The 115,343-nt window shown below is 40.2% G+C and carries 86 protein-coding genes and 1 pseudogene (2 of these 87 running past the window's edge); 19 read left to right on the forward strand and 68 right to left on the reverse strand.

What is annotated here, in order from left to right; all coding sequences use genetic code 11:
- Together GFH32_RS16790 and GFH32_RS16795 are read left to right on the forward strand one after the other, a co-directional pair.
- Positions 1-582 carry the 3' portion of a hypothetical protein gene (locus GFH32_RS16790; RefSeq protein WP_153512696.1) on the forward strand. 396 nt of this gene lie to the left of the window's left edge, so 582 of the gene's 978 nt are visible here — the last part of the coding sequence; the start codon falls outside the window, past its left edge; its stop codon occupies positions 580-582.
- A gap of 155 nt (positions 583-737) precedes the next feature.
- Positions 738-2,258 (forward strand): annotated as a pseudogene (locus GFH32_RS16795) (IS1182 family transposase); the annotation flags it as partial.
- A 202-nt stretch (positions 2,259-2,460) separates the two neighbouring features.
- On the opposite strand, the gene GFH32_RS16800 reads toward GFH32_RS16795, so the two are convergent.
- The 14 genes from GFH32_RS16800 to GFH32_RS16865 all read right to left on the reverse strand — a co-directional run bounded on the left by GFH32_RS16800 (position 2,461) and on the right by GFH32_RS16865 (position 24,470).
- Positions 2,461-3,135, reverse strand: a complete 675-nt coding sequence (locus tag GFH32_RS16800) for a DUF2490 domain-containing protein (RefSeq protein WP_153512697.1) — start codon at positions 3,133-3,135, stop codon at positions 2,461-2,463.
- 162 nt (positions 3,136-3,297) lie between these two features.
- Positions 3,298-4,821 carry a sulfatase family protein gene (locus GFH32_RS16805; RefSeq protein WP_153512698.1) on the reverse strand — a complete coding sequence of 508 codons (1,524 nt, stop codon included), beginning with the start codon at positions 4,819-4,821 and terminating at the stop codon, positions 3,298-3,300.
- Positions 4,822-4,827: 6 nt separating this feature from the next.
- On the reverse strand, positions 4,828-5,217 hold the full coding sequence (locus GFH32_RS16810) for a BACON domain-containing protein (protein WP_153512699.1): 390 nt from the start codon (positions 5,215-5,217) through the stop codon (positions 4,828-4,830).
- 3 nt (positions 5,218-5,220) lie between these two features.
- Entirely contained in the window at positions 5,221-7,038 is a 1,818-nt protein-coding gene (locus tag GFH32_RS16815) for a RagB/SusD family nutrient uptake outer membrane protein (protein WP_153512700.1), read from the reverse strand.
- A gap of 10 nt (positions 7,039-7,048) precedes the next feature.
- Positions 7,049-10,543 carry a SusC/RagA family TonB-linked outer membrane protein gene (locus GFH32_RS16820; protein ID WP_153512701.1) on the reverse strand — a complete coding sequence of 1,165 codons (3,495 nt, stop codon included), beginning with the start codon at positions 10,541-10,543 and terminating at the stop codon, positions 7,049-7,051.
- Positions 10,544-10,657: 114 nt separating this feature from the next.
- Entirely contained in the window at positions 10,658-11,719 is a 1,062-nt protein-coding gene (locus GFH32_RS16825; RefSeq protein WP_153512702.1) for a FecR family protein, read from the reverse strand.
- Between the two features lie 111 nt (positions 11,720-11,830).
- A complete protein-coding gene (locus tag GFH32_RS16830; RefSeq protein ID WP_153512703.1) occupies positions 11,831-12,373 on the reverse strand; it encodes an RNA polymerase sigma factor in 543 nt (180 codons plus the stop codon).
- Positions 12,374-12,649: 276 nt separating this feature from the next.
- Positions 12,650-13,414: an SDR family NAD(P)-dependent oxidoreductase gene (locus tag GFH32_RS16835; protein ID WP_153512704.1), complete on the reverse strand. Its 765-nt coding sequence runs from the start codon at positions 13,412-13,414 to the stop codon at positions 12,650-12,652.
- An 18-nt stretch (positions 13,415-13,432) separates the two neighbouring features.
- Entirely contained in the window at positions 13,433-14,611 is a 1,179-nt protein-coding gene (dgoD, locus tag GFH32_RS16840) for a galactonate dehydratase (protein WP_153512705.1), read from the reverse strand.
- 4 nt (positions 14,612-14,615) lie between these two features.
- Positions 14,616-15,938 (reverse strand): aspartate aminotransferase family protein, encoded by a 1,323-nt coding sequence (locus tag GFH32_RS16845; RefSeq protein ID WP_153512706.1) that lies wholly within the window; start codon positions 15,936-15,938, stop codon positions 14,616-14,618.
- Between the two features lie 359 nt (positions 15,939-16,297).
- On the reverse strand, positions 16,298-16,942 hold the full coding sequence (locus tag GFH32_RS16850; RefSeq protein WP_153512707.1) for a GntR family transcriptional regulator: 645 nt from the start codon (positions 16,940-16,942) through the stop codon (positions 16,298-16,300).
- A gap of 34 nt (positions 16,943-16,976) precedes the next feature.
- Entirely contained in the window at positions 16,977-19,664 is a 2,688-nt protein-coding gene (locus GFH32_RS16855) for a DUF4962 domain-containing protein (RefSeq protein WP_228384161.1), read from the reverse strand.
- A gap of 104 nt (positions 19,665-19,768) precedes the next feature.
- The gene (locus tag GFH32_RS16860; RefSeq protein WP_153512708.1) at positions 19,769-21,382 is read right to left on the reverse strand and encodes a RagB/SusD family nutrient uptake outer membrane protein; all 1,614 of its coding nucleotides are present in this window, start codon (positions 21,380-21,382) and stop codon (positions 19,769-19,771) included.
- Positions 21,383-21,392: 10 nt separating this feature from the next.
- A complete protein-coding gene (locus GFH32_RS16865; RefSeq protein WP_160366838.1) occupies positions 21,393-24,470 on the reverse strand; it encodes a SusC/RagA family TonB-linked outer membrane protein in 3,078 nt (1,025 codons plus the stop codon).
- 539 nt (positions 24,471-25,009) lie between these two features.
- Here GFH32_RS16865 and GFH32_RS16870 point away from each other — a divergent pair.
- Positions 25,010-26,017 carry an OmpA family protein gene (locus tag GFH32_RS16870; RefSeq protein WP_153512710.1) on the forward strand — a complete coding sequence of 336 codons (1,008 nt, stop codon included), beginning with the start codon at positions 25,010-25,012 and terminating at the stop codon, positions 26,015-26,017.
- 21 nt (positions 26,018-26,038) lie between these two features.
- Positions 26,039-26,728 carry a hypothetical protein gene (locus tag GFH32_RS16875; RefSeq protein ID WP_153512711.1) on the forward strand — a complete coding sequence of 230 codons (690 nt, stop codon included), beginning with the start codon at positions 26,039-26,041 and terminating at the stop codon, positions 26,726-26,728.
- A gap of 113 nt (positions 26,729-26,841) precedes the next feature.
- On the opposite strand, the gene GFH32_RS16880 is transcribed toward GFH32_RS16875, so the two are convergent.
- From GFH32_RS16880 to ruvX, 3 genes are all read right to left on the reverse strand, one after another.
- Positions 26,842-27,288, reverse strand: coding sequence for a S24/S26 family peptidase (locus tag GFH32_RS16880; protein WP_153512712.1), 447 nt, complete (start codon positions 27,286-27,288; stop codon positions 26,842-26,844).
- A gap of 138 nt (positions 27,289-27,426) precedes the next feature.
- Entirely contained in the window at positions 27,427-27,861 is a 435-nt protein-coding gene (gene ybeY, locus GFH32_RS16885) for an rRNA maturation RNase YbeY (RefSeq protein ID WP_153512713.1), read from the reverse strand.
- A gap of 1 nt (position 27,862) precedes the next feature.
- Positions 27,863-28,276: a Holliday junction resolvase RuvX gene (gene ruvX / locus GFH32_RS16890; RefSeq protein ID WP_153513120.1), complete on the reverse strand. Its 414-nt coding sequence runs from the start codon at positions 28,274-28,276 to the stop codon at positions 27,863-27,865.
- A gap of 98 nt (positions 28,277-28,374) precedes the next feature.
- On the opposite strand from ruvX, the gene def reads away from it, so the two are divergent.
- Positions 28,375-29,595, forward strand: coding sequence for a peptide deformylase (gene def, locus GFH32_RS16895; protein ID WP_153512714.1), 1,221 nt, complete (start codon positions 28,375-28,377; stop codon positions 29,593-29,595).
- A gap of 203 nt (positions 29,596-29,798) precedes the next feature.
- On the opposite strand, the gene GFH32_RS16900 is transcribed toward def, so the two are convergent.
- From GFH32_RS16900 to GFH32_RS16915, 4 genes are read right to left on the reverse strand one after another with little or no spacing between them, the layout of a single operon-like run.
- Positions 29,799-30,887: a DUF4998 domain-containing protein gene (locus GFH32_RS16900; protein ID WP_153512715.1), complete on the reverse strand. Its 1,089-nt coding sequence runs from the start codon at positions 30,885-30,887 to the stop codon at positions 29,799-29,801.
- Between the two features lie 20 nt (positions 30,888-30,907).
- Positions 30,908-32,086: a DUF5000 domain-containing lipoprotein gene (locus tag GFH32_RS16905; protein WP_153512716.1), complete on the reverse strand. Its 1,179-nt coding sequence runs from the start codon at positions 32,084-32,086 to the stop codon at positions 30,908-30,910.
- Between the two features lie 23 nt (positions 32,087-32,109).
- A complete protein-coding gene (locus GFH32_RS16910; protein ID WP_153512717.1) occupies positions 32,110-34,014 on the reverse strand; it encodes a RagB/SusD family nutrient uptake outer membrane protein in 1,905 nt (634 codons plus the stop codon).
- 11 nt (positions 34,015-34,025) lie between these two features.
- On the reverse strand, positions 34,026-37,226 hold the full coding sequence (locus tag GFH32_RS16915; RefSeq protein ID WP_153512718.1) for a SusC/RagA family TonB-linked outer membrane protein: 3,201 nt from the start codon (positions 37,224-37,226) through the stop codon (positions 34,026-34,028).
- Positions 37,227-38,100: 874 nt separating this feature from the next.
- Here GFH32_RS16915 and GFH32_RS16920 point away from each other — a divergent pair.
- Positions 38,101-39,192 (forward strand): glycerophosphodiester phosphodiesterase, encoded by a 1,092-nt coding sequence (locus GFH32_RS16920; RefSeq protein WP_153512719.1) that lies wholly within the window; start codon positions 38,101-38,103, stop codon positions 39,190-39,192.
- Between the two features lie 601 nt (positions 39,193-39,793).
- Positions 39,794-42,388 (forward strand): hypothetical protein, encoded by a 2,595-nt coding sequence (locus GFH32_RS16925; RefSeq protein WP_153512720.1) that lies wholly within the window; start codon positions 39,794-39,796, stop codon positions 42,386-42,388.
- 69 nt (positions 42,389-42,457) lie between these two features.
- On the opposite strand, the gene GFH32_RS16930 is transcribed toward GFH32_RS16925, so the two are convergent.
- The 10 genes from GFH32_RS16930 to GFH32_RS16975 form a co-directional block, all read right to left on the reverse strand.
- Entirely contained in the window at positions 42,458-43,783 is a 1,326-nt protein-coding gene (locus GFH32_RS16930) for an alpha/beta hydrolase family protein (RefSeq protein ID WP_153512721.1), read from the reverse strand.
- A gap of 12 nt (positions 43,784-43,795) precedes the next feature.
- Positions 43,796-45,016, reverse strand: a complete 1,221-nt coding sequence (locus tag GFH32_RS16935) for a peroxiredoxin family protein (RefSeq protein WP_153512722.1) — start codon at positions 45,014-45,016, stop codon at positions 43,796-43,798.
- Positions 45,016-46,449 (reverse strand): PKD-like family lipoprotein, encoded by a 1,434-nt coding sequence (locus GFH32_RS16940; RefSeq protein WP_160366839.1) that lies wholly within the window; start codon positions 46,447-46,449, stop codon positions 45,016-45,018. The genes GFH32_RS16935 and GFH32_RS16940 overlap by 1 nt, the downstream gene beginning before the upstream one ends.
- Positions 46,450-46,461: 12 nt before the next feature.
- Positions 46,462-47,151, reverse strand: a complete 690-nt coding sequence (locus GFH32_RS16945; RefSeq protein WP_153512724.1) for a DUF4843 domain-containing protein — start codon at positions 47,149-47,151, stop codon at positions 46,462-46,464.
- 6 nt (positions 47,152-47,157) lie between these two features.
- Positions 47,158-48,558, reverse strand: a complete 1,401-nt coding sequence (locus tag GFH32_RS16950; RefSeq protein ID WP_153512725.1) for a RagB/SusD family nutrient uptake outer membrane protein — start codon at positions 48,556-48,558, stop codon at positions 47,158-47,160.
- Positions 48,559-48,568: 10 nt separating this feature from the next.
- Positions 48,569-52,000 (reverse strand): SusC/RagA family TonB-linked outer membrane protein, encoded by a 3,432-nt coding sequence (locus GFH32_RS16955; RefSeq protein WP_194285649.1) that lies wholly within the window; start codon positions 51,998-52,000, stop codon positions 48,569-48,571.
- 193 nt (positions 52,001-52,193) lie between these two features.
- Complete coding sequence (locus GFH32_RS16960; RefSeq protein WP_153512727.1) at positions 52,194-53,309, reverse strand: FecR family protein; 1,116 nt, start codon at positions 53,307-53,309, stop codon at positions 52,194-52,196.
- Positions 53,310-53,365: 56 nt separating this feature from the next.
- Positions 53,366-53,953 (reverse strand): RNA polymerase sigma factor, encoded by a 588-nt coding sequence (locus tag GFH32_RS16965; protein ID WP_153512728.1) that lies wholly within the window; start codon positions 53,951-53,953, stop codon positions 53,366-53,368.
- 110 nt (positions 53,954-54,063) lie between these two features.
- Positions 54,064-54,693 carry a response regulator gene (locus GFH32_RS16970; RefSeq protein ID WP_153512729.1) on the reverse strand — a complete coding sequence of 210 codons (630 nt, stop codon included), beginning with the start codon at positions 54,691-54,693 and terminating at the stop codon, positions 54,064-54,066.
- Positions 54,683-56,647 (reverse strand): tetratricopeptide repeat-containing sensor histidine kinase, encoded by a 1,965-nt coding sequence (locus GFH32_RS16975; protein WP_153512730.1) that lies wholly within the window; start codon positions 56,645-56,647, stop codon positions 54,683-54,685. Before GFH32_RS16975 ends, GFH32_RS16970 begins: the two co-directional genes overlap by 11 nt.
- 164 nt (positions 56,648-56,811) lie before the next feature.
- Here GFH32_RS16975 and GFH32_RS16980 point away from each other — a divergent pair, with 164 nt between their 5' ends.
- A complete protein-coding gene (locus tag GFH32_RS16980) occupies positions 56,812-57,276 on the forward strand; it encodes a hypothetical protein (protein ID WP_153512731.1) in 465 nt (154 codons plus the stop codon).
- A 134-nt stretch (positions 57,277-57,410) separates the two neighbouring features.
- On the opposite strand, the gene GFH32_RS16985 is transcribed toward GFH32_RS16980, so the two are convergent.
- The 6 genes from GFH32_RS16985 to GFH32_RS17010 form a co-directional block, all read right to left on the reverse strand.
- Entirely contained in the window at positions 57,411-58,910 is a 1,500-nt protein-coding gene (locus tag GFH32_RS16985) for a PKD-like family lipoprotein (RefSeq protein ID WP_153512732.1), read from the reverse strand.
- A gap of 10 nt (positions 58,911-58,920) precedes the next feature.
- Positions 58,921-59,685, reverse strand: coding sequence for a DUF4843 domain-containing protein (locus GFH32_RS16990; protein ID WP_153512733.1), 765 nt, complete (start codon positions 59,683-59,685; stop codon positions 58,921-58,923).
- Between the two features lie 3 nt (positions 59,686-59,688).
- Positions 59,689-61,149, reverse strand: coding sequence for a RagB/SusD family nutrient uptake outer membrane protein (locus GFH32_RS16995; protein WP_153512734.1), 1,461 nt, complete (start codon positions 61,147-61,149; stop codon positions 59,689-59,691).
- Positions 61,150-64,404 carry a SusC/RagA family TonB-linked outer membrane protein gene (locus GFH32_RS17000; protein WP_160366840.1) on the reverse strand — a complete coding sequence of 1,085 codons (3,255 nt, stop codon included), beginning with the start codon at positions 64,402-64,404 and terminating at the stop codon, positions 61,150-61,152.
- A gap of 121 nt (positions 64,405-64,525) precedes the next feature.
- Positions 64,526-65,638, reverse strand: a complete 1,113-nt coding sequence (locus tag GFH32_RS17005) for a FecR family protein (RefSeq protein ID WP_153512736.1) — start codon at positions 65,636-65,638, stop codon at positions 64,526-64,528.
- A gap of 37 nt (positions 65,639-65,675) precedes the next feature.
- A complete protein-coding gene (locus GFH32_RS17010) occupies positions 65,676-66,251 on the reverse strand; it encodes an RNA polymerase sigma factor (RefSeq protein WP_153512737.1) in 576 nt (191 codons plus the stop codon).
- Between the two features lie 263 nt (positions 66,252-66,514).
- Here GFH32_RS17010 and GFH32_RS17015 point away from each other — a divergent pair, with 263 nt between their 5' ends.
- Complete coding sequence (locus GFH32_RS17015) at positions 66,515-66,718, forward strand: hypothetical protein (protein ID WP_153512738.1); 204 nt, start codon at positions 66,515-66,517, stop codon at positions 66,716-66,718.
- A 31-nt stretch (positions 66,719-66,749) separates the two neighbouring features.
- The gene (locus GFH32_RS17020) at positions 66,750-68,333 is read left to right on the forward strand and encodes a hypothetical protein (protein WP_153512739.1); all 1,584 of its coding nucleotides are present in this window, start codon (positions 66,750-66,752) and stop codon (positions 68,331-68,333) included.
- Between the two features lie 177 nt (positions 68,334-68,510).
- Here the strand turns inward: GFH32_RS17020 and GFH32_RS17025 are convergent, their stop codons facing one another.
- The 19 genes from GFH32_RS17025 to GFH32_RS17115 form a co-directional block, all read right to left on the reverse strand.
- Complete coding sequence (locus tag GFH32_RS17025) at positions 68,511-71,105, reverse strand: TonB-dependent receptor (RefSeq protein WP_153512740.1); 2,595 nt, start codon at positions 71,103-71,105, stop codon at positions 68,511-68,513.
- A gap of 399 nt (positions 71,106-71,504) precedes the next feature.
- The gene (locus GFH32_RS17030; protein ID WP_194285650.1) at positions 71,505-71,849 is read right to left on the reverse strand and encodes a hypothetical protein; all 345 of its coding nucleotides are present in this window, start codon (positions 71,847-71,849) and stop codon (positions 71,505-71,507) included.
- A complete protein-coding gene (locus GFH32_RS17035; protein ID WP_153512742.1) occupies positions 71,797-72,594 on the reverse strand; it encodes a hypothetical protein in 798 nt (265 codons plus the stop codon). The genes GFH32_RS17030 and GFH32_RS17035 overlap by 53 nt, the downstream gene beginning before the upstream one ends.
- Before the next feature lie 10 nt (positions 72,595-72,604).
- Positions 72,605-73,477: a conjugative transposon protein TraN gene (traN, locus tag GFH32_RS17040; RefSeq protein WP_153512743.1), complete on the reverse strand. Its 873-nt coding sequence runs from the start codon at positions 73,475-73,477 to the stop codon at positions 72,605-72,607.
- Positions 73,452-74,660: a conjugative transposon protein TraM gene (traM, locus tag GFH32_RS17045; protein WP_153512744.1), complete on the reverse strand. Its 1,209-nt coding sequence runs from the start codon at positions 74,658-74,660 to the stop codon at positions 73,452-73,454. Before traM ends, traN begins: the two co-directional genes overlap by 26 nt.
- A gap of 8 nt (positions 74,661-74,668) precedes the next feature.
- Positions 74,669-75,070: a hypothetical protein gene (locus tag GFH32_RS17050; RefSeq protein WP_153512745.1), complete on the reverse strand. Its 402-nt coding sequence runs from the start codon at positions 75,068-75,070 to the stop codon at positions 74,669-74,671.
- Positions 75,070-75,690 (reverse strand): conjugative transposon protein TraK, encoded by a 621-nt coding sequence (gene traK / locus GFH32_RS17055; RefSeq protein WP_153512746.1) that lies wholly within the window; start codon positions 75,688-75,690, stop codon positions 75,070-75,072. The genes GFH32_RS17050 and traK overlap by 1 nt, the downstream gene beginning before the upstream one ends.
- 17 nt (positions 75,691-75,707) lie before the next feature.
- Entirely contained in the window at positions 75,708-76,904 is a 1,197-nt protein-coding gene (gene traJ / locus GFH32_RS17060) for a conjugative transposon protein TraJ (RefSeq protein ID WP_153512747.1), read from the reverse strand.
- 18 nt (positions 76,905-76,922) lie between these two features.
- A complete protein-coding gene (locus GFH32_RS17065; protein ID WP_153512748.1) occupies positions 76,923-77,465 on the reverse strand; it encodes a TerB family tellurite resistance protein in 543 nt (180 codons plus the stop codon).
- Between the two features lie 95 nt (positions 77,466-77,560).
- Positions 77,561-78,193, reverse strand: a complete 633-nt coding sequence (locus GFH32_RS17070; protein WP_160366842.1) for a hypothetical protein — start codon at positions 78,191-78,193, stop codon at positions 77,561-77,563.
- A 35-nt stretch (positions 78,194-78,228) separates the two neighbouring features.
- The gene (locus GFH32_RS17075; protein ID WP_153512750.1) at positions 78,229-78,906 is read right to left on the reverse strand and encodes a conjugal transfer protein TraI; all 678 of its coding nucleotides are present in this window, start codon (positions 78,904-78,906) and stop codon (positions 78,229-78,231) included.
- A gap of 9 nt (positions 78,907-78,915) precedes the next feature.
- Positions 78,916-81,393 carry a TraG family conjugative transposon ATPase gene (locus tag GFH32_RS17080; RefSeq protein ID WP_153512751.1) on the reverse strand — a complete coding sequence of 826 codons (2,478 nt, stop codon included), beginning with the start codon at positions 81,391-81,393 and terminating at the stop codon, positions 78,916-78,918.
- On the reverse strand, positions 81,383-81,736 hold the full coding sequence (locus GFH32_RS17085; protein ID WP_153512752.1) for a DUF4133 domain-containing protein: 354 nt from the start codon (positions 81,734-81,736) through the stop codon (positions 81,383-81,385). Before GFH32_RS17085 ends, GFH32_RS17080 begins: the two co-directional genes overlap by 11 nt.
- 12 nt (positions 81,737-81,748) lie before the next feature.
- The gene (locus tag GFH32_RS17090) at positions 81,749-82,099 is read right to left on the reverse strand and encodes a DUF4134 domain-containing protein (protein ID WP_153512753.1); all 351 of its coding nucleotides are present in this window, start codon (positions 82,097-82,099) and stop codon (positions 81,749-81,751) included.
- A gap of 112 nt (positions 82,100-82,211) precedes the next feature.
- On the reverse strand, positions 82,212-82,649 hold the full coding sequence (locus GFH32_RS17095; RefSeq protein ID WP_153512754.1) for a hypothetical protein: 438 nt from the start codon (positions 82,647-82,649) through the stop codon (positions 82,212-82,214).
- A gap of 175 nt (positions 82,650-82,824) precedes the next feature.
- Positions 82,825-84,012: a hypothetical protein gene (locus tag GFH32_RS17100; RefSeq protein ID WP_194285651.1), complete on the reverse strand. Its 1,188-nt coding sequence runs from the start codon at positions 84,010-84,012 to the stop codon at positions 82,825-82,827.
- A 111-nt stretch (positions 84,013-84,123) separates the two neighbouring features.
- Positions 84,124-84,870, reverse strand: coding sequence for a LytR/AlgR family response regulator transcription factor (locus GFH32_RS17105; protein ID WP_153512756.1), 747 nt, complete (start codon positions 84,868-84,870; stop codon positions 84,124-84,126).
- 17 nt (positions 84,871-84,887) lie between these two features.
- Complete coding sequence (locus GFH32_RS17110) at positions 84,888-85,925, reverse strand: histidine kinase (protein WP_153512757.1); 1,038 nt, start codon at positions 85,923-85,925, stop codon at positions 84,888-84,890.
- Between the two features lie 77 nt (positions 85,926-86,002).
- Positions 86,003-86,947, reverse strand: coding sequence for a hypothetical protein (locus GFH32_RS17115; RefSeq protein ID WP_153512758.1), 945 nt, complete (start codon positions 86,945-86,947; stop codon positions 86,003-86,005).
- Positions 86,948-87,514: 567 nt separating this feature from the next.
- Here GFH32_RS17115 and GFH32_RS17120 point away from each other — a divergent pair.
- From GFH32_RS17120 to GFH32_RS17130, 3 genes are all read left to right on the forward strand, one after another.
- The gene (locus GFH32_RS17120) at positions 87,515-88,108 is read left to right on the forward strand and encodes a Crp/Fnr family transcriptional regulator (RefSeq protein WP_153512759.1); all 594 of its coding nucleotides are present in this window, start codon (positions 87,515-87,517) and stop codon (positions 88,106-88,108) included.
- 80 nt (positions 88,109-88,188) lie between these two features.
- Positions 88,189-88,749: a MauE/DoxX family redox-associated membrane protein gene (locus tag GFH32_RS17125; protein ID WP_153512760.1), complete on the forward strand. Its 561-nt coding sequence runs from the start codon at positions 88,189-88,191 to the stop codon at positions 88,747-88,749.
- 57 nt (positions 88,750-88,806) lie between these two features.
- The gene (locus tag GFH32_RS17130; RefSeq protein WP_153512761.1) at positions 88,807-89,028 is read left to right on the forward strand and encodes a hypothetical protein; all 222 of its coding nucleotides are present in this window, start codon (positions 88,807-88,809) and stop codon (positions 89,026-89,028) included.
- A gap of 63 nt (positions 89,029-89,091) precedes the next feature.
- Here GFH32_RS17130 and GFH32_RS17135 read toward each other — a convergent pair whose 3' ends face one another.
- From GFH32_RS17135 to GFH32_RS17145, 3 genes are read right to left on the reverse strand one after another with little or no spacing between them, the layout of a single operon-like run.
- Entirely contained in the window at positions 89,092-90,558 is a 1,467-nt protein-coding gene (locus GFH32_RS17135; protein WP_153512762.1) for a TlpA family protein disulfide reductase, read from the reverse strand.
- A gap of 15 nt (positions 90,559-90,573) precedes the next feature.
- Positions 90,574-91,956 (reverse strand): RagB/SusD family nutrient uptake outer membrane protein, encoded by a 1,383-nt coding sequence (locus GFH32_RS17140; protein WP_153512763.1) that lies wholly within the window; start codon positions 91,954-91,956, stop codon positions 90,574-90,576.
- Between the two features lie 10 nt (positions 91,957-91,966).
- On the reverse strand, positions 91,967-95,170 hold the full coding sequence (locus GFH32_RS17145) for a SusC/RagA family TonB-linked outer membrane protein (RefSeq protein WP_160366844.1): 3,204 nt from the start codon (positions 95,168-95,170) through the stop codon (positions 91,967-91,969).
- 932 nt (positions 95,171-96,102) lie between these two features.
- Between GFH32_RS17145 and GFH32_RS17150 the strand changes: the two genes are divergently transcribed.
- From GFH32_RS17150 to mobC, 5 genes are all read left to right on the forward strand, one after another.
- Positions 96,103-96,483 (forward strand): helix-turn-helix domain-containing protein, encoded by a 381-nt coding sequence (locus GFH32_RS17150; protein WP_153512765.1) that lies wholly within the window; start codon positions 96,103-96,105, stop codon positions 96,481-96,483.
- A gap of 557 nt (positions 96,484-97,040) precedes the next feature.
- Positions 97,041-97,952, forward strand: a complete 912-nt coding sequence (locus GFH32_RS17155; RefSeq protein ID WP_153512766.1) for a toprim domain-containing protein — start codon at positions 97,041-97,043, stop codon at positions 97,950-97,952.
- Positions 97,953-97,971: 19 nt separating this feature from the next.
- Positions 97,972-98,337, forward strand: a complete 366-nt coding sequence (locus GFH32_RS17160) for a hypothetical protein (RefSeq protein ID WP_153512767.1) — start codon at positions 97,972-97,974, stop codon at positions 98,335-98,337.
- Positions 98,328-99,443 carry a relaxase/mobilization nuclease domain-containing protein gene (locus tag GFH32_RS17165; RefSeq protein WP_153512768.1) on the forward strand — a complete coding sequence of 372 codons (1,116 nt, stop codon included), beginning with the start codon at positions 98,328-98,330 and terminating at the stop codon, positions 99,441-99,443. Before GFH32_RS17160 ends, GFH32_RS17165 begins: the two co-directional genes overlap by 10 nt.
- On the forward strand, positions 99,436-101,421 hold the full coding sequence (gene mobC, locus GFH32_RS17170; protein ID WP_153512769.1) for a conjugal transfer protein MobC: 1,986 nt from the start codon (positions 99,436-99,438) through the stop codon (positions 101,419-101,421). Before GFH32_RS17165 ends, mobC begins: the two co-directional genes overlap by 8 nt.
- Positions 101,422-101,483: 62 nt before the next feature.
- Here the strand turns inward: mobC and GFH32_RS17175 are convergent, their stop codons facing one another.
- The 6 genes from GFH32_RS17175 to GFH32_RS17200 all read right to left on the reverse strand — a co-directional run bounded on the left by GFH32_RS17175 (position 101,484) and on the right by GFH32_RS17200 (position 107,516).
- Positions 101,484-102,395: a hypothetical protein gene (locus tag GFH32_RS17175; protein WP_153512770.1), complete on the reverse strand. Its 912-nt coding sequence runs from the start codon at positions 102,393-102,395 to the stop codon at positions 101,484-101,486.
- Between the two features lie 8 nt (positions 102,396-102,403).
- Entirely contained in the window at positions 102,404-104,044 is a 1,641-nt protein-coding gene (locus tag GFH32_RS17180; protein ID WP_153512771.1) for an ABC transporter ATP-binding protein, read from the reverse strand.
- Positions 104,045-104,055: 11 nt separating this feature from the next.
- The gene (locus tag GFH32_RS17185; protein WP_153512772.1) at positions 104,056-105,150 is read right to left on the reverse strand and encodes a nucleotidyltransferase domain-containing protein; all 1,095 of its coding nucleotides are present in this window, start codon (positions 105,148-105,150) and stop codon (positions 104,056-104,058) included.
- 5 nt (positions 105,151-105,155) lie between these two features.
- Positions 105,156-105,425 carry a PqqD family protein gene (locus GFH32_RS17190; RefSeq protein WP_153512773.1) on the reverse strand — a complete coding sequence of 90 codons (270 nt, stop codon included), beginning with the start codon at positions 105,423-105,425 and terminating at the stop codon, positions 105,156-105,158.
- A 103-nt stretch (positions 105,426-105,528) separates the two neighbouring features.
- A complete protein-coding gene (locus GFH32_RS17195) occupies positions 105,529-107,340 on the reverse strand; it encodes a hypothetical protein (RefSeq protein WP_153512774.1) in 1,812 nt (603 codons plus the stop codon).
- Between the two features lie 20 nt (positions 107,341-107,360).
- Entirely contained in the window at positions 107,361-107,516 is a 156-nt protein-coding gene (locus tag GFH32_RS17200) for a hypothetical protein (RefSeq protein WP_153512775.1), read from the reverse strand.
- Positions 107,517-107,948: 432 nt separating this feature from the next.
- On the opposite strand from GFH32_RS17200, the gene GFH32_RS17205 reads away from it, so the two are divergent.
- The gene (locus GFH32_RS17205) at positions 107,949-109,811 is read left to right on the forward strand and encodes an acyltransferase family protein (protein ID WP_153512776.1); all 1,863 of its coding nucleotides are present in this window, start codon (positions 107,949-107,951) and stop codon (positions 109,809-109,811) included.
- A gap of 315 nt (positions 109,812-110,126) precedes the next feature.
- On the opposite strand, the gene GFH32_RS17210 is transcribed toward GFH32_RS17205, so the two are convergent.
- From GFH32_RS17210 to GFH32_RS17220, 3 genes are all read right to left on the reverse strand, one after another.
- Positions 110,127-111,176, reverse strand: coding sequence for a glutaminyl-peptide cyclotransferase (locus GFH32_RS17210; protein ID WP_153512777.1), 1,050 nt, complete (start codon positions 111,174-111,176; stop codon positions 110,127-110,129).
- A 188-nt stretch (positions 111,177-111,364) separates the two neighbouring features.
- Positions 111,365-113,353, reverse strand: coding sequence for a DNA primase (gene dnaG, locus GFH32_RS17215; protein WP_153512778.1), 1,989 nt, complete (start codon positions 113,351-113,353; stop codon positions 111,365-111,367).
- Between the two features lie 66 nt (positions 113,354-113,419).
- Positions 113,420-115,343, reverse strand: the 3' portion of a protein-coding gene (locus GFH32_RS17220; RefSeq protein WP_153512779.1) for a polysaccharide biosynthesis protein. 17 nt of this gene lie beyond the right edge of the window; only the last 1,924 of its 1,941 coding nucleotides appear in the window; its start codon lies beyond the right edge, outside the window — the gene reads right to left on this strand; it ends in the stop codon at positions 113,420-113,422.

Raw genomic sequence — 115,343 nt, forward strand, 5'->3', positions numbered from 1 at the left:
AAAAAAGAAATCGTAACAGCGATTCTAAAGAGCGCAGAAAAACATCCTGAAGTTAAACAAACCGACATTCAGATGTTATTATGGACGATCATTGCGCGTACGAAATTCAGTGATTATTCAGGATCTGTAAAGGTCACAGCTATACAATTATTAACACCTCAACAATTACTACAACTTGAGGGTGGGGCTTTAGGAATTCTGCCGTTTGACGTGGTTCAACAGGCAAAAGATAAACTTCCAAAAGAACTGCAAGCGGTTTTTGAAGCAGAAAACAAAATTAGAGGATTGGTATCATCCGGCAACTACACTTATGCCGAGTTTGAGCAATATGCAATTTTAGCGGGTATGGCACCGAAAAGAGAAGATACGCCAAGCGGAATTTGGACATACCATTCAGATGGCTACTATGTTCGATATTTCCCAAGTGGATATAGCCGCACGAAGACACAAATCTACGTTCCTGCAGAAGCAATAGAAAAGAATGCAGGTAAAGCGTTAATTTACGATGCGACAGATGATATTGCATGTCCAGCAAACGTGGGTTCCCAACGACTTGCTCAAACCAATGAAATTTATGAATAATAAAAGATTTTAATCTTTCGATTATCATATAAAAAAGGAAGGGGCTGTCTAAAAAGGTCTCTTAAAGAAAGAACCCCGTCATTAAAAAATGGCGGGGTTTTTCTGTTTTTTTGTCCTTAAGATTTTGTATCTTAAGGTGCACCCAAAAAAACAATATGGCAAACATACAATTCAAAGCGCTTCCATCCAATAGTCCGAGTCTATTTCCTGAGAATATTTTAGATCGTATTCCAATGAACCATCCGGTTCGGTTGGTGAGTCAGGTTGTTGATCAGTTGGATCTAGATCATATTATCCGTCAGTATAAAGGCGGAGGCACCACTAGTTTTCACCCTAGAATGCTCATTAAGGTGCTGTTCTACGCCTATTTAAGCAATATCTATTCTTGCCGAAAAATTGAGCGCGCCTTACAAGAGAATATCCATTTCATGTGGCTTTCGGGCAATAGCACACCTGATTATCGTACGATCAATTATTTCAGAGGAAAGCGTCTTAAAGGACAGATACAAGAGCTGTTTGCAAGTATCGTTCGTATGCTGCATGATATGGAGTATGTTAGCCTGAAAGTTCAATATGTTGATGGTACCAAGATCGAGTCGGTCGCTGGTCGTTATACGTTCGTTTGGAAGAAATCGGTCGAGAAGAATAAGGTAAAGCTAGAAGCAAACATTGCTTCGGTTCTTTCGGAAATCGAGGCTCAGATCGCCCAAGACCAATCTTCATTAGGGCATCAAGAAGTTAGCAAGGCCATTGATAGCAGTCGGTTGAAGGAAAAGATCGAAGCGATCAATGCCAAGTTCAAAGGAGCCAATAAATCTACTGATAAGCAGCTTAAGAAACTTGAAGAGGACTATTTGCCTCGACTAGAGAAATATGAAGAGCAACTGGAAGTACTGGGAGATCGCAATAGTTATAGCAAGACCGATACCGATGCTGTGTTTATGCGGATGAAAGAGGACCACATGAAGAATGGCCAGCTTAAGCCAGCCTATAATACCCAAATCAGCACCGAAGATCAGTTCATCACCCATTACAGCATCCATCAAACAACTGCCGACACCACAACCCTGCCGGAACATTTGGAAGGCTTTGAGTCCCATTACGGAAAACAAAGCGAACAGCTTGTAGCAGACGCCGGTTATGGTAGTGAACAGAACTATGAATTGATGGAAAAACAGGGCATAACTGCCTTTGTCAAGTACAATTACTTTCATGTGGAACAGAAGCGCAAGCATAAATAGGATCCTTTCTCGGTACAGAATCTGTATTACAACCAGCAAGATGACTATTATGTATGTCCGGCCGGACAGAAGCTCAGCTATATCGGTCATGCAACCAGAGTTAGTACCAATGGATATACTGCCCGGGTAAGCTGTTATCAGGCTCAGCGATGCGAAGGCTGCCCAATGCGCAGTGGGTGCCATAAAGCAAAAGGCAATCGTATTATTGAAGTGAACCACAGGCTTGATCAGCTCAAGGCTAAAGCCCGAAAAAGACTGCTATCAGAAGAGGGAATGTACCATCGAAGCAAGCGACCCATAGAAGTGGAAGCTGTTTTCGGTCAGATGAAAAGCAACAACAAGTTTACCCGGTTCACGATGAAAGGACTGGAGAAAGTCGCTGTAGAGTTCGGTTTGATGGCCATTGCTCATAACCTCAGAAAATGGGCAAAAAAGTGGGCAAACGATGTCTTGTTTCGAAATGGTTATAGCGATAAAACACTATATACGATAAAAATTGGAGTCAGGAGCGTTAAAACCACAAAATATAAACTTACTGCTTAAAACTCAAAAATGAAAACAGTAATGGAATCGCAAAAGCTATAAAACAGAAGAAGGTGCCTTTTTAGACACCTTCTTCCTTTTTTATTAAGCTGATCTATTTTACATTGATCACATGATGTAAAGACAGTTGCATTTGAAAGGTTCCTTTATTCGAACCTACATGTTGTAACATACTACCTACTTGTATTCCTAAATTATCCTTCACTTTATACCCCACTCCAGCATACAGTCGGTTTCGATCAAAAGTTTTGAGTGGTTCAGGTTGAAATGCATTGATAAACACCTCTTCGTATAGCGCTATATAAGCTCCACCGGCAGCAAATTTCTTTTCACTTAGTGGTATATCCGCAAATAGACAATATCTCGCGCGTCCGTACACGTCTCTATCTTCTATAAAACGTTCTTCAAGACGCAAACGATGTCGGATACGAGTGGATTGTAGATTATGTGTCCATACAAGATCTTGAAAAATCCGATGTTCATTGAACGGATTGTTAGGTGCTCCCTTTAACTCTGAATAAATGTAACCATAACCTAGCGTCGCAGTTAAGTTTGGCTTAATTTGGTATTGCCCACCTACTCGAATGAGGGTTTGGTTATGATCACCTCCAAATTGAAAATCGCGAATTTGTAGCTCGTGGTAAATACCAAACTTGCTATTTGTAAATTTCGTCTGGCCGTAATAGAGCAATGCAGATTCTAGTTTTTGAGCATAGGAACAACTGGTTCCAAACAGGAAAAGAATAAAAATAAGAGCGATAGATTTCATTCCCGCAAGATAAATAATACCATTAGAAGCTGAAATAATACCTAAGGTAATATTCTTGATAGATTAGCATGGTAATCAACTGAAAAAACAAACCCATAGATTGATTTATATATTCAATCTATGGGCTTATTTATTAATTATTAGTACAGCCTAAATCGATCTTTAGGTTATCTTTTGTTTGAATATTTCCTCCGCTTGAGGATCATCAAAAGCTTTTATTTGTTTAAGCAATTTCTTCTTCATTTTCTTTAAGACCTTCTGATAGGAAGGATCAGAAGCCAAGTTTTTCAACTCTTTAGGATCTTTTTCCATATCGAATAGCTCCCATGCTTCTACACGTTTGTAAAATCGAATTAATTTATATCTTCCAGATTTGACCCCGAAATGTGGTGATACTGCATGCTCGCCATTTTCAAAATAGTGATAATAAACATCGTCCCTATGTTTCTTATCTGTATGATTTAAGACCGACAGGAATGACTTACCCTGCATATCATCAGGTTTAGCGATTCCCGCAAGCTCTAATAGCGTTGGAGCGATGTCTGCATTGACGACATTCGCTTGAATCTTTGAGTCCGCAGGGATTAATCCTGGCTTTCTCATAATCATTGGCGTCCTAAACGACTCTTCATACATAAATCTCTTATCAAACCAGCCATGCTCTCCCATATAGAAACCTTGATCAGACAGGTAGATAACGATTGTATTCTCTTCTAATTTTTCTTGCTGAAGATAATCCAATACACGTCCAATATTACGATCCATAGATTGCGCTGTATTTAAATAGTCAATCATATAACGTCGATACTTCCACTCTGCTAGCTCTTTACCTTTCAGATTACTATTCTTAAATTGCTCGAAAATAGGGCGATAGTACTTTATATAAGCCGCTTTTTGCGCTTCGTCCATACGTTTAAAGTTACCATCAGCCATCATCTCTTCAACAGAGTTGAACATCTTTAGATCATAGCCCATTCGCATATCCTTGTCAATTGACATTTCTTGAACTGCTGCAGCCTTCCTTGTTGCATAATCATCATAGAAACTAGCTGGTAAAGGTATATTCTGCTGATCATAAGTTCCAAAATCCTTAGGATCCGGCATCCAGGTTCTGTGCGTTGCTTTATGTCCGATTACTAAACAGAATGGCTGCTCGCGATTGATTGTATCTAACCAGTTCAACGCTTTGTCTGTGACCAGGTCAGAAACATATCCATGCTCACGTAATTTCCCTTTTTTAGAGATAAAATCTGGGTTAAAGTAATGCCCCTGATCAACAAGGATGTCATAATAATCAAATCCCTGAAGCTTTTCGCCGAGATGAATTTTACCAATCCAAGAAGTATGATAACCGACATGCTGTAACTCCTTCACAAATAAGTTTTGAGAGAAATCAAAAACTGAAGTTTCATTGTCTTTAAAACCGTTTTTATGACTATACTTTCCTGTCAACAATGTGGCCCTTGAAGGACCACATATCGAATTATTGACATACGCATTTGTAAATACCGCACCTTGTTTTGCTAATCGATCAATTTGAGGCGTCTTAGCAACTTGAGCGCCATAAGCACCAATTGTTTGATAGGAATGATCATCCGAAATAATAATAACAATATTGGGCTTCTTTTGCTGTCCTAGCGCAACAAATCCACATACGACCCAGATTAATGAAAGCAATATCCTCATGGTATTTTATTTTTGTTGTTTAAAAACTAACGAGACGCTTTCGCCATTCGTTGATTTAACAAGTACCGTTGCCGTTCGTTCGGCCGATGTATTATTTTTCGCGACAATGACCTGCTGTGTAACTTTGGCAGAGCCGTATTTTCTGCTAATGGTTACCCAATTCGCTTCGGCCGCTGCTTCAATCCAGAACGCATTTGTTGTCGCATCTATTGTTAGTGCATATGAACCTCCCGCCGCAGGAATGCTAGCAGGTATTTCATGTACAAGGTCAAATGTCCCTACTTGTGGTTTAACATGTTGATCCTTTTCACAGGATGAGAAGAAAATCGCACATAACAAGACAATAAGATAGAAAGATTTATTGCGATTAAGAATTTGCATAATTTGACTTTTCATAGTTTACCAATTAGGGTTTTGTTTCCATTTACCATTTGTTAACTCCAGCATTCGCTGTTGAATTGGTAATAAATAATCTCTGTTTACTTTAAATCCATATCCGTTCGGCATCACCTGCTTGTATGGATCGATGTATCTTTTGCTGTCTGAAGCCTGTCCATTTAAATAGAAATTGATACTTTTTCCTGCTGGCGCCGTATCGAAATAGAGTAAGGCGTCGCCATAAAATCCTGTTGATGTGTTTTGCGTTGCTAGATCACTTCCGACAAAAAGTGCTCCCAACGGTCGTTTACCAACAAGCAATACATCAGCAGCAGCCCAACGCATAATATCATTCAGACGAGTTCCTTCGGCAACCATCTCCACACGACGCTCTCTACGTACGGCTTGTAAGGCCTTTGAAAGATTACGGAATGGATAATCCGCTTGGGTATTGTATTCCGCTTCGATGTTAACCGCTGGCATACCTACTCGGGTTCGTAAAGGCGTTAAAGCTTGAACCGCTAAGTTGACATCACCATCCAATTCTACAATCGCTTCTGCATAATTCAAAAGCACTTCCGCGTAACGGAAATAAATTACCGGTGCCGCACTCATCCCATCATCCGTAGTCGCCGCTACGTTGTTGTACTCAACGTATTTGTACATCGGGTAACCAGTTGTATTGCGGTTAAATCCACTTTGATTAATAGGCGGATAGCTTGGAACAACAGCGCCAGGACGTAGTGGTTGTCCAGCAACACCTGCTGTTTGAAACAATCGAGGATCACGAATGGTAGGTTGCAATTCCTCGCCATAGCTTTTTTGTGCTTGCTCACGTTGCAATCCAACAAATGGCTTACCTTCTCGAGTCAAATAGTCATCAACGAGACTTAAGGTGATACCAATATCTCCTCCAGCAGTTGATAAATATTTAGAAACTCCATGTCCTATATTTTCTGCTGGATTATATCGACGGAATAATAAAACTTCTCTATCCCCTCTTAAATCCGTATTAATAAACATGTTTTTATAATCTTCCAATGGCTTTCCTGTGGAAGATATCTGCCAACGACCAGCATCCATGACCTTTTTCGCAGCATCACGTGCCTGCGTCAAATAAGAGCTAATCTTTTGCGCATTAATCCCTGGAGAAGCAAAACCTGTTGCCTTTGCTTGATGATATTTTTGCCATGTACCCTCGTGCAAAGCAACTCTTGAACTCATCGCCCAAGCAACATCGCGGTGAATACGCATGGTATTATTGTTTGATTGTACAGCCAATAATTCTCCTGCGCGATCTAAATCCTTTAGAATAGAATCAACAACAACTAATCTACTATCGCGTTCTAGAAATGTAGATTCATCTTCCGCATTCAACAGGCTATTTACCCAGCTGACATCACCATATTTCTTAACCAGGTTAAAATAGAACCAAGCTCTAAAGAAGTAAGCTTCGCCAAGGTATTGATTAATGTCTGCAGCATTACCTTTCGCCTGCTTCGCTTGATTCAAGAAGAAATTTAATCCGCGAATCTGTTTGTATTCGGATAATTCCGTTGCATTTGATATCGTTAACTGTCCATTCAGACGAGGATTTACAGTTGTAAAAATCATATTATCCGTCCGCGCATCATCATATGCCACACCTTCGCCTCCTGTAAAGTTCGGATGGTTAGGTAGTTGCTCATAAAATTGATTCATATAAAGTCTCAATTCATTGACTGAAGCAAGGCTTCCGCTCGTTGACAGTTGGTCTTGAGGCAGACGATTTAAGAAGTCTTCACTACAGCTGCACGTGAAGATTAATAAAAGAATATATAGGGAATGAATTTTTTTCATTGTGAATACATTAAAATGTGACATTTAAACCGAATGAATACACTTTACTCAAAGGATAAAGTTTACCGGTTCCTGATCCACCAGTCAAAGTCTCCGGATCGAACATACCTGCAACTTTTGTAAATGTGAGTAAGTTATCACCTGTACCAAATATACTTAGGCGGCTAATTTTCATGCGTTGAGTCCATTCTTTGTTGAAGGTATATTGAACTGTCAAGTTCTTTAAACGGATATAAGACGCATTTTGAACATAACGACTTGATGGTGACTGAGTCTTATTCGTATAAGAAGCAATTGCTCCAACAGGTGCTGCATACGGATTTGGATAATATCCATCTGGATTGCTCTCGCTGAAATAATCTAAATGCTCTCTGAAAACATTCACCTGCGCCAAGGATCCCGAACCCCAGAAATAAGCATCTAATGCTTTCGGCAAGAACTCTTGCTTTCCAACACCCTGCCATAGCATACTTAAGCTCCAATTTTTCCAGTTCACACCGCCTGATAGGCTAAAATTATATCTTGAACTACTATTACCAATAATACTATAGTCTCCGGAATCACCTACACGATTAGCACCGATATCAATCTTACCATCGCCATTAATATCTTCATACTTCACATCACCGGCTACCCAATCGCGTGCCGATAGGTACGAGCGATTTAAGCTTGAATTGTAATTCGCGGCTTCCTCAGCAGTTTTTAAAAGGCTATTTGCGGTAAATCCCCAGATTTCGCCAACTACTTTTCCTTCATACCATGCGTCAGCAGGATTAAAACGTGTAGGGTTTTGATAGCGTGTAACGACAGAACGATAATCCGTAAGCATCAAGCCTAAATCATAGCTTAAATCTTCTGAGATATTGTCCTTCCATTTTACAGAAAGTTCCCATCCACGTGTTCTCAAATCGGCATTATTTGATTGCGGAGGTGTCGCTCCGTACATGTCTGCCACGTCGCGAGAGGGACCTAACATATCTTTTGTATTACGTTGGTACCATTCCAACGTTCCCGACAATCTGTTCTCCAACATCGCATAATCAAGACCAATATTGGTACTTTGAACTTTCTCCCATGTAATTAATGGGTTAAATGCTCCTGGCGCTTCAATAAAGCTTTCGCGTTCGTCACCGAAATAATAACGACCTCCTGTTCCTAATCCGGGAACGGAAATTTTCATGTTCTCTAGGTAAGCATACATATTTGCTCCAGCCTGGTTTCCAAGATTACCATAAGATCCACGAAGCTTAAGTTGATTTAACCAAGGCAAAGTGTTCTTAACAACCTGTTCCTCGCTAATATTATAAGCTGCAGAAACCGAAGGGAAGAAACCCCAACGTTGATCACTTGCAAAACGAGAAGAACCATCATAACGGCCATTTAATTCCAATAGGAATTTACTATTGAAATTATAGTTGATACGAGCAAAGAATCCCCTAGTAGCCCAGTGATTTCTGATTTCAGTAGATGACTTTGTCCCTGTTGCTAGATCAGTTCCAGGACGATCAAAACTAATAAGCTCAGTTGCTGAAGCTCCCAATTCTTTGTATTGATTGTATTCCTGTTGGAAACCCGCAGTTAAGTCAAATTGATGTTTATCTACAGCGACTTTATAGTTCGTATAGATGTTAGGTGTTATATAAGCCTGTTCATACATTCTTCTGGCATAGCTACCTGACAATGGAATATTATACTCCGAACGATTCATCAAAATAGGAGTACCATCAACTCCGTAGATTGTACCCGGCACTTTTAACGTTGAACCTTCAAAATTTCGCTTGCTGTAGTTCAAATCGGCAAAAATCTTCCAATTTTTAGCAGGAGTAATCTCTAGTCCACCCAATATAACCAACGCTGCATTGTTGCTCTTATCTTCAGAGCCTGATTGTAAATAAGGCACAAAGGATTGCTCCGTAAAATTACCATAGAAATCATATGGCGAAACATTGGGTCTCATACGTGCTAGATTATGAAAAAACAAATCCTCATATCCGGCTAATGGCGATTGGTTCTGATTATGGGTATACTTTACGTTACTTTTCAGCTTAATAAAGTCTGCCAATTGTGAATTAACAGAAACATTGAAATTATATCGATTGTAATTGATATCTGCATATCGCAAGGCACCGTCCTCTTGATAAATTCCACCGGAAACATAGAATTGTGTCCCTTCATTACCTCCGCTCAGATTCATCGTGTAATTCTGGCGAAGAGCATATGGTTTATAATGGAAGTTAAACCAATCTGTATTCGCTACCCCATTGGCACTATTCTCCCAACTCGTATAATTATTGCTATTTAGTTCAGGAAAAATAGATACAGATCCTGGGTTATCGATATATTGTTGCAATAGCGCAATCTTCTCTTCCGAGTACTGTTTGGTTCCAAGTGCATTAAAAGTCGCCGAATTGAAGTAGTTAGCGAAATCTACTGAATTAACCATGTCTGGTAAGTTTACAGGAGATGTAAAGCCTGTATTAGAACTAAAATTGATTTGCTTTCTGCCTGCCGATCCTTTTTTCGTTGTTACTAAAATAACACCATAGGCAGCGCGAGAACCGTAAATCGCTGCTGCAGAAGCATCCTTTAGTACAGAGATATTCTCAATATCATTTGGATTGACGTCAGCAAGTGACATTTCCATCCCATCTACCAAGACATATGGTTGATCTGATCCACTTAAGTTACCTGTACCACGAACGTTCATTTTAAATGATTGTCCAGGCTTCGTCGCGCCGTTCACACTAACGTTTAGGCCCGGCATAGTTCCTTGTAAACTTTGCGTAGCATTTACAACTGGACGATTTGCTATTTGATCTCCAGATATGGTAGCAACCGAACCTGTTAGATTAACTCGCTTTTGCGTGCCATAACCAACAACAATAACCTCTTCAAGCTGCGCAAGATCCTCCGAAAGGACAACTTGCAATGGCTGCCCATTGAAAGGAATTTCTTGGCTCAGAAAACTAACATAACTAAATACTATGACTGGATTGCTGCCTTCAAGTTCTAATGAGAATTGCCCATCGCTGTTCGTACTCGTAGAGCGTTGTGTCCCCTTCTGCTTGACAGATACTGCCACCAAGGCATTGCCATGCTGATCTTTTACTGTTCCAGAAGCGACACTAGACTGTTCGTCACTACGTTCGATTAATACGCGATTGACTCCGACTTGAGTCATTTGAAAATTCTGTGCTTTTAGAATTGGACGTAATAATTCCCGCCAATCCTTTTTCTCAACCTGCACATTAGAAATACTAATATTGCGAATAGCATTATCGTTGTATATAAACGAAACTTTGGTCTGCTCTTCAATAGAGTTTAACAGATTCTTCAGTTTAACGTCCCGAAAATGCATGGAAACTTTGTTCTGTGCGTTGCTTTCACTAGCCATGCTGTGAGCAGCAAAAGCCATTATAAAAATCAAGATAAATTTGACCATCAAGATCCGCTTAACATAATAAGGAATAGGCACACGACTTATTTCATGTGGTTTTTTTTTCATAAATTTAGTTTTTAAATAATCAGATTGAGCATCCAACTTTCCTAGGGCGAGATGCTCATGGTTAAATCATTTGGGTATTCCTTTTCCAAAGGAATACCTTTTTTTATCGTTTTATTACTTGATAATAATCGTATCTCCTTTCATCATATATTTCAGGTTTTTGTTTGTTTTTTGTAGTAGAGACAATACTTGCTGACAGGTTGGCTCCTCAAAGACTCCTGTGAATGCTTGCTCTTTCATTAGGTTATTTTCAATAACAATCGGAACATTGTACCAACGCTCCAATCGCTTGACGACCACTGGAAGGCGATCAGCTTTAAAAACAAGCTTGTTTTCTGTCCAAAGCGCATCCAATGCCTTATCGTCTTTTTTCTCTACTGAGCGGAATGCTACGGTATGCTGGATGGCAATGCTGTCAGCAACAGCTAGACTAATTTCACCGTTGATTTCCTTCCGTTCTATCTCCACACGATCGCCAGGCTTCATCACGAAGTCTTTTCTACCTTTCGTTTCATTCAAGGTAAGCTTCACTTTTCCTTCAATCAACGAAGTAACAATTTGCCCTTGTTCTGGATAAGCTCTTAAATTAAAGACAGTCCCTATCACATTCACATCAACATCTCTTACGCTCACTTTCATAGGAAGCGCCTTATTTTTGGCAACAGAAAAATAACCTTCACCCAATAACCGCATCTCTCGGTGTTCTTTTCCATACCCCGGTTTAAGCAAAAGCTTACTATCGCTATTTAACCAAACTTCGGTACCATCAATAAGCTTAAAGTATTTACGTTCACCTTTTTCGGAACTTAACTCCATCCAATTCCCGCGAATTGTGGTATTCTGTTGTCTCAATAAGAAGATGAAAGAGAAGATAAGAAGTATTGCGGCAGCAATCTTAAGCGACGTTTTCCAAGGAAATAGTCTTTGAGGCGAAACAGGTAAAACTTTCGAAGGGATTAAATCAGGAAGATCATTTGGTCTAGATTTTTCATAGAGAACCTCTATCTCTAGTCTTTCACGCTCAGTATCTTCAGATAATTTTAGAAAACCGTAAAGTTGCATACGCTGCGGATCTTGCTCAAGCAAAAGCTGCAGTCGAATTTCTTGCTCAACAGTTAGCTCATTAGCTAAGGCGAGATTCAATAAGGTTAGAAATTCTTCCTCTGTATGATTCATATTTTTGGTCTTCAATAACGAAGACACCTATTGGATACGAAATCACCAATGCGAATTGACATTATATTCAATAAAAAACATAACTTACTGAATATCAAGAAAACAAATATTCTATTTTTTTATAGATTGCCAAATCTTGCGGAGTGCAATTTGAATATGGCGATCAACAGTATTCTTAGAGATCTTCATAATTACGGCAGCCTCTTGATAGGTATGACTTTCCTCCTTAACCAATAAAAAAGCTTGCTTAGTTTTTTCTGGTAGGTCTGCAATCGCTTGTTCAATTTCGGTTAGTCCTTCTTGTTGAATAATCATCATTTCTGGATCAAGTGTATTTATTGCCATCTCAGGAAGATCTTCTGGCAGGACATAAACTGGTTGATTCAATCGTATCAAATTTAGACAGCGGTTCTTAACAATACGAAGTAGAAACGCCTCAACTGAAGTGAGGTGTAGCAAATCAGCGCCTAAATGCCACATCTTCCACATCGCTTCCGAAGTAACATCCTGTGCCATGCCTTTATCCCTCAATAACCCATATGCATAACGCTCTAGAAACTTATAGTTTCTTAGGAAATAAGATTTAAAAACGATCTCATCCCGATGTTGCGCAATACGCTCCTGTTCAAAGGAAGTTAAAGGTATAAAAGGCATCTTTCGCTTAGTGACCCCGCAAGATAAGAATTTTTAAAATAAACCAAAAAAGCGGGCATGAGGAACTAAATATATCCCTCGATTCTACTAAAAACCTCTAGTTTGTTTCAAAAAAAACTTAACTACACTTGTCTTTCTCTATATCGAATACCTTAAATAAAAAAACGCATATGGATTTGGTCCATATGCGTTTCCTCATTCATTCGACTTGAAGGTATTTCCGTTTTTTAGTGTTTAATATCAAAAAAACAGATTATAGTATCTTATTCCGGTATATTATGGGCGAACTAGTGAAAGTCCACCATCGATAACGATACTCGCACCAGTAAGTAACCTATTTGCTGAAGAGCATATCCATAAAACTTGCTTAGCAACTTCATTGCTTTCTAGAATCCCACTTAATGGAACGATATTCTTCGCTTTCTCTTGAGCATCGGGTTCTTTCTGCCAAACCTGTTTGCTCAAGCCAGCATTAACAAATCCCGGAGCGATCTCATTGACACGAATCCCAAAAGGAGCGTAGGTTAATGCCATCGTCTGACAAAGCATACGAACCGCAGCTTTCGAAACAGTATATGCTGGTAAATTGGAATGAACAGCATGCGCGGCCCAACTTCCTATAAAGACAATGGATCCTGCAATCTGATTCTCTTGAAATAATTTAGCGCACGAATTTGCCACATGGAAAGATCCATTCAAGTTGACATTAATCTCATCCATCCATTCTGCAGCAGATATACTTGTTAAGTCTTTTACGGTCACTTTAGACGCGTTGGCAATAACGATATCAATTGATCCATGACGAACCTTACAATCCTCAAGCCAGCTTGAAACCGCGACATAATCTCTGACATCTACCATAGCATAGTGCAGATTTGGATGTTTCAATAATTCAGGCTGCTGTTTATTGGCTTCTTCTTTAGCAAAGATGTCTGAAATGCAAACCTGACTCCCTTGTTCTAGGAACAAGGTCGCCATTGCAGCACCTATATCACCGATTGCACCTGTAATGACTACGGTCTTATTTTTAAACTCACTCATCTTCTTTCAGCATTAGATTTACCAATCGCCTACACTTCCATCTTTATAGAAGGTTCGTTGCAATACCTCTTGTTGAAAAGGGTGCTTCTTCACTTCCTCTTCATTAATCTCGATCCCTAGTCCTGGTTTATTATTTGGTAGAACAATTCGCCCCTTTTCTTGAACAGTGAAACCTTCCGAAACAACATCCTGTCTCCATTCTACATCTTTGTGAACACTTTCACAAATAATATAGGAAGGCGTCGCAAAACCTAATTCAATAGATGCAGCTGTACTTACTGGTCCTTGAGGGTTATGCGGAGCCATAGAAACGCGATATGCGTCGGCTAAGGCAGCAATCTTGCGCGCTTCGGATAAACCGCCACAATGTGTAATATCAGGTTGAATAACGCTTACGGCACGCTTCTCTAGCATTTCTCGGAATGCATGTACGCCAATAAGTCTTTCTCCCGATGCGATAGGTGTACTAACAGCACGTTGAATTAGCGCAATGTCTTCCATTGTTTCCGGCCAACAAGGCTCCTCGAAAAAGTATAATCCATAAGGTTCTAATGCCTTTGCAAATTGCATCCCCATACGAGGACTGGGCCTTGCATGACAATCAACCATAATATCGATATCATCACCTACAGCATTACGCATCGCTTCAACACATGCAACAGCATATTTAACAGGCTTTAAACCTTCCAGAGACATTGTTTCTGGGACGGCCATGGATTTGAAAGCTGTAAAGCCCTCTTCCACTGCTTGCTGCGCTAAATCCCCAAATCGTTTTGCATCATTTGGAGCGGTTTCATAGAAATCTTCCATTTTCCCTCCACCTAGGTGGCAGTAAAGACGAATATAATCACGAACACGACCTCCCCATAATTCATGACAAGAAACCCCATGAACTTTACCTAGGATATCCCATAAGGCAATGTCTATTCCACTGATGGCTGTACCACGAACAATACCGTTTCCATGCCAAAAATGCTGTCTATACATCATTTGCCAAAGATGCTCTATACGTCGAGGATCTTCACCGATGAGAAGCTGTTCAATATCTTTGATCGCTCCAACAACACTTTGGGTATGCCATTCTAAAGTTGCTTCGCCCCAACCCCATAGCCCTGGTTGATCTGTGAGTACTTTTACAAATATCCAGTTACGCATTCGTGCATGACACACTAACGTTTCTATTCCGGTTATTTTCATAATATTATATCGTTTTTAAAACTTTTTCTGTTGCTTCTAATGTTGCGTAAATATCTTCCTCCGTATGTGCGAAAGATATACTCCCTTGCTTAATTGCTGCCGGAAAGTTGAAAATTCCTTGCTCAATTAATCGTTTACGATAGGTTGTATCTAATTCGAAGTTATGATTTGTTGCAATATCATGAAAGTTCTTAGGCGCATGATCCATAAAATAGACACAGAACGCAGAACCTTGTCTAGCAACATGAAATGGTACTCCTAAAATAGGAAAAAGCTTGTTATATCCTTCTTCCAAGATAGCACCTAGTCTTTCTACATGCTCGTAAACACCAACTTGTGGATTGGACAACTTCTTCAAAGTAGCAATTGCGGCAGCAGTTGTCATCGGAAAAGCATTAAAGGTACCAGCAATCATTACTCTCCTTTTCTTATCTGGATCGACAAAATAATCCATATATTTCTTTTTCCCGGCAATAACACCTAAAGGATAACCATTCGCGACAGCCTTTCCAAAGGTTGATAAATCTGGCTTTACATTCACCAATGATTGGTAACCTCCAAGCGCATGTCTAAAACCAGTCTTCACCTCATCAAAAATAAGTAAGAATCCCTGCTCATCTGCTAATGCTCTAAGTCCTTCCAAGTATCCCGCTTCTGGCTTTACAATGCCCACATTTTGAAGGATAGGTTCCAATAAAATACACGCAATCTCATATTTGGACACCAGTTCTCGCACACTATCTAAATCGTTGAAATTGACAACATGAACTAGGCTACTATGCGCTTTAGGTACTCCAGCGCTCAACGAATCAAATGGATATTCTCCCGGACTTTGAAACGGGCCAACGTCCGATAAACTACTGATGACATTACAAGCCACGTCATTATGCCAACCATTATATCCTCCTTGCATCACAATGATGTGATCTCGGTTGGTCGCTGCTCTAGCAATTCTAATTGCATGGTAGGTTGCTTCGGAACCGGTTGTAGTAATTTGAATACTCTCCGCATTTGGAACACTCTGACAGAATAACTCGGCAAACTCTCCCTCCAATAACGTTGGTCCGGCACCCATCAAAACTTGATTTTCTTGCATTGTTTTCAAAACTGCTGCATTCACATCTTGATCGTTGTGCCCAAGAAACGATGCGGCAAAACCAGCCTGATAATCAATATATGAATTGCCGTCTGCATCTACCACACGACTTCCCTGCCCCTGCACAAAGCAAATGTTAGGATCTGATTTCCTATTTAGCGAAACAACACCACCTGGAATCCATTGGGCATTTTTGCGAAGTATATCCTCCGACTTTGAATATTCTGACATAATGAACGAGTTTTATTCTGAACCTTTATTATAATTCATAAAAGAATTGGCTAATATTATATGTATACCAAATTACAATATTTTTGTATACATTTCAAAGCGTTTATTTATATTTTTTTTTAAAAAGAGATTTTGAAAGCTTAACAAAATTGGAAGAGGAAGTAAGTTGATCAACTGCATAAAACATGGATCTACAGTCCAAATAAATCATCAAGTCAATATCGAATGCTGATTGCCATCCTACCCTATTGACCTGATAAAAAAATGATTATAATTTACTTAATAACCTAGGACAGTTAGCATCAGCAAAATCGAGAAATTTGACCTATACAAGTAAGAGAGGCTAAACAGCATATCCGTTAATCTTCAACAAGCTCAAGCGACTCTTGCTCACCTCGCTCTAAATGCTTGACTAAAGTGCTATATGCCAAATCCCAATTATCGGTCTTTAGCGCTTGCACAATTAGACGATGTTCTGTATCAGTCTCCATGTAATCTTCCATTTGTCCAAGAATAGCTCCGATTTTCATGTGAAACAAAGGGATATTGCTACTCTCATAAATATTAATCAATCGGGCATTATTGGTTCCATGAATTAGACGTTCGTGGAAACGAACATCCGCTTCACAAGCGCCTCCATAGTATCCTCTATTGACCATATTTGAGAAATCATTACAGATCGATTCAAGATCTTCAATAAGGTCAGCATTCCGCTTTACAAAGAGAACCTTCAGCGCGCCGATTTCAAGGATTTCACGCAACTCACGAATCGCATGTACATCTTCAATGGTTATCTTTTTCACGAAGCATCCACCCTTCTCTCCAACTTCCACCAGACTTTCTCCAGCAAGACGCATAAAGGCTTCTCGAACAGCGACACGACTAACATCCAATCTTTCGGCCCATGCACTTTCTACCAGTCTCGCACCTCCAGACAATTGACTCGAAAGAATTTTTTTGCGCACTTCCAAATACACCTTTTTTGCTAATGAATCATCTCTCATGGATAAGCGGCTCTAACGCAATAATTAAATGTGATTATTTATTGTTGTGTGATTTTAAATTGCCTTCTGCCGCTCCGTATTGACGTCCTGGACGCAACAGAATCTTTCCTCCTTGTTGTTTCCACGAAAAAGCATGTTCGTTCGGTTGAACACGAATATTAAAGCTCGTGTTTTTATCACTGTTTTGCAGATTCCAAAAACCGTCTGACATACCTAATAAAATCACTTCGTAAAGCTTATCTCCAGGTATCTCGAAACCGATTTCTTCTCTCAAATAGCGCCCTGGTTTTCCAATAATTACAAGCTTATCAGCAATCGACAGTTGGTAATAGTTCGCAAACTCACGAACTTGAGTTGGCAATTTCGCATGTCCTTCTTCATACAATTGATACAAGGCCGCAAAATTATGCTCACCTTCTTTGTTTAAAGATTCAACCATTACACGAGTACCTTTGGCTTCCGGCCAAGGCGAATTCACTTGATATTTATCTCCGAATACATAAGCGCTTGAATCTCCACTCAATAGCTTTAATCGGCGATTATCTTTACTTGGACTTATCAATTCCACATCTGCATGCCCACCTTTTCCTTTAAATCGACTTGTTAAACGAACACCATTCGCTAATACTTCTGGCGCTGTTAACGTATTAATCTGCCAATAAGCTTCAAAATCCTTATTAGCCGCTTTCATCTCGTCGATTACAAAAATTGCCGCAGGAACATCTTCTCTTTCTAGATTTAGAAACAGGAAATTCTTCGCATAAGACTGAACTTTAGAAGTGTATGCTGCAGTTAAATCCATGGAATAATAACTGAAACTTGGTCGAATTGGGTCGGGGCCGAAAGCCGAAGCTAATGTCTTACCCGTCTGAAACCATGAATCACCTAGCACTTCTGCTTTTGTTTTAGGGAACCGCTGACTGAAACGTGTCCCGCCATCATTCGTCTTCGTACGAAATAACAATGGTTCACTCGGATCCCGCAAAAGCATCATACTATGCGATATAGATCGCTTGTTGAAATTGAAATCATAAGGGCTTCCATAGGATAAATACAAACCTAAATCACCAACTTGAATACCATGATAATAGATTTGAAGCGCACCAGCATCTGCATGTTGATGATTCCCAAAATGATATCCTGCACCCTTTATTTCCGCAACTACATCTCCACTAGCTTTATCCTCACTCCAACCAGTACGAGCAATCATAGATCCTAAAATGGGACCAAAGTCTTTTGTCAATGGAAGCTTAGAACGATCATCAGCCGCTTTTAGCGTCGGATCGTTTAATAATAAATACAAAACTGGATTCTCTGGCAATGCGCCTTGCTTGAAGAACTCTGCTTTAATCATCGGATCTCCGTTAAAAGCATAGCATAAAAGCATCGTCTGCGGGTTTTTCCAATAAAACTCATCGCTACTGGAGTACTTCACATTGAACATATCCCCATCTCGTAGCATCTTCCCATCTGGAGTTCGCATATACAGCCAGTAATCGCTCATATTTTTGATATTGTCATCAAAAACAGAATACCCTAACATGCGATAGTACAACCATACGGCGTGCATTTCCCAGCCAAATCGATACCCTCCATAATCAACCCCCTGATTGTGTCGAGGAGACTGATATTCGAACTTACGCATCGGCACCAGTTGTTCTAAAATAGTATAGGAAACGTAACGATAGGGCTCAGGATCTTCATCAAAAATAGCTAGACTCCAAGCCAGCATATCCCGACAAATTTGAGCCTCATTGCCGTGTCCATTGATAATGCTTTCCAATCCATAAAAAGGAGGCCATCCAATTTCCATGTCCTGCACTAAACGCATCATTTCAGTACGTAATACATCTTTCTGCTCTTTGCTCAATAAATCATAACACCAGTCATAAACCAGTGCTCCTCGATAAATTGCTCGACCTAATTCACGCGTAATATCGCCGTAGGTAACATTCCCAAACTCCAAACGCGCAAAATATTCCGTTACCAAAGAAATCGCCTCTTTCCCAACAACCGCATCTTTGGTCATCAAATAATAAAAAGCCTTCTCTTCAATTACTTGCTCTAGTTTCTCATCGTGGAAAATTTCGTGTTGATTAGCATATGGAAAACGATAAGCTTCTTTTGCAGTCACAGAAACACGCGCCCAAGCTTCCTGATTCTCCTCCGACAATAGACGCTTCTGAACCACAGGTAATGTTTCTGAATTTACCCAAAGACGAGGATGCGAAGCATTCGGTTTTACCTGAGGTTGATAAACGATTGCATCGGCAGGTGCAATTGGAGCTTGATAGGGCTTTACCGACAATTCCTTAAACAAGATATTGTTAGGCAGCCATATCTTCAACGTTTCTTTTTTGTTGTGGAACTCAAACTTCCCTAGTTCTTGCTTGCCAGCTTTATACTGATCAAACAGAATACGTTTTGTTATCTTTCCGGAACCGAGTTGTAGAAAACCGTACTTGGTTAACTTACCAGATTTATCAGATGCCCTAAGTTGTGCCTCGTCAATAACCTCAACGACCGCATCCAATATATACGTTCCTGGCTGATTCACGCGGATTTCAACCCACGCGTCTGCGGCAGATATCGGATAGGCATCCTCCACATTCTGTTTTTTCGACAATCCGGATACCTGTTCGTTGCGAACAAGGGATATCCCTTTTGCGCGTTTGAAATCCTGGTAAGTATAAACAGTTGTTTGCTGTGCTTTCGAGCACACAGCAAACAACACAAGCATCAGCAAAAATATAATTCGGCAATATTTCATTCTAATATTTATTCTATTCAATATATGTATTCTTTGGTACTGAATCGCTAAACGATTTACCAACCTGGGTTTTGCGTTAATAATGGATTCAAATCACGCTCTGACTGCGGAATTGGCCATAAGTAATAATGATCCGGAAAGCCACGCTGACGGATATTTACACCTGTAAATTCTGTCATCCAAACACCGTCTACAACATCCTTTCCAATCTTCCAACGACGGATATCAGAATATCGCTGTCCTTCGCCAGCAAGTTCAACGATTCGCTCTTTACGAATTCGTTCACGCATTTGTTCCTTATTCAACCCGGCAGGTAGATTAGGCATCCCTGCTCGCGTACGCACTTGATTAACTGCCGCATAAATCGTCTGATCTGGATTCCCGAGCGCTTCATTCTTCGCTTCTGCATACATTAATATAACATCAGCTAGACGAACAAGCGGGAAATTAATTGGCATATTATCCTGAAGCGTATAGCTAGCACCAGTTTCTACGAATTTTCTCCAAGCATAACTTCCGTTTGTCCAAACTGGCACATAGGCAGTCGCATCGGAGCTAACCACAGGAAATCGGTATAAGAATGTTGCCCCACCGCGCCCTACGAATGTTGACCAAGGCACAACCACAGACTGATGCATACGTGGATCTCTGTTTTCAAACAATTGACGAACAGTAGTCTCATCGCTCCAGTCGCTAACGCGATTCGGATTGAACGTTTCGCCTGCAGCATTCTTAAAGTTAGCAAAATCAAAGGCCGTACCATCTGCCATCTCGAAGGTATTGACTAATTTAGGTGTTGGTCTAGTACGTTGTGAACCTGTTGTGGCTCCACGTGCATTACCATAATTACGATCTGTCGCAATACCATGACCTTGTTCTGCTATATATTGAACATCGAGGATTACCTCTGTATTGTTATTTCCTGCGACGCGAAATAGTGAATGAAAATCATTAACTAATCGGCGATCACTTTTATCCATCAACTCTTTAAAATCAGCTGCTGCCAAATCATATTTCTTCGCCCAAAGATGTGCTTTACCACGCATAGCAAGAGCCGCCCATTTCGTAGCGCGACCTTTATCCGACTGCACATAGCTTTCAGGAAGGGTTGCATAGGCCTCCGTCAAATCTTTTACAATAAGATCATAAACCTCTTGCTCCGCTGCGCGCGCATTGTATGCCTCATCGACATTCATTGCTGTCGTATAAAGCGGCACCGCGCCGAAGTAGTCCCACAGCTTAAAATAAAAATAAGCACGGAAGAACTTTGCCTCACCTAACAATCGGTTCTTCATCCCAGCATCCATATTAATATCAGGAACTTTGCTTAACACCGTATTGGCACGAAAAATTCCTTTATAAAAAATACCCCATGAGGTTTGATAGAACCCCGCATTCGCAGGGAATACGCCCGTAGTTAAACCAGTAGCAAAAGACTGATACGATATGTCAGTAAAATCATCCATCATTCCATAGATAACAATACTATTTGTAAACTCTTTATTTGCTGAATACATGCTATTAACCCCTTTAATAGCATCTTCTTGGGTTTTCCAAAAGCTTCCCTCGGAAAGACCAACAAGTGAATTGCGATCGAGGAAATCGCTACATGAACTACATACAACAGCAGCCGCTGCGGCTATTACTATATTTCTAAATTTTGTAAACATGACGTTAGCGTTAGAAGGTAATATTTAAACCAATTACCCATTGTTTCATTAGTGGATAAGCAACTGATGCGTTTTCTGGATTATAACCTTCGAATTTGCTGAAGGTAAAATAGTTTTCCAAGTTTGCATAAACTCGTAGACGATCAACTTTGAACTTCGACGATGTTGCTTGCGGTAAAGCATAGCCCAATTGCAAAGATTTAATTCGGAAATAAGACGTATTGTATAACCAATAATCACTATACACCGTGTTTAAAGCTGATCCTGAAGTTAAAAGACGTGGATATTCAGTACTTTTATTTTCTGGCGTCCAGCGATTCAAGATCTCTTTTCTTTGCAAGAATCCTTCATTAATATTGAAGGTATTGAAGCCATCGTTGCCCCAATATTGTTGCACAGCACTCATACCCTGCGCTACGACATTCAAATCGAAATCTTTATACGCAACACTCACATTGAACCCGTAAGTATATTTAGGCAATGCCGAATAATCCTTCACCACGCGATCTTGATCATCAAAAATCTTATCGCCGTTCGTATCTTTATACAGCATATCACCAGGTTTAGGCTTACCGCCTACGTAAGTTCCAAAAGTATAGCCATCATTAACTAACTGATCGATTTCCGATTGATCTTGAATAATTCTATCAAATTCTAATAGGAAAAAGCTATTGTAAGGACTTCCTTCTTGGGTAATATTCATGGCGTTGATCGAGCGGTTACCATTAAACTTCGATACATTATTATTTACCGTAGAAAAGTTTCCATTAATCGCGTAGGTCCAGTCTTGATTGATACGATCTGAATAACCCAATTGGAATTCAAATCCCTTATTACTCATCTCCGCGATATTTTGCCATGGTGGCGAAAAATTCCCAAGAACCATTGGAATAGGGATTTTCGTTAAGATATCGCTAGTTTTTTTGTTAAAATATTCAGCACTGAAGTTTAATCGGTTTGCCAGCAAAGTAAGATCTAAACCAACATTTGATACCGTTGTTGTTTCCCACGTAATCTTGCTGTTCGCAATTTCTTTAGGCCCAACTCCCTGTGTCAAACTTCCACCAAATGGATATAAATAAGATCCATATACTACCTGATACGTATAATCACCAATACGGTTATTTCCTAGCTGACCCCAAGATCCACGAACCTTAATATCACTAAATATGCTTTTTAAAGATGCCGCAAAGGGCTCCTCGATGATTCTCCATCCAGCAGAAAAGGACGGAAAAAATCCCCATCGGTTTTCCTCTGCAAATCTTGAAGATCCGTCATAGCGCGCCGATGCTTCAAATAAATAACGTCCTTTGAAATCGTAATTTACACGTCCAAAAACAGATTGTAATGCATCATCTGTTCCCGAACCGTTAATTGCTTCCAAATTAGTACCAGCATCCAGGATATAGATCGCATCATCACCTAAAATATCGTTCTTCTTCGCATCAAAAATATCCATTCTGTTATACTGTTGATCGAAACCTAACAAGGCAGAAAGATTATGTGCATTCGAAAATGAAGTTCTATAACGCAATAAGGTATTTAAGATTGTTGAATAGTCCCGACGACTTGCGTTGAATAAGCTGTTTACACTCGGTCTCTCTTGGTAAGCAGAATTTGTTTGCAGATTCCATAATGCATACGGATTCGTATAAACCCAGTTACGGTTATTATTAAAATTGAAACCAAAGCTACTCTCCCATTCTAATCCTTTTAACAGATTAACATTAGCGAAGAACTTCATACCTAACTTTTGACGTTCAAAATTACCTCGTGCGTTATCTACATATGCTCTTGGATTAGAACCTTGAGCAAGCCCAGGAAACATTTCACCTCCATAGCGGCCTTGATCGTCTACAGGTATTACCCCAGGAGTTGTATTTCGAATATTGGAGAAAAAAGACGATACATCTACTGGACCACGATCGGACCAGTTTCCGAAGATATTTCCGCCTAAAGTCAAAAAGTTCTTCACTTTCGCATCTGCATTAATACGGAAATTATATCGCTTATACCCAGAATTATCGATGATCCCTTGATTATTAAGGTAACCCAGCGACATGGCGAAATTTCCTTTTTCGCCAGCGCCACGAAGCGCTAAATTATGTTCTGTAAGCACCGTTGAATTCAACATTTCCTGATACCAATCCGTATTCGGATATAAAGGATTACCAGCAGCAGATTCTTGTCTCCAAGTATCAATTAAGCCCTGTCCATATTTTTCGCGACCTTCGGACTCATTAACGAGCTCCATATGAGTTGCCATATCAGTAATGTAATCTACCGTCTTTGCTGCTTCTTGTTTACCAGCATAGCCATTATAAGAAACCGTAAATTTCTCTCCCGAGCCTCTTTTGGTCGTTACTAGAATCACACCATTCGCTGCTCTGGAACCATATATCGCTGACGAAGAAGCATCCTTCAATACCGAAACACTTTCTACATCATTTGGATTTACATCATTCAAAGCACCCGGTACCCCATCGATAATCACTAAAGGTGACGAATCATTCATCGTTCCCTTTCCGCGAACTAAAATATCAAAGCCCTCCGCACCCGGAGCGCCAGATGTTTGCGCGACATTTAAACCAGAACTTCGGCCTATCAAAGCGGACGCTAAATTTGTGTTGGGTCTGCTATTTGTTGCCTCATCAAATTTAACGACGGAAACCGCACCTGTTAAATTTACTTTCTTCTGACTGCCATATCCCACGACTACAACCTCATCGATTGAAGTATCTTCCGAATTTAATTTAACATTCGTTAAAGCGGAACCACTTAGGGTTTGCGACTGGTAGCCTAACATTCTTATTTCAAAGCGGTCTGTTGCAGTCCCCTGCTGCACGAACCTACCTTGCGCATCTGTTTGCACAGCATAGCCTGTTCTTAAATTTCGAACTTGTACGCTCGACAAGGCTACTCCTTGTGCATCAGTGATCGTTCCGGAAATTTCTTGTTGCTGATAAGTCTGTTGAGATTGCGAAAGATTCCAATCGCCTGTATAGAGCGGCTTCACATCGGTGACAGCCTGCACAGTTCCTAGCGCTAAGAAAGGAATACTTAGCACGAGGCAACCTCGATTCATCATCTGCCTGATTTTAAACTGTTTTCGGTTCATCTTATTCAGGATAATTTGATTAATTGATAAAGTAATTTAGTTTTTGGTTATTCGAACAAGTGCCATTGTGTTAAAAAGAAAACACTATAATCAAATATTTGAATACAATAATAATACATTTTTGTATACAATCAAATATATTAACATTTAAATCATGACTTCTCCCAGTTAGAAAAGTAGAATATTGATAAACGTTATTTACGCGCTGGAACGCAATAGGCACTTGAAAGTTGTAAAAAGAAGCATTTAGCTATACTTCATTTGAATGAATAGGCACTCGTAAGTCAAACTTCCTATTCAACATTCAAGGAAAAACATCATGGTAAACCATTAGAACAAAATCACTGTTTTCCATGATTGACTATCCTAAATATTCTAATGAAATTTGCGTCTCCTATGAAAAACAATTGTGAATGTTTAATCCAAAATGTTTACAATAATTAGCAGCAGCTAACTCGTTTTTTATAAATCGTCTAGATAAATAGATCAACCCCAGAAAAGACAAAAACATGGTAAATAAAGTACTTCTTTTAATGGCAACGGCTGTCCTGGCACTTTCCTGTAGTCAAAAAACCAAGGAAAGGGATCCTAATACACTTGGAGAATTCAGCGCAGAACACGCCACAGATGCCGAGAAAAACACAAATTCAAATTTTAAGTTGGACATGAATAGAATTGCTTTGTCTGATGTTGAAATTGGTGTTTTTCCATTCATCAACTTGTCGCATGGATTAGAAGAAATGAACAAACCTCTTGTTCGCGAGTTTGATGTATGTTTCTTTCCTATCGATGGAATCATGACACCCTTGGAAGGAAATTTATATAAAACCTCGATATCGCCGAAGCGTGGAGAGGATTTCTCCCAGCATTATTTTGAAAAAAGCATGGCGAAGTATTTAGATTCCATTGGGGCGGTCAAAGTTTTTGATGGAGAGATTAGTAAAGATGAATACGATCGATATCACAAACAAGACCCCAACAAAGGCGGAGAAGGTGATATGGGCTACGCGGGTCAAAACATAAAATTTTGGGTTCTACGTGCTAAAAATCAAGGGAATATCTATATTCAATATCATGCTTACAATGCGGGGGCATCGCTCAACATATTACAAGAAGCTGATTTTACGCAAACAATAAGCAAGGTGACTGCTGAAGAGATTGCAAAGGAGCTTTCCGAAAATGGTAAAGCAATCTTATACATCAATTTTGAAGTCGATCAATCAAAAATTAGTGATGAAGGTATGGAGATTGTCAAACAAATTGGAGAAGCCCTCAACAGCGACAAATCTTTAAAAATCGCAATCGAAGGACATACTGACAAAACGGGAGATCCATCAAAAAACAAAATATTATCAAACGATCGTGCAAATGCCGTCATGCTAGCCTTAGTTACAGATGGTATAGATCAATCGCGGTTAACGGCCAATGGTTTCGGTTCAGAAAAACCATTAATCGCTGATGATTCAGAAAAAAACCAAGCAAAAAACAGAAGAGTTGAACTCATCCGTATTAATTAATATTCACTTTAATCAAATCCTATGAAAAATCCCATTAACTATTTATTAATCCTCTTCCTTTCAATATTTGCTTCGTGCAGCAAATCTGACGATAATAGTCTTCCTGATGATAACCATGGTGGACCATTAAGCAACTCTTATTGGCCTTTAGCTGTTGGCAACACGTGGAACCTTGCCAATATTGATAATTCTCAAGAGAAGTCGACCTATTTTCTTCATAAATCGATACAACATGAAGGTAAAACTTACTATCAATTTAAACCCGTTGGAACCGACCTTGAAGTGGAAATAACAGATGGTATACGAGAAGATAATGGTATATTTTACGAATTACATGGAGCCACATCCGCAATGGGTGTCAATACCTCTCCCGGTGTTATCACTTCGATTAACTTGAATCTAGCAGTAGGTGCTATCTGGAAGGAGGAGGTTACACTGAATATTACTGGTCTCGCTTCTGGAACAATCAAGCATACGAATGAAGGTAAAATTCTAGCCAAATCAGCATCTGAATCGATAAATGGCAAGACTTATAAAGATGTTATAAAAGCAGAAACCAAAAAAACAGTTCGTAATAGTATATCGGGCTATACTTTAACGATTATTTACGAAACTTGGTTATCTAAAGGTGTAGGAATTATCTACGAAAAGAGCACCTATGACGCCAATGAAGTTGAGCGTTTCGGATTGGTGAGCTACACGCTGAAATAAAATTGTAGTTGTATAAGGTTATTTATTAAAAGGTCTGTTTTATTTACTCATGGAGCAGACCTTTTTATGTGTAATTAAGCATTTACACCTTGTCGCTACTTAATTATCCTAGCTTAACTTCTCATGAGATTTTTGATTTTCGAAACGACAAGCCTTAATGGGCGAGCCAAAAACCAAACAAGCGCGAGCACTTTAGCCCCGAAATTCTGGCTCGTTATCTTGCTATCCTTTTCTTGAACGGAGGTTAACGTCGCGACTAAGTCATTGCGCCCTACTTTTTCAATTTGAACAAGATTTCCATCACCGATTAGGTACATGAAGTCTTTATTTTTGAATAGGATACGATGTAAGATCCAATTTCCTCTCCAGCGTGCAAGAACGACATCTCCCAATCTCGTATCTTCAAATTTCACCGGACTTACCCTAATCTGAGAACCATCTTGAATAAAAGGTTCCATACTTCGCCCTTTCAAGCGAAATTGAACAGACTTCCCCTCCCGGATAATGTCTTCCAATCCCTCAAAAAAACTTCTATTATCTAGCGTTAAAGACGGTTCCAATGGTTTATTTTTTATTCCGTTTATATTTTCTGTTCACCTTAAGCCTACTTCAGCCCTAGCTTAAGCTTACCTTAGCCCTTCAAAAGCAAAAATAAAGGCCTCAGCTAGGTTTCATGACTGCATTGATTCTGACGTTAATTAGAACAACCTAGCTTTTAAATACTGATCTTCCTTTTGGGTCATTAAAGTTTTATCTTCTTTCTTTTTGTCGTAATATCCACATAGGTGTAGAACGCCATGGATAATTACTCGATGTAATTCGTCACGATCCGCAACACCAAATTTTGCAGCATTTTCGCGGATTCGCTCGATCGAGATGAAAATATCTCCGGCAATTACAGTTTCGTCTTCCGAAGAATCAAAAGTGACAATATCTGTATAGGTATCGTGGTCTAAGTATTGTTTGTTGATACTTAACAAATATTCATCTGAGCAAAAAATAAAATTCAATTCTGCTACACGCGTAAATCCTTCACTTTTGATCGTCTGCGCTATCCACTCCCTAACTTTTTGTTTTTCCTTTAGTGAGAATGCAATATCTTCTGTAAAAAAATGTATATCCTTTAGCGCCATTTTAAAATGCTTTACTTTCCATATATGTTTGTAGAATTAGCGTGGCTGATATGGTATCAACCAAACTCTTATCTTGACGTTTATTTTTTTTCAATCCTGATTTCGCGATCGCCTGAGATGCGATTTTTGATGTAAATCGTTCGTCTACCTCAACGACTGGTATGCTTGGGTAGGTTTTCTTTAACTTACGCATAAAGCCAACAACATGCTGCGCAGACTGCGATGGGCTGCCATCTAGCCGCATAGGTTTACCTACGACAAATGTCTCCACCTGCTCTTGCTGTAAATAATTTTGGAGGAAGTTCCAGATTTCTTCAGGATGCACCGTTTCCAGTGCTGTGGCAATAATTTGCAAGGAATCCGATACGGCAATGCCGATACGTTTTGTTCCGTAATCGAAAGCCATCAATCTCATGGGCATTGTTTTCAACAAAAGTACAATTAAAGTTTGTAAGTATTCTTATTCAATGTTTCTTAAAAATCTATACATTTGATAGAGATTAATTTCAACGCATGCGTAATTTTATTTATATACTATTTCTACTACTTCCTATTACTGCCTCCTCACAAGACTATGCACAAGATATTGCAAGCTATCGAAAACAGAAAGATGAGGCTTATTTGAAGAATGAGTATGGTCCTTTAAAAGCGGATCAACTATCTTTATTATCCTATTACCCTGCCAATAAGCAATTTATTACACAAGCGAAGGTAGAGTTGTTGGCCGATGAACCGAGCTTTAGAATGCCAACTTATGATGGTACTTCAAATGAATATAAGCGTTATGCCCTTCTACATTTTAGCTTGTTCGGTCGTAACTACACGCTTACAGCTTATCAAAGTATAGCTTTGTTTCAAACATTGACCTATAAGGATCATTTATTTGTACCCTTCATGGACGAAAGTAATGGAAATAGCACCTATGAGGGTGGTCGCTATCTAGACCTTAGCATCAACCAAATAAAAAACAATAGTATTGAAATAGATTTTAACAAGGCGTACAACCCCTACTGTGCATATAGTAATGGATATCGTTGTCCGCAGCCACCAAAAGATAATATATTACCCGTTTTAATTGAAGCCGGGGAGAAAAAGTATAAAGGACCTAAAAACGAAAGAAAAGTGAATATATCCGCTGCAAAAAACTTTAGCGATACCGAGCAAAAACTAATCAATGCTGCAGATGAAGAAACATTAATGCATGTGTACTTAATCAGCGATGAGAAGGAACTAGCGGTATTACGCAAGCCTTCCGAAGACCTGAAATTTGACGACCCTTTGATTGACAAGTTAGCCTCAAGAATGTTCAAAACGGTACAAGATCCGCAACATAAAGGTGTTGGTATAGCTGGTCCGCAAGTGGGAATTAACAAAAATGTGATTTGGGTACAACGTTTTGATAAAACAAACGAACCGTTTGAATTTTATATTAATCCGAAAATCATTTGGCGTTCGAAATTGATTCGAGTTGGCGCGGAAGGATGCTTATCTATTCCTGATCGGAAAGAAGATGTGAAGCGTAGTTATGCTATTCGTTTACAATATGTAGATCGAAAAGGAAATATCATCGAGGAAAACATTGAGGGCTTCACCGCTGTAATTTTCCAACATGAGGTGGATCATTTATATGGCATCCTTTATCCAGACCGCCTAGAGGAGCAAGAAAACAAAGAAGTTGTCCCATTAAATGAACGCATCAATTTTCAAATCGAAAAAGGAACGATCATCCCTTAGTGTGACTGGGAAATCAGAATTCGGACCGATTCCTTAAATGACTAGAAAAGTATTGATCGGTTTTTTCCACTTTTCTTTAGTAGAATAGTTAATCGTTCAGGTACAAGGATTAACAGATAAACAGAAATCCCATCTTCAGGAACAAATAATAATAAAGAAGCCCGACATCAATAGATATCGGGCTTCTTTATTATTAAAAACGACTAAAAGCTAGCGGTCACATCAAATTCACCCATGACGACGTAGTTTTTTGGTCCTCTAATCTGTTTTATCATAAAGTAGCGATATGCTCTTGACCCACTTAAAGGATAAACTTGTTCAGCATTGCTCAAACGATTAAAAGAATAATTTCCTAAGTCGACGAAATTGACATTATCATCGCTCCCTAAAAATTGTACTTCGTCAGGCCCTTCTTCATTGGTTGGCGTTTGTCTCCATAAGCTAACCGAACTTATTGTTCGTTGCACTCCAAAATCGACTGTGAAAAAATGTGGATAAACATGTGGCGATAGGGTTCCCCATCGTGTCGCTGGATTTCCGTCGATCATTTTAGCTGGAGTATCCGTGTTATAATAACTTGAATATCCGACAATTTTCCATTCTAGCTTATTCAATTTTTTCACATCGAATGTTTCATCAGAACTCACAATAGCTTTATATGCAGTTTCAGGCATATAATGTGTTCTCATCTTATAGGAAGTCCCTAATTTGAAATCATCCAATTGTATGGAATTAACGTCCGCATTAATCGTTACAGTCTTGATTTGGTTTGCCGTGGTGCTATACTCGATTTCAGATTTTACAATATCGCTTGTCGCATTTAAGGGATCAAACGATAATGAAACTGTATTATCGATATTGACCTTAGTAGATGCCCTCCTGTTCAGTAGCGAAGCTTTGTAACGCTCTCCATGCACCGCTCCTGAAACCTCAACAGGCACGGAAACATGGCCTGCCTCATCGAAAGTTTTGATAATAAATGTATAGTAGTTCTCTTCCAAATTTTTGATCGTGTGCGCGATCAGAGTTTGATCCGCTGGCATCGACACATCGACAGAATCTGTATAATAATTCCAATAAATCCTCGCTTTGACAACTTTTGGATCCGAACCTCTGTTCCATGTCAATTGCGCTTCATTTAACCCAGATTTGACCTCTGCTGACAGAACCTTACCCGGATAGATGATCCCACTAGGAACCACATATTCTTTATAAGTACTGTCCATTTTTTTGCAGGATGCCACAGCCAATAGTCCAAAGCAGCCCAATAATATCTGATTAATAATCTTCATAATTTTGTAGTGTTATGGCCTTAAAACTCTCCCCAAAATGACAACTCCGAAATCGTTACTTGATTTGCTCCAAGCAACCATGTTTCGGTTGTTTTAAACCTTACGTACCGAAATGCTGGCGGTGTATCTTGCATTTCAAAATCCTCTCCGTTCGTATATCCATAGGCAATATCTTCTGCAGTTAGGGTACCAACAGCTGTACCCGACGGTTTAAAGGACTTAAAGGTTCCAATTAGCTGCCAGCCATCCCAACTTCCATCTCTTGCAGGTTGATTGCTTCCCCAAAGTTCAAAGGCTTTTACACACGAATAATTATAGGTGAAATTTTGAACCCGTTGATGGGCCTTCATCCGGCTTAAGACCACAGGGATTTTTAAGTCAACGGTAAACCATTGTGGCATTGACGTGTTGTTTCTCGAAGCATAAATCGCCCCACTTGCCACACCATCCCACATATTACTTAAGGCATAAGTTCCAGAAAGCGCGGGTTGATCTGTTGGCAACTCATAGCTTGCGAAAGGTTTAGGAACAAATTTCTCGAACAATGGTGTGAGGTCTTTTACAACAGCTAATGATTTATTTCCCCAACGATCCCGGAGGTAAACCGAGAACTTCATCTCTTTGCTGGATAATCCTCTTACGGTAAATGCTCCTGAATCTACGGCGGTATAGAATGTTTGCAGCGGTCGCAATACACCTTTGCCAGACGTATCCGCGTCAATAACGATGGCTAGGTTAGCTTTCAATTTATTTTTTATCCTTACGCGGACTCCCCCAAAAGCAGTTTCAATACTGAGGTCATCGTAAGCCAAGGTGACTGGTGGATTTAGAGGCTTCACTTTAACCAGTACAGGTTCAGAAACCTTTTCATTTCGCCCAACACTGAATACTTTTACTTCCTTTTCTTCCGTATTGCCAAATCCTTCCAGTCGTAAGGTGTCCGAATAAATGGAGGATTTGCTCTCTTTTAATACGCCCGGCGTAATTTCATACACTGCTTTGACGTAGGCTAAATTCACATCCTTGCCCAATTTATATTTCAAAACAGCACCTCCCGGTGTATTTTCAACTACTACATTAGTCACCTGTGCTGGTGCCCCTCCATTAGTGTCAATAAAGTCTATTCGAGGTTCCTCTTCGCAGCTCTGAATAGATAGGTAGAGCATACCGAGTATTATTAATCTAACAATATTTTTCATAACACGATTATTAGTGTGTACCATTACCAACCTAGGTTTTGCACCAGGTTTTTATTACTTAACAAATTGGCATCTCTGATTGGAAAGAAGTAATCTTTCATGGAGAATTTTTGGGAGTAGATCAGTTGCTTCCTGTAATATTCCGTTACCGTTTGTCCAAAGACATTCCAGCCTTCTATAGGTTTAGCAAGCTCATCCGAAGCCGTCTTCCAGCGTTTCAGATCCCAGAAACGAACACCTTCAAATGCGGTCTCGATTAACGTTTCGCGACGAATAATGTCACGCATACCAGACTGGGTTGTGTATTTTTTATTTGTAGCAAAATTATCCCAAGCCTCTCTAATTGATGGTAAACCTGCCCGTTCACGAACAATATTTACATTTTGGTGAACTTCCTCGGTAGGACCTACCTGCTCATTTAATGCTTCCGCATACATCAAATAAAGATGTGGTAAACGAATTAACGGCCATGGATAATTGACGGTCGAATAACCTCCGTTATTTGCCTGCGTACTTTGGTAGTGCACAAATTTCTTCACATAATACCCTGTAATGGACCCGAAGCTTCCTTTTTTACCGTTTTTTTGCCCTAGCTTTCCTTCCAGAAAGTAGATTCCCGAAGGAACTTCATCGTTATAGTAACCGTGTCCATACCATACCCCTCCATCAAATCCAAGAGATGCATAGAAACGAGGTTCTCTATCAAAATTGCTTTCTGCAGTTTCATAGTTCAAGCGAATAAGACGCTGATCGGCAAGCCCTCCAACTTTCGTTACCGCACTTGGCGCCCATGTTTTATCCTCATTTAATGGGACCCCATTTTTCGTGTAAAACATATCGACTATTTTCAGTGGGACAGCCAATTCGTAGGTCACATTGGGATTATCTAGGTAGGTTGTCAAATTTGGCGTTGCCCACAGTTGTAAATTACTCGCTATACTTTGCGTGTTTGCCCATACGATCTCTGAATTCCATCGCTCTGTAAAAGCATTTCTCAATTTCATTTGCAATTTCATCTGATCCGATATATTGCTAGTTGCCGCCCCTGGAATAAATTCATACAATTTAATTCCCGCTTCATGGCACTGATCAATAGCTTCTTTGCAAGCGTCTGCTGCGAGTTTCCATTTTTGTGGGTCGTAGGTTTGATTGAACAACTGCAAACCATCGTTGTTCTTTAGCGCCGCCTGATCTTTGTTCCCATTGAAAAGAGGACTTGCCGCCGTTAATAAGACCTTTGCTTTAAGGGAGTATACAATTGGTTTTGTAATGCGTCCCATCATGCGAATCGGGTCCGTTATTGTTGGCTGCAAATCGTCCTTTACTTCATCTAACAATTCAGTAATATATTGAAAGCAGCTATCGACTGGGGCTCTAGAAATCTGCACATCGGCAACATTTATGTCTACTGGCAAGTTCACTTTGACCAATGGAATTGGACCATACATACGAACCAAATAGAAATGGTAGTAAGCCTTCAAAAATTTGACTTCTGCAACCCACTCCTTTTTTTCCTCTTCGGTCATATCTTTCACCTGGACAATGTTCTCAAGGAATATATTGCAATCACGCAATCCTTTGTATAGATTAACCCACAATGCCTCCCCTGCAGGATTAACAGTTGTTTGACGACCGTTGGCAATGTTAAACATGGTATGGCTAAATCGATAACTCCCAGACAGATCATTCGTCCATATTTCATCGCCGGCTAACATTGCAGGATCTGTAGCCATTCCACCGTCAGTTGGCATGTAGGAATAACAGGTATATAAATACTTTTCGGCCTCCGATCGCATAGCAAATGCATGATCTAATGTGGGAATATTATCAGGTATAATATCCAGATAACGCTTACAGGAACCGAGTGTTATGGTTATAAAGACAATAATGACTGTTAGCCACTTTTTGCAAAAATTATGAAATTTCATTTTCAATCTAATTAAAAGGTTAAATTAAGACCAACATTAAAGACTCTTTGCAAAGGATATCCTAAACCATTTCCAGCCATTTCGACATCCCAAATTTTGAAATTGCTAAACATCAAGAGGTTCGATCCATTGACGTAAAGACGGAAGTTGGAAGCTTTTATGCGGTTAGTAAATTTTTCAGGGAATGTATAACCCAACTCGACTTGTTTCAATCGCAGAAAATTACCGTTGCGCATGTACCAAGTACTGGTTTGGCTATTGTTTCCATTCAATGTATTGCTTAATCTTGGCAATGTGGCGTAGATATCTCTATTGTCCTCAGACCAATAACTATCGGCATAGGCCTGTAAAAGTTGATTCATAAAGATTCTTCCTGAGCTAGATTCGGTTGTATTGTAGTGATAAGCAACGAAAGGTGAAGTTGCTGCTGGATCAATCCAGAACGACTCGTTTGCGGATCCCTGGAAAAAGGCCGATACATCGACTTTTTTGTAGCTTAAAGAGAATCCAAAGCCATAAATAATTTCCGGAACGTTCGGATTTCCTATTGGGACTTTATCCGCTTCATTAATTTTCCCATCTCTATTTACGTCGGTATACTTGATGTCGCCCCCGCCATAATTACCGAACTCTTGTCTCGGTGCATTTGCAGCCTCTTCATCATCGACAAATAAGCGTTCTGCAATATATCCGTAGGTTTGATTCAAAGATGTTCCTACTCGGGATCGCCAAGCCTCAGGATATAAGGGCTCTTCGTAAACCTCATACTTACTCGTAGCGTAGGTAAAATTCGCGCGTACTGATGCCCATAAATCCTTTGTCCATGCTTGTTGATAGTCTAAGGACATGTCTATTCCACGTCCACTAGCCTCTCCAACATTTGATTTTGTAGCACTAGATAAGCCCATGGTATTCGGGATACTTGCTCTATTCATCAAAATATTGTCTCTTCTTTCCGTGAAATATTCGACGATTAAATTAGCCTTATTAAACATGCTTAACTCCATTGCCACATTCTGCTTGGTAGCACGCTCCCACGTGATATTCGGATTGGCGTATCTCGTCACAAGCACACCATTTTTCACTTCAGAAAGATCTTGTCCGAATCGTGCAGAACGCGATGCATCGTTCATAGATACATTGGACAAATAGAAGAAACGATCGCTTATATCACCAATTTGATCGTTCCCCACTAATCCATAAGTATATCTGAATCTTAGTTTGCTAATGATATCTTGATACGGTTCGAAGAATTTCTCATTGGAAACACTCCATGCTAAACCTGCCGATGGAAAGAATCCAAATCTATTTCTAACATCAAAGCGTTCCGAACCGTTATATCCAAAGTTGAACTCAGCGAAATAACGTCTATCATAAGCATAAGTTGCACGCCCGGATAAACCCATATTCCTTGATGGTAATGATTGAAGTAAATCACCCGCATTCGCATTTAAGCTTTCTCTAGCTGTCGCAACGAGTAGTCCGCCTATGTTATGTTTTTCACCGAAGGTGCGGTTATAATTCAGCGCCGATTCGAAATAAAACATAGAATTTAATGTCTTCGGGCCTTCATTAAACCCTAAGTATTCCGTTCCATTTTGGTTCATGCGATCAATTTTATAGCTGTTTGCTATAAAATCGTATGAACCAACTTGATAATAAAATGGATTATATGCTCGTGAATAATAAAAATTCGAAAGGCGAGTTAAGTTTAACAAACCGCGAACAGAAAGCCCTTCAGTAATTGAACTCAGGTCTTGTTTTAATTCTAGTTGAGCAAGCATCTGTGATCGACTTTGATCTTTATAACCTCTCACCAAGTCTGCGTACGGGTTAACATATCGATTATTCAAGTCATAATTACCAAACATAATATGCTCGACATATTGATGATCTTCATCTACTGGATAATAGGCCGGAAATAATACTGGATTAGAACGCATTACCTTGCGATACAAATCTTCGCCACCCTCAATTGGTCCTTTATAATCATCGAAATTTCCGCTCAATCGAACAATCAATTCTGTACTCTTAGTCAAATTGATATTGACATTCGCACGCAACGAATAGCTCTTTAAATCGATGTTACTATTGAAGTTATTGCGCTTGTCGACATTAAGCATTCCGTTATCTTGGGTAAATGCTCCAGCAACATAGTATCGCGCGACTCCACCCCCGCCGCTGACATTCAAGTTATATCGTTGATTGTTTGTAAAGTCTTTAAACAGCATCTTTCGCCAATCATTTGCGGGATATACTAATGGATTTACGTTGTTTCTAGTGTTCTCAATCTTTTCCTCCAAATATGGTAATGCCGCGAGCGGATTTCGAGTCAATGTAGCCTCGTTAGCCATTTCCATATAGGTTATTGGATCTGCGAGTTTAACGTTGCTCGTAGGGGCAGAAATCGAATTCTCTGCACGCAATGATATCTTCGCTCGCCCCTCCTTACCTTGTTTCGTAATGACCAAAATAACGCCATTTGCGCCACGTGCACCATACAAGGCCGTTGCTGTAGCGTCTTTCATTACTGAAAATGACTCAATATCATCGGGTTGCAATCTCGCTAGATCGGTCGTCGTAAGTTCAATACCATCAATTAATATGAGTGGCCTCGTATTATTCCCAAAGGTCGTAATACCCCGAACAAAGAAATCAGCATTATCAGCTCCCGGTTCACCGCTTCTTTGATACGCGATTACACCGGCAACCCGACCTGCCAATGCTTGTGTCAAGTTACTTGAGGGAATCTTCAAATCTTTTGGACTAACGGTGGTAATTGACCCGATGACACTCTCTTTCTTTTGTGTTCCAAAGGCTACGACAGCGACTTCTTCTAAGGCGTTTTGAGCATCTTCAATTAATTTGATTTGTAGCACCGTTTCTTTCCCAACAGGAACTTCTTTCGTCACATAGCCGACAGAAGATAAAATGAGTACTTCGGTGTCTTCGTTAATTTGAATCTCAAACTTCCCATCCTTATCGGTCACGGCTCCGCGTGTAGAGCCTTTCACACGAATACTAACACCAGCAACTGTTTTTCCGGACTCGTCAAAAACAGATCCAGTAACAATGCGTTGTATCGATTTATTGGCAAACCTGTTCAGGTCAATTTTAGTGTTCAATACGACCCGCCTTTGACCATCTTCCGCGTAACTGGAGGCAGCACTATACATCAATATGTATGCGAGCAGCATAAGTTTATTTTTCATAATTTAGGACTTAGTTAATTGTCGCGAATCGCCAAGTCAGAACAACTCTGCACGCGATCTCACGGTCGGTAATATTTAATTCTTTTAAAATATAATAACTATTAAGAAATCAATACAGCATAAGGATCTCCCCCGAGCAACAGTCGGTCAAAAAGCACAATAATTGCGCATTCCTAATTTTATTTTTCCTAGGGTTTTATTATATTATCTTTTTGGTTAATTTGGTGTATAGTAGGTATTTTAATTTATTTCATAAATTCCTTTCTTTAGATTTAGTAAAAAATAATCGGTCTATTAATCGAAAATGTTAACATGAATGAGATCGTCGACATTCGATTTTCTTATACTAATTTAAGATCATTTAACATCGAAAAAAAGAACAATTTTTGTTAAAAATAATATTTAGAAATTATATCATTACGCTGAATTAATACACCACTAAACTACTAATCAACGTTTTAACACAACATATTTATGTTAAATTGCATATTTCAGTTATATAACGTGTTTAAATCAGGAGTTTTCTTCGTTTAAATGACTGTAGGCGTTCAAAATATTAACTTTTAACTTACTCTTATTTGTCATTAGACGAAATTCGGAAGATTAAAGCGCAGTCCGTATTCTTATAGTAACCTATAAAAACCACCGTCTGAACCCTCCATACATTTGTGATTTACCTTAAAAAGAATTTTGAACATTTATCTAACAGGTCTTAGTTCAATAATATTTGAGAAGTATGGGATACGAGTAAGTTTATAAAAATCAAAACTGTCGATATTTCTTATTGAATTGGATATTTTATTCCGTAAATTGGTATATAAATAATCCAGACGAATCTGGGATATTTACAATCCTAGTTCCTAAACCCAAACTCATGAACCGCATACTGCTTAAGTTATTATTCGTCTTACTGTTGCTATCGAATAGCTTCCAAATTACAGCCCAAGATCTTCCCTATTTAGTTGCCCATCGAGGCGCTTGGTTTGATTATGATATCCCCGAAAACACCGTGGCCGCTGTTGAAATGGCGAAACGCTATGGCTATCAATCTATTGAATGCGACGTTCAGTACACATCAGATGGTGTGATGGTCATCATGCACGATAAGACTATTAACCGCACCATGCGAAACGCAATTGACTATTCAGAGATCTCCACTCCGATTGAGGTGTCTAAAATTACCTACAAAGAACTGCGTGAAAAATACGTTATACAATCGAGTAAGGAATCCTTGCGTCTACCTATTCCAACCTTGGAAGAGCTTCTGCTTGCTTGTAAAAAACAAAAAATCGTGCCTATGCTACATAGTGCGGTCTTTGAATCCTATGAAATGGCACAAAAGATTATGGGAGACAACTGGATCTGCTTTAATTCAGACACTCAACTAGCGCAGGCTGCACGAAAGATTTCTGATTGTTTGATTTTGGTTGACCTCGGCAGAGATACAACTGGGACAATTGAAAGACTACAAAGTATTGGTGGCCGTTGCGGTGTTTCCACTATGCGGAAAGAATTGTTAACAGCAAGCTTTTGTAAAAAACTCAGAGCCCATGGCTATGAGATTCAATCATCCATCTTCAAAAGCCCATTCGAATCACAGGCGGTAAGTAATGGAATTTCTATTCTACTAACAGACTTCAGTTTGACAGGAACAAAGCTGAAAGCGAGAAAAAAATGGTCTACAAACGACTTTGGAAAATCGAAAGGTCGATTTCTCTTAGCCTCCGGTGAAGAACTGATAAAAGAAGGATCTGAGGCCGAATACGGTGGGCTACTATTACGTATCAAGTTAAAGGGATCGTTGGAAGTAGAAATCAACAATGAACGTATTTATCCAATTATTCGAGACAAAGAAAATGTGGTTTTTGTGAGTGTACGCTATCAAAAAAGCAAGCCCAAAGTTAGAATCGTAGCAAAGGAAGATACCGATATTATTGAGCTAGAAACAGAGATCTACGAACTATAAGCATTAGTTTAATTTCAAATTCGTTTATATAGAATTGAATTCATTATTCAAATGCCATTAATTTTTTAATCAGTAGAATTGGCAAATTACACTGTCGATTCATTATATTAGCTTTACATTACCATTCTGAATATTAGCCAGTTAATCGCAAAAACAAACTTAGACTAAGCTTTGTACCAATAAAGTTAACGGAGTAGCCCTGAAAATCACAATAGCGCAAGGCATACCTTTTTGACGCCAAGTAGGGATACATAATCTATCGAAAAGAATATTAAAATGATTGGTCTGCATTGACACCGGTTACGTGACCGGGTTGAGTGAAAGAGTGTTTTCAGCAACACGATAAAGATATAATAAATCAGTTTATAATCCATATATCAATCTAAGCTTAGTCCATATTAACTAAACTATTCGAGATCTTAAACGTATACAAACAACCTAAATGTAGCATATGATTTTACATTCAAAACTTGAGAGACTGATAACGATTTTCCTCTTTCTATTGGTCCTATCGTTACTTTATGTTCCCACAATTTCTGCCCAAAATAAAAAGACAATTTTGGTCCCTGTAGATAATCCTGTGAAGATTGACGTCCGAAGCATGAGTATTAACGACAAGACAAGTGAGGTCATCGCTGATGAACGATTGACAAGCAAAACCGGAATTACACTAAAGCCTAATATCACCGCATCAATAAACGCTGAACGCGCGGAGTCAGATGTACATTTTACCATAAAAACTCCAACATCTGGTTACTATACCATATATAGCTACGCTGTTACCGACGCGGAGGGCGCTCAATTGATGAAAAAAGCAAAGACAAAGTTTGAATCGATGTATATGCGGATTCAATTTGGCAATAAACGTGGTACAAAGCGCGTAATCTACGTCCCGTGGGATCGTCCATTACAACACACAGGCATCTTTGATTTAGCGGAGGGCGAACAAGACGTTATGATATGGTTACCTCGCGGCGTTCGATTAGAATACCTTCAGATTGGCAAATATGCAGCTCCAAAAGTACCTGCTGCGGCGGCGGCTTACAAACCAAGTATTATTCCACCAAACAGCCATCCGCGCCTATGGGTTAATCAGGAAACACTGCCAATCGTTAGAAAGAATTTAGAACGACCAGAGCATCATGACACATGGGAAAAACTAAAAAAAGAAGCGCTTACTCCCTTTAAATTGGATTTTGATCCAAATGAAGAGATGCCCTACAACGTAGACTTAGAAAAAGCTACCGAGTTAAAAGCATTCTACTATTTGATGAGTGGTGATAAGATGATCGGCAGAGAAGCTATTGAACTCACAAAAGCCTATTTATCGCATGTTGAATTTGGCAATATCTTAGATATTACAAGAGAACTAGGACGGGCAATTTATACTGCTTCTTTGGTCTATGATTGGACGTATGATTTACTTTCTACAGAAGAAAAAAGCAAAATGATCAAAGACCTCATGCGCTTATCCATGGATATGGAAATCGGTTGGCCTCCTTTTCGTATGAAAATCTTAAATGGCCATGGCAATGAAGCGATGGTTAATCGGGATTTCTTAGCTATGAGTATGGCGATTTACGATGAGGATCCTATTCCATATCAATATATTTCTTACCATATTCTCGAGGAATTGGTGCCAATGCGCCGTTTCGAATATCAATCACCGCGACATAACCAAGGTATAAGCTATGCGTCCTATCGCTTCGCGTGGGAAATGCATGCGGCATGGTTGTTCTATCGCATGTCCGGTAAAAAAGTCTTCGACGAAAACTTGAGCGGTATGCCTGCTTATTTTATGTACATGCGAACACCTGCGGGCGATATGTTGCGAGATGGAGATGGGTTTGCAGCAGGAAAGCCGGGAGAAGACTTCTACTGGAAATCCCCACAGGTGATGTTTTTAATGGCAAACTACGGTAAAGATCCAATCGTTAAAGGCGAGTTTTTAAGACATGGAAACCTGAATAACCCAACATTATTTCTACTGCTTAACGACCCTGATTTTAAAGCGGAACCTAGCCTCAGTAGCCTACCCTTAACAAAAGATTTTGGACCAATTTTAGGATCTATGGTTACAAGGACCGGTTGGAACATAGGTCCAGATAGTGACGATGTTGTTGCCGAAATCAAAGGCGGAGGTTATCATTTTGGGAATCATCAGCATGCCGACGCTGGAGCAATCCAACTATACTATCGAGGGTTTCAACTTGGTGATATAGGTGTGTATCGATTTTATGGAACTCCCTTTGATCTAGGCTTTAATAAGCGCTCGGCGTCACATAGCATGATGCTCGCAGTAGATACCACCGAACGATTCTATCGCAGTACGGCAAATGATGGAGGAGCTCGCTTTAACCAACGTGCTCCGAGTTCGAAGGAAGAGGTGCAAACAGACCCTTGGTTTAATAATGGTCAAGTTATCGCAACTTCTATTGGACCAGATAAAAAGATTCCGCTGTATAGCTACTTTTCCGCCAACTTAACTGGGGCATATTCGGACAAGATGACAAACTATATCCGGCAGTTTTGTTTTATAAATACAGGAAGAAAAGATGTCCCCGCAGTAATCGTTTTGACCGATCAAATGGAAACGAAAAACAGTACAGTGGACAAATATTGGCAAATAGCTTCAATTAATAAACCTGAATTGACTGCGGATGGTTTCATTCTTCAAAATTCATTAAATGGAAGAAATGGTAGAACGCACGTTCAAATACTGGCGCCTCACAGCTCCGCTTACGACATTAAAGTTCTTTCGGACTCAATGACCACCAATATCTTTGGGACGCAACTAGAGGCTCCGGACACCCCTTATCCAGAAGGTAAAGGTCATCGAACATTAGTATCCTATAAAGCTAAAGAGCAGCAAAATCATTTTTTATCGGTATTTCAAGTTTGCGAAGGAGTAAATAAACCGCTTAATTTATCCACTAACCTGAGTGGAGGCGTCAATATCATCCATATTGGGGAAGATTTGATTGTAGCAACTGCAGGCAAAGAAATCAAGCAATCTTTCGAATTTACGATCACTAACAAAGAAAAGAACAGCGTGATTTTGACTGGATTGAAAGCTGGGAAATGGAAGGTTAGTCGAGGTAAACGAGCTATAGCGGTTAAAGATATTTCAACGAAAGAGCAGACCGCTTATTTAAGCATTGAAAAAGCAGGCAAGTATACTGTAAGCCCCCTATAAAAAGACGGGAATCTTTATTTCTAACGCTCAACTCTATATTCGAATGAGTTGAGCGTTAGCATAAATTTGTTATTTTCGTTTAGCTTCAACAGACAATTTCACTGGGAAAACTCTTTCTGGATCAGCAAATAAAGCTGTACTTTCCACAAGTGACGCTTCATCAAGTTTCAATTTCTTATTCAAGATTTGTCGCCCATTATAGATCAACTTAACTTTCTTGTTTAAATCTACATATCGTTCATCTAAGAAAATAGAAAAATCCAAATCGTCATATAGACATTTATCTTTCAATTCAGCATCAGCAACATAGGTTTCAACCATCACTGTATTCTGATTGAATTTTACATCGAAAATAACACGATCTTTCTTGTCGCCTTCCTTTAGCTTAATCGGACTATTTAAAGCGATATTATAGAATGTTTTTCTATAACGTCCATCCATTGGGAAGAAAACAAAATGAAGATCCGTTGGTGTTGCATTTCGCGTGAATTTCACGAGCCAAGGCGTCGTTGTCGTATAGTCGATTCCATGACCTTTACCAGCCTGAATTATTACCTGATGCTTATAAGAGCCCGGATATTTAGCTTCAAGAATATCAAAGGTATCCTTAGCAGCTTTGGTTAACGTGTTTCTACCAAACATACGGTCATTTTCACCTGTTTGTAATGAAAAGGCAATATGTTTAAAATTAACAGGAGGCGCATTCCTTAACGGTTCTCCTCCAGCCATAGGCCCTATTCCAGCAAGGTAGTCCGCATAAAAGGCGCCAAGTCGTTGACTTCCATAACCTCCTTCTGAGATTCCTGTAATAAAGATCTTATTGGGATCAATTTTTTCGTCCAACATAGCTAAACGAAACATTCGCTCCCATGCGTATTGTACAGGTTTTAACCACCATCTATATCTTCTTTCACTTGGAATTTGTGGAATAAAATAGATTGATGGACTGTCTTGATAACGCAAAGCCCAAGCGGCAGTATTTTTAAATTCTATTGCCTTTGGACCAGAACCGTGCAAATTAAGAAACAATGGGGCTTTGTTAATTCCTGTCTCTCCTTTTTTAAAGTAATAGAAAGGCATAGGTTCCTCTCCTATTAGTTCCCATTGATTAGTCGACATTTCTGCAGTCCCTTGCACTGGCGTAGGAAGCTGCTCGATTCTATTATTTACAGTTTTCCATAAAGCCCAGACATTTGATTTTGCCGACTGCCAATTCTTCGCAGCCAAGCCTCTCTTGTTCGTATATGGAATCAACTGATTTTCAGCATGCCCATTCTCAATTCGTTGTTCAAAATATGACTCGATTTGCTCATTGTGCGCTTTTGATTGCCCATTTACAGACAAGCTTGTTGAGCAAAGCAAGAAAAGTAAAAGCCCGTTTATATTAAAATTCATCTTTCATTAGTTTTATTCGCCTTTAAGCAGACTATTAATAAGTACATTCAATTCCTCCACCATACTATCGATGTTTCCATTGAAGCCACCAAGCTTGTATTTAACGATTCCGTTCGTATCGATTATGAACTGTGCGGGAATACTCGAAACGTCATACGCAGATGCCATTTTAAATCCAGACTCTTGTTCTATATCGATTAAAACATCAAAATTAAGTCCTCTATCTTGAAGTAGCAATTCTATTTGTTCCATACGACTTTCTTGGCTTTTTTTCCGTTCTAACGTATTCACAAATAAGAACACGACGTTTGGATTGTCTTTAAATCGATCCTTAACAATATTCATTGCAGGAAAGGCTGCCAGACAGGGTTTACACCAAGTCGCCCAGAAATCTAAAACAACGACTTTTCCTCGAAGACTTTCTAAGCTAACTCTCTTCCCCTGAAGGTCAAGTAAATCAAATTTAGGTGCCACGTAACTCACCTCATACTGAGACTTTTCCTTCCATTTCTCATCTTGCAAATCCTTCATTAAAGCTTCTTGATATGCTTCAAAAGAACTAGTTTTGTTCGGTAACCTTTCATAGAAAAAAGCCAGCTTATCTTTTACATATTGATCGGCATTTCCATTTTTCACCCAATCCGCCAAGAGTGTCACCGCTTTTTCGTCGTTACCCAACGAAGAATAGATATGTGCTCCTAATAACGGTGATTTATCAAAATCGCTGTCGCCCCAACCTGCTCCCTTCAAATACGCGAACGCGACTTTTGCATTATTGGAAAAGTATAAGAGGTCGGCAGTTTGATTTTGCCACAAGAATTTACGTTCAGGTATACTCAACTCTAAATCTGCAAAACGAAACATTAATTCCTTTGCACCCTTTCTCGATAACGTTAATTTCTTTGATCTTTCCAATTGCTGCCATCGAATCTTATTATCGCTTAATTCTGTGGCAATCTCAAAAGCTCTTTTGTTATTCAATTTAATAAATCTGTCGATAAGCGCTAATCTGACTTGATCCATCATTCCGTTCACTTGAATAAACTGCTTCAAAGGATAGTCCTTTTTGAATTGCTGATAGATAATTTCTAAACTATCAGGCGTTGTCTTATCCACTTGTCGCGCAATCTTTGGAATTTCTTGAAAAACAGCCAAAGGATTATTACTTTGTGCGCTCACAAACGCACAAAGTAATATGAAAAATGAGCTTAGCAAGCATTCTCTAATTCTCATTATTTTCGATTCTTGTATTGTAGTGTGATTGGCTTCTCTAAATTATCGAACAACATCGTATGCTCTCCACCAACGAACGTTCCTACATTATCAATCGAAAATGTGTATACTTTTCCTTTAGAACCATCATATGTTCCCACAGCCAATGTTCTATTATTATCTGGGAATCCGACGAATTGGCTAGTTGATTGTTTCAATGACATTGTCGATATACGCTCGGCTGTTGAAAATTGATACACCAACGTTGATTTGTTATTTGCGATATCAAGCAGATACAACTTATTTCCAACAGCATAATAAGCATGGAAATAAAGCCCTGAGAAGACCATTTGGGTTGCCTTCGATATCTCTTCGGCTTGATCAACTTTCGTCTTACTAACGGCGCCTGAAGTACTGATGCGAAGGACATATGGGATCGCTGCATTATCTTTCATCAGAAAACTATACTGCGAACTCGGCGCAGGCCCACCAAATAATGGTGTCATACCTACGTTGTTCATATTAAATCCTGCAGTTTCGCTATCGGCGAATGCATTGACTCTTTTTCCATTTAGTAGAAAGAATCGCTTTGCTGTCACATCATATACGACCGCTCCCTCTGAACTAGGAAATGGCAGAAAATATTTCGAGAAATTGTAATTACCTGGCAGGGCTGCCGCGTAACGTGTATTAATCTGGTTTGAAAACATCATCCCATTACTAATAAACATCACGTTGAATCCAATTTGATCGTACATGATATTTAATGGCTTATTCTCTTTTGGAAGCTCTATATACCAATCTTTCAAGGAATTTAATTTCATAAAATTGGTATAGAATACACGAACCGCATCATCTTCACCAAGGATATAGATATCTTGGGATCCACCGAAGAAAGTCGTCAACACACGTACAGTGTGCGCGCCTTTTGGCAATTCAGTTCCTGGATTTGCTGTAGCATATATATCACGAACAATCTGTCCACTTGGATTCAAAAGGTGTAAATCTCTTTTAGCGTCTGAACCCTCTCCAATCATCAACCAACCCTCGCTAAAAGCACTACTTACTTGCAAGAAGTATTTTTTAAAAAAAGAAACTCCAGTTTTATTGTCGGTTACTGTATACAACAACGTGTAGTTCCCCGGTCCAAGACCACAAATCACAGCAAGATCTTTAGACGTTGATAGAGTCTCATTTGTTCCTCCGGATATTGGTGGGTTGAAATCATATACAGACCACTTGTACGCTAAGTCATCATTATTTCCCATTGTATGCTTTAACAATGTTTGTACGCTTAGCGTATCAAATTGACTTACTTGTACAGTGTCACTGCCTATTTTTTCGAAACTGATCTCGTTAATTTCTGTAGTGTCATAGTTCCCTTTGTCTTTATAACAAGATTGACAAAGGAATATGATCATCAGAAAAGCAATACTATTTATATATCTTTTCATTGTATTCATTAATTAAGGAAAGCGTACAGGTACTCTGTTTTCATCTAACATTTCTGTTCCGTTGGTTGCTTCATAGTCGTATAGTACCAAGCGACACTTTGAAACGATAAACAACAGGATATCTGGTCTCAGTCCAGTAAAATCGCTATATCCTGTTTCTCTGATAATCAAACCGAATTTAGCTTGGCTAAATTCACCAAATCGGATTTGATCCCAAGATGCCGGTTTGGTCAAGAAATCATTGAATTTGATTAAATAGTCTGTCAACTCCTTTGGTCCAACTTGAAAATCATCTGATTGGCTTAAGGTGATCCACAAACGAGCTTCTTTTTGTTTTAAAGCCGCAGATCTCGTCAATACGATTTTAAGTAAACCTGCATGTTCACCAGCAGGGATTAATCCTGGCATTATTTCATACGCATCTGAAGATGCCGTCGTTTTCTCTGCATCGACTTTCACAAGTACGCTTCGATCTCTATCTGAAACTTGTCCCACAATGCGGATCGGCAATTCGACTGTATCCTTCATGACAACATCTGTCTTAACAGCAAAAGACACTGTCAAACTATCTGCACCCTCCTCTATTCCTGCTTTGTAGAATGTTATGGCAGGTTTTATTTCAAATGATTTTAACTCTTCTTTTTTACAAGCCGCCATGAAAATCATGGTCGCTAAGAGCACCCAGTTTATATACTTTTTCATAGCTTCTTAATTGTTAAATTCAATTTCATCATTAGGTTTAGGAAACACATACTGTGCTTCGGTCATATCGATCGAACTACCCTCAATGCGTAACGTATTCTTTCGTTTATGGTAAAAGAAAAGTTGCCCTTCTTGATAAAATTCCTTCCGATATTCCTTGACAATATTAGCATCGATTTGATCCATATCTGCTGTTGACGAAATGGTCACTGCACCTCTAACCGCAATGACTTTGTTCATCCATTCAATTCTTTCTTCTCTAATATTGCTTGATTCTGCGCCAATAAAGTATATTTCAGACATTCTCATCAATGGAATGCGTCTTGTATTCAACAAATTCGTCTGAATGTCATCATCTCTATATTTCGCAGGGTATTTATCAGCAGAAGTACCGTCAGTTTTCCAAAGAAATACAGAACGAACATCTGTGCTACTTCCCTCAAAGACAGCTGTTAAAAAGCTGGCTTTATTACTAAGCGTACTTTGTCCCGATGTACTTCTAAACAAATCCTCATTAATTTGATGTAGGTTAGGTGTATAGATACCGAAAAGCTGCTCAGGCAATAAGGCGCGATAAGGTGATGTTCCTGCCAAATTGTTCCTTTCTACAAAAGGGAAAAGCTTTGCCCCTTGATCAATGATGAATTTAGCTTGTTGATAGGCAAGGTCTTTATCTCCGATATATAGCGCTATCCTAGCTTTAAGTCCGTTTGCAGCCCAATAGTTAAAATGATTTCTCGTATGTGAAGTGAATGGATCAATCGTTCCATAAACCACTTGCTTATCTAAAGAAAGTAAGTCAATTGCTTGATTTAAATCTGCATAACAAGCCTCGATAAAATCCGTACCTGACACATTTGGTTTTACCTTCATTTCGAATACATTCACATAGGGTATTGTTTCGCCGGTCAATCCTTTTGATGGAATAGGACCAAAAGCGCGAAACAAATCAAAATGTATCATTGCCCTTAATCCGAGCGCTTCTCCTTTGATTCGCTCATACATCCCCTCAGCGAACACCGATTTCCGCAGTTCTATCGCTTGTAGAATATTATTGATGTTGGCAATTGCTTTATATCCGGTGTACCAAAATCTATTGATATTTGATTGAACCGTTGCGTTGGTATAATTATATCTTCCTGTTTCGTAATACTGATTGGTATTTGCGGAAACATCATATTGCTGCGCTAGAACATCCATTGTTCCCATGGTAAATTCTTTTGCATAAAAATCTGACCCGGCAAGCAAAATATAAACCCCTGTTAATGCGTCTTTAAAACCTTGTTCATTTTCGAAGAGTACATTTTCAGAAATATTTGTTTTCGGCTGTACGTCAAGCCATTTTTTACAACTGGAGCTTAATCCTATCAAGCTACATGCGATGAGTACTTTATATAAATTTCTCATGTTATCCTTATTAGAATGAAGTGCTTAAACTAAATGTAAAATTTCTTGCGAATGGATAGGATAACCCTCTTTCAACTTGAATGGTTGAAAGTTGCAAGATATTGTTTCCTTGTAGCGAGAATCTAGTATTTTTCAATCTCATTTTTGAGGCTACCTTTTCTGGCAACATATATCCAAGTGAAATACTCGTGAAATTGAGAAAGTTGTTCTTCTGCATAAAGCGACTTGTAGCCTGTGTTGCTGATGTAATCGGATTGCCCTCTAAGTCTGTCAAACCTTTAAATAGAGTAACGTCTCCAGGTTGTTTCCAGCGGTCCAGAAACACTCTTTCGTCAACATTGTTATTGATATTGGCATTTTCAACATAATCGGCAAGTGTTTGATTATACTGTTTAGCGCCTGTTTGATAGCTGAAATAAGCGCCAAATTGGAATCCTTTGTAAGTAACATTTGTCCCCAAACTTCCACTTAATTTCGCTATCGCATCTCCAACAATCACCTTATCCTCTGCATTCCAGATGTATGTTAAATTGCCATCTTTATCATAGAATACCTCTCGTCCAGTACTAGGATCAATACCTGCAGATTTCACTGCCCATATCGCATTTACCGATTGGCCTTCTTGATATCTTGCATTTGGTTTAGTCTGCGCGCCGGAGTCATTATCTTGATTCATCTTCTTCAAAGAGTTCGAGATTTCTTTGATCTCATTTCTATTATGAATTCCGTTAACGTAGATTGACCAAGAGAACTGGGACGCTGCTGGCTTAAAGATGAAGAAGTTCACATTTCCTTCAATCCCCTTATTGGCTAGTTTCCCCATATTTTCTTTGTAGCTGGAAACACCTAGAGATGGCGGAGTACTGATATCTAGCAGCAGATTATTTGTCATTTCATAGTATGCGTCAAGACGTAGATTAACTCGATCATTCCAGAAAATCATGTCTGTACCGACATTATACTTCATTGTTTCCTGCCATTTCAAATCACGATTCCCATAGCCCAATACCTGCGCTCCATACATTCCTAAATAATCCTGACTTGTATTGTACGTATAGGTCGTGATTGCCATAAATGGCGGAAACTGTTGACTTCCCGTTGTTCCTAATCCACCTCGAATTTTGAAACGATTGAAGAAAGGAACATGTTCTTTGAAGAATTTCTCTTCGTGTAAATTCCATCCCAAGCCAACTGCCCAGAAAGGTGCGAATCTATTTAATTCGCCAAACTGTGTCGATCCGTCAACATTGACTGCTAGATCAAAAAGCAATCGTCGGTCAAATGTGTAATTGAAGTTTCCAAATGAAGAAAATCTTCTTGAAATATTGTTGCTACCCTGTGGGCGACTGTTCTCTAAATAGCCGTTTCCGAAGAAAATTTCATCCAATCTACTGTTCGGAAACCCTCTCACTACAATTCCATTGGATTTGCTTTGCTGTTCTGCAAGAGACATTCCTAAGGTTGAGAAAATTTGGTGACGTCCAATTACTTTATTATAATCAGCGACTAGACTACCATCATATGTAAAGAACTCAGAGTTACTTTTTGTATACGATCCTCGGGTAAAATATTCGTTTGAGTTATAGTCAGATATTTGTGCGAATGCCGTGTGATCAGCTGGCAAGAAATTATTGTTTTCATCCTTCTGAGTCGACAAGCCAAATTTCGCTGTAACTTTTAAAGAAGGCATAGCACGCCATTCAACAAAGGTATTATTGTTAATCCCACTGTATTTGCCGTAGCTCGAAGTTCCAATCAATGCATTATACATCGGGTTAACGATATAACTGCTACTATTAATACCCAGGTTGGTAATCGTTTCGAGTATTTTTTTAGTCTGTCCATTTTCATCGAAAGGACTCCAATATGGATTTAAGCGCGAATAATCACCGAAACTTCCATAAGGCGAATTATTAGACTTATTACTACTCACATTCAGTTGGTTTCGAATTAAGATATTATTCTTTCTGTAAGACAAAGACATGCCCCCTTCAAAAGAATTTCTATCCGAGCCCTTCATGACCCCTTTGTTGTTAAAGTATCCGAAATTTGCACCGTAGCGGACATAATCGTCGCCACCTTCAAGGAATAAAGATTGTTTATTTCCGACCCCTGTTTGCAATGGTTGGGACAACCAGTAGGTGTCTACTCCGCGTTCAACTTCCGCTCTTCTTGCCGAATAACGTTGATCCAATATAAGTTGGTTTTCCGGTCGTGCGGAATAATACAATCCTCCTTGTCTCTCGAGCTCAAGTTTGTCCTTTGCATTTAACAGGTTATACGATGTTAAATCTGGGGCTGTTACCTGCAAGGTTGTACTGTAGTTTAAGTTAAGCTTCCCAGGTTGAGGTTGTTTAGTCTCGACTACAATAACACCGTTTGCGGCACGCGAACCATATGCAGAAGTTGCTACAGCATCTTTAAGTATTGTTATCTTCTCAATCCTGTTGATATCCAAGTCATATATTTTTGTTAAGCTGACTTCAAACCCGTCTAACATAAATAATGGCATACTTGGATTGGATTGGTAAGCCGCCATAAAATCCGCTCCCGACAAGTCCGAACTGGATATATCTCCCTGTCCCGGAAAATTATTGGTACCACGTAATGTAATGTTCGGCAACCTATTCGGATCCGATCCGAACTCTAAATTGTCGGGTACTCTGACCGCTGGATCGAGAACCTTCAATGCGTCAAAAACATTCAAGGCATTGATATTTCTCAACTGCTGCCCAGAAACTGCTGTCGCTGCTCCTGTAAAATTCTCTGTCGGCCGATTGAAAAGTCCGGTCACTGTAATTTCCTCCACAGCGGCCTCTAATGCTGAGAGATGAAATGTTTTTACTTGCTCAGCTATTTGAGACACTTTGAACTTTAATGGCTTATATCCTAGATACGATATCTCGAGCACATCCCCAATGTCTGCTAAAATTTCGAATTCTCCAGCATGGTTACTTTTAGTTTTTCGATCTGTATTTGCGATCGAAATACTTGCTCCAGGCATAACTCCCCCATTCTCATCAAGCACTTTACCCTTGAATAAACGTTGAATAGCAACGCTCGTTTTTTCAGCAGGAGCTTTTCTCTTCATTGCAAGGGAGATTGATTTCCCTTTTCGTTCAAAAGTAAACTGCGTTTCTTCGAAAAGTAAAGTCAATGCTTTTTCTAATTCAACCTCGCGAATCGAAAGATTAATGTTTTTAATATCATCGATATGATGATCAGCATAAATAAATGTTGCGCCACTTTGTTTGGTTAATTCAAGGAGCGCTTTCTTCATTGTTGCATTTTGAAGATGCAAAGTTACTTTTTGACCAAAGCCATTGGCCATCACAGTAAACATGGAAACGAAGAACAGTAAAAAGGTTAATTTCATGTATAATAAAAATACGTTCACAGGTTGTCTATCCCGGAGGACAGCATGTCGTTTTTTATTGTTCATTAAGTTTTCATAATAGAACAATACGGTGGAATACGAAAATTAAGAAATGCTGTAACACATCGCTCAATATTCCTTATCTTGTATTGTCGGGTTAAAAAAATAGGTTGAAAATCTCATTATTGACCAGGCTATACTGCTGTAGGTGTTGCAAGCGCCTCAGCAGTTCTTATTTACCCATCAATGGTTTTTTAGGTTAATCTACAGTACTTACCCTCCTTTCCTTGACTTTAAAATTGATTTGGGTATTTAATGTTATTGCTTCTAACACGGTCGCTAAGGGTACATCTCTTGGAATCATTGCCGATAGCTTTTTATCCTTATGTCTCCCCATATCGACCTCGATATCATACCAACGTGCTAGTTGAACTCCAAATTCGGCTAGGGTTAAATCTTGAACGACATATACGCCATCTTTCCAAGAGCTAATTGTTTCTAAAGGAACTTCTTGAACGCTAATTACATGTTGATCGGAGACGACAGCCTGCTGACCTGGTTTTAATATTTTTGAACCTTGTCCGGTACTTCCAATAATTTTTAGACTACCTTCTTGAAGAGTCGTATACTGGTATTTTTGATTTTCATAGGCTTGCACATTAAACGAAGTTCCTAAAACTTGAATCTGCTGCTTAGATGTCTCTACTACAAATGGTTTTCGGCTATCTTTCGCAACCGCTAAGAAGACTTCCCCTGTCAGTTGAACCTCTCGTTTATCCTCAGAAAACTCGGAAGGATACGAGATGCTAGACGCTGCATTTAGCCATGCTTTCGTCCCATCTGGAAGAATAGCCTCAAACTGTCCAGCATTGGGCGTCTTTAGGGTGATTTGGCGAATTTGGTCCTTCGTGTTAATCGTCTGACCATTTCCATAGTGTAACTGACCATTTAGACTAATGAGGCTATCATGCTCACCATTTATCGCAATATTTTCACTGCCGTCGAGGATCAAGATTGCTCTATTTTTACCAGGCAAAATTTCCTTCGCGATTTGAAGACTTTCTTTTTGTATGGCTTTGGGATCTTTTTTGAACCAAAAAAATAACCCTAGGGAAATACACAATACCGCTGCCGCAGCGATACTTGTTAGTTTCCACCAGCTTAATCTCCCGCTATTTTGCTTAGCACTATTGGTTCCTATTCTACGTTGAAGGTCAATTAAATCCGTAACAAGGTCTAAATCTGACGGCAAGTCGCTATTTTGCTCAACTCGAAGGTAAAAATCGTTAAGCCAAGCTAACTCCTCAGCGCTACATGTCCCGCTTTTATATTTATCAAGAATTCGGTCTATCTTCGTCCTTTGTTCGTCTGTCATTCTATTGCCTATTACAAAAGTTCAGACGGTTGAAAGCAAGAGAGAGGGGGGGTGTTTTAAAAATATTTTAGGAAGAGTACAAATATCATCCAAAGGGATGCTCCTACTTTAAAACGAAGTGCCCGTAAGGCTTCTTTAATATATCCGCGAACAGTATGTTCCGATAACTGTAACTCTTGAGCGATCTCCCTATAGGTTAGGTATTGATTTCTGCTCATTTCGAATATTTGCCTTACTCGTGGAGGTAATTGCTTAAGTGTATTTTCAATTTGCTCAGCGAGCATTTTTTCTTGCAATAGCTCCACAATATTGCCATTAGATACTGTCGATTCGAGGGTAAGACTAGCAAGATATTTATTCCTATTTTTTTCTTTTGCCCAAACGTCGATAACGCGATTGCGAACACTGGTATAAAGATAATTAGACAGGGTTGTTTCAATATTCAGGACCTGCCTATTCTTCCAAATCGCTGCAAAAAGGTCTTGCACAATATCTTTCGCTAATTCTCTATCGCCTATCTTTTTGTAGGCATGAACATACAATAGGGCATAATAATATCTGAAAATCTGTTCAAATGATTCTTCATCTCCTGCTTGCAGACGCTTCAGCAGTTCCTTTTCATCGCTAAGGAAATGAATTGACATGGAGTTTAGCTAAATTTTTCGCTAATAAAAGGAATATATGTGATAAAATCAAACAATATAACGTTCGTTATCAAATAGAATTGAGCTGTAAAAGCACAGAAAATCATATTCTAGATTAACTTATTTTCTGCTGCAATTTTCACGAGCTCTATCATATTTTTAGCTTTAAATTTCTGCATGAGATTCCTTCGATGAGTCTCCACTGTCATCACAGAAATAAAAAGTTTATCGGCAATATGTGTGGAAGTTCGTCCGTCCGCAATTGCTACCAATATTTGATGTTCTCGTTTGGTTAGCCTAGGTAATTCGATGACTGGTGTGGCCGGTTTCAACATAATTTTCTTTACTTCCTGACTCAAGGCAACTTCCCCTTGTTTGGCAAGTTCTATACATGAAATAATCTCTTGGGGATCGGCATTCTTTAAAATATAACCATTCCCGCCGTTTTCTAAAAATTTAAAGATAATACCACGCTCGGCCTGATTACTAATCCCCAAAACTATGGCACGAGGTGCTTTTTGCTTGATTTTCTTACAAAAATCTAAACCGTTGCCATCGTTCAGTACGATATCCAGCAGAACGACGTCAACAGGATTTTCAGCAATAAAATCTAAGGCCGCGATTCCTTTTGTAAAAGAAAAAATTTGAAATCTATTCTGTCGTGTAAGGAGCGCCTTCAATCCCTCTAATATCATAGGATGATCATCGACGATAACGATTGAAGATCTATTAAAATCCATATGCTTCTACATTTATAGTTGTTCCTGCTCCTTTTTCAGAAGACAGTTCAAATTTTGCATTAATTAATTTTGCTCTATTCTCCATATTTGCAATTCCTTGACCATAGCTTACTTCCGACAGGTCAAAACCCACTCCATCGTCTTCAATCGTCAAATCAAGCCTATTCTCATCTTGGCTAACTTGTATGATGACCATACTGGCCTGCGCATATTTAATCACATTGCTTAAGGCTTCTTGTGCAATTCGGTAAAATGCAAGCTGAATTTTGAATGGAATTCCCTCATTCAAATTATACGATTCAAATTGTATGTTGAAGTCCGGTCTACTCATTGATTCAGCAAGTTCTTCCAAGGCGACATCTAAGCCTAAATTCTTTAGGGTTTCTGGCATCAAATTCCTAGATATCCGACGCATTTCAACAATTGATTTATCGATCTTTTCTACGATCTCTTTTGTTGGCGTATGCGCTGAGGCGGAAATCGACATCCGTATATTAGCTAACATCCCACCCATGCTATCGTGAAGATCTTGTGCGATGCGCTGCCTTTCTTGTTCCTCTCCTTTTATTATTGCTTCTGCCGCATCTAATCGACGCTCCTTCTCTAATCGTATTCTTTCTTGATGATGTACTTCTTGGGTTTGTTGGTTAATTTTCTTCTGCTTTCTATAGGTTGTAAAAATCAACAGCCCTATAGCAATACTTAACCCTAATGCAATCGCAAGTAAAGAGATTCTTAAATTTCGATTATTTACTTGCAGCTGATGTTCCTGCTTTTCGGCTTTCAACTCATCAATTGTTTTTTCTTTTTGAGCCGTTTGAAGTAGCACTTCAAGCTCGTTCATTTTCTCAATGAGTTTTTGCTGTTGCAAGCTATCACTGAGATTGCTAGATTTAGTGAGCCATTGGAAGGCTTGTTTATAATCGCCCATCGCTTGATTTACTAAAGCCAGCTGAGTAAAGGTCGTTTTTCGATTGATCGGCTCTTTAACTAGTATATTATCATTGAGAATTTGTTCCAATTGCCACCGAGCTTTTGGATAATCCTTTTGCATCAAAAAAACGTTATACATCCTGAAATATAGCATTTGGAGTATCTTCTGTTGACCTTTAGCTCTTGCCATTTCAATACCTTTCTCCAAACTCCCAATTGCCTTTGGATAATCCTGTCTTGTTGTATGAAGCATTGCTTGCTGATAGTAGAAGTTAGGATAATGTTGCGATGTGGGATAAGGATTTATGAGTTGAGCCGCATTTTCTAATGCGTTTTGCGCAGACTTACTATCCGGTTTATAGCAATAATTACTAACCAGATTTAGATAGGTTATTAGATGAACTGTACTCTTTTCCGGCAGTTTTTCTAGCTCTACTAAAGCCTTATCATGGTATTGTTGTGCTTTATCGAATTGACCAACCGACATAAAAGTCAATCCCAATTGGGTATAATAGTAGGCAAGCGCTTCCAAGTTTTTAGTTTTCTCACTAATTGGAATACAATATTCCGTCAACGCTTTGACCATTTCTTGATACCCCTTATCGTCAATATCTAAATAGGCCTTCTGGTAAATAGCCTTCATTCGAACTTCTGAATTGGGGCTAGATCCTTCTAGTAGGTTAATCGCTTGATCGAATAGACTCTTTGCTTTAGATTTTTCCCCATGATATAATTCTATTAGTCCCAAATAATAGTCGATTTCGCCATCAGGCAAACTAAATCTTCGACTTGAATGCCTCCCCTCTTCTACAGCGGTTGCAGCCTTTGTACTATCAGATACGGACCAGAATTCGGCTAGACGAAGAAATGACCGAGACTTAGCAGAATCAACTTGACTTGTTTTGATATGGGTATGTAATGATTCAACATATTTATTTTCATCCAATGGAACGAGATGCTGTCCAACTAGTGTTTGGCTAGTACAAAGAAAGAAGGCAAATAGGTAGTAATATTTCAACATTGAGGGTTTAGGATAATTGGCAAATATCGACATAAAAAGGCATGCAAACCCCAACGATTCAAAAAATAACGGAAAACCATTAGATAAAGTTCAGGGTATTCAACGATTGTTTGGGGCTTAGTTTATGTGGAGATTTGTGTTTTTGACGAACTAAAAATGTTGTTATGACTAAGATGAAAATGAAAATTGCGCTTATAGGTTGTTTATCCTTAATAAGCTTTGGAACACTTACAACAAGTTGCGGTAAGGACGACAATAATCCAGAAGAACTTCCAAATGGCAACATTGAGGCAGCCGTTGGAACCTATAAAGGCAAGCTGTATGCACGTGTTCATCCAAATGAACAAAGAAAAACTTGGTATGATGCAATTGTAATCGTTAGCAAGGAAGGTTCGAATAAACTGAAGATTTCTGCAAAAACTGGTCAAGAGTACTCAGCAGTTACATCGAAGACATTCACCGTTGAAACAGGTGCATTTTTCGGCACCAACACGCAAGACATTGTTTCTCTTACCGGTAGCATGGAAGGAATGTTTTCTTTCTACGGCTCTAATAAAACGATAGTGGTAACGACAGATCAACAAGCTAGTTCGGATATCGATTTTGAATTCGAAGGCACAAAACAGTAAATCCAATTTGGATCGTATCGATGCATAGCGTCGAATCTTTAATTTCGACACTCTTTTTTAATCGAAAACGCAAGATTTGCTGCAATAAAAAAAAAGATTGCTTAAAAAATTGATCTTTTTATTGCAGCTTTTTCCTAATAACATATTCTCATATCAACAGCCCGATCCATCTCAAATAAGCTTTTTCTTTCTAAACTTTTCGAATCAAAATCATACAAATAAAATGACCCTTTTTTTTGTTGCACTGCGTTATCTTTGTACGTGGCAATCCCAATTTTATTTCCTTCAGATTTATTATTTACAGCGAATTTAAACGATACAATATCCCCGGTTTCATCTTCCGGCAAGGTAAGATAAGGTTGAAATATCAACTCTCTTTTGGGAAATCTATAGATTGTACGTTCGAGTGCGAAATACCAATAATCATCTTTCAAAATAAATCCCTTACCGTTTGCCAAGATCTCCGATTCATTGAAGTAAATAACTTCAAGCCGCTCAGGAGAGAGTCCTCGAGAAGTAGTTTCCAATAGACCAACGAGATTACCCTCTTTCAATAAGTAGAACCAGGTGGGCTGATGATCATCAATGGTCGCGATAGCCATACTGGTTTTTCCTTCGGTTAGGTATGGAAAATATTGCTTATCATCACTATTATTCCAATAAAGACCGCCTCCAGTCAAACCGTTATCGAAGACTCGAATAAGTCCATTTTTGCTATCATAACCACTTATAAAGTATCCTTTCAACTGCGATGATCCAGTATAGATAACGTCTTTCTCTCCAAAATTATAGTCCAATGGATCTTGCCAATAGCTGTCACCGCTGAATAAGCCATCTTTAAAATTATAGCATTTGCCGCCAATTAAAACGATTCCATCAAATTTATCTACGTTTAGACTACTAAAATGGTCACTTTGATAATAAGTCGGTTTTAGGAGTTTATCATTAGGAATCGTTCCACTGCTCGGAATTACAAATGAGGTTCCCAGGGTATTAAAGTCTAAGGCTATCATCGGATATTCGCCTTGTTCAGTCACAATTAATAGCCTCTTATAATCAAAGCTGCTATCTGTTTGTACGTTATACGATACTTCCAAGTTAACAGGTTTTGTTCCAAAAGAACCTTTATCGAAGCCGCTAATTGAAACGGGCGCTTTACTAGAATCCCTTGAAAACATGAACAACTTAGTTTGGTTTAGTTCATTTTCTGTCAACACGTAGCTTCCTGTACCGACACTTGCTAAGACTAGCACTTCAAATGTAAAGCTGTAGGTGAGTCCCGTCTGCTTGTCCAATACAATAAATTTTCCAACATATTTTCCTGGCAATAGCGACCCTGAATTAATACGTAACTGCTTATCCGTTGATATAGTATCCTGCTCTAAAATCCACCAAAAGTTTAAATCTTTGTCGTTCACTTGCTGTAGTGTTCCAGCAATTTTGGGTGCAATATTGATGTTCTCATTTTTATCCACAATGATACGAGAACCTTCAAAATTTCCTCCCTTGTCATTTTGAATCTCTAATCTGTTGATCTCTTGATACTGATAGTTTCCGTGGTCCTTTGCACAGGAACAGATGATGAGCAACAAGATAAAAAGCGACGATAATATGCAGAATGCCTTTTGTTTCATAATAGTATGATTACGGAAGCTTTATACGCGATTTAGAGGAGTCGTTATTTGGATAAATAACATTTTTTTCGAAATATTCCTTCAACTCGCTTAAGTAAAAAAAGGTAATCGGATATTGAATTTGGATTGGAAAAGCTGGCATATTGTTCCAAGCGAAATTTGGCTGATCACCAATATTCATAGGTACTGATTTGTCTAGTCCAATTTTATAAATTTTTATCCATTGCTGATAAACCTCCGGATAATAATCTCCAAAAAACTGACCCCAATTTTGCCACCAGTACGGTTTTAGAAGTTGATCGGATATCAGAATCTTGATCTTGGACTTTTCCATCTGTCCCTCGCTAAAAAACTCGTTATTAGAAATCCTTAATGTTAAGTTGTAGATTTTCTGCTTCATTGATGGCTCTCTGGCTATCTTAACAAAAAGTGTATCCGTGAATCGATCCGCGCCTATCATAGGTTTTTGAATTTCAACTAAATCTAGATCAATATTCGTTTCAAACTCATCTACGGTCACATGGATCGCTCTATTAAAGGATTGCTTTTGCCCAACTAAAGACAGGGGAATAGCAATAATCTTTGTTTTCATTGCTGCCGCTTCATGTGCAAAAGAAAAATCCAATGAATCCAAGCGTTTACTAATACTCCCTGCATTGACTTGGGGAACATTAAAGTGAACAAAAGTTAGACGTTCCTCTAATGGTAGCAGCTGCTGCTTTTTACAAGACAAGAAAATGAGTAGCAGCGATACCGAACAAATAATTCTAATCATAATCTATAAATTCTCCTCTGCAGGGATTGGCCAAACAAATTTCTCTATACTAGGCGACATGGTTCCCTGCGCACGATATATCGGATGAAACCATTTTTTATAGTGTAAAAACAAAACGCCTTCTCCGATATATTCTCTTCGAATTTCATCTAAAAGCAATTCTTGCAGGACAGAAGTCGGCATATTAATCGACCAATCTATAGGATCAATAGTACGACTTTGTCTAACGAGGTTCAAGTAATCCAAGGCGAGTTTTGGATCCGTTTGTAAAAATGCTTCGCATAAAATAAAATATAGCTCAGGAAGGCTGATTAATTGTGCAATTTGATACTGATCAGGCGCAACATTAGAATCAGCCAATGATAAGTCAAATAGCTTGTAGAAAGTTTCGTAAGGCGTCCACCATAGATATCTGATATCATTCGTGTTTCCAGACCCTCCAGCAAAGAGCCCTCTTAACAAGGTTTCATAAGCTGTTTTTAACTTCATCCGAGGGTTGCTAACGTCATACAAGTAGCCACTGGTCATTTCGTTCATCCGCCTAATCTGCAAGCCCCACAAACTCTCCATATTAAAACGTATATCTTTGTCTGGAGGGTTTCCATATTGGTCCCATATATTTAGGAATCGCGCTGTTTTTTCGTCTTTCAAAGAAACTAGGAGTGCGCTCGCAACTTCCGCAGCTTTTACATGGTTGCCCTGCCAACTGTACTTACGACAAAGCAATGCTTGGGCAGCATAGATGTTTAAATGTTGTTTTCTTCGATCTGTGATAAAATTGTAAGGGCCTGATTGTTCTAATTCTTCTTCAAGCACGGCGCTTGTCAAAATAGGATCGTCTTTCATTAATGCAATAGCTTGCAGCAGGTCTTGCTCTACCAACGACAGATATGTGCTATTCAAAACGGGTTCCGTCTTTTGAATCTTCGTATCGGTATAGTAGGGTAGTGTCTTTTTATCAACCCCTTGTTGAGACATTACTGGTCCAAAAAGTCTAAAAAGCTCAAAGTGAAAAAAAGCTCTTAAAGCAAGGATTTCTCCTTTCAAAAGTTCATAGTCCGGGTCTGATTTGATGCTGTCCACATGCTCCAATAAGGTATTACATTGGCGAATGAGCATATATAGATCCGACCATATTTGAAATATTCTCTTTTTGGTTTGATCATTATCATAAGAAAAATTGTAGTCGCTATGGTATATATGGTTGTTGGGCACTTCCCAGTATCCGGCCAAAACATCCAACATCCCAAACTCCAATTCTCTCCCATACAAACTCGCATCGCCCATTGTTGCGTATATTCCAGTAAGAATCTTAACAAATCCTTGTTTACTTTTCAAGGATTCATCAAGCGTTAGCTGCTCTGGAGCATTCACATCAATCCATTTACTACAGCTCAGGATTAGGAAAACCGTTGTGCAGAAAAGCCCTCGAAGAGCAAATTTCAATGTTTTAAATTTTCTCATCTAGAATTGTGTTAAAAGACCAAAATTGAACGATCGACTCATTGGATAATTTAAACCACGCTCCATGTTCACCGTACTGCTCAGCAATAAATCATTTGCCGCCATTTGTAAACGAAGTCCTTTTAAACGATATCTTTCGATTAAGCGCAGCGGCACATCATAATTGAACAGGATAGAACTCAGTCTTATATAACTTTCCTTTTCAACAAACCGGCTACTTAGATAGCTTGGGTCAGCATCACCGATGTTTTTAAATTTTGTCACATCGCCAGGTGCTATCCATCGACTTTGTAAAGCGCGCAGATCGGTATTCAACCAGGGATCTTGATTTTCCACCCTAGTTGCACTGGTATAGTTGTAAACTTGACCTCCCAAAGAATAGTATAGATAGGCTTGTAAGGACAAGGCTTTATAGTTCATACTCAAGTGCATTGTTCCAAAGACTATCGCCTCTTTATTTCCGATGACAACGATATCATCTGTACGCCATTGATCGGTTATACGATTCGTTTTAGAAAGGAAATATTCTTTACCTGTTGCTGGATCAATGCCAAGTGACTGAACGCCTTTTAGATTCAAAAGTGACTCTCCGACTTGGTACAATTCTGTTTGATTGTAATTGCCAAAGCGGTCCAAGGTCATATTAGTGACGTTCATATTCTTTAGCTCCTCGGAAAGCTGCAGTAACTTCCCTCGATTTCTGACTGCAGTTAATGAGAATTCTGTGGAGATTGTTTTATCTTGACTTTCATAAAACCTAAGGTACATTTCCGACTCAAAACCTGCATTTTTTACTTTTCCGATATTTTCATAGTAGCCGTTTCCCGGAATCCCTATAGACGGAGCCGTGGTAATCAATGATACCATCCGATTGGTGTTTTTCGAATATAGAAAGAACGACAGGCGTAACCTGTCCTGTAGCAAACTGGTTCTTGTTCCCAAACTTGTGGAGCTAATCTTCGGCCATTTCAAATTTGGATTCCCCTGATTATTGTAGAGATACCCAATTTCCAATAGATATTGCCGTTGTTCTGCATTTAGATAACTAGAGGTTGTCATATTGTTCAAAAATGCATCGGTACCTGCGACCCCAGTATTCACAAAAAGAAGCATATCGGTTATCCATTCCATATTTGAAAGCAGCTTACTCTTCAAATTATAAGCGGTTCCTAAACTCCAAAATTGGCCATAAGGATTGTTTTGGCCGAATTTCGAAGACCCATCCATGCGATAAGAAAAATCCATAAAATAGGCGTTCTGAAATGAATAAGCACCAGTAACTATACCACTAACAAGTCTATTTTTGTTGGCCATACTAAATGGAGTACTACTCATCGCAGTAATAGACTGCATATCACTCGGTAGCTCTTGATCATGACTTAAGCCGATCATATTTCTTCCACGCTCCAATGCATCCGCAGACCGTGCTTCTGAAACGAGATTTACCTGAAAGGAATGCGCTGCGATACGACGATTATAGCCTAGATTGACATTTGCAGTAATATAATTCCCATTAGAGGTTGAATACCGATATAACCCTTTATTCGAATTATCTTTATCCACGTACTGAGTATTTAAAGGCGAGATAAATTTCTCTGCCCCATCCCATAAACGCTCGTAGTTTATATTTGACTTCAGGGAAAAATTCTCATTTATCTTGTAGGAAATAAAAACACTTTGGGAATACAGCTGTCTTTTTATTTCGTCTTTGTAGGGCAGCAAAGCATTACTTAACGGGTTGTATTTTAATGCGCTAAGGGTTTCATCGGGGTAGCTTGCAATTAGTGATCCGCGATTATCCAGCAGTCGTTGATAGGGATTCATGAGCGCATAATCTTGAAAATTTCCGAATGGTGACTCATAACCAGTTCGATATTCATAGTTACTTGACGACCAAATTTCCAAACCAGTAAATGGTCTATATACCAAATTCAGCTGGGCGCCAGACCGATCACGCCTAGATCCTTTCATGACAGCATTTAAGCGACTCATGTTTCCAGATATACCATAGACAAATTTTTGATTCCCCCCTTCTAGACGTAAACTCGCCGAGTTTGATATCTCTTGCTGTAAAGGCTGCTTTAGCCAGTAAGTATCGACACCTTCTAGTACGTTGGCCAATCGTTGGCTATATAAGTTATCTAGTTTCGTCTGATTAATATTTTGTTGGTTTAGACTTTCTCCCAGAGCAGCTTTGTGTCGATATTTACCGGCGAAACTCTCAAATTCCAACTTCTCACTCGCGTTCATCAAATTATAGTCTGAGAGATCTGCGCCTGTTAAAGACAGACGATAATCTAAGGAAATTTTTATATCCCCCGGCTTTGGTTTCTTTGTTTCTACGAGTAAAACGCCATTTCCACCACGCGATCCATAAAGGACCATGGAACTTACGTCTTTCAAAAGCACGATTCTTTCGATACGATTGATGTCTAAGTCGTATAGTCGCTCTAAAGTCACTTCAAACCCATCGAGTATAATTAATGGAGAATTTACTACATAATTACCCACGTTATTGATTCCTCGAACAGTGATTTGAGGGATTTGATTGGGGTTTCCTCCATTGAATATATCATCCTGTATCTTGAATGCCGGCTCGATAGCTTCAATAATCTTTAGTGTATTATTGGAGTTGAAATTACGAAGCTCATTTTGCGAAATTATGGAGGCTGCGCCGGTGAAACTACTCATCTTGCGCTGTGAATAGCCTGTATTGATATCGAGAGAATCTAAAGCGAAGCTAAGTTGTTGAAGTTCTATACGAAGTGATTTCTGACCATTGATTTTTAGATGGCTACTTTGATAGCCAAGCATGGAAAAACTCAGCTCTGGATCATCAACATACTCTATTTCAAAACGTCCATATTGATCTGAAGCAGCAACATTTCTGTTTTCGGATATATTCCTAATGGATACACCCGAGAGCGGTTCTCCTAAATGGTTAAAAATCTGACCTGATAACTTTGACTTCTTAACAGATGCTTTCACGCGATCGCTTATTTCTCGCTTTCTCTCTGCAGTCAATTTTCGAATAATAACTATTTTTCCGTCAACGAACATGTCTATCTCACTCTTATCTGAAAGCCTGAGTAAAACATTGGAAAGCTCCATATTATGAACTCGAAAATCAAATTTGTTCGCGTTCCTCAATAGATTCAAATCCCCAAGCATGTCTATTTTCACTTGCTGTTGGATACGATCAAAAATATCAACGAGTGACTTATTTTTGACATCTAATGATATACGTTGCGCCACGCAGGGCATAGATAGAAAGAGGCAAAACACCACAACGCAATAAACTGCTTTACAGCTCATTGCCTTGCGAACCCTGTATTTCAAGCTGATGATATTCCCCCTTATCATTTTCTTTTTACAGTTATTTAGATTGGTCTGTTATATAGATCTTATTCTGTTTTAATGCATATGAAATTGGTATTACTTTGTTAATGGCATCTAGCACTTCTTTTAATGACAGTCTTCGACTGAGCATTCCATACAACTGGCGATTAGCTAGCTCAGGCTCTATTTGAATTTCTACCTCATACCATTCACTTAATATGCTGGTAAACTCTCCTAAATTATATTGCGTTAGATTAAATCGGTCATCTTTCCAAGCAAGTATACTCGTTGGATTATCCATAACGACCACTTGACTTCCATTGAAAAACTCGTTTGGAGACATCACAATTGGTTCGGAGATTAATGAAGTATCATCTGCATGTTTGGTTAATGCAATTTTTCCTTTTTCTAGGTAAATCTGACTAAGCTTTCCAAATTTAGCGTTGAATTCTGTCCCGAGTACTTCAATATCTTTCTCTTTACCAAGTACACGGAAAGTTGCTGGCCCAGCCTCGTTGTTTTTAGCGATAATACGGAAATAAGCTTCTCCATCCAATCGAACCCTTCTCATGGATTCAAAGTCGGAGGGAACTTCCAATTCTGTATTTTCATTGATCCATACTTTTGATCCATCCGAAAGCTCGAAAATCGCCATCCCTCCTTTTAGCGCTTGGATGGTAAATTTTAAAACGGCTTGCGAATTTTCTGCAGTACTATGTTTATACTCCCCTGTCGCTAATTTTTGAAATTTATGCCCTTGGCCAGTCCAGGTGTCGCCAGCTTTCAATTTTGCTAAACTTAGCTTCTCCCCATTATCGAATAATATCTCAACGCCATTAGCTTGTGGCCCTTTAATTTGCGCAATCTCCGTGTATACTGCACGTTGTGCCTCAAAATTAAAGAAGAAGTAATTCGCTAATAAAGAGCAAAAAATAAGAACAGAAGCAGCGGCAACCCAGCCCCAGACCTTCGGTTTAGAATTTGTGCCCTTTATTTTATGATCCAACTCAAGTGCTAACTCATCTAATTTTTCAATTGTTAACTTCTCTCCGGAGTTGAGTTGATTAAACCATTGTTCTATCAGTAAGCTCTCCTGGGCAGTTGTTTTTCCTTCCGCATATTTCCGTAAGAGTTCTTTTTTATTTTCCATGTCCGGTGAATTCTCGCCTTTCTATTAACAAAGGACATTAACTAATCAATAGCGAAATTAATAGATATCCAGTATAGCGCGATTTTAAAAATTTTAAGATCTTTGATTTCTCGTTTCGAATGGTCTTTTCCGTTAAGTTCAGTTCTTCTGCAATTTCTTGATTTTTATAGCCCTGTAAGTGACGCTTAATGATCGTCATGGCATTGGGATTAAACCTGGCTAATTCCGATTCAATTTCATTCAAAAAGAGTTCTACACGCACTTTGTGGTCCGTCGAATTATCGAAACGATCCATATCATCCACATCAAGTGTATCTAAATACACTGAATTGTGTTTCGTCTTTCCAATAAAATCGATGATTCTATTTCTCAGCACATGAAATAAATACCAGGATAACTTTTCTTTCTGACCGATCCTATCCCTATGCGACCAAATCTTAGCGAATACATCGTGTACAATATCTACTGCAGGGGCAGAACCTACCTTTTTCACGGTGTAACTTATCATCGGTTTTTTGTACCGATCGTAAAGTACAGTGAAGGCGTGTCTGTTACTTTCCTTCACCAAAAGAAACAATTCTTCATCGGTAAGATTCTCAAGTAAATCTGCCATATTTTTTCAAGGTAGTGCCCAAATATATCTATAAAAATGATAAAACCTATAGTCAACAATTATCAAGACTGAACAATTTGAAAAACTCGTAAAGGTATTATAATGCCGCCTGACGGGCGTTATGTCAACATTTTGCTACAAAATTCCACAGATTCGATACCATATCCTGTTATAACGTGTAACACTCGGGACAATTCAATAATACGATCGTGTTAGTTGTTGATTGGGCTGGCTAATCGGTTTGATAAAAATATAAAAAAATTATGGAAGAATTAAAAATAACACAAGATCAAGTATCAGCGAAACGAAAATACAAGTCTCCTAGAGTCAGCATGGAGATCATCGTACTAGAGCATAGCATTGCTGCCGGATCAAATAATGTTAGTGTGGGCGGACCACAGGACTCATCACAACCCGAAATCATTGATCAGGGTTTAGACGAGCGTACTTATGATATGGAATTTTAACTTTTACTTCAATTTGAAATAGATATTACCAATGAAAAAACATATATACTTTCTATTTATATTATTTACTACCGGTACGCTTACGGTGAGCTGCAACAAGCAGGAATCTTCTCCAGCTATTGCACAGGCCGAAGGTGTTGAGATTATCGTTCATGGAATTAAGGACGCATTATTACAAGACAACAACGCTCCTGCGGCTGCTAAAGCTAGTTTAATTCGCAATGGATTGAGTAGTACTGAGCACGCTGACGGGCAGACCGATTTCGATGGATTCAGCTGGGAATTATCGGCAGAGAGCAACGCCTCGGCGAGTCGTTTACAGAGTACTAACGCAACGGTTTCAAACGCTGGAAATAAATCTGCACTGAAAGCTGCAATGGGTCGTCGTAGTATGGATACAGGGAAAAAGTTCCGCATCCTCTTCTACGAAGTGCAAAATGGCAATGAAGTGTACAAAGCTTCTGCAGAAATTACAGTTTCTTCGACCCGGCATATTGAAAAATTATTTAATAACGTCACATACAAATGGTACGCTTACTCTTACGATGATGCAGCAGCTATCCCTTTGCCTAGCGACACCAACAATCCACAAATCCCTACAAGAACGAATGCTCCATTGCTATACGATAGTGGGACTTTCACAACAACTCCTGGTAATACTTCAAAAGTAGATATCGAATTTGAGCATCAAATTTCTAAAGTTGAGGTAAAAGTTGATGCACAGCAAATGTATGCAAACAACTTTGTGACGCTGACAGCCAATTTTGTTGCGCTACCTTTAGTTACAAAATCCTTTGGTGTGAAAAGTGGTGCTTTAGGAACTGCTATTTTAAATACGACTACAACAAACGAAACGATCACTTTTGCTGCCGATGGTTCAAACGCAATTCAGAAATCAACGAATGCCCTGTATACAGCAGCAGCTTTACCTTCCTTTTCAGTGAATTTTACCAATGTGGTCTATAACAAGACAGGGATGAATATTACCCTTATTCGCCCAACGTTACCACAACTTGCACTTATTACGGGCTTTAACAGCGATGTTAAACTTATAAAAAGAGCCTTGGTTAATCTAAAATACAAAGGTGGTGTGATCGGTGATAAGGAGTGGGCACAAGGAATTTTATACTATGATCCAACCGACCCAGGAAATCCATATAAAATTTCTGAACCCTTTATGACAGGAACAACGCATCCATGTAATTATTATTGGAACTGGAACTCCTTAAAACCGCGTAGCATTACAGGCAATAAAACTACTGAATTTGGTGACCCTTGTCGGGAAGTATTTCCAAAAAATTCCTGGAGAACACCAACGCGACAAGACTTTACCGGCTTAAATGTAGCTATTGCGAATGTACCCAACAATGGTGCTGTATACTTCGATGCTCAAAATGGTGAACGCGTTTATTTCCATGAGGCGGGATGGATTACTAACAATAATTGTTCGGTATCCAATACGAATGATGGTATGTACTGGTCGAGTGAGGCATACAGTACTGCAAACGGCTATGTATTGGAAATCGACGAACGCGGTGGAACTGGCGCGGGTAACGAGATCGCTCATTATTCAAAAATATACGGCATGAGCATCAAATGTGTTCGTCAGTATTAAGATAATTTTAAAACAACCTCTTTGTTTTAATAGTGTGATGTGTAAGAATTTGAAGGCAATCCCTCCCAGGGAGCCTTCATCTTCTTTATTTATTTAGTGACGAATCACGGTACTATCATGTTTATAAAAGGCTGAACATTTATAGACCGTGATTTTTAATTTGCATTGGACGTAAGATTACCTCCAACTATATCTTAAAGTCAATCCAAAAGTTCTAGGATCCCCCACAACGCCTGCATAATGTCCATAGTTACCTGGCGCTGCTAGAAGCTGTTCATAATAGTCCTTGTTTGCTAAATTTCTACTCCATGCAATGACAGATAAGCCGTTTGTTGCACGGAAACCAATACGCGCATTAATCAGTGTATAGGCATCAATATTTAAGTATTTTGACGGAGAAGGACTCGATGAGAATTTCGATCTATAGAACGCATCGAGACCCAAGAAATAATTTCCTTGAAGGCTCAGGAAATTCCCTTTTGTGCTTACTTCGGGAGCAATGGTCCATGAATATTTTGATATACCTGGCAATTCTCCGCCAGATACGTTTTTGTATGCTTGTGCCCCTCCCACTTCTTCGAGCGGTACAGGTGCATTTTCAAATGAAACATATTTACCATCCGTATAAGCGAAAGCTGCATTGACACTTAGAAATTGAGTTACTCGGAAACTACCGTCTAATTCTAAACCTTTTACGCTTACTTTTTCCGCATTAGCGAGGTATCCACGATTCACTCCAGGATCTGGCGTTTGCACTTGAATTTGATAATCTTTAATATTCGATTGATAAATCGTTAGATTCAGGAAAGTTCGAGGACTTGGGCTTGTCTTTACTCCAAATTCATAATGATTTACAGACTCTGGCTTTACCTCGGCCAACTCTGTAGCTACTTTCCCGTCGATTACAGGTAATCCACCGACATTGATTCCAATAGGTTTATAACTTTTTGAATAGGTCGCAAACGCATTATAATTTTTATTGAATTTATACTGTAATGATAATTGACCCGAAAGATTCCCAGCCTGGGCATCTACATCAAACTGCTGATCAGCATATATACTATTGACCGCCGCTAATTGGGCATCCGTATAAGCGATATCGTTATCGATATACTTTACACGATTATAATGGGCAACTTTCTTATCATAATTATACCTAAGGCCCGGAAGAAAGTGGATTTTATCAGTAATAGCCCAATCAAATTGACCGAACACGGCCAAACTCGTGCTCTTTATTCCATAATTTGTTCGAATTCCAACCCTATCAATCAAACCGGGGCCCCATTGCGTATCGGTGGCTTTACTTTGTTGAAAACGCCACAACGCTTCGCCCGCTTCCTCGGTATGAACAGGATCGGTTTTTAAATCTTGCCATAAACCAAAAACACCTACAACAGCGCTTAATTTATCGCTTATGTCCCCGGAATACCTAAATTCTTGTGACCATTGATCGTGCAGCGAGTTTCCGGAGGAGATCGTATATACCGGAATCCCAAGATAATCCCGGTCATTTAAGGGAACCCAATTCCAGTAACGCCAAGCTGATGTTGATGTTAAAGTTCCGTTACCAATCTTATAATCGATATTTAAAGAAGCACCACCCAATTCATTGTCTGCTTTGGATCGAGTATCTAAATCAACTTTTCTCTCAAATGCGCTTTTATACGGGATTGAATAGCCAAGATCTTTGATGATACTATTAAATTGTCGATATGCTGATCGCTGATTCTCAACAACACCTGCGAGAGCCCAACCATATCCGTTCGGCTTTTGTTTAGTGAGGTCCCCTGTTAGGGTTATCTTTAAGTCTTCATTCGGCGTGAACAATAACTGCCCTCGTACGCCAAGGTTATTGATATCATTAATCTTGCTATCTGTATTTACGTTATATAACAAACCGTCTCGTTGAGTACCAGAAAGAGAGATTCTCGCCGCTAATTTATCTTTAACGATTGGTCCGGTTAACGATGCCTTTGCTTGTATATAGCCATAATTCCCATAGCTCAATTCAAAATTCGCTCCCGGCAGAAAGGATGGAAGACGAGATGTAATGTTGAAAGCTCCTGCCGTAGTATTTTTGCCAAACAAAGTTCCTTGGGGGCCACGCAATACTTCGATCTGCTGGATATCGATAAAATCCAACGCTGTTGCAGCGGGGCGTGCCAGATATACACCGTCTAAATAAAATCCTACTCCAGGATCAATCCCGTCGTTAGTCAAACCATAGGTAGATCCTAATCCGCGTATATTTAATGTGGTGTTTCGAGCGTTTGAAGAATATAGCTGAACTGTAGGAACCACTTCTTTAATACGGTTTACGTTAAAGGCACCGGCATCTTCAATTGTACTTGCTCTTACGATGGAAATCGGAATTGGAATATCTTGGATCTGCTCGGTTCGACGCCTTGAGGTCACCAAGATCTGTTCCAAGTTATTACTCGATGGCTTTAATTCTATGGTTACTGGCGAGTTATCAATGACTTTCTTTTGGGACTCATATCCAAGGTAAGAAACTATAATCGTTAGTGGGAGTTTTTGACCGGTAACAAATTGAAACTTACCATCTCGATCCGTCTTTACCTGATGGGTAACGGCAGCCAACTGAACGGTTACGCCTGCGATTGGCTCTTTCGTCTGGGAATCGATGACCGTTCCCGCTAGCGAGGCATTAATGATTGGTTTTGGATCATTCTGCTGGCCATGAACAGAGAACGCACCTCCTATGAGCAAGGATAGGGCTAGCAAGAAGGAAAAGGTCGGTTGAAATTTCATATCGTTTATTGTTTGATAAAATAGGGCGTTTCCAAATTCGAGAACAAACTCCCCTGAATGAGCAAACCCTTGATCGTGCAAATATAAAAATTAAAATCATAATGTATACTAACTATATAGAATTAATATACTATTTAGAAAAAACTAATAATTCCATCCCATTCAGCGCGCTATTGTGGCTGCTTAATGAATTTGAGCTGCATTTCCTTTAAGATTTCTGGCGGCTATCAAAGAGATTTCACGGAACTGATAAGACGATTGTTCCACGACAATTAGTAGATGCTGCGATGAATTTGAAACTACGAATCTGCTGTTTAGCGGACCAATTATTCCAAAATGCCAAAAAGGCGGATTGCCTTAAACAATCAACCTTTTAAATAGATGGGGAAATCGGGGCCTCTAGAAAAAGTATATTTGACTCGCTTGATCATTACGGAAGGAGGGAATGTAACTTAGGTATCCCAATTCGTTCAAGTCCGCTATACATTGATAATACGCCGAGATGGAAACGCGCGCAGAGGCCGCCCCCTGACGGGCGAAAATCCTTAGCGGGTGCGCATATGCTCCCCATGCCCAGCGTTCAAGCAGAGCCAAGTAGACTGCAAGATGAGATTTGCCCACCCGATGGTCTCGCCGGATACAGAGAAAAAACTCATGCAGTACGCGTGCAACAATTGCGGAATGTTCTAATTTAGCGGATGCCTTTGGATCGAACACTTTTCTTTGGTTTTTCGAGTGACACATCTTTTTCATGCTTGTTTGCTTTGGTTTCCATATCATTCGTCTTTTCCAACTCCTGCTGTTTTTCTGACGTTTTCGCAGGAACTGGGTTGCTAACAAATTCCAAGCGCTGATCACCATCATATAGGGCTAAAGATTTGAATTTAGGATTCGCCTGGATGGATACTGTGCGTTCTTGGTCGTGCAGAAGAAAAGTCACTTCATGGCGATTTCCGCGCTCGAGTGAATTGATTAAAAGCGATTTGCTCTCGTCATACTGCAACTCAGCAATGGGAAGCTTTTCTAACGCTGCTTTTAAATCAAAGCCGTAGTTTTCGTGGTATTGATTAAACTTACGGTTACCTGCTAGATCAACGGTCTTGAAGTCCAGCTGCACCCAAGCGCTATAACGCTGAGCTTGCTTGTTCGTCAATTCTTTATGTACCGCTCGGCCATGCAGCAGGTTATACGCTTCTTTTAGGGTATAGCGATCGCGGCCATTCACCCGAAAATATTGCGAAACCTGCTGCTCGCTTTGCCGATTCTCAAGCTCGAGCTTATAACCATTAAAAAAATACATATCGCTTTGCTGCGATTTCGAATAATGCAATTCGGCACGTACATACTCTCGCTCGTCTTGGCGCTGAAACTGGAGTACAAATTTAGACTCTCCTGTTTTTATTGCTTTTTTTAACGCGGCATCCATGGATTCACCGAATCCACTGTACAATAATTGCTCCTGCAGATATTCATAGTTCTTCTGATTCATAGCGATTTTTTTAGTATTGGATTAATGGAATAGCTTGTTGAAGATGTTTATTTTTGATGCGGAACTGTATATGGCGGCTTCCACCCTGTTCCCCTAGCCGCACTTGTATGTGTTTCCCCTTGGCGAGTGTCATTTTCGGATAGACGAGCACCAAGGATGTTGATGAGCGACTTGCTACACGGCCTAAGGAACCTGAAACATAGGACGGAGAGAGCTCGATTTCTTGAAATGCTGTGCGTTTTGCTCGTTTACTATCACGCAGACTCAGCGACAAGCGCTCCACATCATAGGGAATATAGCTCCTATTGCGAATGGAAAAATGAAAGTACATATGTTCGCCTCGAATAAACAGACCGCGCAAAACAATTTCGATTTGTTGGGATTGCCGCGTTAAACTAAGCGAAGGATCGATGCACTGTGAGGCTTGCTGTGCATTGGCGGTGAAATCCGCGTAGGAACTTTGCCCGTACGCCTCCGGCTGCTCCCTGCGCCGCGGGGGATGTGCGGCGATGGGATACCCGACTGATTTTGGATGGGCACAATAGGCGACTGTGATGCAGTGCAGCACGCCGTTTTGACAGAGTACGCTCAGATTGGTCGTTAAAAAATCCGCCTTTGCAGCTTTCAATTGCAATAGGTCCTGAGCAAAATCGGATCGCTGCGCGAGCAAATCTGCGCTTCCACGATCCACCTGCGCGATGGGCTGCTCGAAAGCTAGGCTGGTGGTCTGCTGTTCATTTAGATAAATCGTATCGGTATGCATAAATAACTGCGTAGGCATCTTTTGCTGTGCAATGCTGACCGAAATTGCTAACCCGAATATGGACAGAATTTTAACGGTTATCAGGCGTAAATTTTTAAAATTTGGCTTCATCATTTTCATATTTTAGCATTAATTGATAGTCGGCTTGAAGGACAACCTGAATTCTTCTTGCTTTTTTAGCGAAGAGCGACTTTGCTGCCTGGAGACCGGCATTAGCGGCGTCAAGGGCTAAAGTCTTCGACATCGACTCCCCTAGGCTTAGCGACTGGACGGATTGCTCAGCCGAACGAACGATCACCTGCTGTTCGATAAGGTCTGGGATATAGATCCCCATGAGGCCATCCATATCGTGTGCGATTAACTTCACAGGTACAATCCCCGCCGCGGTTCTTAACTGATCTACACGGATTTGTATCCGCTCGGCATTAATCTGGGCAGTACCATACAAGTAACTACCTTTAGCTATTCGCAGTCCTGGCAAGGTTAGATCTTCGAGCAATCTCATTTTCACCGTGGAGCCAGTTGTTATCGCCTGTTTCTCGTGTATCACAACTTTTATCGTATTAACGCGTCCTTGCCTGTCCAAGTTGATTACCGAGAAGAACCCCAGCGAATTCAGACTATCGGCGCGATTGTTTTCTAAGAAAGAAGCAGGAACCTGACTTCCTTCAGTCGCTACGCTGTTGACTGCGCTGGGCAGCTTCAAGCCCTCGGTATCCGCGTGCGATGCTGGCTGTTGAATCTGGATGATCTTATCAAGCATTCGGTTAAGCTGATCCAATTCTGGATCTTGTTGAGCGTTCTGCGGATTTTCTTGAGCTAGTGAATCGAGCATCTTGGAAGCAATTGAATAACCCTGATCCTCATCAATAGCGACTTTATGCATGTCCTCCGTCGAAGGCCTGTTTACATCTGGATCATGAACAGTCTGCAAATCGCGATCGAGTTCAGCTAACTTATCGTAAAGCTCTCGCTCATAACTTAGTGGACTAGTAGAATCTGCCACGATCGCCTCCATAGCTCCGAGTCGATCGCTCCAGCCCACATCCGCTTGCTTTTCAGTTTCCGCATTCTTTTGGTAATGTTCCCATTTCGTCATCTTATCCTGGCGATTTAAGTTGGAGGCAGGCAGCTGGAGCAGCCCACCGATCCCCTGACTTGCTTCAGCCGAATGCAGCGGCTTTCCGCCTCCTAAGATTAAAAAGACCAGCATCAATAATGGGATCAAAACCAAGGGCAGAAGCAAGAGCAGCTTGCGATGATGATGCCCTTGCAGCGCTCCGTTTTTTTTGTTTTCTTCCATAGTGCATTTTAGTTATAGTGATACAATAAGTTTCTTGCGCTATCTAACAGACCTGGACGTCTTTCCATGATGCTATCGTAGGTCTTTTTCCCTTGCGGGCTACTGTTTAAACTGTCCATATACCTGCAGAAAGCACGAATCCGAAAATTCTCGGGAGCCTCCGCTCGGAGTTGGAATCGGTGTTCTGCCGACTGCTGTAGAGCCACGCCCGTAGCGCGCTGCAGCGATGCATATTCCCATGGATATAATCGACTATCCAAAACCACATAAAGGAATAAACCCAGCAAAAGCAATGCGAACGCTGCCCGCGCTACCCCAGCGCTGCCGAATCGGTTTTCTTGTTTGAAATTCCACCGTATTCGCCTGCTCAAGCGACTCATTAGTTGAATGAACTTTGATCCTGCCTGCATTAATTCCTTGTTTGTGTGGAGAGATCTTGATTCAGTATGGTTTTCCAGCGTTCGATCAAAAATCCATGCGGATTATTATCGCTTCGAGATATTTGCCTTAATTGACCTTCGGTGATCAATCGGCGATTCGTGAAACTTTTAGGTCTTACGATCTGCTGGGTAGCAAAACATCGGAATTTCAAGGGATATACGTCCTCATCCAGCTGAACACTATCGACTTGGATGGTTTGATTAACATTTCCAGAGATTACACTGGAGTAAAACCCATTTTCTTGCAGGTCATCATAAACCCGCTTGGCGGTGATATCGGCCAAATACAAGGCTTTCTGGAGACTCCGCTTAATGGCATTCTCATCGGGGTCGAGGGTAAAAAAATACTGATGGAAGCAGGCCACATGGTGCCTAGCTTCCACCGATAGGTTATCGCGTGTGGAGCTGGCGAATGCTGGAATCGCCTGACTTCCAGCTAGCACGTAAATACGATCTTGCGTGCGTGAAATCAGCCGGTATCCCAATAAAAATGCCGTAGTGAGCATCGAAAAGCAGCAAACAATCACCCAAAGTGCCAGACTACGCAGCTGCTGGAAGGCCGTATCGATATGCTTAATTTTTGTAAACATCGTTGATGGTTTTAGTATTACGTATCGCCCTTAATTTGATCTTTCATATAGGAGGAATTATTCTGGTTGGTTTGATGCGGCGAACGATCGCTCGCTGCGGATCGGGAATTAGCGTCGAGGATTTCTGGGCTGGCTCGATTCATTCCACTGAATGCAACACCTACCAGACCCCCCACAGCAGCCCCGCCGGTCGTTGCAGCACTGTGAAAAACAGTATTCGTCTGACGACCAAACGAATCACTCCCAGCACCAACGGATACGATATATCCAGCCACTGTGGGCACTGTAAAGTAGCCGACGATACCAATGATTAAAAAGATGAGATAGGCGATATCAATGCGACTAAAAAAAGTGTCGCCAGTTGCTTCAAGCTGTGCTAGATCCACCTTCAGCATATTCTCTTGAATTCGGGCGATGATACTGCCAAAGATATTCGCTACAGGAAGCCACAGAAAAACGTGAAGGTAGCGCGCTATCCAGTTTTGCAACAGGTGGGTAAACCCGTCAAATACGGACAAGCCCAGCGCTAAGGGACCCAAGATCGCAAGCACAATCAGCTGAAAGGTGCGCAAGGTATTTATGCAAAGCGCGGCGGATTCGAAAAGAATTTGCAGCAATTCACTAAGCCATTCTTTTATCGAATTGCGGAAGTTATAAGAAGCCTTGGCCATGGCGAAGCGGAGGTCGTTGCCAACCCCCTCCAGCATGCCTTCCCCAGAAGCGCTTTCATCATACGTATAGGTATACCATCTGTCTCGATCGCCTTGACCATCCTGCCCAACATAGAGTTGCCAGGCATCGGTCTTTTTCAGTTGATTTTCTTTAATGATCAGCAGTTCCTGGATCGCTTTGTTGGAGTTACCAACCATGTTTCTTGTCACCTCAACTGTGGGTTGCATGATCGCATTAATCAAGGCCACGATCGCAGGAAAAAAAAGAATACAGAATCCTAGCACGAAGGGTCTAAACAGTGGATAGAAATCTATCGGCTCGGCGCGGGCAATGTGTCGCCACACGCGTGAGCCAATATACCAGAGTGCGGCAAAGCCTGCAATTGATTGGGCTACACCAATTAGCCCTCGACATAGGGGCAGCATCTGCTGGTATAGTTGATCGAGCACCTGTTGCAAGCTGGCAATCTCCTGCCCAGATCCCTGTGCGAAAAGAAACCTAGGTAACAAAAAAATAAAAATGCATATAATTCGATTTATCATGTCGTTTGATGTTTGATTTTAGTGAAAACTAGGAGAAGCATAAAGCTGCCCTGTAGATCGCAAATCACGTATTTCTTTAAGGCGTTGCATCCTCAACAAGTGGTTTTGCGCATTGAACGCTCTTAGGAATTGTAGACCTTGCAGTTGCTTATCCAGCAGATCATCAATGGCCAAAAGGCGCTCTGCCTCACTCATACGCAGACTCCCGTCTGTTAACAGAACCCTTAGCTCTTCCAAGTTCAAAAGGCTCTCTCGGCCGAGTCGATTATATATTTTTAGCAGGTAGTCCATTTCTTTGGCACTGAAACAATCACTTTGTTGAAATACTTGATAAGATCGTTTAGCCTGTTTTAAGGTTTCTATTTGAGCGCTAACTAATTTTGCTACGCCCTGGTATCCTCGAACAGTAGGGCTCACCTTCAACAGGCCATTTAAAAACGATTCATGTAACTCGAAGTTTCCTTGCGTGAGATCCTTCACTTGACCATAGCCCGCAATCAGCATGCGGTAACCTTGCTTCATCTGCTTGAGCACCTCCCTAAATTGTGCAAGCTTCTCCACATTAAGTAGCAACTGGGTAATTTCCTGTGTTTGGGCGCTGATCGGACTTACCGCCACGAGCGACAGGACAAGAAAGAGCAAAGTTATCAAGGTTCTCATGGTCTCCTCTCCTCACTAAGTTGTATCTTGCGAAGACGCGCAGATTCGACTTGCTTGCGATATCGATCGGTGGACATCATTTTCCAATCTCGGTAAAACCGGTTTGCGAGGTGATTAGATGATGCCATCTCTTGCAGCAAGCTTACAATTTCCTGTAATCGCTGTTGATCATTTAAAGCTCGCGGTCCATCCTTAGCGAGTAGCAAAAGCCGCTGCTGAAATTCTCGCGTCTGCAGCATCAGCCGCCGAGACATCGCAGCGATGTGCTCCACCTCCTTCCTAGTTAAGGTATGCTCTTGCCGTATTAATCGCTGCAAACTGTTTACATGTGTGAGTCGCTCTTTTTGGAGCCTCCTAAATTGCTCGAGCAAGGCTTGGGGTACAGCAGGCAACATGCCAGCGACCTCAGCATCGTAAAAATGCCTATGCAGGAACTGTTCCCCTTGTTTCCACTTTGCTAAACTCGCTAAGCCCGAGTTCATCAGCTCATACCCGGACTTGATGTACCGCTTATAAACTGTACTAGCGGCGATCTGCTCCAGCAAATATTTAGTTTGCGTGCGTTTTTGTTTAATCCATTCCGCGGTAGTCTGCGCACGCAAGCCCAGACTCAAGGCACAACAAACCATTGCTAAAAAGAGAGGTGTTTTCATGGTATTGGAATTTATTGCAGGTTATAAAGATTTTTTAACTGATTGAGCTCATGCTTTTGTTTCGCTCTATGGATACGCAGTAAGGCATTCTGGTTATTAAATTCTTTCATATCCAAATAGTGCTGTTGAATCTTAGCCTGAGCTTGTTGCATGAGGGTCAAACGCTCCGCATCGGACATTTGCGTACGCAAAGATTTGACGAGCAATGCTAGCAGTTCAAGATTTTCTAGGCAACTTTTGAGCATGCCCCGATACACACGCTGCATATGGTCCTTTTCTTGAATGCTGAACAAGGTGTCGGACTCCAAATTTCTCCAAGTCGTTTGGTATGCTGTAAGCATCGTTCGCTGCTGCTTCAGCAGCTCTGCTACTCGTCCATAAGAAGCTAAGATTGCTTTCACTTGTGTTAGCTCTTGGTAGTAATTTTCATACAGATCGCGCTGGCGCTGGGACCAATCGGCGATCTCCTGTAATCGGATCTTGGACAATAAATTTTCAATTTGCTTCCGCGCATTTTGCAACCAAATCGTCTGATTCTGGAGGCGCTGAATGCGTAAGTCGGCCGCTTTAATAACACGTTTTATGCCTGCCTTGATAATTTCAGCAATCGCCAGTTGACTATATCCTTGTGATGGGGTTATCAGGAACAAAGAGCACGCAAGGAGTATTTTTAACAGGGTCCCTCTCATAACATATGCTTAAAAGTTTATCTCTCTATTTCGTATGGCTTGCGCTAAAGCGCGAAGTCCACCATTGAAATCACCTCCAGATCGCTCTATGTATTCGGCCAGTAGAAGTTTTTCCTTTTGTTCTGTGGAAAACACCAAATACTCTTCTAAGGAAACTTCGGTGCGGTACACTTTACTAAGCTGTCCTCCCAAACTAATAAAGACTTCTTTGTATTTAAGTTTTGGATCATTCGAACGGTTTAGTGAGAGTACTTGTGCCTTCTCTTTCAGGGTCAGGCCGAGCAACTCTTGGATCTGATCGAACTTATTTTGATACTTACTCTGATCCAGAAGAATTTTACAATCACTGTTATTGATAATTGCCTGTTTGACAATGGGCGAAGAGATGATGTCATCCACTTCTTGGGTCACCACAATGGCCTCTCCATAGAACTTTCGAACGGTTTTAAATAGATATTGAATGTAGCTGGCAAAGCCCTCCTTCATGAGCGCTTTCCAAGCCTCCTCAATCAAAATAACTTTACGTATCCCTTTCAGTTTTCTCATCTTAGAGATGAAGACCTCCATAATGATGATGGTAACCACAGGAAATAAAATCGGATGGTCTTTTATTTCATCCAATTCAAATACGATAAAACGTTGCTCTAGGAGATCCAGGTTTTCCTTGGCGTTCAACAAGTAGTCAAACTCACCTCCTTTATAATAGGGGCGCAAGACATAAAGCAAATTATCGATATCGAAGTTATTGACGGAGACCCCCTCGACTTGCAACTGCTGCAAGTAATCTTTGGCGAGATATTCGTAAAAGGTGTCAAAACACGCAAAACATTGAGGCTGCTGATCCAAGAAATGATAATATCCTGTGATTGCATTGGATAGTGCAACATATTCGGAACGCCGATACTTTTCATCATCTTTTTTCCACAGCGCCAGCAGCAGGGCTTTTAGGCTTTCTTTTTTTTCGGTATCCAGGGTATCACCATCGTTTAGGAAGAAGGGATTGAATTGCAGCGGTTTCCGTTCATTATAGGTGAAATAATACCCACAAAGCATATCGCAGAGTCCCTTATAGCTATGCCCCACATCAACCAGTACCAAGTGACTCCCTTGTTGGTAATACGTGCGTAGCATGTGATTAGTAAAAAATGATTTTCCACTTCCTGATGGGCCCAAAATAAATTTATTTCGATTGGAACAAATTCCCAATCTCATGGGCTCATCCGAGATATCTACATGCAATGGGCGACCATTCAGCCGATCTCCTAAGCGGATTCCCACTGGGCTTGTCGAGGTTTTGTAGGCGGTTTCTAAATTCAGAAAGCAGGCAGCCTGCTGAATGAAGGTGTCGAACAAGTCATTCACAGGTAGGTCAGACGCGTTGCCAGGTATGCCTGCCCAAAATAGCTGCGGCGCTCCAACGGTTTCTAGTTTGCTGAGGGCATCCATTTGCGCAAGTGCGGATGAAACTTGGTTCTTCAACTCAAATAATTTATCTTTTCGGCTTTCCCAGACCATTAAGTTAAAGTGGGCTCTGATTGGTTGATGCTTTTGACTTAACGCTTCATTCAGAAAGTCGTTTGTCGCATCGCGAGCAAGCAAGTTCTGCCGGGAGTATGCCGCGAGCGATTGTAAGCGCAGGCGCTTGCGTTCGAACTTCTGGATCGTGTTCACCGGGTCTTCAATAACGATATATTGATTGTAGATGTGATTGCAGTTGAGTAGCTGCCCAATACAAGAAACGAATCCAACACCAAGCTTCGTACGGTCCGTTGAATAGCGTTCGTAGTTTATACGGCTGCCACAAAGCCTTGGCAGGACATCGGTATCTGCTAGACTATAGATTTGACAGTGTTGATCCCCTACGCGCAAACCCTCCGAGAATGTAATATCTTGAACTTGAGCTTGCTGTTGATTAAAGGAAAGACAGCAATAGGATTCCAGCAGGCCTTTATGCTGGCTACTACTGAGGATCTCACTGCGCTGCAGGCCTCGACACTTCACTAGGCCACTATCGATTAGGATCTGCTGAAATTGCAAAGCAATACCTTGGAATTCTGCTAATGCTGAACCATCCACTAGCTGCGGTTGCAAAAAACGTCCGGTTATCAAACTGCTAGTCAAGGAGCTCACCTGTTTCTGCCGTTTTTGGCGTTTGGTTAACATGAGGAAACATCGGTGCCCGAGGTATGCTCTTTCGTGGAAGTAACGTTCACTGCAGCGATCCAGCGTACTCTGGTGCGCGGCATCAAAATCGCCTTGGTATTGTTCTTGGGTAAAGCAGTCCTGTTTGTGCAAAATGCTGTTGGCGGGTAGTAATCGAATCGCTTTGATCCAAGTTTGATGGAATGTTTCGTATTCCAGATCGGAAAGCGTAAAAATCTCAGGAAGATCGAGTTCAAAAACGAAAGTAAGGTCTCCAGCGCGACTAAGGATGCAGTCGTTTTGTACATCCATAATTGGAAATTTCTCCTGTAAGCTATTGTGCATAAGTCCACTCTTTGGGTTTAAAATATCTATCTGGATGCATAAAAATTCCTCGGGAATTATTGCGTATACTATGGGGTATCTTTCTTGCGGCGACGGCTTTGAGCAGTCCAAATCGTCCATATCGACGGCTCATCTGGTGGAGCTTTCCAATCAAAAACGAGCCTACGGACATCGCTAAAATCAGGCATATGTAGGGCGAGAATCCGATAAAGAACAAACTAGCACAAAGCAGCATCAAAAGCACCAACCCTATGGCAAGGTAGCTTACATACTGTGCTTGAAACCCCTTGAAATATAACGGTTGGTTGATACCTTTATTGATGTAATAGATTGTAGCTGCCATTGTTGAGCATGATTAAACACCAAAAAATGATTTGATCACGGTGGCAACAATCACTAGAAAGACACAACTTCCAAACCACGCTGCGGCAACTTTACCTGTGTCGGGATCACCATTATTCCACTTTTGAAAAACTTTAACAGCCCCGATGAGCCCCAATAGGGCGCCCACAGCATACATCAACTTTGTCCCTTGCTCGAAATAGCTTCTTACTTGCTCGTTGGCTGCGCTAATACCGGCATTTCCATCTTGTGCCCAGGCCGGATACTGGATCATAAGGGTGATCATTAGAAACAACAGATGGAAGGTTAGGCTGGACCAGTTAAATTTTAAGGCCAAAAATTTAATTTCACTTGTTTTTTTCATATTGCATGGGATATTAGGTTTACATTTAGCGCTTGCCATCGCCACCGACTCCAATACAAGAGAAAGGAAGACGAAGTCCGTCAGAGGGAGGGGGCGAGGGCTTCTGCGCTTTTTATTTTGGATTCATGCGCCATGCGGTCCCCTGGGGAACTTCTATAGCAAAGCGCTCGATTGATTTTTCGATTAACTCCATCAGCTCCTCTTTTCCGCTGTTTTCCAACAATTGAGGATATTGTTGCATCAAACCATTCAATACCTCCTTGAATTCAAGGCCATCGATCCGCTGCCCGCTATAGGGTTCCAGATAATATTGCAGTTGTTGCATAAATTCTTGCAGAAGTGTTGAATCCGATTCATTGGTTTTTAAGGCATCAAGATCCGTTCCTGGCGTCTCCAGCATAGGCATTTGATGCGGGAGATCGTATAATGGTTTCTTAACTGCGCGGCGATAGGACATCGCCCAAAGTGTCAGGTAATACAGGATGAGCAAAATAGCAATGAAGACAAAAAACTCGTTCCAGGAAATGTAATTCAACATATATCTTATCATTAGGTTTAACTGTAAGTGCAGCTTTAAACATTCAGCTCCCACTCAGCAAAGCATATTTGGGCTTTTGTTGAATCAAAGTAACTCGAATTAAAAATACACGACAAGTACAAAATGGCGGTGTACCCTAACTTGTACCTCTAACTAAGGCTAGGCAATAGTCTAAGAAGTCCTCGGCTCAATAATTCTGTATTTTAGCAATCATCGCTTCTAAGCGCTCGATTACCAGCTGCTTGTCACGTGCTTCCGGATCATATGACTTTACACGCATAGAGGATGGGGAAAGTTCGTTGCGAAATGGAGTTGATAGAAAAGGTACGATAATCTTATAGACTTGATTTAAAGAGCGCGCATCAACAAGTTTGACCTCATCAATCGCCCGAAAGATCAAGGCTAATTGGTCGCAGCTCAAATTGCATCTGAGCCGAACGGGTTCTCGCTGGCTAGGGATAACTTGGGGCCTCGACTGTTCAGCTGTTGCCTGCAGGGGACTTAATTGAGTTTGTAGCTTTTGATTTAAGAACGTTATTTCGGCTTGAAACCAACTATTAATAAATCGATCCAAGGATTGGTAACTAGGATTTAATGAAATACCGGGCTTTCGATGAAACTGGTTAAAAGTACGCTGAAGGTTTAAAAAAGTCTCCAATTGTGCTTTGGTATCCCCCATTTCCAGCGTCATTTTTTGCAAGCGCTGGGTCATAATGCTCATAGCCGCTTTGGAATTAAAATTCAAATAAATCAGCAAACACTCCATGGCAGAAAAAGTAGCATGCTGCATCGTCCAATTCCAATTTTTCAGCGAGCGTAGCAGTAGAAAGTAGTAATTCAAAGAGGCTTTATTGATGTGGAAATGTAGCTGCTGATTCTTTATAATTCGGCAGCAATGTTTTATCAATTCATCGGCAAGTGGTCCTGGTGGCAGCGTTTGTTTTATTTCGGAAAACTGCAGTGCGATCTGCTTTATCTGCTTCTTTGCATAGATCTTGGAGATGGAGTTGCGACTTCCTAAAAGACTGCCAAAGCGCTTTTCAAAATAGATACAAATATCCTCGAGTATATCGATGATTTCATCTATTGTAGGTGCTAGACAGACATACCAGTCCGGTGCGGAACTCACTTTCTGATCGATCTGTTCCATTAGCGTTAGTGTTTCTTGGTAATGTTGTGATAAAAATATCTGGAGGTCTCGCTTTCGCCCCTTGGCGATGACGGTCGTTTTCACGATGAATTGAAATTGTAGAAATTCTTGACGAAGAATGTCACGCGAGGGGATTCCCTGAAATTCATGGCATTCATCGGGGAGAAGTTTGAGCAATTGTTGGATGAGTGTATCGAAGTAGTAGAGCGCATATTTTTTTTTCATTTTCATAGGCAGGACATTGGATAGTTCGTTTATAACACTAAGTTTCAGGCATAGAAAGCCTATAACTCGTCAAAAAACGAGTTGTAAGTGATCGAGTTTAATAAAGAATTATTAGATTTTGTTAATTTCTAAAAAATCGCGCAGTTCCGGATATTTATAAAGTTTACCCGACCAGATCGGCTCTTTCACGTGATTCAGCCGGATTGATTGATCGATGTAAGAGTGAAAGTAATTGATATTAAATACGGTCGATTGGGCGCATCGAATAAAATACTTCATGGGTAATGAATCAATTATTTCTCTAAAGCTTTTGCGACTGATTGCGGGATCCAGACCGTCGTTTTGATAGATCAGGACAAATCGATCTACCTTTCGTATATAGATGATATCTTTGAAATGCACCATCACGCGCATGTTACGTCGATCGCCAGCTACTTGGAAGAAGTTATAACAATGGTCAAGTGAGTCTAAGTTGGTCAGCTCGGGATGGTTCAAAAGCAGATTTTCGTTCAATCGCTGCACACTCCATTTCAACCGCGTTTGCGAAACGGGTTTGAGCAAAAAATCTATGACGTTACGTTCGAAGCCAGGATCCTCGAATTGAGCAAATGCAGAAAAAATAATCACCTTACAGTGTTTGCGCGGCATGGAGTTCATGAAAGAAAATCCAGTCATCTTTCCAAGCTCCATATCCAGAAAAACAAGATCGATAGGGTTTACGCGCAAAAAGGTAAGCGCCTTAATTGGGTCGGTGAAGGTTTTCAGCACTTTTACTGATTCGATTTCATGCATTTTCTCCGTGAGCGCATCAATGCTGCTCTGCTGATCATCGACAATTATAGCTAACCATTGTTTCATTTTATATCTTTGTTTTATTAATCAATACCTACCTTTAAATGCACCCGATAGCCCTTATTTGAGGGACCATATTCCAAAGAAAAATCACTACCAAAAACAAAGGCTAGGCGTTCTTGCAAGTTTTTCAGACCAACTCCGTGCCCTAAATAGCCTAAATGGAGACGAGGTATTGGATTTTCAATATCGATCAGGTAGTAACCTTTGTGTACGTGGATTTGAATTTGTACTGCATGATGCTCATCAAAAAGATCGCCGTGTTTATGAATATTCATGCATAGCGTGATTAAACTGGTAGGCGGTATTAACACGGCATCTAAATTACCCTGCAAATCCCACGATAGATTAAATGGGTGCAGATGTAGGTCTTGTTGAATACGCAAATAGCGTTTGCACATTTCCACTTCTTTGGAAAGTAAAATTGTCCGTGGCGCGCCGGGCGAGCAGCTTAACATAAAAAAATGAATCAATGCGTACATCTCGTCAATCTGCTGGGTTAAATTCAGATCTCGATTTCTTAATTGCATAGACCAAGATTGAAATACGTTCACTAATAGATGCGGCGGAACCTGCTGCGAGAGGTTATTATACGCCAAAGATTTGCGTAGTGTTTGTTCTTTTAGTAGCGCCTGCAAGTGCCCGACCGTATCTTTGGCCGCCATAAGCCTCCTATTATACTGATAGCCAAGTATGGCCAGAAAGCTGAAATGGCCAATCAGGACCAAATAAGTCTGGAGGAATTTTCGAATATCAAAATCATCCCTATACATCAAATACTCGCCATAGAGCAAACTCATCCCCAGCCAATTGCAGGTAATTGCATAGAGTACCCCTGCCGTTGTGCCATACACCACAACAATTAGAAAGAAGGCAAGAACGTATTTTTTGCACGCGAAATAACGTTTTAAGATGTGGGAAAGGGCATAAAATATCAGCATAAACAGTGGAATAGACAAAACGACCGTCATGATGCTAAGCTTCGGATTTCCCAACTTATTTAGTAAATAAAAATAGATTGTATAACCTATCCAAAATAGAATATGTGCTCTGGGTTTCATCGGCGAAAATACAAGAACGAAAAATAATAAATTCCCTATTAGTTAACTATATGTTTTATTAGTGTTAAATGTAGCTATTAGATATTTATTACGAAAATATTCTGCAATAATTCTTCATATTGTTTTGCGGACAGATGGTGCTCCCGATAGGTGTATTTATCAAGCATCCTGCCACCGTGTTCGGTAGATATCGGTAGAATCCGGCGAGCCGGTGGCCAGTTTGCGAACGATGATGTCGGCCGCGAGTAACGATGCAGGTATAGCCAAATCTCCCAAAGTTCAGGATTTTTCTTCAGATAGACTTCGAAATGATAGAATAGACTTACCAGCAAGTCTTGCTCGCTGCTGCCACCGATAGCATGTATAAGGAGTGAACCTTCAGCCCGAGGGTCTGCGGTATGATCTAACATCAGCATGACTGGTGTCCTTAATATTTTTGCTAGACGGAGGTAACCCGTACGAACCCCTAGCTGAGCTTGGTGCAGTTTAACCTGATCTAACGCTGCATCAACGGTCTGCTTGGCTCCCTTAAAACCGTCGGCGAAAACTAAAATATGAAAACCTTTTTCGACCAGCTGCTTAAGTCTAAAAAACAGTTTAGAATCCTCGGCCGCTAGTAAATATAGACGCCCTTTGATTGGTAACTCTTTAACAAATTTTGAATAATACTGTTGATAGGATTGCAGCACCGCTGTGGATAGTATAAGGCAAATTGAGCATCCGAGGATTAATAACCTCAAAGGAACAAATTGATAGACCCCGAAATGGAAACTAACCCACATTCGAGGTTTCGACCAATAGTCTTCGGGACCGACATGCTGCCATGCTTTCCAGCCCAAGGGGATCTCTGGACTCACTCGAGCTCGCTTTTGCGCATATTTTTCCACAGCATCAAAATCGTCAAGATCCTGCTCTGCAGGCCTATAGCCAAGTATATGTTGAAAGCTTGCGGAACTATAAGCAAAAGATGTCCATCGTGGGATGCTCATTTCCATATAAGCATCTTTTAAAGAGTTTGTCATTATTCTGTTGCGTTAAAAACCGACCGTGTTGCTGAAGACTCGTGGTACGAATAAGCCAGTTATTCAGCGTGCATCGGGATACACGCTGAAATTTCAGTTTAAAATGGAAACACAATATTGCATTTCCGCTCATCCAGATCCTTTTGTGTAAGTTCCAAAAACTCTTCGAAACTAAGAGGTTTATTAGACAACATCTGCACAAAATTCCCGCTTGGAGTCCATTCCATGTTCAGGTCAATTTTAAGTAAAGTAGTGTTCCGATTTCGCATCGGATTTACGGCTTCCGGCCTAGAAGACTTGCGATCAATCAGCGTAAATCTGTAGGAAATATTTAAGCATTCAAAATCTACTGGTGAAAGTAAGCACAAAGGTTGTCGCGACACCACACTTTGCTGGTTTATCCTAAAACCGCGCGATATTAACTCGGTATCACTCGACTTTCACGCATGTAATAAAAAATCTTCGAATACTCTAAGGAAATTGCAGCGGCAAAGAGAGTATCGTATTTCCTTTGACCTAAGATCGATGATGGATATGGGCCATAACAACAGAGACTTCGCAAGCTTAATGGATAAGTGGGCAACACGGTGCAATCTTCAGGATTCCCACATCCGTTGGGCACAGCAGAACCTCGAGTATGTGCGCACCAAAAGAGGACAGCGCTTATACCAACAAGGGAAGTATCAAAAAAACATATATATCGTCAGTCGAGGCCTCATTGGCAACCTGAACTACAGCGCTGAAAATCGCATCAAGATCCTCAATTTAGCTACCCAACATATGGGCCTGTCCACGACCGTACATATCTACAGCGACAGGTCAGTAAGCGGGTCGATCGAAGTTTTGCGATCGGGTAGCATCTTTAAACTTTCCTACGCCAGCCTTCGCGCTTGGTTGAATCAAGATGAGTGCATTCAGGTATTCATATCGATGTTCGAGCGGAAGCAAATCAGGTTTCTTTATTTGTTACGCGAGTCTGCTAGCTGCTCAAAGGCTGCCGATCGCTACCTGCTATTCCGCAAACATTTACCGGAGTTTAACAATTTGCTCAACCAATATGAGCAAGGGCAGCTGCTGGGCATTTCCAGAGGTACCGTCCAAAAAGTAAAACAGTCCCTTGATCGGTCTGAAAAATCTGCTGTGAACAAAAAAACGAACTAAATTCACAACAATTGGACTAACTATGTAGTCAACTAAGAAACCTATTCCCTTCATATTTTTAATTTAGGAAATCAAAGATTATGAAAAAGGAAAAATTTACTGCGATTCTATCAGGCACTATTGCTCTGATGTTATTTTATGCTGCTTCAACTAAACTATTTAATTATCAACAAGCACAGGCAAGCATGCAAAAACAAATTTTTAGCAGGTCAATCGCAGACTTATTAACCTGGCTTATTCCAAGCATAGAATTTATCATTTCCATGCTATTGATCTATACACGCACCAGAATCGTTGGCTTATGGGCATCGATCAGCTTACTGGCAGTTTTTACAGGTTATCTCCTTCTTGCTATGTCGCGTATTTTTGGATATCGTCCTTGTTCATGCGGTGGAATCATTCAGCAACTCTCTTACGGGGAGCACCTTGTGTTTAACCTTGTTTTTCTATTCCTTTCCCTGATCGCCCTGTATCTAAAAAAAAAACAAACGCAGGAGCCGAGAACTCTAAATCTACTTCCAATGAAAAAACTGCAGGAATTAGGACCCCTCCTGCTCGCGATAGAAACAACAATAACGAAGGTGATCAGGGTCCAGGAATCATCTGAGCTTAAATCCGAAGCAAACGCTTCACTAATTTGAAAAATCATGAAAAAGCAACTTAAAAATTTCAATCTCCCCATATTAGCGCTCATGCTGATGATGGGTATTACGCTTAGTTTTGCGAGATCGACTTATCAAAGTCCAACGCACTACAATACCACCCCAGGACTATCCACACCGGTGTGGGCTGCAATTCCCGCGGACAAATTGGCCATTTGTGATGAGCAAACGGACCGCCTATGTACCGCCGTGTTGGTTAACGGGAACTTTATTCCCACTGCCAATCGAGGCCTTGCAGTATTAATTGATGCTGAGTAACCCTAGAAGGCATCATGGTATTAATTCCATGATGCCCTGTTCGCTGATTTGATTCTTAAACGCTTACAAATAAGACTTGATAACATCAATAAGACATTGCCCATCTTCCTTTTCGGGGTGCGGAAGCTTGCGGGAAACAATTCGCCCCTGCCGATCGATTAGAAACAAAAAGGGGTAGGTCCCAAATATATTATACCGTTTTGTGAAGTTCTTTTTGTTATCTCCCTGTCCGGCATTCCAATACAGTGTATGATCGGAAACGAAATATTGGCCATTCATTCCTTCGGTTTCATTTGCTTGGGACAAGGGATCAATACTTTGAAGCCATTTGTTCTTGTCCTTGTCGATGGACAAGCTCACAAAAACCACATCATTCCGATCTCTGAACGCAGATTCCACTTTCGGCAGCGCTTTGGCTACTTGTATGCAAGGTAAACAGCCAGTATACCACATATCCACCAATACTATTTTTCCCTTCAAGTCTGCCAATTGTACAGGCTCGTTATGTTGATTCACCAATACGATGCTTTGATCAGGAACTGTTGGCAGCACAAAATTTCTTTCATAGACCGAAAATAGCGTTTTATACTGCTGGGATTCCACCAATGCCAATGCGGGATAGAAATATGCATGAAAAGTTGTTCTATTATAAAATAGGAAGTTTACTAAAATTTTATCTCTCAATATTCCCGGGGGGAAGCTACTGCTAAGCCTATCGATCGGATCATAGGCTGTATTTTTTGTTAGATTGTCAAACTGATGATCCGCTATTTCCTTATGCATTAAATAATTAGAAAAATACAATGAAGATTTAGTGAGGGTCGTATCGCTAATCTGCTCCCTTCTATCGTAGAGATATTTCTTATAAATATCCAGCCCGATTTCACCAAAAGCTTTGCTGTGCAGCGCACCAAATTCGTAGAAACTAAAGCACTGATAGATGTAGCCCAGCATCAAGCCAAAGTGATCGGCTTCGATAAGTTTTAGGGTTCGGTCATCCACCATTCCCGCGGCTTGATCGATTAAGGATCTCGCCTGTGCTAATACGGCAAACTTTTCTTTATAGTAGGTTGCTGGATCCTCGGAGAATCCTTTTATCCCTCCGTATTGAAGCTTGCTTAATTGATAAATTAATTCAAATTTCTTCGCTGCATTCCCCGAGAAGGAAATTTCCTTATGTGAATTGACGTGGATGAAAATGCTATCACCATCTAACAAAAACACCTCTGGAAACCAGAGTTCATCTAGCAAATAAGGCCGTTTATAAAAATTGATGTTGACATAAGCCAAGTCTCCATTGATGGGAATGTCAAATTTAAATTCACGTTTATTTAAGGGTTGACTAAACACCGTATCATTATGCGGCGCGAAACCATGACTTCCATCGTTCACAAGCATATTAACGGAAACCACTTCCTCAGGGGAGCCAAAATCCATGGTTCCAGATATCACCGCTTTTTTTTGAGCAATGGAGCTGTTTCCTAAGCAGGCGAATGCAATGAATAGGATCATTGATCGTAAGTTTTTCATAAGTATAGATTTAATTTAACGAGGATTCTGTTCTAGATGAGCATACATCAATACACGTGGAGGAATCGCCAAGGTATATCTTGGATGCTCAGGTTTCAACGTATAGCGTTGGCCTTTATGCTGCCTAAAGAGTGTCTTGCTGTAGCTCGGATCGCTATTCAAGCGTCGCAGATCCGCCCATCGCAAGTCGCGGAAAACCAGCTCTTTGCGACGTTCAGCTAAAATGGAACTCAGGACAACATCCGCCTTCGTACTGACTAAAGGTTCAAATGAACCTTCTTTCCAGCGGTGCTCCAGCAGGTAATTCAGGTCAGCGAGCGCCCCCTGTAAGTTCCCTAACCGCGCTCTACATTCGGCACGCGTGAGGAGGACTTCATCGATAGCAAGTCCGCTAAATAGCGCTGAGGAGCCGGTATACTGCCCCTTAAAATGAAAAAGATTCGTTGATTTGGGTTTAAAAAATAGTGCTTTTCTCAAATCATTTGAGGCATACAGCTGATATAAAGCAGTATCCACACATACTTCTGCAGATGACTGCAAAGTGGCATTGGTATTCATGCTGCTATAGAATAGTACTTCGGGATTAACTCCGACTCCAAGCACGTTTGAAAAAGGCCTGTTGGCGGAGGGGTTTAGCGAATTATAATTCAGCAGGGAGCTAGAAGTCTCTAAAACGATAGTAGCAAAATGTTCGGATTGTAAAAAATCGGCCATAATTAGATGAACTCTAGCAAGCAAGGCATAGGCTGCAGTTTTAGTTGGTCGCGTCATTTTCAATTGAGACAAAGGCAAATATTCGACAGCTAAGTCTAAGTCTGCTAAAATTTGCTGGTACGTTTCTTTGATCGTAGATCGCTTGGAAGCAAGGCTGATATCCGAACTTAGCCTTAAGGGGATGCCCAAGCTATTCTGAGCGGTCGCGTGGGCATAAGGGTTACAAAACAGTTGCGCAATTTGGTAGAATGCGAAGGCGCGGAAGAAATAAGCGCTTCCTCTGATCGATTGAACTTCGGTGGAGTTCTCTGGTGCGTCCAAGGTCGCTAAAGTTTCTAGTACAACATTTGCATAAAAAACCTGTTCATAGGGGGTATTCCAATTATTGCTGTTGTTGGTTTCGCCCGTATAGAAATCTGCTTCCCATAGATAAGCAGAATTAAACGGCGCGGTCATGGAAGCTAAGCCATTATCCGTGATGTAAATATCATCGGATCCAAACAAACCAAAATTTGGACTAAGATTCATCACCGCATCACTGTTATCCAGTAAGGCTTGCAAATCCTTTAAATTATTGGGTATCGTTAATGATTTATCGGGTTTTACGTCCAAAAAATCACGGCTACAGGAACCTAGCAATAAGTGCGAGAACACGATAATCAAAGCAACATTTAAATTTTTCATATTTCGAGGATTAAAAATTCAATATCAGTCCAGTGGAAATGGTCCTAGGCAAGGGCGCAGTTTGAAAATCAGGATCGATCCCTTCCTTGTTGGCTACCCAGAGCACCCCCAAATTATTCGCATAAATAAAAAAGGTCAAATTTTTAAAGGGGAGGTGATTTCCCTCTTTTTTAGTTAACTGATAATCGAACCTAATATCTTGCAAACGAATATGGTCCGCTCGCCGAGCCAATACATCAGCACTCAAGTAAAATCCAATCGCAGGATCATCCGGCTGATCAGGCAAGGCAGGCACTTGAGTGAAGTTCTCGTCTCCAGGCTTCTGCCAGCGTAGCGCAAAGTCCCCATGTCCACCCTGCGCAGTGAGCACAGAATAGTAGTTAACGGTGTTTTTACGAAAAAAATAGCCAAGCCGATAGGCGAGTGCGATGGATAATTGTATCTTTTTGTAAGCGAAGGTATTGCGCAAAGACCCAAACCAAGTTGGTCGCAAAGACCCATTGTAAATCAAATCAGATTTTTTGCTTTGGTATAAAATTGCTGTGTAATCTGATGTGACCGTACCATCTAGATAGCCTTTGGGACTTCCGTTCTGCGGGTCAAGTCCTGCCCAAGCGTAACTATGTAAGGAAAATAAAGGTTTGCCAACAATTGGATACCCCATGTTAACAAAGTCACTTTCATTGACTTCGAAGTTATAATCTGTCACTTGTTCATTGATATGAGAAAGAAGAACGTCCGTTTGCCAAGCAAAATCGCCAAGTAGGTTTTTTGAACTTAAGGAGAGATCGAATCCCCAACTCTTAGTTGCCGCATTATTGGTGGTCACTTTTTGAGCTCCAATGGTTGGGTCAGTATAGCGCTGGGAAATCAGGTCTATTCCTTTTTTAAAAAATAAATCGAAATTTCCAGACAATCGAGAGCTGAAGCTTTCAAATTCGAGTCCGATGTTATTCACCTGAACACGTTCCCAACGTAGATTGGGATAAGGTGGGTTGGTGATCACCGCATAAGGCAAGCCGGAATTAATAGGATAACGGTACGCGGTTTCATACCTTGCCGTCAGCAGGGATGAGATATTTTTATAGACATTCCCGTTGTATCCAAAACTGTATTTAAGTTTTAGCTTTGAAAACAGGTCTAGTTTCAAGAAATGCTCTTTATGCAGGTTCCAGGCTGCTCCAACAGCATATAAAGGAACGCCTTTTTGATTTGACTCTACGCCAAAGATATTGCTTTGATCCAATCTAGCACTCGCGTTAAGTAAGTACTTCTGACTAAAGGCGTAGCTCACATGGGCATAATAAGATCGGTAGCGATCCGTTAAATCTTTTTGCGAATCGACATACGGAATCTGACTTGATCCCCCATAATTTGAATAATATTGTTGGAAAGGTATAAGGTAGCTTACTGCCGAAAACGTTCCTTGATCTGCGTTGTACCCGTAGCGGCGCGTCACATCACGCACATTATTTAAATCTTTCATCTCCAGTCCGGCAAAAGCATCTAATTGGTGAACAGCATGCCAATCCCGATTAAAGTTTAACTGAGCACGAACGTTCTGATTTTTGATTGCTACTGTTCCTAAATCGACAATATCCCCTTTTGGTATCGCAAAGGACAGATTCCCTGAGTCGTCAATCTGGGTGAAGCTATTTATCAAATTTCGCACATAGTAACTTTGTTCATCCTGTTGATTCACATCCTTTACGGCAACCTGGTTATATTGAACGAGAACATCCGCCGAGAGCGATGGAGAAAACCTGACATTGGCATTGATTCCAAGTTTGTAATTGGCGCTGGACTTTTGATTATTATATAGCTCTAATTCATCCAGAGGAAAATATTGCCAATTGAGTAGTCCTTTCTGTTGCGCTTGCTCGATAAAACTATTTCGAAAATTTTTTGTCACCGCCAGATGATTTCCCTGTGCATCCACAAAGCTCGCGTAGGGATAATACGGTACATTGTTGAATGCATCAAAGATCGTGTAAGTAGGCTTTTCAACAGTTCGTGTATAGGCGATGTTTGTCGCTAAAGTCAATCGATCTTTCCAAAGTCTGAAGGATTGATTTGTGCTTACCGTCATCCGCTGGAAACCTGTCTTCACTTGGCTATTTAAATTCTTATCATAGCCAGTTGAGAGATAATATGTGTGCTTTTTTGATCCCCCAGATATATTGATCGCATGTTGCTGAGCAAGGGAATTTTGATAGAGATATCGCTCGAGCTCACGCCGGTAGTCTACACGTTTTAATTTATCGATTTGTGCTTCCACGTTACTTTCGCTCATCATCCCGTCCCGTTTAGCAATGAGTAATTCAACGACTGGACTGAGTGCTGAATTGGAAAAAGAAGATTCCTCGCTTGCATAGTATCCTCTATCAAAAAGTAATCGTTCCATCGCAATGAAATCCGCCGAACTCATCATGGGCTGATAAAATAAATCAGGCTTTTCGCCGATAGTCCAATTTGATGTGGCCGCAACCTTTGATTCCGTTGACAACTTGCCTTGTTTGGTCGTGATTACGATAACGCCATTGCCTGCACGCGTTCCCCAAATAGAAGCTGCCGAAGCATCCTTTAAAACACTGATTGATTCGACGTCGTTTGGGTTGATATCCTTAAGATCACCCTCATAGGGAAAATTATCGACAACAATCAGTGGTTCGGCATTTCCTAGGATCGTACTCTGCCCTCGAATACTCATCGAGCTAGTGGAAACATTTGCACCAGATATAGGCGTGTTACGATTGAAGATTAATCCAGGAACAACGTCTTCAATTTTGCTGAGAATGTCGGTACTCACCCGACGGTTCAACAGTTCATTTCCAATATGCACGAAGCTTCCTGTGCTTCGCTGAGGTGATACGCGCTGGTAACCAGTACTAAACACCTCGACTTCTTGGAGCTTATTGATTGAGGGCTGCAAAAAAATATGGAAATCATCAGCAAATACCGAGATGATGGTATCCTTAAAGCCCAGGTGGGCGACGTGGATCACATTTTCCGAAAGAAGGCCTCCCAAGGTAAACTCTCCTAGTTTGTCCGTTTTCACTAATTTACTTCCATTGCGAATCGTCACCTGCGAAAGGAATGCGCTATCGGAAGCAGCGCGAACAGTACCTTTAATTAGGATGTTGCTCTTGGCCCCAGGGTTTTGGGGCTGCTGAGCAACTGATTTACTATTAAACGAACTAAAACAACAAATCAAAAAAATTAAAATGTAGCAACGCGAGCAACCTGTGGCTAGACAGCATCTACGACAAATTGGTAACAGTAGATTTTTAGCGGATCGAAATCTGCCAAGGAATAAAAGGTATAGATTTTTCATCGGTCAATTGGTTTGGTTCTGCAGTGGATTAGAAAATCCGTGCAAAATTTTCTTAGCGAGAATCTGTTAACATCAAACTCGAAATCTGTTAGATAGCTGATATAATGCCTGTTATCAGATATTTACAAATAACCAGCCACCCCTCAAATCAAATTGATTTAACAAGATTAGATCATCCCTTGATACAATGAAAAAAATAGTTTAGATTTATAGTGAATAAGTAAAATCAGTAAACTAGTCTAACCCATTATATTGGGAACGCTCTGCTTTTGCATTGCGGGTGACTGGAAACAGGAAATACGGGCCTGATCATTTAGGTTAGGCCCATATCTTCTGTTATTTTGACCGATTTTATTCTGGTGAACAGTATACGTTCTTGTATAAAGACTTTTTGGAAAACCATTTTTCTGGCCCCTCGGACTGGAAAACTGGTAGATGCCAATTCTTTGGTTTCGTTCTCATAATCAATTGTTTATTAGAACGATGCTATCTCTTGATGTCCATTGCAATTATGCAAGGAACGGCCTCACACTTTAGACCCAAGGGGAGCTAACCCTCCATCATCCAACACCAAAAAAGTGTTTGGTTGATGCCGTCAAAGTTTAACGTGAAGCCGCTCACATGCAATAATTCAAAAGTACGAAACTTTTTTAAAAGCATGGAGCGAACAACACGGCATTCTCGACGGAAATTTAGCTCTTTATGGGTCTGAGAAAAACATCGTTTATGACGTTCTACGCCTTCTTGTTGGTTCACTAATACAAATATAATAAATATTTAAAACGTACCAAATATTTGGTTCATTTTTTTTTATGAAAAACATTTTTGAGATCACTACAAACAGAGTTGAATTCGAATTAATTTTAAACATCAAAGTTCTCAGAGAACAAAAAGGGTGGTCGCAAAGGACATTAAGTCGAATGATGGGCTTAAATGAGACTTTTGTCGGGAAATGTGAATCGTTTAATCAACCAGAGAAGTATAACCTGCGGCACCTTATTACTTTATCTAAAATATTTAATTTGGAAAGATTAGATGATTTCTATTCGAACGGTATACCAAAAGATGAACAGATAAAAGTTATTTATCGAAAACTTGCAAAAATAAAAAAGGATGGAACTGAATCTAAAACGTTAGAGGATACAGTAGTCGAGATTGTCCCGATAGTAGGTGTTTCAAAAAAAAATAAATAGCGATTCGAGCTTCAATTAGGATATGATCTATTTGATTACATTTCAAAACTATGGAACTTTTAGATTTGATATATTCCCATGGAATGCGTATATAACTAAACGCTTACTATTATACGACTATTTCAAAACAATTATCATTCGATAAATAAATCTTTGATATTTCAAATTAGCGTGGAAATTTTCTGAGAAGACAGTAGTTTTTGTTCGCTACTCGAACACAACAAATGGATAAAGACTAACTGCCCATTTGAATGTATTACATAACACTACTCTCAACGAAGCATCCCCATACGCCGCTGAAATAATCAATTTAGGCGATTGGAAAATAATCCAACTCTGATAGAGGTTTTACTAGCGCATTTACATTCTAGCGGGAACAGTAAATTCATATAAATTATTATAGTTCTCAACTATTTTACAGCTTCCACTTCGCTGATACCTATATCAAAAATTCAAGCCCTGACCCTATACCCATTTTAATTGGGGACTATTTTTTATTTAGCATATAGATTACTTTTATTTAATCAACAATAGTGTTGTTTAGATAAATAACGCAAATGAGCTCTTCCAAAAACTCAGATTTTCTAGAAGAAGTAAAACAGATTGATTTAGTCTATTACCTGTCAAGTTTGGGTTATGAACCAATTCGAATACGAGGAAATGAGTTTTGGTATTTGTCTCCTCTAAGAATAGAAAAAACGGCCTCTTTCAAAATCAATAGAAAACTAAATAGGTGGTATGACTTTGGTCTTGGCAGAGGCGGAAGTTTGATTGATCTGGGGATACACCTAGAGAATTGCAGTATTGCAGATGTCATTTCGAAAATAAAAGACAGCAAATTAATTTTTCCGAGAAATCTAACACTTGCCGTACCATTGGAGTATCGCAAGCAAAATAAAATTGAGATTCTATCGAATACATCGTTACGTTCGGTTGAGCTTTTGGAATATTTACAACATCGGCGTATCGCTATCAGTATTGCCGATTTGTATTGTCGAGAGTTAACATATCGAGTGAAAAACAACCAATATAAGGCCATCGGATTTGCGAATCGTTCTGGCGGTTTCGAATTAAGAAATCCTATTACAAAAATATCCACCTCTCCCAAAGATATTAGCCATTTCGCTACTGGAAATCGAGAAATCCAAGTATTTGAAGGCTTTATGGATTTCCTCACCTTTAGAACACTAAATAAACAGATCGATGATCAGAGTGCCGATTTTCTTATCCTCAATTCCGTCTCATTATTCGAACGAGCAGAACAAGTTCTTGCCACTTACGATCGCGTTGGGCTCTTTTTCGATCAGGATGCTGCAGGCAGAGCGTTGACAGAACGCGCTCTTTGCTTAGGTGCAAAATTCTACGATCAAAGCGAATTATATCAAGGATACAAAGATCTGAACGATTGGGTGATGGAATACGGTAAACGCCAAACATTACATCCTACCGGGACGCTGCGTATCAAGTGAGAATCAAAAATGCTAGCATATGAGATCCAAGAGCATTAAGAAAACTAAAAAAGATTGTTCGGTCAATATCCGAATAACGTCGTCAGAATATCAGAGGCTCCAAAAGGAATGTGAAAAGACGATCTACCCCAATTTGTCCGTTTATCTCCGAGGAATGATTTTTCGGAAGCCAACCATCATGCGGATTCGCAATGAATCCATGGACGATATTCTGATCGAGATTTCAAAAATTCAAAATTCCATTTGCTTGCTGCATGAAGACAACGACGACCTTCAATTTCCCCATACCCAAACACGGTATTGTGGGGAACTTCAGCCTTCTATTGCTTACCAGATTATCGAGCTTAATGAATTGATCAAAAAACTATTAGCCTTATGTTTGTAAGAGTACACCATGTAAAGAGCTTCCATCACGCCTTAACTTATAATGAGCGAAAAGTGCTTGAGGGGAACGCACAATGCCTACAGGCATGCAACTTTCCATTGCTTAGAAATAATTTAACAAAGGAATTAACGAAGAAATATCTCAACCACTGGGAGGCAAAGAATGTAACATCTCAAATTAAGAGCTTGCATTTCCTTCTGTCCTTCTCACCGAAAAATCAGCATTTAGATCAAGGTCTTCTCACAGAAATTGCAAGAAATTATATGCGTTTAACGAGCCTTAGCCAACAGCCCTACCTGATCTATCAACACTTTGATACTGCCATCCCTCACCTACATATAATTTCCACATGCATTGATCAATCTGGAGCAAAAATAAACACAAGTATGTTCGTGTATCGTCGTTCACTGCCTGCTGTGAAAGAGCTAGTTCGTTTGTACGATCTTCACACAAACAAAATTGTTCCCGCATCATTCCTTGCAAAACAGCCGTCCCCTTGCAAAATTGAATATGGCAGCGTTCCAAGCAAACAAGCAATTGAAAATATTGTAGACTATTTACTAAAAAATTACTGTGTTTGCGATATCTACAGTTGGACAGCACTGTTAAGCCGTTGGCATATCAAACCAATCATTTTAACTCGCGAGCCTCGACAAACTTATGGAATGCTCTATTATATCACGGACGAAAAAAATAAAACAGTTAGTAGCGGAATTCCAGCAAGCAGGCTGCCGTCAGCTCCCACTTGGCAGAAGCTTTCAACCTATTTCAAGGAAAATGAAAATCGAAAACAAAAAGCAGAAACGACAATCAAAAATGTTTTACTTTATGCTTCCTGTTCAACCGAGAACTCCTACGCAAGCTTGGCTCGAACCTTAGTAAAAAATGGTATTGTTATCACTCATGCAAAAATCACTAAAGATGAAGATCCACTAGCTATCGTCATCAGTTTTGTCGATCGTGTAGCTGTGCGGCTTAGTGAATTAAATCTCGCCATCAGCGTTGAAAACATGTTAAAAATGGCCGAACTAAGTGCATCTATCAGCCACGGTAAAAATAAAATTTTCAGGGATACCAACAACATCACCTTGTCAAAAAATGGCTAGCGGAGAAAACATACAAGCATTAAGAAAGATTGCGGACATGTGCCGAACTATAGCTTTCTGTTTACTACTCGTACATATTTATTATGTGGGGTATGCTGCATTCCAGGAGAAGAACTTGACGTGGTTGCTTACCGATCGTATAATGCTCGCCATAAAAGAGACGGGGTTACTAAATGAATTTCACCGGCCCAAAATTATATGTCTGATCTTTCTTTTGTGCTCACTAATTGGTACACAAGGGAGAAAAGAAAAAACCTATCGTTGGTCGGTAGCCTTGATTTGCAGTATATTCGGACTGCTAGTGTTTTTGCTTTGTCCGATAGTCCTACATTTCCACTTCAGCGCATTTTTCAATATTTCTAACTATAGTCTACTATGTGTCGCCGGACTGTTGCTATTTATCAAGGGAGTTACCGGAGCTAGCCGCATTTTAAAAAAACAGCTAATAGAAAAAGATATCTTCAATAGAACTAACCAAACCTTTCCTCAACAAGAAGAGCGAATTGATAATGAGTATTCCATTAACCTTCCCGCGGAATATCGTCTGGGAAGGAAGACTCGACGCAGCTGGATCAACATCATCAACCCGTTTCGGGCGTTGCTCGTTTTGGGGAGTCCAGGTGCAGGAAAATCATACTTCGTCATACGCCATGTCATCTCGCAACACATCCAGAAAGGATTCACCATGTTCATTTACGACTTTAAGTTTGATGATCTCACTAAAATCGCCTACCATCACTGGAAAATCTCAAAGAAGCGTGCGCATAACGACACAAAGTTTTATTGCATCAATTTCGACGATCTCAACAGAACGCATCGTTGTAATCCCCTAGAGCCCTCTGCAATGAATGATATTTCCGATGCAGCAGAGTCAGCACGCACTATTCTATTGGGCTTAAATAGGGATTGGATTAAGCGTCAAGGCGACTTCTTTATCGAATCTTCTATCAACTTACTGACTGCAGTTATTTGGTATCTCAAACGTTATCAAGATGGCGAGTATTGTACATTACCACACGTTATTGAGCTCATGCAGCAGGATTACGATCGCCTATTCTCTATGCTCCGTACAAATAAAGAGATCGAAGTCTTGATTAATCCTTTTGTAAACGCTTATCTAAATAACGTTATGGAACAGTTGGAAGGTCAAGTTGCTTCAGCAAAAATCGCGCTAGCGAGATTATCTTCGCCGCAACTCTATTATGTGCTTTCGGGCAACGATTTTAATCTAGACATCAATAATCCGAATGATCCAAAAGTAATTTGTATGGGAAACAATCCGCAGAAAATCCAAACTTATGGCGCTGTACTGTCCTTGTACGTAAACAGGTTAATCAAGCAGGTAAACCGTAAAGGGATGCGAAAATGCAGTTTGGTTTTTGATGAATTTCCGACGATTTATTTAAACAATATCGATAGCCTCATCGCCACAGCGCGAAGCAATCGTGTTTCGACCTGCCTGGGGCTACAAGATATTAGTCAGCTACGCAAAGATTATGGTCGCGATCTAGCTGACGTTATTATGAACATTGTTGGAAATGTTATCAGTGGACAAGTTTCCGGCGAGACATCTAAGCTACTCTCGGAGCGATTTGGAAAAATAATGCAAGACCGTCAAAGTTTTTCCGTAAACAGCTCCGACACCTCGGTCAGCTATTCCCAACAGCTGGAAATGGCAATCCCTACCTCGACAATTTCTAATTTATCCGCTGGGGAATTTGTCGGTGTAGTTGCCGATGACCCGCTGACTCCAATCGAACTAAAAGGTTTTCATTCAAAAATCATTAATGATCATCATGCTTTAGCTAACGAGGAGGCGTCCTACACGGCATTGCCTCTTAGAAACTTCGCAAACGAAGATATCATCCAGCAATCATACTTGCAGATAAAAAGAGAGGTGTTGGAAATTGCATATTCAGAAATGGACCGATTGCTCAGCAATCCGGAACTTCAACATCTGGTCATTCGAAAAAACTAAACTCAGCCTTTTTTCCTCGTCTTAAAAAGACGAAACTTTCACGATGTGCTCAAATTAACATGCTACCGAACAAGCAAGGGGTCGTCCAGAGCAAAGGAATGAGAGAGTTCTACCGCGCCTTTGTCTGGTAGACATTTTAATTTGGCCACCTTTACTTGACTAATAATTAGCTCCAAGCTGCTAACCATCTGATTAAAAAGATTTGCGTTCCATCGAATCGCCGAGCAGCTCGGAAGCACTGCTGTTAGTGCTTGAATCTCTTTTTGTTGCGATAAATCGTTGTAAGATGACTGTTCTAAGCGAACCAGCGCATTCAGGGGGAATTCACTACGACGATAGCAATGCGTTTTACCACTCCAGGGTGTGCCAAAGATTAGTACCTGGTTGTCTCCGCAAATACGAATCGCTGGATTATCATCGTTGAGAAGACCAAATTCAGGAAGGTACTTCATCCATAACCGGGAGTGCGTGCTTTTTCCCGTGCCACTTTTGCCTAAAAAAGCAACCGCAGCGTGGCCATTTTCTACAACTGAAGCATGTATCAATAGAGTCCTATAAGCTAAACATGCTTGCCCAAAAGCAACCATAATTAACCAACTTAATTTGTTGGTATTAAACAATTCTTCGGCTTCTGGATAAATGACGGAACGGCTGAAATCCTTTTCACTACACATTAGCCAGTCGCTCTTTTGCCTGGTCCCTAGAATTGAGGTAAAATAGTTGTCGGAGCTTTCTTCAAATCGAAAACGTTCCAGCCAAATCACGGATATATCACTCAAGATTTTTCGCGGCGGCAAGTTAGAAATGTTTGTATTTCTTTTAATCGCGATGGTCATCATCGGATCGATCTTGGGTGCGGCGCACCTAAACGGCAAAAAGCTGGGCAAAGCCCGATCGATTTCCAGACCCAAATAATCCACGATTTTAATGACATGGTCCGCAACACGATAATAAAAAGTTGCATGTATCTCCATTTTTCTTCCTACTGTTTGACGGTCATCGCGTTTTCACGCATTTCCAAAATGTGTTTAAAATATTGCTTTTGACTGAGATCGTGCGTAACAAAAATTAAAATTTTGTCAGCTCCAATTTCCAGTAGATTTGTAACAAGCTTATGAGCTGTCTGTTGATCCAGAGCAGAAGTAACCTCGTCGAAGAGCCATACCTTAGCCGGTAGTAAGATTGCTCGAGCGATGGCTAATCGTTGTATCTGTCCTTCCGATAGGCCAAATCCGGATTCTCCAACAACGGTATCCAGTCCTTCTGGTAAATTCCATACAAATTCGGCGCAAGCCACTCCAAGCGCATGCTTCAATTGAACTTCACTGCTCCAATCATTGCCAAATAACAAATTTTCCCGGATGGTACCATTAAACAATTTCTCACCTTGGGGAACGAATGCAAAGTTACAACGGTACGTAGCGTTCATGAGTCGATTTTGCGACCCTTCTTTTAAGACAATTGCACCTGCTTGCGGATCTATAAGTCCCAGAATTGCTCTTAACATGGTGGACTTGCCCAAGCCACTTGAGCCGAAAACAAGTGTGGGTTCACCACGCTTAAATAAAAAGCTCAAATTGCACGTTAACAACTTACCCTCCACTTGCAAGGATACATTTGATAGTCTTAGTTCATCGAGCTCATTTAAGACACTATGCTCCGCAATTTCCTCGCTAGGTTCATTCAAAAGTTCTTCGAGCCGCTCGACCGAGCTCCCCACGCGAACCAGTGCAGGTAAATAACCTACTAAGGTAGCCACAGGCGCTTGCAAGCGAATCACAAGTTGCAAAAATGCGGACATCGTCCCTACGGTGATTAATCCATCATTCAAAGATAATATCCCCCAAACGAACGTCACAATATAACTGATACTAAACCCCAATCCCCATATTCCTCTGGAAAAAAGAGAAAAGCCAATTAATCGCTTTTTAATACCAAAAATTTCGCCTTGATCTTTCTCGATGCGCTCCCATCGTGGTTTATCTTGGTTCATCGATCTAATCAACAAGCGCAACCGCAGGTTGTCTTGTATAGTCTTCCCCAGCTGACTCTCGGCCAGCTTAAGTGATTTTTGAAGATCGCGTAGTTTACGAAAATAGAACTTGGAAAATAATAAAAGCGGAGTGATTAACAGCAATACCGCTGCTAACCAAGGATCCATCCAGTAAAGAAACCAGGTGGCCGCTACAATTTTAAGGAGACTAATCAGGCAAGCGATAAGCGTTTGCGCAGCAGCAGTCACGATCTCCTGGGTGTCGTTTAAAACGCGCACCATTAAGTCTCCAGTATGCTTTTTTTGCCCATCCCAAGGCACAGAAATTTGTTTTTTAAGGACCAGCTTCTGCAAATCCACTAACATTAAGGCTTTATTACGCTCATTGAGAAACGCAGCAAATTGCATGCAAGCAAACGACAGGATGATACATGAAGCGGTTACCAATAGCAACATGCTGAGGCTTTCGCTGCCATGATGCACAGCGCGGTCTATCGATCGTTTAGAAAACCAAATAAACGCTAAACTGAATGATAGCCCTAGGAGTTCAAACAGAAAATAATAAAATAGTTTGTATTTATAGGTCTTAGAAAACCGCAGAATCCAGTGAAGCTGATGTTTTGTTATCATCACTGTTAACTTTACTTGAACGACTTGATGTACAACTGATAAATTGGAAAACTTAGGGCTTCCATCGGTGCTACGCCTAAAAATCGTCGGAAGTTTTCGAAAAGTCTTTCTTGCCGATCAACACGCCCTCCCGGATTATTTTGATCAGGGTGCAAAGGATCAAAGAAGCCAAAATTCCCTGTTCGTAGAATGTGATCTGTCATCCACTCGGCGCCTTTATATGGGATAATAGGGAAAGGTAGATATTCCTCTGGCAGGTGAAACAAATCCACTAACATTCGATGTAATAAATGGGCCCATTTCAGCATGCCAAGTTTAGCATACACCTCTCGCAGCCGATCATGATCTAGCCGTTTTCCATAAGAGAAGTATAAGCGGCAAGCGTCACAAAGTTGGCGCAGCCCAATACCGTAGGTTACTTGATGTTTAAGTATATGTGCATTTACCTGCACAATGTTCAACAAGTCACTTGGTATCTCGACCGATGTATGCCCAAATGTTCGGCTGATAGGGCGCTTCAGTTCTTCATGAACAAAATCTTCGACAAACGACTGGATGAAAGGGTTACGAAGTTGGACAATACGTCGATGCTGTTCAACTTCAAAGCCCCGCCAATAGAATCCACAACTGTATCTATTCTTACTTAGAAGCGATCCTTGGTTTTCAGCAACCAAGTGCTGCGCATCTTCAAAATCATCTTTAAATGGGAAAAACCAATCAATATCCCCACTAGTTCGCAAGCTTGGATCTGCATAGTATGTGGAAACTCCATGCCCTTTTTGGAGAACACATCTCAGGCCTTTTTGTTGAAAGAGGTGATACTGTTGAGCAATGGCCTTTTCCATCGCTGCATTTTTCCGTTGCACGCGGTCCACACGAACCAGCCATTTCAACATGATGTCTGCGGGCGGTAATAGCTGTTCAGGAAGTTGCTGAACAGCAGTGGCAACCATTGCTTCTACGGTTTGATGTATTGACATCTGAAAGACTTCACGCCAATCCTGACCAGATAAATTTTCAAAGAAAACGGGATTTGGAACTTCTCCCCATAGCGATGCCCGAAGGGCCTCCAACATCGCCTGAGTTGTTGGTCGTGTTAAAATCATGTCGCTTATTCAATAATTACTTGATTGGCTTTCAATTGATTTACCAGTAGCTTAGAATCTCTATGGGCAGTTTCAGCATCAATTTCATACTCTTGCATCAGTAAATTGGCCACATCTGCTAAGTCAAAATCTCGTCCTTTTAGTGCTTCCATGAGGAATGCCGAGGTGGCATTAAAGCTAAAAACACGCGACATATCCACGGTACCTTGATCCGGGTCTACGACAAGGTAATCCTTCCCAACTCTTCTTAATATAAACGGCTCTTTTAGTCTCATATTAGGATATTTAAATTCATTGCTGCACGGGCAAGAATAGAAAAAATTAAAACAGAGCAATCCCTAAAGGAGTTGCTCTGTCTGAAATAGAATAGATATATTGTTAATTACGCACGCAACGAACGTTCTTTAGTGTTGAAGTTAATACATCAATACCAACCGCGCTTACCAACAATTCTCCAGTACGTTTCGCTCTAACAAATGGCGTTCCTGTAGGAAATCCCAAAACCTCCTGCTGTTCGGTTGAGGCCAAATGTCCCCAAACACCTAAATTCACCAAACCTAAGATACTCGCTGGCGCATTCGATGCCCAAATAGCGGACTGCGAACCATAGCTACCGCCTAAGAGGTTAGCTATCGCTGACAAATCAAGATCCAAGAAACCGTTTGGAAGTACGCCTAAACGTGGCAATTGCCCATTGTAGTAAAAACGTAAATTATTGGAACGAGCATCGAACGCGGAATTTGCCACGCTCGTTGTGTTGTATTGCGCATACTTACCTGTAGCACTTCCGTCACCCGGTGTTGATTCCTGAGTTTCATCCCTTGCTCCCAGCAATTGTCCTACAGAGCTTAATAGGGTCGATAAAAGCCCTTGACCATTCGAAATGCTATATAAATCATCGGCAGTTGGTTGACGCCAAACCCCTTGCGGATATACCTGCGCACATGGATCCTGTCTGCTCGCAGCATTCACAAATTGTCCAGGCGTTAGCGCGCCATAGGCAAAATAACTCTTAGCATCCGATCGCTGCGCATTTGTTGCGTAGAATCGGTAAGGGTTACGTGTACCAGCCGCAAAATAGAGGTTTGAGCGCGACCATCTTACCGGTTGTCCCGAATTCGAATTAGTTACGGTTGATAAAGCAGATTCTACCAAATTGTAAAGGATACGGTGCGTCTTACCAATTTGAGGTGTTACAGATACTGCCGAGAAATTAACTGGTGTTGCCGAAAAAGTTCTCGTGACTGCAGTCTCACCCGCAACTCCATCAGCCGCATGTGCTAACTGAAGCGATGCTACGCTCACAGAAACGGAATTCGCTGTGGTTGAATCTACGGTATAAGCGTAAGCTACTTTGCGATCGTTAAAGCCAGTCTCTACGTTGGAAAAACTAGCCCAATTTATCGTTTGCGTATGATTTTGCAAATTGGAATATTGTCCAGTGAAGATGTCGATTGTTCCCGACTTCACCGCAAGTCCAGTCACTGCAACCGTAGCACTATTCATATTACCAAACATTCCCATTGAATTCAATTCAATTGCCAATCGAGAGGTTTTATGTTTAAAGACGATACCTAGAGGAAGCGCTCCTGTAGCATTTAACGGCACTGATAAGGTTCCTGCCGCATGCAGCACGTCTTTGCCGCCTGCTAATGCGATTGCGCTGCTACCGCTTGTTACATCTGGAACATCGTCGGTATTGTTATAACTCAACGCATACCATTTGTAGTTCTGGCCAGCAACAATAGCAACTTTTCCAGTGGAATTTGCCGTTAAGGCATTGGAGCTTACGAAGGTCCCATCTTCTTTATAAAGAAAGAGGCGATATTTTACTCCTGGCCCAATCGCTTCAGCACGTGCTGCTCCGCTGTTGGACTTCAAGTTTGTGCCTTGAATTCTTATGCTACTACTTTGCTCAAGATGGTTGTCGACCGAAACGACGGCATCAAACTCTTCATAGGAGCGTACTAATGGCTTAGACTCGCTCTTCAAAGCCGCTTTTTTGTCTCCCGAATTGTCCAAGTTTTCTTGAATTCCCGAGATACTGACGCTTAGTTGCAATTTATCGTTAGTTTCCACTTTTTCGATATCCTTCGACTTATTACAACTTGCCACAAACTGGCTGACCATCGCTAATATAAGAGCACTAGCTACTTTATTAGCAAGATTTTTCATTAATACTGATTTCATGATTCAAAAATGTTGATTTATTAAAAGTCCCCATTTGAACCGCCACCAGTACCACTATCCCAATCGCTAAGCGATTCGGAAGAATTGCCGGAGGCCGCGGCAATACCTTGCTCTAACTCTACGATGAACACCTGAAATATCGGTGCTTCGTAAACTTTTTTTACGTTGTTTTCCATTATAATACACTTTTGGTTAAAATTTTTAATTTATTTTTTCATGAAGATTTTTTTGAATAAATATATTCGGGTTAATTCTATCGTTAATTGTCTGGATGCAATTTCAGGCTAAAAACAAAAAGTAAACGCGTATTTTTTAAATAATCAGTAATTGGTTCAGTGCTGTCTCTGCATTCATAAGTTTGAACAACAATTTTAATGAAAAGTTTCCAAAATGGCAAGTTTTTTTTATTTTGTAGCGCGCCAACCACAGTTATTAACATCTAAAAAGAATATTTACTTAAAAAGAATATAGTTTCCCTAACAACAAATGTTTAGACATGTATACAGTTACATTGGCATCATTCAAAAAACACGAAGTAATAGAAAATATCACCAGATGATTTTCGTAAGAGAGCTCATCTGGATTGTACGATCAAATTAGACGCCGGGATGGAACCAAGCATACCAAAATTTCTCAAAAAAAGACGTTCTGACTTGGACGCGCTTCGAGCGTTAGCTATCCTCATTGTGTTCGGCTATCATTTAAATATACCTTTCTTGAAAAACGGATTTATCGGAGTGGATATTTTTTTCGTGTTGTCGGGCTATTTGACTACCGCAGTGTGTCTTGAAAATCCAAAAAATCTTCGTAAAGAATTAATATCGTTTTATAAGCGTAGAGCTAACAGGTTAATTCCAGCATTATTCTTTATGCTGCTCTTCTGCGGATTATTAATTTGGATTTTGGTTCCATTAAAAACAATCGATTTTGCACAAAACGCATTATTAAGCTTATCGTTTACCTCAAATATTTACTATTACCTCACCTCCGGATATTTTGCCACTAGTTCACAGTTGAACTTTTTGTTACACAGCTGGTCGCTTTCCCTAGAATTTCAATTTTACCTCTGTTATCCATTACTTATATTCGTTTTCCAAATTAAGGGCAGACAATCCCGCCAACAGCTTGAAAATCGTTTCCTACTACTCCTATTAATTTCTTTTATTTGTATGTTAATTTTGAGTGTACAAGACGAAAGAGCTGCATTCTATCTTTTGCCCTCACGGCTGTGGGAATTTATAAGCGGTGCATTAGCCTTCCTCTCCTATAAACGTGTCGTAAACGGTTTATCCAGTAGATTACGGCAAGTAGGTGCCTTTGTTTGTTGGTTGATTCTTCTAGCCAACACGCTCCTTGGAGGTCATGTAATTGGGATGGAGGGCTGGCCTTGGATAGTTGCACTCACCGTGCTATCGGTAGTTGGAATCATCTTATTTGATGTTCAAGTTTTTGAATCAAATATCATTACTTGGCTTGCGAAAAATTCATACGGAATCTATCTTTGGCACTGGCCACTAATTGTACTATGTACATATTTAGGAGTAAGCCTATCCTTCACAGTTTCCGCTGTATTGATCGTGTTAACTATCTTATTTGCAAATGTAAGCTATCAATTCATAGAGTCTAAAAATCTTTTTACAAACACGAAGCTTCAAATTTTAGGGCTAGTTACTTTAAGTTTAAGCGCGATCTTAGTTCATCCAAAGGCTAAAGATGTTATTATGAATAGTCAACAACTTCGTGACTTTCAGTTATTACATCAATACAAAACTGAGAAAACACCTTTGCAGTACGGTTTTCTGACTACACATCTACAACACCATGAACCGTTTAATTTGCTCAATATCACAAGTCGATTAAAGCTATCAGATTCTGGAGGTAACTATTTACTGCTCGGCGACTGCCATGCTGGAATGTTTTCTTATACGCTCAAACGTATCGCCCAGCAAAAGGGAATCAATCTAATTGTATTCAGTATGGACGAAACATTCCCTGCATCCAACGCTTTAGGAAAATTTGTTGGCCCGCAGGATCAAATGAATTATATATTTAACCAGCTCATCCCCTCGCACTACCAAAAACTGGATAAAGTTATCCTAATGGCAGATTACTCCAATTACTCGGCGAATGAGCTGAAAGCATTCTTTACGCACAATCGATCCTATTTTAGCCAATTCAAACTACCCATCGTATATATAGGGCAAACTAAAAAATATCGGATTGAGTTTCCGGTAGCCTCATCCCAACATGAGCGTTGGAAAATTCCGTTAGCGCAATATGAGCTATCTGCGCCATATCGTGTGAACAGATTCATCAAAACACTTCCTGAGATACATTACGTTGATCTGCTAAGCTCTCAATCGAGCAACGCTGGAAAAGACGGTCAACTATTCATGTATGATACCAATCATTACACTATCGGTGGGACGGAGAGGCTCTCGAAATTACTAGAAACAAGCATTTTCAAATAAACGATAATTATAAAAAACCCTTCCTGACCTAGCAAGAAGGGCCACTTAACCAAAAGTGTATTATCCAACTTAAAAAAGTTGAATTGCAAGTATACTCAGATGGTCGGTATTAAAAAATAAAATAGATCATTTTTGTGGCGATGATACCACAAAAAAAAAAGCAAAATCCTAAAATAAGCCGCTTATCTTTTGTTTAAATGAGACTTAGCGATACCAGAACAAACTTGTTAAAATTTGTTAAAAGGACTGGATTGTAAATTTTCAAGCGTGTATCCACCGTTCCAACAAATACATGCACCTCTCGCCCAGTAAATTCTATCGCTCTGTTAACCTCACTTCAAAAAGTTTCGTCCAGTCTTTACCAGTTACTAAGAAAGTTTTTGTCTCGGCCTTGTACGCAATACCGTTCATCTCATTATCCGCTGACTTTCTTACGCCATCATAAAGGCCAACGAAATTAATTACACCCTCTACAACACCGCTAACCGGATCTATGATGACGACTTCGTCCTTAGATTGGTCGTAAATATTAGCATATAATTTGCCTTCCACATATTCCAATTCATTGATTTTATCCACTGGACCCTTATCATCAAATATTCGAACTGAAGATGTTTCTTGCAAATTAGTCGGATCTAAAAAATAAATGTTTGACGAGCCGTCAGATTTGATAAACTGTTTACCATCGTAGGTCAACCCCCAGCCTTGTTCACTCTTGCCATAGTCGAAAGATTTAATCAACTTGAAATTAGCTTTATCGTACACAAAGCCTTTCTTATTCAACCAGGTTAGGAAATATATCTTATCTCCGACAACGGTCATTCCCTCTCCAAAGTAAGTTCCATCCCCTTCCATCTTTTGAAGAACTTTCCCTGTTGTTAAATCAACTTTTCTCAGAGAACTACGTTCTTCTTTGCCAGTTGATTCGAAGAGCGTACCATGCTCATAAAATAATCCTTGCGTAAATGCTGTAGAGTCGTGTGGGAAAGTATTGACCACTTCGAATCCATAGGTCTTCGGTGCCGGTGGAACAACAAGCAAATCACTGTAGGCTATATCTTCCTTCCCTTCAGCATAAATTTTCGCACTCAATCTTTTGCTCCCAAAACCATGCTTTTCTGTATCAAAAACTACGGAGGATGTATCCCGTTTTCGGTCAAACACATTTCCGTCGATCGAATAAACCACAGAATCGATCGCGACGTCGTTAAAATTTACTTTAAGTTGTAATTTTTCGCCTTTAAGCACCTTTGAACCCGACTTGGGATTAACAAATTCAAATTTTCCCTTCTGGGTTTTACATCCATAAATAAACAGGAAGGGTAGCACGACGGCTAAGCCAAGATATTTAAGTTTAAATTTCATATTAATAGTTCCAAAATGCATCTTTGATATACCTTAATTTACTTTTTATAAAACGGATCAAACCTGATTTAACCGCTAAAATTATTTCCAAGTGTAGAGAAATTTACTGAACTCCTTAGTGTGATTTAATCGAAATACTTTGAAGCCAAGTTTTTTTCGCCCAGTCCCTATCTCGCTGCGGAAATTCCTTACTTGACGACAATATTTCCTAACAGCTGGCCCAGCAATTGCTCGCCTTCTTTAAGCTTCTGATATTTAGCCAGCAAAATTTGCATGTCGGCATCGTCAACAGTGAGCTTTAATTCTTCACGAATGCTTTGCATTTGCACTTCTATTTTATTTTTCTTAACCCTGTAGATAATTTGGATAACCAATGATTTTAACTGATCCAATTCTTCAGGCACAAATATCTTTCGCTTATCATCACTCCAACTAGGACTGAGTTCATACCTGTCCACTACAGAATCTACCGCTAGTGTGGATACTTCAGTGTTTTCATGCGAAAAGAAGAATTTAGCTTCGGGCACTTGGAAATGCTCAGCCTGTTTAATAAACTCGTCGACGATCAACTTACAAGTCTTATCCGTAATCTGGATATCATCAAGACTCGCTAATAAATAAGGTGCTACAGGCACGTCACCATCACCCTCCCAGTGAACTAATTCTCGACCATAATTAAGTAGAATTCGAACTAACTCCTTCTCCAGACGAAGCTCTGCTGACTCTATTTTTGCTGGCTCTACGGAAGGCGCTTCTGCACCCATTGCAGCTAGCATCTCGGCTGGAAACCATTCATCTCCGCCGGGAGGTACATTGGGGGTCGATTGAACTTGCTGTTGAGCCTGATTTTCCTTTCGTTCTTTCGAGCGCGCCTTTCCAAGTCTGATTTTATTAAGTTCAGAGAGAAGCACACGTTCTTCGATGTCTAATAGTGTACTACACTGACGAATGTAAACTGACACCTTAATTTCGTCAGGGATCAATGCAATACTTTCGACCACCTCACGGATTACCTCGGCACGCTTTATTGGATCATCTTTCGCGTCACGAAGGAGTATATTCGTCTTATAGAAAACGAAATCTTCTTGATTTTTCTCTACATATGCGCGGAATTCACTAGCTCCGTACTTTTGAATGTATGAATCCGGATCATTCCCATCGGGGAAAAGAAGAACTTTCACATTCAACCCTTCCTCCAGTAACATATCGGTTCCTCGCAATGAAGCTTTGATACCAGCTTCGTCACCGTCATACAAAATCACAACCTGCTTCGTATATCGAGAAATGAGCTTGATTTGCCCAGTCGTTAGAGACGTTCCAGATGAAGAAACAACTTGCTCTACCCCTGCTTGATGACAAGAAAGCACATCGGCATATCCTTCAACTAAAAAACAAACATCATGTTCAAGAATAGCCTTCTTGGCAAGATGTAATCCATAAAGTACATTGGATTTGTGATAAATCTCGCTTTCTGGTGAATTTACATATTTAGGAACTGTCTTATCTTTCTTCAGTGTTCGACCACCAAAACCAATAACACGTCCTGTTAAATTATGAATTGGGAAAATTACACGACCTCGAAAGCGGTCATATAACGACTTGTCGTCTCGTTCAACAGCTAGACCTAGCTCAGTTAAATATTCTTTCGCATAGCCTTCCTTAGCCGCCTCATCGACCAAACTAGTCCACGCTTCTGGAGAATATCCTAAGTCGAACTTTTTAATGATGTCATCGCGGTAACCTCTTTCATGAAAATAGCTTAAGCCAATAGATTGACCAAGCTCCGTTTCCCACAAAGTTTGTTTAAAGTATTTGGATGCCCATTGATTGAATACATAAAGACTCTCTCTTTTATCTTGCGCCGCCAGTTGAGCTGGTGAACGCTCGACTTCTTCAATCGGTATATTGTATTTATTTGCCAAATATCGGATTGCCTCGGGATAAGCATATTTCTCATGCTCCATCACAAATTTTAAGGAATCTCCACCAGCCCCACAGCCGAAACACTTATAAATTCCTTTATTAACCGAAACGTGAAACGAAGGCGTCTTTTCATTATGAAAAGGACAATTTCCAATTAAGGATGTCCCCCGCTTCTTTAAGTCAACAAAATCCCCAACGACCTCCTCAATTCGAGCGGCGTCTATTACCTTTTCTATCGTTTCTTTTCTGATCATCCTTGTTAAACAAAGATAACGCTCCTATTGCGAAAGAAAGGTTAAAAGACGCTAATTATTTTCACGCTATTTTGTAGCAACATTATCATTGATGTGGTCTAGTTTGGAGAATATAGAGTTCTTAGAAATATACTCTGGTACAATTTCCTTAACCAACTCCACCAATAGCATTGGATTATGATCACCAGCAGGTGTAACAACTTGCTTGCACAAATACTCGATTTTTTGTCTTTTGACGTCCACATCGTCCGTATTTACGCGGGCAATCATAATTTTGGTATGATGTGTTTTGCTGGTATTTTCATTATCCGCCAGTAGCTCTTCAAAAATCTTCTCACCTGGACGAAGGCCTGTTATTTCAATATTAATATCTTCAGGATATTTGTACCCTTTAAGACGTATCATACGAATTGCTAGGTCGATTATCTTGACTGGTTGACCCATGTCAAAAACATATATCTCACCTCCCTTACCCATTACCGCTGCCTCTTGCACTAATTGACAAGCTTCTGGTATCGTCATGAAATATCGAGTAATATCTTGATGCGTAACCGTCAATGGTCCACCTTTTTTCAACTGCTTTTCAAATAGAGGGATAACGGAACCATTTGATCCGAGTACATTACCGAACCGAGTAACAATATAATTTGTCTTAGAACTCTTATTTAAGCCAGATACATAAATCTCTGCAATTCGTTTAGTGGCTCCCATAACGTTGGTTGGATTAACCGCCTTATCTGTCGAGACCATAACGAACTTTTCTGCTCCATACTTGTCCGCCATATCGGCTATGTTCTTCGATCCCCAAACATTAGTTAATATCGATTCATACGGATTCTGCTCCATTAAAGGAACATGTTTATAGGCTGCAGCATGGAATACGATTTGTGGTTTGTACTGCTCAAAAACGGAAGCCATAAACTGGCGATCTCTGACATTGCCCACCATAAATAGTATATTGTCCTTCTGGCAACTACTTTTTAACTCTTGTTGAATATCATACAACGCGGACTCAGCCTGATCAATTACGATTAAGTTTCTAAAATCTGCGAATGAAATCTGACGTACTAATTCGGAACCAATAGAACCAGCGCCCCCCGTTACTAAAATGACTTTATCCCGCATCATCTCGTGAACTACCGGATTCTCCAATTTGATCGCCTCGCGACCTAATAAATCATCAATTTTTAACGTACGTAATTGTCTTGTTGCCGCCTTCCCGCTAAGAAGCTTTGCCGAAGTCGGCATAATCTTCAGTTTCACGGGTAGTGGCTCTATTCTAGATGAAATATTCGACAGACGTTCTTTGTTGTTATCGTCTAAAGCGATAATAATGCTATCAATTTGAATCTTCTTCACGAACTCAGGCGTCAGTTTTTCCATATCAACAATTTTATAACCATTGATCATTTTTCCTATGCGATTTCGGTTATCATCCGCGAATGCTACAATTTTCACTTTTCTTCGAATTTCATTTCGAAGCAAGTTTAATGTAATTGTGCCCATGTTACCCGCACCAAATATTAAGACTCTTTCAACCTCTCTGCCACTAAAGAAAAACTTTTCATATATCGTTCTATAAAACACACGAGCCGCAACCAAACATACCGTAATAAAAAACGCATGCGTAAAAATCACTGCGTATGATGGTCTAAAAAAGACACTCATCAACTCATGTTTTTCGTACAGACTTCGAATAACGAAGGAGGTCAACATCAAAATAACAAATGCGAAAAATATTGCTTTCATTATTCCCCAAGCATCTCGAAGACCAGTTTGACGAACAATTCCTCTATAAGTTTTAAAATAGAGAAAGGAAACGTAGTATACCGCCATCACATAAACTGACTTGTTAACCATCATTTCAACATCGAAATTTCCCTTGAAACTGTTTACAATGAAATTTGTAAGATAATAACAAAGAAGGACGATAATCATATCAATTAATAGGATAACCCACCTTGGGCTGTCCTTACGGAAGTAACGTCTT

The organism is Sphingobacteruim zhuxiongii (assembly GCF_009557615.1).
In the GTDB taxonomy this organism is placed as follows: Bacteria; Bacteroidota; Bacteroidia; order Sphingobacteriales; family Sphingobacteriaceae; genus Sphingobacterium; species Sphingobacterium zhuxiongii.

Excerpts from the sequence above, each read along its gene's own strand:
- GFH32_RS16800 (WP_153512697.1), bottom strand. The coding sequence starts at position 3,135 with ATGAAATCTATCGCTCTTATTTTTATTCTTTTCCTGTTTGGAACCAGT.
- GFH32_RS16805 (WP_153512698.1), bottom strand. The coding sequence starts at position 4,821 with ATGAGGATATTGCTTTCATTAATCTGGGTCGTATGTGGATTTGTTGCG.
- GFH32_RS16810 (WP_153512699.1), bottom strand. The coding sequence starts at position 5,217 with ATGAAAAGTCAAATTATGCAAATTCTTAATCGCAATAAATCTTTCTAT.
- GFH32_RS16815 (WP_153512700.1), bottom strand. The coding sequence starts at position 7,038 with ATGAAAAAAATTCATTCCCTATATATTCTTTTATTAATCTTCACGTGC.
- GFH32_RS16820 (WP_153512701.1), bottom strand. The coding sequence starts at position 10,543 with ATGAAAAAAAAACCACATGAAATAAGTCGTGTGCCTATTCCTTATTAT.
- GFH32_RS16825 (WP_153512702.1), bottom strand. The coding sequence starts at position 11,719 with ATGAATCATACAGAGGAAGAATTTCTAACCTTATTGAATCTCGCCTTA.
- GFH32_RS16830 (WP_153512703.1), bottom strand. The coding sequence starts at position 12,373 with ATGCCTTTTATACCTTTAACTTCCTTTGAACAGGAGCGTATTGCGCAA.
- GFH32_RS16835 (WP_153512704.1), bottom strand. The coding sequence starts at position 13,414 with ATGAGTGAGTTTAAAAATAAGACCGTAGTCATTACAGGTGCAATCGGT.
- dgoD (WP_153512705.1), bottom strand. The coding sequence starts at position 14,611 with ATGAAAATAACCGGAATAGAAACGTTAGTGTGTCATGCACGAATGCGT.
- GFH32_RS16845 (WP_153512706.1), bottom strand. The coding sequence starts at position 15,938 with ATGTCAGAATATTCAAAGTCGGAGGATATACTTCGCAAAAATGCCCAA.
- GFH32_RS16850 (WP_153512707.1), bottom strand. The coding sequence starts at position 16,942 with ATGAGAGATGATTCATTAGCAAAAAAGGTGTATTTGGAAGTGCGCAAA.
- GFH32_RS16860 (WP_153512708.1), bottom strand. The coding sequence starts at position 21,382 with ATGTTTACAAAATTTAGAAATATAGTAATAGCCGCAGCGGCTGCTGTT.
- GFH32_RS16865 (WP_160366838.1), bottom strand. The coding sequence starts at position 24,470 with ATGATGAATCGAGGTTGCCTCGTGCTAAGTATTCCTTTCTTAGCGCTA.
- GFH32_RS16870 (WP_153512710.1), top strand. The coding sequence starts at position 25,010 with ATGGTAAATAAAGTACTTCTTTTAATGGCAACGGCTGTCCTGGCACTT.
- GFH32_RS16875 (WP_153512711.1), top strand. The coding sequence starts at position 26,039 with ATGAAAAATCCCATTAACTATTTATTAATCCTCTTCCTTTCAATATTT.
- ybeY (WP_153512713.1), bottom strand. The coding sequence starts at position 27,861 with ATGGCGCTAAAGGATATACATTTTTTTACAGAAGATATTGCATTCTCA.
- ruvX (WP_153513120.1), bottom strand. The coding sequence starts at position 28,276 with ATGAGATTGATGGCTTTCGATTACGGAACAAAACGTATCGGCATTGCC.
- def (WP_153512714.1), top strand. The coding sequence starts at position 28,375 with ATGCGTAATTTTATTTATATACTATTTCTACTACTTCCTATTACTGCC.
- GFH32_RS16900 (WP_153512715.1), bottom strand. The coding sequence starts at position 30,887 with ATGAAGATTATTAATCAGATATTATTGGGCTGCTTTGGACTATTGGCT.
- GFH32_RS16905 (WP_153512716.1), bottom strand. The coding sequence starts at position 32,086 with ATGAAAAATATTGTTAGATTAATAATACTCGGTATGCTCTACCTATCT.
- GFH32_RS16910 (WP_153512717.1), bottom strand. The coding sequence starts at position 34,014 with ATGAAATTTCATAATTTTTGCAAAAAGTGGCTAACAGTCATTATTGTC.
- GFH32_RS16915 (WP_153512718.1), bottom strand. The coding sequence starts at position 37,226 with ATGAAAAATAAACTTATGCTGCTCGCATACATATTGATGTATAGTGCT.
- GFH32_RS16920 (WP_153512719.1), top strand. The coding sequence starts at position 38,101 with ATGAACCGCATACTGCTTAAGTTATTATTCGTCTTACTGTTGCTATCG.
- GFH32_RS16925 (WP_153512720.1), top strand. The coding sequence starts at position 39,794 with ATGAGTATTAACGACAAGACAAGTGAGGTCATCGCTGATGAACGATTG.
- GFH32_RS16930 (WP_153512721.1), bottom strand. The coding sequence starts at position 43,783 with ATGAATTTTAATATAAACGGGCTTTTACTTTTCTTGCTTTGCTCAACA.
- GFH32_RS16935 (WP_153512722.1), bottom strand. The coding sequence starts at position 45,016 with ATGAGAATTAGAGAATGCTTGCTAAGCTCATTTTTCATATTACTTTGT.
- GFH32_RS16940 (WP_160366839.1), bottom strand. The coding sequence starts at position 46,449 with ATGAAAAGATATATAAATAGTATTGCTTTTCTGATGATCATATTCCTT.
- GFH32_RS16945 (WP_153512724.1), bottom strand. The coding sequence starts at position 47,151 with ATGAAAAAGTATATAAACTGGGTGCTCTTAGCGACCATGATTTTCATG.
- GFH32_RS16950 (WP_153512725.1), bottom strand. The coding sequence starts at position 48,558 with ATGAGAAATTTATATAAAGTACTCATCGCATGTAGCTTGATAGGATTA.
- GFH32_RS16955 (WP_194285649.1), bottom strand. The coding sequence starts at position 52,000 with ATGAACAATAAAAAACGACATGCTGTCCTCCGGGATAGACAACCTGTG.
- GFH32_RS16960 (WP_153512727.1), bottom strand. The coding sequence starts at position 53,309 with ATGACAGACGAACAAAGGACGAAGATAGACCGAATTCTTGATAAATAT.
- GFH32_RS16965 (WP_153512728.1), bottom strand. The coding sequence starts at position 53,953 with ATGTCAATTCATTTCCTTAGCGATGAAAAGGAACTGCTGAAGCGTCTG.
- GFH32_RS16970 (WP_153512729.1), bottom strand. The coding sequence starts at position 54,693 with ATGGATTTTAATAGATCTTCAATCGTTATCGTCGATGATCATCCTATG.
- GFH32_RS16975 (WP_153512730.1), bottom strand. The coding sequence starts at position 56,647 with ATGTTGAAATATTACTACCTATTTGCCTTCTTTCTTTGTACTAGCCAA.
- GFH32_RS16980 (WP_153512731.1), top strand. The coding sequence starts at position 56,812 with ATGACTAAGATGAAAATGAAAATTGCGCTTATAGGTTGTTTATCCTTA.
- GFH32_RS16985 (WP_153512732.1), bottom strand. The coding sequence starts at position 58,910 with ATGAAACAAAAGGCATTCTGCATATTATCGTCGCTTTTTATCTTGTTG.
- GFH32_RS16990 (WP_153512733.1), bottom strand. The coding sequence starts at position 59,685 with ATGATTAGAATTATTTGTTCGGTATCGCTGCTACTCATTTTCTTGTCT.
- GFH32_RS16995 (WP_153512734.1), bottom strand. The coding sequence starts at position 61,149 with ATGAGAAAATTTAAAACATTGAAATTTGCTCTTCGAGGGCTTTTCTGC.
- GFH32_RS17005 (WP_153512736.1), bottom strand. The coding sequence starts at position 65,638 with ATGGAAAATAAAAAAGAACTCTTACGGAAATATGCGGAAGGAAAAACA.
- GFH32_RS17010 (WP_153512737.1), bottom strand. The coding sequence starts at position 66,251 with ATGGCAGATTTACTTGAGAATCTTACCGATGAAGAATTGTTTCTTTTG.
- GFH32_RS17015 (WP_153512738.1), top strand. The coding sequence starts at position 66,515 with ATGGAAGAATTAAAAATAACACAAGATCAAGTATCAGCGAAACGAAAA.
- GFH32_RS17020 (WP_153512739.1), top strand. The coding sequence starts at position 66,750 with ATGAAAAAACATATATACTTTCTATTTATATTATTTACTACCGGTACG.
- GFH32_RS17025 (WP_153512740.1), bottom strand. The coding sequence starts at position 71,105 with ATGAAATTTCAACCGACCTTTTCCTTCTTGCTAGCCCTATCCTTGCTC.
- GFH32_RS17030 (WP_194285650.1), bottom strand. The coding sequence starts at position 71,849 with ATGTGTCACTCGAAAAACCAAAGAAAAGTGTTCGATCCAAAGGCATCC.
- GFH32_RS17035 (WP_153512742.1), bottom strand. The coding sequence starts at position 72,594 with ATGAATCAGAAGAACTATGAATATCTGCAGGAGCAATTATTGTACAGT.
- traN (WP_153512743.1), bottom strand. The coding sequence starts at position 73,477 with ATGAAAATGATGAAGCCAAATTTTAAAAATTTACGCCTGATAACCGTT.
- traM (WP_153512744.1), bottom strand. The coding sequence starts at position 74,660 with ATGGAAGAAAACAAAAAAAACGGAGCGCTGCAAGGGCATCATCATCGC.
- GFH32_RS17050 (WP_153512745.1), bottom strand. The coding sequence starts at position 75,070 with ATGCAGGCAGGATCAAAGTTCATTCAACTAATGAGTCGCTTGAGCAGG.
- traK (WP_153512746.1), bottom strand. The coding sequence starts at position 75,690 with ATGTTTACAAAAATTAAGCATATCGATACGGCCTTCCAGCAGCTGCGT.
- traJ (WP_153512747.1), bottom strand. The coding sequence starts at position 76,904 with ATGATAAATCGAATTATATGCATTTTTATTTTTTTGTTACCTAGGTTT.
- GFH32_RS17070 (WP_160366842.1), bottom strand. The coding sequence starts at position 78,193 with ATGGTTTGTTGTGCCTTGAGTCTGGGCTTGCGTGCGCAGACTACCGCG.
- GFH32_RS17075 (WP_153512750.1), bottom strand. The coding sequence starts at position 78,906 with ATGAGAGGGACCCTGTTAAAAATACTCCTTGCGTGCTCTTTGTTCCTG.
- GFH32_RS17080 (WP_153512751.1), bottom strand. The coding sequence starts at position 81,393 with ATGCACAATAGCTTACAGGAGAAATTTCCAATTATGGATGTACAAAAC.
- GFH32_RS17085 (WP_153512752.1), bottom strand. The coding sequence starts at position 81,736 with ATGGCAGCTACAATCTATTACATCAATAAAGGTATCAACCAACCGTTA.
- GFH32_RS17090 (WP_153512753.1), bottom strand. The coding sequence starts at position 82,099 with ATGAAAAAAACAAGTGAAATTAAATTTTTGGCCTTAAAATTTAACTGG.
- GFH32_RS17095 (WP_153512754.1), bottom strand. The coding sequence starts at position 82,649 with ATGATAAGATATATGTTGAATTACATTTCCTGGAACGAGTTTTTTGTC.
- GFH32_RS17100 (WP_194285651.1), bottom strand. The coding sequence starts at position 84,012 with ATGAAAAAAAAATATGCGCTCTACTACTTCGATACACTCATCCAACAA.
- GFH32_RS17105 (WP_153512756.1), bottom strand. The coding sequence starts at position 84,870 with ATGAAACAATGGTTAGCTATAATTGTCGATGATCAGCAGAGCAGCATT.
- GFH32_RS17110 (WP_153512757.1), bottom strand. The coding sequence starts at position 85,925 with ATGAAACCCAGAGCACATATTCTATTTTGGATAGGTTATACAATCTAT.
- GFH32_RS17115 (WP_153512758.1), bottom strand. The coding sequence starts at position 86,947 with ATGACAAACTCTTTAAAAGATGCTTATATGGAAATGAGCATCCCACGA.
- GFH32_RS17120 (WP_153512759.1), top strand. The coding sequence starts at position 87,515 with ATGGATAAGTGGGCAACACGGTGCAATCTTCAGGATTCCCACATCCGT.
- GFH32_RS17125 (WP_153512760.1), top strand. The coding sequence starts at position 88,189 with ATGAAAAAGGAAAAATTTACTGCGATTCTATCAGGCACTATTGCTCTG.
- GFH32_RS17130 (WP_153512761.1), top strand. The coding sequence starts at position 88,807 with ATGATGGGTATTACGCTTAGTTTTGCGAGATCGACTTATCAAAGTCCA.
- GFH32_RS17135 (WP_153512762.1), bottom strand. The coding sequence starts at position 90,558 with ATGAAAAACTTACGATCAATGATCCTATTCATTGCATTCGCCTGCTTA.
- GFH32_RS17140 (WP_153512763.1), bottom strand. The coding sequence starts at position 91,956 with ATGAAAAATTTAAATGTTGCTTTGATTATCGTGTTCTCGCACTTATTG.
- GFH32_RS17150 (WP_153512765.1), top strand. The coding sequence starts at position 96,103 with ATGAAAAACATTTTTGAGATCACTACAAACAGAGTTGAATTCGAATTA.
- GFH32_RS17155 (WP_153512766.1), top strand. The coding sequence starts at position 97,041 with ATGAGCTCTTCCAAAAACTCAGATTTTCTAGAAGAAGTAAAACAGATT.
- GFH32_RS17160 (WP_153512767.1), top strand. The coding sequence starts at position 97,972 with ATGAGATCCAAGAGCATTAAGAAAACTAAAAAAGATTGTTCGGTCAAT.
- GFH32_RS17165 (WP_153512768.1), top strand. The coding sequence starts at position 98,328 with ATGTTTGTAAGAGTACACCATGTAAAGAGCTTCCATCACGCCTTAACT.
- mobC (WP_153512769.1), top strand. The coding sequence starts at position 99,436 with ATGGCTAGCGGAGAAAACATACAAGCATTAAGAAAGATTGCGGACATG.
- GFH32_RS17175 (WP_153512770.1), bottom strand. The coding sequence starts at position 102,395 with ATGGAGATACATGCAACTTTTTATTATCGTGTTGCGGACCATGTCATT.
- GFH32_RS17180 (WP_153512771.1), bottom strand. The coding sequence starts at position 104,044 with ATGATAACAAAACATCAGCTTCACTGGATTCTGCGGTTTTCTAAGACC.
- GFH32_RS17185 (WP_153512772.1), bottom strand. The coding sequence starts at position 105,150 with ATGATTTTAACACGACCAACAACTCAGGCGATGTTGGAGGCCCTTCGG.
- GFH32_RS17190 (WP_153512773.1), bottom strand. The coding sequence starts at position 105,425 with ATGAGACTAAAAGAGCCGTTTATATTAAGAAGAGTTGGGAAGGATTAC.
- GFH32_RS17195 (WP_153512774.1), bottom strand. The coding sequence starts at position 107,340 with ATGAAATCAGTATTAATGAAAAATCTTGCTAATAAAGTAGCTAGTGCT.
- GFH32_RS17200 (WP_153512775.1), bottom strand. The coding sequence starts at position 107,516 with ATGGAAAACAACGTAAAAAAAGTTTACGAAGCACCGATATTTCAGGTG.
- GFH32_RS17205 (WP_153512776.1), top strand. The coding sequence starts at position 107,949 with ATGGAACCAAGCATACCAAAATTTCTCAAAAAAAGACGTTCTGACTTG.
- GFH32_RS17210 (WP_153512777.1), bottom strand. The coding sequence starts at position 111,176 with ATGAAATTTAAACTTAAATATCTTGGCTTAGCCGTCGTGCTACCCTTC.
- dnaG (WP_153512778.1), bottom strand. The coding sequence starts at position 113,353 with ATGATCAGAAAAGAAACGATAGAAAAGGTAATAGACGCCGCTCGAATT.